Below are 115343 nucleotides of genomic sequence, written 5' to 3'. Positions count from 1 at the left end.
AGCAGGTGAAAGAGACGCTGGATCTGCGCCTCGGCTTTATCGATTTTGCCCGCATCCACTTCATTTCTGCGCTACACGGTAGCGGCGTGGGTAACCTGTTTGAGTCGGTCACCGAAGCCTATTCTTGCGCCACTCGTCGCGTTAGTACGGCCATGTTGACCCGCATCATGCAAATGGCATCGGACGATCACCAGCCACCGCTGGTACGCGGTCGCCGCGTGAAGCTGAAATATGCGCACGCCGGTGGTTATAACCCGCCGATTGTGGTGATCCACGGGAATCAGGTGAAAGACCTGCCAGACTCCTACAAGCGTTACCTGATGAACTACTATCGTCGTTCGCTGGAAGTGATGGGCACGCCGATTCGTATTCAGTTTAAAGAAGGGGAAAACCCCTTTGCCGACAAGCGCAACACGCTGACGCCAAACCAGCTGCGCAAGCGTAAGCGTTTGATGTCGCATCTTAAAAAAAGTAAGTGATTTATTTTCGGGGCGAATAGCGATATTCGCCCCGTTTTGTTAGAGATGAAACAAGCAGTCGCTAATAAAACGACCATTCTAATAAAACCAATAATCATCAAGGAAAGTCATGTCCTGGGAAACCTGGAGTTTTGCGTTTAACGTCACAATGCCCAATTTGTTGATGTTGTTTATGGGCGTTGCGTTGCGCAAAATCGGCCTGCTAAATGATGCCTTTTGCGATGCAGCGATGCGTTTGGTATTCAATCTCTCTTTGCCTTGCCTGCTGTTTTTCAGTGTGGCAAGCAATCATCAGTCGTTTTCGGATCAGTGGCCGCTGGTACTGTATGGCACGCTAGGTACGCTGGCGACATTCCTGCTGCTGGAAATTGCTGCTGTCCGCCTCATTAAAGAACCCACTGAGCGTGGCATCTTCGTGCAGGGCGGCTTCCGTTCTAACACGGGCATTATGGGGCTCGCGTTTGCCGTGAGCGCATATGGTGAAGAGGGCGTAGCGGTGGGGTCGCTATATCTGGTTGTCACGGTGATCATGTTCAACGCGCTGTCGGTGATTACCCTCACGCGCAGTTTACAGCGTAAGTCACCGGATCAACGCATCAGCATTCTCATGTTACTACGAGGCATCGCCACCAACCCGCTGATTATCGGTTTACTCTGCGGTGCCGCGTATGCGCAGAGCCATTTGCCGATGCCTGGCGTGATTAAACAAACGGGCAGCTTTATTTCCTCAATGGCGCTGCCGCTGGCGTTACTCTGCGCCGGAGCCAGTCTGGAGTGGCGCAGCATGTTTCGGTCATCTAACGTCGCCATGCTTGCTTCCGTGGCGAAGCTGTTGGTCGTTCCGGGGCTGTTGACGTTCGGGGGATGGCTGGTCGGTTTCCGCGGCGTTGAACTCGGTATTATCTTCCTGTTTTCCTCAACGCCGACGGCATCGGGTAGCTACGTGATGACGCGAGCGATGGGCGGAAACGCTACGCTGGCTGCCAATATTATCGGGCTGACGACGGCGGGAGCCTTCTTTGTGATTGCGCTGGGGCTCTACTTTTTACGTTCACTGGGCGTGATTTAGCGCTGTTGGCTTCTGTTGCAGTAAGTGACAGAGTCTTACGTCTGCCTTTTGGCTGACAGAACAGGAATTTGATAGCGTACTCTTGGACAGTCTTTTTCCTGAGGCGCAGTGATGAAAACAACGCATTCTGAGCGGGACGTATGTTGCCAGCGAATTGCCCCGCAGACCCAGTATCAGGGCAAACAAGGCTTGGTTTATTCGGTTGGGATTTCACGCGAGACGGTGGGGTCGCAACATCTTCATATGCAGTTAGCGTGGATTCCACCGCGTTCGCAAGGAAAGGCGCACAAGCACGAACATCACGAAACGGCGATTTACGCGCTAAGCGGTGTTTCCTGTGTGTATTACGGGGAGCAGCTTGAAAACATGATTGAATTACCAGAAGGTAATTTCCTCTATATCCCTGAGAACGTCCCGCATTTGCCCTATAATCCCAGTGACGACGTTGCCGTGCTGGTCATTTCCCGCACCGATGCCAATGAGCAGGAGAGTGTGGTTATGCTGCCGGAATTGGACAGAAATGTGCCGCCTGAACGTGGTGAAACGAGAGGATAAATATGGAAGCAAATTGCCCGAGCTGTGGTCATCTTCTGGCCTGGAAAAGCGGTGTGCGGTTTCAGTGTACTGCCTGCCAGCAAGATTATCTGCGTGAGGCTGCGTGCCCTGAATGTAAGCACTCGCTTCAGGAACTGAAAGCCTGCGGTGCGGTGGATTACTTCTGTCAGCAGCACGGGATGATTTCTAAACGGCAAGTTGTGTTCAGCTACGCGCCTGCCGATTAAATTCATTATTACTTAATCAATGGTTACTCCTGTACGCCGTTGCGCCACAGCTCGGTCAGCTCCGGTGGCGCTCGGTCTTCGGGGATCAGCAGAATGATATCGGTATATTGATTCTGCTGCGGTTGGCAGTAGCTGATGTGGATGCGGTAATAGAACTGGTCGCCGTGTCCTGGGCCATCGGGTTCGCCGGGTTCGCGAGCCTGAGGAGCGGCATTACGGATCGCGTTACAAATCCGTTCCCGTTCGGATGGTGGTACGCTGGCGAGCGCGAAACGTCGCGTCCCCGCCAGCTTGGGGATAAAGGCGAACCCCCCTTCACGCGCTAGCTCAATGATGGCATCGTCATTGAGCTCCGGCAGCGTTTTCATAAGAACTCCTGCCGTACCTCCACCCCTACCGTTTCCCACGACTGCATGACGATGTCGGCAACGGTGTGGTTAAAACGTTGAGCGGCATGTTGAATGGTGTGGCGCGCGAAAATTTCGAAATCCGCATTTTGCGGCAGCGTTTTATCACACAGCGTGTCGTACCAGATGCGACCCGCTTTTTCCCATGAATGGCCGCCCAGTGCGATGGCTGTGAGATAGAATGCCCGGTTGGGAATGCCTGAATTCAAGTGTACGCCGCCGTTGTCTTCACGCGTGTTCACATACTCGTTCATGTGAGAGGGCTGGGGGTCGATACCGAGCAGCTCATCATCATACGCCGTGCCCGGATGAGACATTGACCGCAGCCCCATGCCGTGAATACCATCGGCCAGAAGCTTGTCACCGATAAGCCAATCGGCCTGCTCAGCGGTTTGCCCCAAATGATACTGCTTGACCATGGAACCAAAAACATCGGACAGCGATTCATTGAGCGCACCGGACTGGCGGAAATAGATCAGTCCCGCTTCATTTTCGGTGATGCCGTGCGTGAGTTCATGTGCGACCACATCAAGCGCAATTGTGAAGCGATTAAAGATTTTGCCGTCGCCGTCTCCGAACACCATCTGCTGCCCGCTCCAGAAAGCATTCTGGTAATCCTGACCATAATGTACTGTGCCAGCCAGCGGCAGCCCCTCGGCGTCCAGCGAGTTACGTTGGAAAACCTTCCAGAAGAAATCGTAAGTGACGCCTAGATAGTTATAGGCCTCATCGACGGCGATATCACCGTTGCTGGGTTGGCCTTCCGCACGCACCAGCTTGCCGGGCAACTGTTGTTGCTGTTCGGCATCGTGAATACTGCGATTTGCCTGCCCAGCGGGTAATTTCTCATGGGGTTCCGGGCGCGGATTGTGGCTAACCATCAATGACTGAACGTGCATCAGCGTTTGTTGCGCACAGTGGCGCTGCTCGTCTGTGCCGTTTGCGATAATGCGATGCAAAATGTAAGGGGGGATCACGCTACAAATCGGTCTGGACTTCATACCTCATCTCCTTGAAAACGCTCATCAGGGGTAACACAGACGATCAACAAAGCTCACTGTCTTTTTATCCTATCCGCGTCACCGCGCAGAGGCTGATAACCCGTGCGGTGAAAACGGTGAATATAAGTTAGTGAGCTGGGAATAAGTATAGTTCAGATGGCGGGGGTAAGAATGGGGGATCGCCGTTGTTTTAGGACAAATCCCCATTCACGCATTTTATGCCGATCGCGTTATTTTGGCGTCGGGGATGAGGGTTTTCGCCGCTTTTTCACAGAATTTTGATTCGGAGCCAGCGTCGTGACCTGACTTTCTACCCAGCCGTCCTGCAAGCGGGTTTTCAGCGTGTCGCCGGGGGAAATTTGCGCGACGTTTTTCAGCACTTTACCGTCCGAGGCGGTGGTAACGTTATAGCCACGCGCCAGCGTCGCCAGCGGGCTAACGCCTTCCAGTCGCGAACAGGCGATGCCTAGCTTTTGCTTGTTCTGATTCAACTGACGTTCTACTGCGCTTTGCATCTGATAGCTAAGCTGCTGCAAACGCTGCTGCGCACGATGAATGCGGGTTTGCGGCTGTTGTTGCATCAGGCGCTGTTGTAAGCGTTCACTTCGGCGCGAGGTCTGCCGGAGCTGCTGCTGCATGGCGTCATCCAACCGCTGACGCAGTTTAACCAGTTGTGCCTGCTGACGCGCCAGTCGCAACTGCGGATGTTGCTGCTGTAAACGGTGGTGCAGGCGGGTAAATTCCCGATTGCGCTGAGCAAGGTAATAATCCATCGCCATTTCCAGACGCTGACGCTGGGACTGTATCTGACGCAATAGCTCAAGTTGGTTACGACTCACTAACTCGGCAGCGGCGGACGGCGTGGGGGCGCGCAGGTCACCGACGAAATCGGCGATGGTGACATCGGTTTCATGGCCGACGGCGCTGACGATAGGAATGCGGCTGGCGAAAATCGCGCGGGCGACCCGTTCGTCATTAAAGCTCCAGAGATCTTCCAGCGAACCGCCGCCGCGCCCTACGATTAACACGTCACACTCATCCCGCTGGTTAGCCAGCTCAATAGCGCGAACAATCTGTAGCGGCGCTTCCGCACCTTGTACCGACGTGGGATACACGATCACCGGCAGCGACGGATCGCGGCGCTGTAACACCTGCAAGATATCGTGCAGGGCGGCACCGCTGGCTGACGTAATCACACCGACCTGTTTGGCGGGAGAGGGGAGCACTTGCTTAAACTGTTGGTCGAACAGCCCTTCGGCAGCGAGGCGCTGCTTGAGCTGCTCAAACTGCTGCTGTAGCAGGCCATCGCCAGCGGGCTGCATGCTTTCCGCCAGTAACTGATAGTCGCCGCGAGGTTCATATAGCGTGATAGTGGCACGAATCAGCACTTGCTGACCGTTTTGCGGGCGGAACGTCACTCTGCGGTTACTGGTGCGGAACATCGCACAGCGCACCTGCGCACGTTCGTCCTTCAACGTGAAATACCAGTGGCCGGATGATGGCTGAGAGAGGTTGGAGATTTCGCCGGAGAGCCAAATCTGGCCCATTTCCATTTCCAACAGTTGTCTAACCGTCTGATTCAGGCGGCTAACGGTAAAAATTGCAGAGGAGGGAAATTGAGACATTGTGAGACAGATCAAATTTTAAAACAGTCACTTAATTGATCGATACTACCTACCTGAAACAGGTAATCAAGCATTTTAGTAAAATAATGCTGGAGGCAACCGATTACGCTCTGTATAATGCCACGGCAATATTTTATCTATTCTTACATCCACCTTGGTGAGATATTGCCCATGCTACGTATCGCTAAAGAAGCACTGACGTTTGACGACGTCCTCCTGGTTCCCGCTCATTCTACTGTTCTGCCTAACACTGCCGATCTCTCCACGCAGTTGACGAAAAACATTCGCCTGAATATTCCTATGCTGTCCGCAGCGATGGATACCGTTACCGAATCCGGCCTGGCCATCGCGCTGGCGCAGGAAGGCGGTCTGGGCTTTATTCACAAAAATATGTCCATTGAGCGTCAGGCTGAAGAAGTTAGCCGCGTGAAAAAACACGAAAGCGGCGTTGTGGTTGATCCACAAACAGTGACGCCAGAAACGACGCTGCGTGAAATGAAAGAGCTGACCGAGCGCAACGGCTTCGCTGGCTACCCAGTTGTGGCGAAAGACAACGAACTGGTCGGTATCATCACCGGTCGTGACGTGCGTTTTGTTACCGATTTGGAAAAACCGGTTAGCGCGTTCATGACGCCAAAAGAGCGTCTGGTCACGGTCAAAGAAGGCGAAGCGCGTGATGTCGTGCTGCAAAAAATGCACGAAAAACGCGTTGAGAAAGCGCTAGTGATTGACGACCAATTCCACCTGATCGGCATGATCACGGTAAAAGATTTCCAGAAAGCAGAACGTAAACCGAACGCGTGTAAAGACGAGCACGGCCGTCTGCGCGTAGGTGCGGCAGTTGGCGCGGGTGCGGGCAACGAAGAGCGTGTTGATGCGCTGGTTGCTGCAGGCGTTGACGTCCTGCTGATCGACTCCTCACACGGTCATTCCGAAGGCGTATTGCAGCGCATTCGTGAAACACGTGCTAAATACCCGAACCTTGAAATCATCGGCGGCAACGTGGCAACGGGCGCAGGTGCAAAAGCGCTGGTTGAAGCGGGCGTTAGCGCCGTGAAAGTCGGTATCGGCCCTGGCTCTATCTGTACGACCCGTATCGTGACTGGCGTGGGCGTACCGCAGATTACGGCGATTTCCGATGCGGTTGAAGCGCTGGAAGGCACGGGTATTCCTGTCATCGCCGACGGCGGTATCCGCTTCTCCGGCGACATCGCTAAAGCCATCGCAGCAGGCGCGGCGTGCGTCATGGTCGGCTCCATGCTGGCGGGTACGGAAGAATCCCCAGGCGAAATCGAACTGTATCAGGGCCGTTCATTCAAATCTTATCGCGGCATGGGTTCACTGGGCGCGATGTCCAAAGGCTCATCAGACCGTTACTTCCAGACTGATAACGCTGCCGACAAACTGGTGCCGGAAGGTATCGAAGGTCGTGTAGCCTATAAAGGCCGCCTGAAAGAGATCGTTCACCAGCAGATGGGCGGCTTGCGCTCCTGCATGGGCCTGACCGGTTGCGCCACTATCGACGCACTGCGCACGCAGGCTGAGTTTGTACGCATCAGCGGCGCGGGCATTCAGGAAAGCCACGTTCACGACGTTACCATTACTAAAGAGTCACCGAACTACCGTATGGGTTCATAAGGTGATTTAACGCAATAAACCCTGTACTATTTCGCGCCGCTCTGCCTTTGCATAAGGCCGAGCGGTTAGCCGGGTTTACTTTTCGCTTTTGTCTTTTGCTTTTTGGAACATGCTCCTCATGACTCAAAACATTCATCAACACCGCATTCTTATTCTGGATTTCGGCTCGCAGTACACGCAGCTGGTTGCACGTCGCGTGCGTGAACTGGGCGTTTACTGTGAACTGTGGGCATGGGATGTCACGGAAGCACAGATTCGCGGGTTTAATCCGAACGGGATCATCCTGTCCGGCGGCCCGGAAAGCACCACCGAGTTTGGCAGCCCACGTGCGCCAGAATACGTTTTCAATGCTGGCGTACCAGTATTAGGCGTGTGCTATGGCATGCAGACGATGGCGATGCAGCTGGGTGGCCACGTTGAAGGTTCCAACGAGCGTGAGTTTGGTTATGCGCAGGTAGAAGTGAAAACGGATAGCGCGCTGGTGCGTGATATTCAGGATGCGTTGAGCGCCGCTGGCGCACCGCTGCTGGATGTCTGGATGAGCCACGGCGACAAAGTGACGGCCATCCCTGAAGGGTTTGAGACCGTTGCCAGCACCGATACCTGTCCGTTTGCCATTATGGCGAACGAAGAGAAGCGTTTTTACGGCGTGCAGTTCCACCCGGAAGTGACGCACACCCGTCAGGGCCAGCGTATGCTGGAGCGTTTTGTTCTTGATATCTGCCAGTGTGAAGCACTGTGGACGCCAGCCAAGATCATCGACGATGCGGTGAACCGTATTCGTGAGCAGGTAGGCAACGATCACGTGATTCTGGGTCTGTCTGGTGGCGTGGATTCTTCTGTTACCGCGATGCTGCTGCACCGCGCGATTGGCGATCGTCTGACCTGCGTGTTTGTTGATAACGGCCTGCTGCGCCTGAACGAAGCCGATCAGGTGCTGGAAATGTTCGGCGATCATTTCGGTCTGAACATTGTTCACGTGGCAGCGGAAGATCGCTTCCTGAGCGAGCTGGCGGGTGAAGATGAGCCGGAAGCCAAGCGTAAAATCATCGGTCGCGTGTTTGTTGAAGTGTTCGATGAAGAAGCCAGCAAGCAAGCTGACGTGAAATGGCTGGCGCAAGGTACCATCTACCCAGACGTGATCGAATCAGCGGCTTCTGCGACCGGCAAAGCGCACGTGATCAAGTCACACCACAATGTGGGGGGCCTGCCGAAAGAGATGAAGCTGGGTCTGGTTGAGCCGCTGAAAGAGCTGTTCAAAGACGAAGTGCGTAAGATCGGTCTGGAACTGGGTCTGCCGTACAACATGCTGTACCGCCATCCGTTCCCGGGCCCAGGTCTGGGCGTGCGCGTGCTGGGTGAAGTGAAGAAAGAGTACTGTGACCTGCTGCGTCGTGCGGATGCGATCTTCATCGAAGAGCTGCACAAAGCCGACTTGTACAACAAGGTCAGCCAGGCATTCACCGTCTTCCTGCCGGTTCGTTCCGTGGGCGTGATGGGCGATGGCCGTAAATACGATTGGGTTGTCGCGCTGCGCGCGGTAGAAACCATCGACTTTATGACCGCGCACTGGGCACACCTGCCATACGATTTCCTAGGTCGCGTCTCCAACCGCATCATCAACGAAGTCGACGGCATCTCCCGCGTCGTTTATGACGTGTCGGGTAAACCACCTGCGACGATCGAGTGGGAATAACCATTTTCTTGGTATGGTCATGACTAGTAGATAGGATAAAATATCTAAGCCCGCATTAAAGCGGGCTTTTTTTCGAGCGTAACATTAGGATATCGATATCCAGAATATTCCAATTTGTTATGAGAGCAGGAAGAAAATTGAGGATGTTTGGACTTTTTGGAATAACGATATAATTTACTTATCCTGGGGAACCTGAAGTATGAGTAATTACCGGAAATCATTCAGCAAATAGCTGTTTATCCTCTTTGAATTATGAAAAGATAATTAAGGTAAGAGTGTTCGTTTAACTTTAGTCACATGCCTCTACTAAGAAAAAACTTAAGGAAGAGAAATGATTACCCCCCTTGAAATCCATGGTTCATTCTATAAGACGTTTAAGGAAGCAAACCCGACTTTTGGGCCAGGTACTTTCAGTTGCGCAGAAAAAACGGTTTCAGATCTTTTAACTACTTCGACGACATCTGACCGCCCTGGTATGTTGCTTGGTAAAGTTCAAAGTGGAAAAACTCGTACCTTCATCAGTGTGCTGGCCTTAGCGTTTGACAACGGTTTTGACATCGCTATTGTTCTCAGTAAAAATTCCAAAGCACTTATCCAGCAGACCTATAAGCGGCTACGTAAAGATTTCGAGATGTTTGTTGATGACAAAGAGCTTGAAATCTACGACATAATGAGCTCCCCGAAATCATTCACTAAGTTCGAGTTAGATTCTAAGCTGATCTTTGTTGCTAAAAAGCAGGATGACAACCTAGGGCGTCTGCTCCAACTATTTCAAGAGCATCCAGAGATGGCTGCAAAGAGAGTCCTCATCGTGGATGATGAGGCAGATAGTGCATCTATAGGGTACTCAAAAAGAGGTGATGTTCGTAATGCAAATAAGATTGCAGTGCGTATCAGCGAACTTCGTTCTCACATTTCCAGCGTTTCTTTCCTCCAGGTTACTGCGACACCATATTCGCTTTATCTCCAACCAACTGAAGTGGAGGTTAGTAATGTGCTTGAGTTCAAGCCTATGCGACCAGCCTTCACTACTTTAGTGCCAGTCCCGGCAGAGTACGTTGGGGGGGATACCTATTTCGGCGAGTTGTCCTGTAGCACGGAGGATACGCTGGAAAGTCTCATCCATTACCGAGTGGACCACCGCGAATTTGATCGGTTAAAAAAAACCGATAGGCGAGCTTTCAAATTGGAAACTGCTTTAACAGCTACGCAAATTAAAGGGTACCGTACAGCACTGATCACGTTTATCGTTGGTGGTTGCATTCAACGGATCAATGGTATTAACGCAAGTAAGAATTCAAAAAAACTGCGTTATTCTTTCCTTCTGCACTCAGAAGCTGCTAAGAATGCCCATGATTGGCAAGAGCAGTTGACCTATGAGCTTGTACAGCAACTGGCACAAGCAGCTAAGAGCGATAACACGCTGTTTCAGAAATTGATAACATCCTCATACGATGATTTGTCTCGTTCGTTGATACTAGACGGCAAATCTATCCCTAGCTTTGATAGAGTATCTGCCTCAGTTGTTGAAGCTCTTAACGAAGGGCACATCACCATCACTAAGGTCAATTCGGAAGAGAATGTCGCAGATATGCTCGATGATACAGGACAGCTCAAATTGCGTAGCCCACTTAATATTTTTTTGGGTGGGCAGGTACTTGATCGTGGAGTAACTCTGGCCAATCTGATTGGTTTCTATTACGGGCGCCGTCCTAATAAATTCCAGCAAGATACCGTTCTGCAGCACTCGCGTATGTATGGATACCGTCGTGATGATTTGGCCGTTACACGTTTCTATACTTCTCCGTCTATCCGTGCAGCGATGAAGCAAATGGAAGAATTCGATTCTTCACTGCGTGCTGCTATTGAGGCTGGTGGCGATAAAGCAGTACAGTTTATTCGCAAGGCAAAAGATGGCACCATTGTGCCATGTAGCCCTAATAAAATTTTGGTTTCGACCACCCAAACGTTACGCCCGTACAAACGAATGCTCCCTATTGGCTTTCAAACGGGTTATCGCACAGGGGCTAATGGTATTACTAAGGTTATTGAGCAGATCGATGAAGAAGTGGAAAAGCTCGTCGGTTTTGATTCGTCTAAGCCTAAACTTATCCCAATTGATATTGCTCTGAAGCTGTTATGCCAGATAGAACCTACGCTATTGTTTGAGGACGAGGATGATACATATCTTTTTGAGTGGGAAGCTGTACGCGCCGCGCTTTCCCACCTAAGTGCTCAGCACCCTGATAAGAGTCAACGCGGTAAGATCTGGTTATGGGCAGCTAAAGGGCGTAATTCAGCACGTCTGGCTGGTATCGCGTCGCATGCAAAGTACATTGAAACTCCAGATTCGGAGAAAACAGAAGGTAAGCTTGCAAAAGCCTATGCTATCGACAATCCGATTCTGTTTCTACTCCGTCAGGATGGGAAGGCTGACAAAGGTTGGCGAGATGCGCCGTTCTATTGGCCTGTGATTCGTGCTCAGGCCAACACTCCTACGGCCATCTTTGCTACCGATATGATTGACTAGTTTGCGCCATTCGCAATGATAAATGCGCAATAGTCAAAACTGTAGAGCCTATATCTGGAGGGGGGGACCCCTCCTAAGTATCCTCTAGCGCTGTCTGGAGGTATATTTCTGTGTACTCAGGATTTTCCCGTAGTTCCGCAACCATTGCATCATCGTGGCTAATGGCTTTTTCGAATGTAGTGGATTGGGTGATGATTGCCATGATGTTACCTCTTTTGATAATCTCGCCAGTATTGCGCCGCTTTATCTAACTCTTTGCTTTGGCTTGATTTATCGCCACCAGTGAAGAGCAAAATCATCTTATCGCCTTCTATCGCGTAATACACTCGATAGCCTGGACCATAATCAACTCTGAGCTCCCAAACACCGTCTCTTTCAAATTTATGGTCGCCGAAATTTCCCTTTTCTGCACGGTCTATTCGGATATCTACTTTTGAAGCAGCGTGAGAATATTTCTCCATCGGCGTAAAAAATTGCGCTGAGGCGATCGTGGCTGTCGGATGAGCCGCATGGATGCGGCGAAAGCCAGTGACGCGTCGGGAACGCGTCACTGGCGATCTGAGTAGCGGTCACGAACGCCGAAGGTATCACGTAGCGATTCAATTAGCGCCAAAAAGCCAGTGGTCAATGCGCTGCGGCGATTGAATGCGCCTTGTCGGGCGTGTGATGAAATGACAGAGAAATATGGTGTTTAGCACGCACGAAACTTTTGTATCTATCCACATAATAGATAGCCAGAATCATAACGCTCGTCTAACGCCTTAAAGATGTGACTCATCGTCCGTGGTCTTACTCATCACAAAACGCGATCCTACCCACACGGAAATCAAAAAGGGCTTTTGATAGGTGGAGGGAATGGAATGAATCACACTGACTGGCATCCGGCGGATATCATCGCGGGATTACGGAAGAAAGGGACGACGCTGGCGGCGGTTTCCAGAGCGGCGGGGCTGGCGTCATCCACGCTGGCGAATGCGCTCACCAGACATTGGCCGAAAGGCGAACGGCTGATTGCCGAAGCGATGGGGAAAAGGCCGGAAGAGATTTTGCCGTCGCGTTATTCAGGCGTGAAATGAGGGCAGGGAGTAGGGGAAATAAGCGAGAAAGCGCCATTCATCGATGGCGCTTTTTCATGTAAGTCGTAAGTCCTATCGTGCAATGAAATCATTCAAACACGACTTTAACGCTACCCGGTGTGCGGCGCGGCTTCCCTACAACGATCTGTATATCGCGTCCCAGCTTCGTAAGGCATTCCAGCATTTTGGTTTCGCTGATTCCCCTGAACTGACCACGTAATAAGTTGGATAGTTTTGGTTGGGGCATGCCCAATAGCTTCGCTGCTTCTGCCTGTGTGAGACGGCGGCTTTTGATGATTGAGCTAATCAGGGTGGCAAGCTGCGCTTTGACCAACATATCTTCAGCATGCAAGTTGCCAAGGTCGGCGTATACATTACCGCTGCTGACTTCAATATTCTGGCTCATGTTATGCTCTTTTTGCATGGTTCTCTGCGGTTTTAAGGCGTTCACGAATGGTGTTCATATCGGGTTTTGGTGTTGCAATTCCAGATGACAGAGTCATGCAGAGAGCATCGTGAGAACTAACAGTAGCCACGTCGGCGAATGCGCTGAAAGGTTAAATAGCCCAAATCTCTGGGCTATCAGTATGGATAATCACGCAGTCACACGCGAGTGTTAACGCTCCTGTTGCCTCAATATTCCTGCCTTAAGGACATCCATCTCCTCGCCGTTAATCGTGGCGGTCGCGGAGGTGACCTGAAATTTCAGATCGCTGAACTGGCAAAAACCGGATTGGTGCATCGGTATGAGTGCAGACTTCCGGGACACGATGTATTGCTCTCCAATCGTTTCGGCATCGAGGCTATTGGCCCCAAACACAGGGAAAGCGAGCGTCTGTTCGGTGGATGCACCCTCGCTGTTTCTGAGTTGCAGCGTGGCGCGAAAATTAGCGACTTCGCCTAATTTATTCGTATTGATAGAGAAATTAAGCTCGCATTGATACGGGGTGTCCTTTCCGCCGAGGAAGATTGATTCATGCTTTAACGTTAAGATCGGTAATTCACTGCGCGTTGCCTTTCTCTCTTGTTTATCCTTCTCACACTGACGAAAATAATTATTGTCTGGTGTTCTGGCCGTTTCTTCGTAATATTTTTTGGCTTGATGGCAATCTGCCTCAACATACTGCCCGTTGTAATACATCTGGGATAAATAGTTGCCAGCATTACGAACGTTATTTTTATAAGTCCGTTCGAACAGTGAATAGGCTTTTTGGTAATTGGTTCTGACTCGTAAGCCAGTGTAATACATCTTCCCCAGATTCATCTGCGCAGTGTTATCGCCCTGGCTGGCTGCACGTTCATACCATTTAAGCGCTTCATCTCCGTCAATGTTAACGCCCCATCTTCCTTCTTCGTATGCCAGACCGAGTATATTCTGGGCATCCCGTTGACCGCCCTCTGCCGCGACACGGAACCATTTCAGGGCTTCGATATTTTCATTTTCAATATCGCCATAGCCAAAGTTATAGAGATGGCCGACAAGGAAATTCATTTCTGGATCGCCATCCTTTGCCCAGGCTATGGCTAGCCGCAGAATATCCTGCTGGCTAAAACCGATACGGCTGAAGAAGCGCTGAGTTTCATCGTCGCTGCTGCTTAAGTATCTTTTTACTGCCTGAATCAAGCGGGGGCGATCCGATATATCGCGTTCCGCAGCGGCTTTAGCGTTATAAATAGAGCGGGTGATTGTGTTTATGACCTCAGCACCCATTTTGAGATCGGTTCGATTCATTTTTTCTGCGAACTGTTTGGCGCGTGCTTTATCCTGCGCCACACCTTTGCCGTATTGATAAAAATACCAGACGTTGTAGCAGCCAAAATTGCCGTCTATTTCACAGGCCTGCTGATAATACTGGAGTGCTTGCGTGGTGTTTTGCGGGACGGTGATGCCGTATTCATAGATGAACCCCAGCGTGCTCAATGCCTGCGGGTCGTTGTCTTTCGCTAATGTCGTCAACGCGGTTAATGCAGTAGCATCCTGCTGCATGAGGCGTTCGTAGAGTGTATCAACCTTGTCATTTGCCTGACTGATGGATGCCGCCGACAGGCCGATCAGCGTGGCAATAACGGTTTTCCTTATCATCAATTTTATGTCCTTAATGCATTCCCTGAATGAATAGCAATGTGTAGCAAAGGTCGATCAAGGCGGGGGGTTAGCGTAAGTCGTGTTTTTCAGAGCTATCGCCTTAATCGCCGTTCTCATTATCCAACGCGCTCGGTTTATTATTCCTCAACAGCGCCCATTTTCTGAACTGGGTCGGCGTCATCTCCATCTGCTGGGAAAAGGCACGTCTGAACGCGGTATCTTCACTGTAACCGCATTCGGCGGCGACTTGCTTGATATTGGTCACTGGGTTTTCAAGCAGCAGGCAGGCCATTTCGATCCTGACGCGGGTAATAAAGTTTTTCGGGCTTTCCGCCGTGAGTTCTTTGAGCTTGCGGTGCAGCGTCCGGTCGCTGAAATTCAGGGCGCTCGCTAATTCTTCTGCGGTGATTGACGGGTTCTCGTAGCGGATGAGCTGTTCGGCGTGCAGCAGCAGGGGATGTACGGTGTTAATGAATCCCTGTGGAGCGTAAATACGTTGAGAGAGAGGTTGGCTATCCGCTACGGCGATATCTGCCGCCAATTTTGCGATCTTAGACCCGCCACTGCGGCGGATAATATGCAGAGCAAGCTCGACCCAGGACAGCGGCCCGCCGGTGGTAATGATGCCATCTTGCTCTTCCAGCGCTTTGCCCCACACCGGTTTTGCCTTCGGGTATTTCTGCTTAAACGTGTGGTAGAGCCACCATGTCGTGGTGCAAAACCGGCCATCCAGCAGCCCGGCTTCGGCCAGAATAAAACCCCCCGCACAGGCACCGCCTATTAGCGAGCCCTGTCGATATTGCTCCCTGAGCCACAGCGCGGATTCATTAACGGATGACATCGACATCGGTAATTTATCGGGCCCGAGCATCATTCCGGTCGCCAGCACGACATCCGATTTGCCCACCGCGTCAAATGAGCTGTCTACGTGAATCAGTCTGCCCTGAGCATCACGCACAGGTTTGCCGTCCGCACTGACAATCGACGTTTCAAAAGACAGCGGTGAGGCTGGGGAAGATGCGCTGTCAGGCTGTGTAATCAGCGTTTGGTTCACCATCCAGAAGATATCGGAAAGCCCAGAAATAGCTGACTGCATACTGCCCGGTAGCGCCAGAATGGAGATGTGCATAGTGATTTTCCTGCCAAACAGAATTTGGCGAATTTTGCATGAACTATGTCAAGTCTGCCATCTTACCGCAAGCATCAACCACGATTAGAATTCAACCATTCGCTACCCCTGATGAAACGCATCGGGGAAACCGGCAGCCGAATCACTCTTTCAGAGGAAAGCATATGACGCATCACCGCATTAAATGGTTCGTCCACCTGGCTATCGCGTTAGGGCTGGTGCTGTCTACCGGCGTTCACAATGTTGCGGAGGCGGCAAAAATTAACAATATCGTTTTAGTCCACGGCGCCTTTGCCGATGGCTCCAGCTGGTCTGCCGTCACTGCACGACTACAGGAAATGGGATATCACGTAACCGCGGTGCAAAACCCGCTGACTTCTTTAGCGGATGACGTTGAAGCGACGGATCGCGTACTGCAAAGGCAACAGGGCGATGTGCTGCTGGTCGGGCACTCATGGGGCGGGGTCGTCGTGACGCAGGCAGGCAATGATCCCAAGGTTCGCGGCATTGTCTATTTGTCGGCGCTGGTGCCAGACAGCGGAGAGTCTGTCTCTGATTTATTGCAGCGCCTGAAAGCGCCGATGGAAGGTATGACACCCGATTCTAATGGCCTGATTTGGCTGGATAACCCTGAACAGTACCGTGAGGTGATGGCGGGTGATGTCCCCCTGAAGAAAGCACAGGCGCTGGCTGCGGTGCAACAGCCGATTGCCGCAAAAGCCTTTGGCGATCGCGTTCAGCAGGCAGCGTGGAAAAATAAACCAACCTGGTATCTGTTGACGGAGAAGGACAAGGCATTACATCCATCGATTCAGAAAGCCATCGCGAGCCATATCGGTGCAAAGACGCGAGCTATTGCGTCCAGCCATATGTCTCTGGTGTCACACCCGGAAGCTGTCGCGGATTTTATTGATAGCGCGGCTAAAGCAGTTAAATAAGTGGGCGTTAAAACTCAATGTAGGAGAAGTTATTGTGAATATTTTACATATAGACTCCAGTATTCTTGAGAATGGTTCCGTTTCCCGACAGCTTTCTGCTGACGTTGTGGAGCAGTTAGTTAAACAGCATCCGCAGGCCATCGTCTCTTATCGGGACGTGGTTAAAGATGAAATCCGCCACTTAACCGCGCCGATTGCCGCTGGTTTCCGCCAGCAAATAGTGTCCTCTTCAGCGGACGAGGCAACGCTGCGGGAACACCAGTTATCTGAAACGCTGGTGGCGGAATTTCTGGAGAGCGATGTGATTGTCATTGGCGCGCCGATGTATAACTTTTCCGTCTCGAGCCAATTGAAATCGTGGCTGGATCGGCTGGCGCAGGCCGGCAAGACGTTTAAATATACGGAAAAAGGCCCGGTGGGGATGGCCGGTGGCAGAACGGTGATTATGGTTTCTTCCCGTGGTGGTTTCTATACCACGCCGCCTTTTTTAGATATGGATTTTCAGGAACGCTATCTTCAGGGCTTTTTCCGGTTTCTTGGTATTACCGATATTCATTTCGTCCGCGCGGAAGGAGCTTCAAAAGGGGATGAAATCAAGAATCGTGAAATCCAAAATGCGAAGGCCTCTATCCATTCTGTGATTACATCCATAGTTTAAAAAATATATAGCCGATCAATAATCATTGAGGTAGCAATCATGCTCTATGCCATTACGCTGTATTACACCAGCCCGAAAGATGAACTTGAAAAGAGTATTGATGCACACAAAAAATGGCTGGCTGATAATATTAAAAAGGGAAATGTTATTTTTGCCGGCCCGCTGGAAGATGGAACGGGTGGGTTTATTTTAGCCTACGGATTAGATAGCTCTGACATGGAAGACATTCTTGCCGACGATCCGTTTGTTAATCTGGGATTAGTCAAAACAGAGGTAAAGGCAATCGAGCCTGGAATCTGTTCGAGCCATTTCTATAGCGAATGGGCAGGGCATGCGAAGGCGTTGTAATGTAGTGCTAGAGTTATAATGGCAATCTGGCTATTTTAACCTTGCACTAAAATACAATGGATATAATGGAGGTTATTCGACATTATTCGAATGTAAATCCAACAAAAAAGCCGCTGAAACAGCGGCTTAAAAATATAACTTAATGATTATGGGTGTTGATAAGCGAGCTTGTAATTCCCGGCAGTCACTGTGCGGAATGTGATGCTATTGCTATTCCAACGAATTTCTACTTCCGCTGGCGTTTGCAATTTCCAGGATGAAGCGTTATCGGCATTTAATGCCAGTTTATCGATAGAAGAAACATCGACAGCTGGATCGGTGACATCCAATCCAAAGGCAAATGCGATACGGTCCGGTACATTATTTGTTGAGGCAAAGAGTTGTCCCCACTGTGCCGCTGTTACTGCATTTAAAGCGGCTGGCGTCATGCCACTCTGAATTAATGCGGTTGCACCCGCTGTATCGGCAGAGAGCGAGCCAATAGATAGCCATGCTGCACCATCCCATGTGAACCAATCGTTCAGATCGCGTGAGACCGCGACGCGAACTTTGCCTGCATTAGTTTGTACCGCCGTTAATGCTGCAGAATTAATTTTCTCCCATGCGTTGGCATACATCAGTTCTTTGGGTAACACGATTTGTGGGAAAGGAATATATGTCGTTTTTACCTTCAGTTTTTCATTTGAAACGATTTTGACCGGCGCGGTCAGCCCTGTCCCAGATGTCGGGAATTTATCCAGGTTGAAAACACCATACTGCTCAATTTTTTCTTTGGTTAATTCACCTGGGATTTCTGATAATACACCGTTGGTTACCCCGTAATATTTACTGTTTGAGCGAATCACAAACCGACCAATGGGGGAAAATAAATTTAGCTCTGCCAGCGTAGTAAATGGCTGGTTTCCATTTTTGGCTGTGATCAGCAACCGATAGCTTTTATAGGTGACGGTTGTGCCAAGTTTATAACTTCTTTTACTTCCGGGATTATTGTCTGCGCTGTCTGTAACCTCGTGTAGGGTATCCCATGTTCCGCCGTTATCATTGCTTCCCTGAAATTTCCAGGATTTAGGGTTGCCTAATTCATTTCTTGAGCGGTTAACCATCTGATAGCTGAGAACCGATTTTCCTTCTGGAAGGTCGATCCGCAACCAGTGTGGATTCGCGACAGACGGGAGCCACTGATTATCGGTACTCCAGCAGTCTGGCCATTCTCCGACATTGTCTTTTCCATCGAAAGCGACATAAGGGTGAAAGGCTGCGGTAGAGACCGCAAAATTGGAAGCGCTTGCGACATAACCGGTAGGCGCTGTGTCCGATGTCATGACCGGAATAATAGACGTGCTAGTCTCTGGGACGATCGAAAGAAATTCCCCATCAGCTTGTATTTCAGCGCTGTGGAAACCGCCATCTTGTTGTAACTCGTACGTATCACCAGTAAAGGGGGTCAAAGAACCGTTAAATTTTACCGCGCTCGTACTGTTATAGTTAAGTTTGCTGGCGCTATCGAAGTCATCTACCAGATAGGTTTGATTGCTTGTGCCTTTTTCTTCTTTCAGTGCATATGCGTCATACGCGTAGGATGTCTGAGAGCTAATGTTGAATAAATGATTTTCACCTGCTGCTGCGCCAGCTTTATTAACAACGGTATACCCCCCGTTACCTGAACCGTTGCTGGCCGTCGCGCTAATTACCGTTTTGCCATTAGAGGCATTGTGGCTTAACGTTACGCCACTTCCCGCTTCAAGCGAGTCAGCAATCAGCTGTTTGGTTTTCTGCGTATAGTCCGTGATATCTGATGTTGTATGGGTATGCACTGCAGCCGCTGCACCCATTTGAGCGGGAGTCGGTGAAAAATCTCCGCTGCCGAGCAAAGATTGCCCAAAAAGCGTCCGAATATTCGTGCCAGAAATTAATGCAGATTGCTTTGCATTCCATACGGACTTTTCATCAGGTGTGACAAACTTTCTTGTTGCCGTCTCTGTGATCTGATCTGCTGTGTAATCGCCAGGTTGTGCCGTTACGACACCCGTACGCCCGAATACAGAGGATACGCCAGAGATGTTTGGATTCTCTTCGCACTGGCTGTTTGTATTGCAACACGTGTGGTGATCAACATTGATTGGTGGATGAACGGTGCAGTTTGATTTTCCTGTACTGTCACACACGTTAATTTCGATATTGAAATTTTTCATAAATTTTATTACCCCGTTAGTTGATTTTCGTGAAAATTATCCTTTATTCAACGGAAGGGATATTTTAAAGCGGTTTACTAAATAGTTTATTGGAGCGATCAACCTGTGAACGTTTGATTGCATAACGCAAAAGCGCCATAGAATCATGGCGCTTTAACGTTATTGTGGAGTAAACAGGATGTCGGGAAAAGTTTCCTGATTTATAGCCCAGCGAATTTAAACGGCGTAGCGGGTTTAAAGTGCCCGGAAGCTTGCCCAGAATAAATGGTGCTTTGGTTTGGTCCTAAATCTAACTTGCTGGCGTTATTTCCACGCGGTGCAAAGTCAATTTTTTTCAAGTCGACCCAAAAAATATTAGGCGATACGGCAGATTCAAAAAAGTATTGTAGCGATTTATGGTCGACAACGGTGCGCCAGCGCGTTGAGGCGATATTTGGCATGTTCGGTAAGGAATAACCATAAGGGACCGAAACATTACGTATGATACTGAATGCGGTGGCTAAGTCCGCCTTATCTTTTTCTATTTTACTTTTCTCTGCTACCCCTGGAATGAGTTTATTGGGGGCAACATTTTTCACATAGAACGAGGCGCGGACAAAGCGATCGGCGGCGCGGTTCGTCCCCGGCAGCATCACATTGCCACCTATCTGATCCCAATAGGCATTCAGCGTCAACTGCTGATCGAACGTCGGAGAGTTGGTCATCACCTGATAGTCCTTATTATGGTGAATGACCTGTTTGCCGTCGATATATTCAATAATTGCGCTGTCACCGGATGAATCGGATAAGGAGAGGTGAAGCGTTGCCTTTCTATCCTGATGCGGTAATTCTTTTGTGACCAGTATAAATTTTTCCTCTTTCAGCGCCTTTACGGCTTCATCGACGGTAGCAAAATTATCCAGCACATATTGTGCCCACGCAGCGACGCTCAAGCCCGGTTTTTGTGCCGTTGGTGCGGTTTTAGGATATTCAGATTCCGCCAGCCAGAGTACGTTAGCCGCCAACCCTTTTTCATTCACACCATCGGTTGTGGAGGCCATATTTGCGTTACTGTCGAAAGCAGAGGCAATGACACTGCCGTATTTTGACGTCCACTCCAGAGAATGCTGGCCTGCGGCACCAGAACGCTTTAATTCTCGTGGGAAAATCCAGAGGTTGGTCTCGGTATCATCGGCCCAGTCCATTGAACGGGCGGTAATGGGGTAATCAGGGTTCTGTAGGTCTTTATAAACGAACCGCGTACAGGCGAGTGAAACCGCTGATCCTAGCGTTAATGCTGCTAATGACAGTGCGCATACCGTAGACTTAAGACGCTTATTATTTCTTATCATTTAATTTCTCCACGTTTATTCTCAGAGGGATAGTTCACTAATATTACCGCTGATTATAGTCAGTGATTTATTTATGGGGTGTGGTGGCTATAAAAATAAATATAACGATGCATGCTGATTAGTTTATTTATTATTATTCAATGGGAATGTATTTTTTGATGGTTTGTTTATTTTAGGTTTATTTTCAACCGAGCCATGCATTAAAACGAGCATTGCATAAAACGCATTGAGACGGTTGTTGTCGTACCCACATAACGTAAAAATAGGTCAATATTTCACCCAATGCTTTAACCTGACCGCCAACTGGCAGTACACTGGTGGCGTGATTTTTTGACCGATTTTCACTGCGGGCTCTCGTCTGCAGGCGTATCGATTCCGTTCCCTCTTTTTCAGTGAGCTATCTGGCCTATGACGTACCTCAAATTCTTGGGGATTGGGTTTATTTGTGTGCTGTTGTTGTCTTTTTGGCAAAGCTGGGCGCAGTCAACGCGTAACGGCGAAACGTTTAATGGGCAAAGCTGGTGGTCGGCCAAACGCGATTCTTCCGGCTTAGCGCCGAACCCTGTGCAATTTCGCCAGACTGCTATCGTGCAGGTTTATGCTGCGCCGACTTACGGCTGGCGCGGGCTGGTAGCAGTACATCCGTGGATCATTTTCAAGAACGCGGGGGAAACGCAATATCGCCGCTATGAAGTCGTGAGCTGGGGGAGCGATAACGTCGTCCGTCTTAACCGTTCGGTGGCAGATGCGTATTGGTATGGCGCGAAACCGAAGCTGTTGGTGGAACACCGTGGCGATAAGGTGGAAGCCATGATCCCGCAGATTGAAGCCGCGATTAAAAGCTATCCGTGGCCGAATACCTACCACGCCTGGCCGGGGCCGAACAGCAATACGTTTCTCGCACACATTGGCCGCGAAGTGCCCGCGCTCAAGCTGGATATGCCCGCGAATGCCATTGGCAAAGATTACCGCCCGATCACGCGACCGGTTGGACTGTCGCCATCGGGAAGCGGCGTGCAGATTTCGCTGCTAGGCGTGCTGGGTATCACGATGGGTCTGGAAGAGGGGATAGAGGCCAACATTCTGGGGCTGAATATGGGCGTGGATATGAACCCGCCAGCGCTGCGTTTACCCTTTGTTGGCCGCCTCGGCTATGAAAAAACGGGCAGTGAAGAGGGCTGAGGGTAGCGCTTCACCTTTACGCGCTGCATTGCCGCAGGTGTGTCAGCAGATTGGCGACTTCGGGTTGCAATGTCGCGCCGGATTTCACGCCCAGCCAGAGCTGGCGTGAAGCCCACTCATCGGTGAGGCTGATGGCGCGTAACCCGGTACCGAGCACTCCCGGACGGATCGCGCCCTCCGGTAAGACGCTGATCCCTAGCCCCGCTTCGATCATGCGACAAATACCGTCAAAACTGCTGACCTGCACCCGCAGACGCAGCACTCTCCCCAGCTCATCCGAAGCGTCTTTCAGCTGTTTCAGCAACGAACTGCCGTTATTGAGGCCGACGTAGTCGTAACCCAGTGTCTCGTTAAAGCTGACTTCTGGCCGCGCGGAAAGTGGGTGCTGGGGCGGAACGAGTACGACCAGTTTGTCCTGACGATAAGGAATCTTCTCGACCCCCTGCGAGCCGACATTGTCAGCGAAGATGCCGATATCCGCTTCTCCCATCGCCAGCGCCGTTACTACGGTCTTACTGAGCTTTTCCTCCAGGTTAATACGAATGAGCGGTCGGGCCAGAAGGAATGACGCCAGATCCTGTGGAAGAAACTGAATAATTGCTGAGGTGTTCGCCCACATGTGTACGTGTCCGCGCACGCCAACGGCGTAGTCATTCATCTCACTCGCCATACGCTCCACGTTGCTCAACACATTGCGCGCGTGATTCACCAACTCCTTGCCTGCCGGGGTTAACGTCAGGCCGCGCGGCATTCGGATGAATAACGCGCAGTCCACGGTACGCTCCAGTTCGGCGATACGCTTGCTCAGGGCAGAAAGCGTGATGTGGAACTTTTCTGCCGCTTTGGTCAGGCTGCCTGTCTGGGCGACCTGCAAAAAGATGCGGAGCGACTGGAGGTCAAAGTGTGTCGGGTTAATCATGGTGTATCGAGCGTCCTCAGCAGAGCAGAAAAGCAGGCCAATTACCGGCGTATTGATACCGCGCAGCATGCGGGCACATTTCTTATGTCACGCTGTAATGTAGCATAGCGGATGGTTTTCCTGACAGGAAAGGGTTATTGAGTATTCAGGGATTATCAAAACGCGGCTCTGCGCCTAGGATGGCGTTGTCCTCTCTCTATTTTTGCCCGATGGGTTATCTGGTTGCGTTATGTTCAGTCTAATGATGTTAAGCGATATGTTGCTGTGTTTGTTTTTGGGAGTAGGGCTGGGGGTTTGTGGCGGTATGCTGGGGATTGGCGGCGGATTGATCGCCATTCCGGTGTTGGGAATACTCTTTGGGATGGATCAGCATCTGGCGCAGGGAACGGCGTTGGTGATGATCACGCCCAATGTGCTGATCGGTTTTTTGCGTTATCGCCAGCGTAATCGCATCGATACGCGGATTGCGCTGACCATGTGTGTGTTTGCGTCGGTGTCCGCTTATTTTGCTGCACACATTGCCTCATCGATTGATGTTCATCATCTCCAAAATGCCTTTGCCATCTTCCTGCTGGTGCTGGCGGCGTACTACATGTTTCAGTGGTACAACAAACAGCGTAATCATTCCTCGGACATTGTGTTATCGACCAAATACCTGCCGCTGCTCGGCGTGGCGAGCGGGTTTATGTCAGGCATTTTTACCGTCGGGGGTGGGCTGGTCGTCGTGCCCGTGCTGGTCACGCTGTTTGCCTTTGCTCAAACGCAGGCGCAGGGGATGGCACTGATACTCGTGGTGCCGGGCGCACTGGCGGCGCTGCTTTCCTACTCGCAGGCGGGGAACGTTGACTGGAGCATCGGCCTGCCGCTGGCGCTGGGCGGGATCTTCAGCGTGTCGTGGGGTGTCGCTCTGGCGCACAAGATGCCAGTTGCTTACCTGCGCGGCGCGTTTTGTCTGGTACTCGTCGGCGTGGGAATCACCATGCTGGCGGTGAAATAATGCGGTGAGAACGGTGGTTAGCGCTGTTACTCATACTTATTTCTTTAAATAGACAGGTATTCAGCTTAAAGTTTTCAGCGCTTTCTCCGTTGATAGGTAGGAAGTGATGCGGTTAGCGTGAACGACTTCTCTGCGTCCTGACCGCTGCTGGAACGGCCCGAATGAAGCTGGGCTGCGTCCTCTCTGAAGCACAATCTGAATAAGGCGTGATGTATGAGTCTCGTGAGCTATCTAGGAAAGCAAACTCTCGGTGTACTGGCGGGTTATAAGCAGGATGGCGTGGTCATCCATATTTGTGGCGTCTATCCCAATGCGGATAACAGCCTGCGCGTTTTTTTCCCACACGGGCATGAGTTTGCCGTTGGCGATCTGGCAACTATCCACCTTGATAACCGCTCTGGGGTTGATGAATTTGATGCCAATATTCAGGTCTATCGTACTTCTTACAAAGGGCGCGTCATCGTCAGTGACGGAGATTGGGTCGTGCTGGAACCGCGAGAGTGCCAGCTTTTGCACGGTTTCACGCCTGTGCTGGATATTCGCGAACCGGGCTATCAGTTTCCGCAAGATAATCGTCCGTCAAAACCGGTGCCTCTGACGCCGATGGTCGATTTCCCACAGACGGAAAAGCAGGATTTCTCCAATAAGGTCGGTGTACTCATTACGATGGCCGCCGAACAGCCGCATACCACGGTGCTGGCGTTTCTGTCGTCTGTGGATAACGATATCTTCCTGATTACGTTCCCCGAAACTTTTAAATCTCAGTTGCTCAAACGTAATCCACACTGCTTTTTTGCGATGGATGAGCGCAGCCACTATACCTTCGAGCGGGCGATTGAATGGAACTACACCATTATTGAAGGGGAAGCGTTTATTATTGCGCGCGACAATCCACTTTATGAAAAAGTGCGCCATGAATTCGTCACCAAGAACCCGTGGGAAATTGCCTTCTTCACGCGCCCTGACGTCGAGGTTTACCATATTAAAAGCAAACAACTCGTGTGCCCCGGCAATACCCAAGCGATTAGCTAAAATATAAAAAATATATACCCTAAATAATTCGAGTTTCAGGAAGGCGGCAAGGTAAGGAATCCCGATGAGCTTACTCAAGTAAGTGATTCGGGTGAGTGACCGCAGCCAACGCACATGCAACTTGAAGTATAACGGGTATAAACGGGATAGCGCAGTGCTATCCCATTTTATATAAAGTGCATCGGGCTACTGCATTTTTTCTTTCGGTTCCAGCGCCCATTCAACCTTGCCTTTACCCGTGCTCTTGGCTTGATACAGCGCGACATCCACGCGTTTCATAAAGTGTTCGGTGGGTTCCTGAGGCTGTTTTTGGCCGGCACCAATACTGACGGAAAGGTGATGCCTGTTTTTAATAATGATTTTGTTCGCGTTTTTTAATACTTCTCTTGCCAGCGCCTCTGCCCGATCCGGTGTTCCGGAATACAGAATAATCGCGAACTCTTCGCCCCCGATTCGGGTCGCCACCACCTCACTGTTATCGAAGCGGGAAAGGATATGGCCGAATTTACTTAATACTTCGTCGCCTTTTATGTGTCCATATTTATCATTGATGACTTTGAAATTATCAATATCGATAATAAATAAATAGGGTGATTTCGCTTCGAGCTTTTTTAATTCATTAATAAAAAATCGGCGATTAGGTAGCTGGGTGAGTTCATCGCTGAATGACTGTATTTTGGCTTCGATATACTTATCGTTGATTTTATAGATCAGGTTATACACGCCAAACCCGACGCCAAACATCCCAATAATTCTCAATAAATCCTCAACGTAATATCCAATGAATTTAGTCTGATAAACAAATTCATCCATAAAGTCAAACGTGGCGGAGCATATCCAGATGTGTAGCCCGAGGCGAATGGATAAAGCCGAAGTATGGTTAAGTGATATTTTACTGGTACACGATAGGATAAAAAAAAGAAAAACCAGTGCGATCGCATCGGTATAAGATCCAGGATTGTTGTGCAACTGATCCTGAAAATCTCGATGCTCTAAAAACAGGACATTAAATATAACGATCAGCGCTGACGATAACAGGGCGAGCCTTATGGAATAAGACGCCTTTTTATTTTTATCAATGAAATCATAATCATATTGTTTGAAAGGCATCACTCACCTCCTCTTGTATCACCTTTTAATCCTATCATGAAACAGATTGAATAGATTCAGTATTATGCTAACCGGTGGGGTACTCCAGAGAATGACATAGGGCAGGCTGATGCTGCAAAAAGCAGACGCCTGATGGCTCAGGCGTCTTTACCGATTAGAAATCGGCTTTCAGTACCACGCGGTAGCGAGCTTTGCCGTCACGTACGTGCTGGATGGCTTCGTTGATTTTCGACATCGGGAACAGTTCCGTCTGCGGTTTCACGTTGGCGCGCGCGGCGAGCTTCATCAGGGAACGCAGTTCATGCGGTGAACCGGTAGAAGAACCGGAAACACTGCGGTCGCCCGCGATAAGGGTGAAGGCTGGAACGCTGAATGGCTTCATCACCGCGCCGACGGTATGGAACTTCCCGTTATAAGCGAGCGCGTTGAAATAGGGCTGCCATTCCAGATCGACGCTCACGGTGTTGATGATGAGATCGAACTGGCCTGCCAGTGCGGTCAGCGCCTGCGGATCGCGGCTATTAACGACCTTATCGGCACCCATCGCCAGCACTTCTTGCTCTTTGGCTGGGTTCGAGCTGAACGCCGTGACTTCACAGCCCATCGCGTGCAGGAGCTTAATAGCGATATGACCCAGGCCACCGATACCGATCACGCCGACGCGGCTGGTCGCGGTGACATGGTGCATTAACAGCGGTTTGAACACGGTGATGCCGCCGCACAGCAACGGACCCGCTGATTCGATATCAATAGAGTCAGGAAGCGGAATAGCCCACTGCCAGTTCGCACGGATTTTATCGGCAAAACCGCCTTTATTCAGGATCGTCGGCACGCTGCCTTGCTGACAGTTGGTTTGGCTGCCGCTGATACAGGCATCGCAGTGCCCACAGCTGCGTGCTGTCCAGCCAATGCCGACACGCTGACCAACCTTCAATCCTTTGCTTTTCGCTGCGTCACCCAGTGCGTGTACACGGCCAATGATTTCATGCCCGGCAACCAGCGGATAGCTCGACATGCCCCATTCGTTATCGATCATCGACAGGTCGGAATGGCACACGCCACAGTAATCAACCGTGACTTCTACGTCTTCCGCTTGCAGTTCACCCGCATCAAACTCATACAACTCCAGCGCTGCGCCTGCTTCCGGTGCGGCATAACTCTTTATCATCGTCATCACAATTTCCTCAGTATGGGTTTGATTAACCAGTCTAAAGGGTTATGGCATTTTTCTCTATGTCACAACGTGCCTGTGGTTTTTCATTTTGTGTCGGGTGGGGAGAGCTGTGGGCGACCGCTTGCTTTACGTTACCCACTTACTTATGCTGCAAAGCGTAGTACATGACTCGGGGTGCCCTTCTTTGTGAAGGCTGAGAAATACCCGTACCACCTGATCTGGATAATGCCAGCGTAGGGAAGTCACGGTATGCCCCACCGGTTGCCGCCTTCTTCCACGCCGGTTGGGAGACTTATGAACACGCGACCCGCCGACTTTTCTGCCGCTCAGGCAGCAACATTACTCACTCAATTCCGTTCTGCTTCGCCGTTGGTGCACTGTCTGACCAATGATGTGGTGCAATCTTTTACTGCTAATGTGCTGCTGGCGCTGAATGCATCGCCTGCAATGGTGGTCGATCCCGAAGAAGCCGCGCAGTTCAGTGCGGTGGCGGATGCGCTGCTGATTAACGTCGGGACACTGGAACGCACGCGTGCCGATGCGATGCGAGCGGCGGTAAACCGCGCACATCAGTCGGGTACGCCGTGGGTGCTCGATCCGGTTGCCGTAGGCGGTTTGACCTTTCGGAGTGAATTCTGCCGTGAACTGCTAGCGTGGAAGCCAGCGGCGATTCGCGGCAATGCGTCCGAAATTATGGCGTTGGCGGGCTTAGCCGCACAGGGGCGTGGCGTGGATAGCGCCGATGATTCGCTGGCGGCGCTCCCCGCTGCACGCGAGTTGGCGCGGCAGGTCGGGACGTTTGTTGCGGTGACCGGCGTGGTGGATTATGTCACGGACGGCGAGCGAGATATCGCGGTAACTGGCGGCGATAGCATGATGACGCGCGTGGTCGGTACGGGCTGTGCGCTGTCGGCGGTTGTGGCGGGTTTCTGTTCTCTGGAGGGGGATCGCTTATCGCATGTAGCGGCGGCGTGTTATGTCATGGCGCAGGCGGGACAGCAGGCAGCCTCGGTGGCGCAGGGGACGGGGAGTTTTATACCCAACTTCCTCGATAGACTCTATACCCTGCGCGCGGAGGATCTGGCATGAAGCGTATCAATGCGTTGACGATTGCAGGCACCGATCCGAGCGGCGGGGCGGGTATTCAGGCGGATTTAAAAGCCTTTTCCGCGCTGGGCGCTTACGGCACCTCGGTCATTACCGCGCTGGTGGCGCAAAACACGCGCGGCGTGCAGTTCGTCTACCGGATTGAACCGGATTTTGTCGCAGCACAGCTGGATTCCGTGCTGAGCGATGTGCGCATCGACAGCGCCAAGATTGGGATGCTGGCGCAGACCGATATTGTCGATACCGTCGCCGAACGCCTGCGTCATTACGCGGTGCCTTTCGTAGTGCTGGACACCGTGATGCTGGCGAAAAGTGGCGATCCGCTACTCGCGCCGGAGGCGGTGGAATCGATCCGTCGTGAGCTGTTGCCGCTGGTTTCTCTGATTACGCCTAACCTGCCGGAAGCCGCGGCGCTGTTGAATACCTCACCTGCCGCTAACGAACAGGAAATGCGTGAGCAGGGGGAGGCGCTGCTGGCGATGGGCTGTCAGGCGGTGCTGATGAAAGGCGGTCACCTCAGTGAAGCGGAGAGCCCGGACTGGCTGTTCAGCCGTCAGGCCGAACCACTGCGTTTTAGTTCCCCGCGCGTGAATACTCGTCATACGCACGGCACTGGCTGCACGCTGTCTGCTGCGCTGGCGGCGCTGCGACCGCGTCACGATAGCTGGGGCGAGACGGTCAAGGCAGCGAAGGACTATTTACAGCAGGCATTACAGCAGGCCGACACGCTGGAGGTCGGGCACGGTATCGGCCCCGTTCATCACTTCCACCGCTGGTGGTAGCACCATAAGTAAATTGACTTGTACTTTGCGTGACATATTTGCCAGTAATTTCAAATTAAATTAAGCGTATTCGGCATAGACAGTGTGTGATCGTCCGGTTATTTTGCTGTGAATTCTTGGCGTTAATGTGAAATAGGGTGTGGGGATAATATATGGCAGGTTCTGCTCGCAGTGCGATGGCTGCCAAAGCACTTCAGACGATACTCAATATCGGCCTGCTGGTGCTGGCGATCATTCTGGTGATTTTTTTAGTCAAGGAAACGTTCCATCTGGCGAAGGTGCTGCTGATCTCCAACGAGAAAGACTCCTCCTATCAGCTGATAGAAGGCATTGTGATCTATTTCCTGTATTTTGAGTTCATTGCGCTGATCGTGAAGTATTTCCAGTCAGGCTATCACTTCCCGCTGCGCTACTTTATCTACATCGGCATTACAGCCATCATTCGCCTGATTATTGTCGATCACAAAAGCCCGTCGGATACGCTGGTGTATTCCGCGGCGATCCTGCTGCTGGTGTTTACGCTGTATCTGGCAAACAGTAATCGCCTGAAACGGGAATAGTAGAAACAGGAATAGCTGAAACGCGCCGCTATTCCAGCAGCGAGCATTGGGGCGGCAGCCGACAGTGAATCGCCGCGGGAAGCACCTCGATATGGAAGCGTTTGGCGCTGAACGGCTCGCCGTCCAGATTAAACGTCATATCGTCCGGGGCGGTGATCTCCAGCCACGGCAGGGTAGCGGAAATCATGTTCTGGTTTTCGCTGCCGGTGAACCAGGCTTGCAGCATATTCGGTAGCAGCTCGGTTGCCGACAGTACGCTCAGTTCCAGCAGCCCGTCATTGATCAGCGCCTCCGGGCAAAGCTGCTGCCCGCCGCCTGCCTGACGACCATTTCCTACCGCGACAACCAGTGTATCCCCCGACCAGTGAAAATCCGGCCCGCGAATCTCACAGCGCTCGGCTTGCAGCATGTCCATGCGAAAGAGTGCGTGCAGCACGTATGAGGCGCTCCCGAGCGCGGCCTTCATCTTGGCCGGTGTCTCGGTGGTGATACGTGTGGCAAATCCGCCCGTCGCCATGTTGATGAAGTAATGGCTGTCGTTCACCTTGGCGATATCAATGGCGGTGGCGCGGCCTTTGATCGCCAGCGTCAGCGCGTTGTGCATCTCCATTGGAATCTGACAGCTGGTGGCGAAATCGTTGGCGGTGCCCAGCGGCACAATCCCCAGACACGGACGCACCGCTTCCGGCTGCACCGCTAAGGCTGCGGCGACTTCATTGACGGTGCCGTCGCCGCCAGCGGCGATCACGTTATCCGCGTTAAGTTGAATCGCCTCTTCCACATAGCGTTTAGCATCGCCGTATTCCCAGGTCACGCGCACATGCAGCGTATAGCCGTCCTTGCGTAGCGCATCAATGGCTTCGCGAAGTTCTTCATTACCCGCACTTTTTCCATTCAAAATCAGCAGTGTGATTGGATTTTTTTCCATGTCTTATTTCTCTGGCTGCGATGTTGTTAATACAGAAACGTTGCAGTTAATCATAGACACTAAATTGGTAGGCAGATATCAGAAGAATCGGTGAATATACCCGTCATACTTCAAGTTGCATGTGCGTTGGCTTTCCTCGCTCACCCCAGTCACTTACTGATGTAAGTTCTTGGGGATTCTCTGCGTCGCCGCCTGCCTGAAACTCGAATTATTTAGGGTATATGTGCGGTGGGGAAATGGGTGAGCGGAAGAAAAAGAAAAGCCAGCTCAAGGGAGATTGAGCTGGCCAAGGAGGTGGTTCCTAGTAGTATCACTACGCTTATTTTTCGTTCTATGTTTTCTCAGCGACGCAATATTAACCACAAGACCGGCGAATTGATGTGATCTGTTTCTAATATTCGTTAAAAAACCCTGAGCTTTGTAACGATACCTTTGGGTGGTTTACGCACTTGTTCGTAGCAGGGAAGCGGCAGTGATAGGGGGGCATACTGTAAAGGAAAGAGGGGGCTGGCGAACGGGGTAGCCGGATGTATGAGACATCCGGCGATATTACCGGTTTATTCCGCGTTAGGATTGCGCGTGGTGGTGCCCGGCAGATTGCGCAGCAGTAGCGCATAATCCAGCGAGACATCGTCCGGCACCGGCAGATAGACGATATGACCGTTACCCGGTGCGACGTCGGTCGGTTGGCCTTTGGCATTCTGCATGGTGTCGATGGTGAATTGAATATTGCCGTTCGGCGTCATCATCTCCACGCTGTCGCCACAGGAAAATTTGTTCTTCACATTGACTTCCGCCAGCCCATCGCGGCGCACGCCGGTGAATTCACCAACAAACTGCTGACGATCGGAAACGGAATAGCCGTAGTCGTAGTTCTGGTAATCTTCATGCACGTGGCGACGCAGGAAGCCCTCGGTATAACCACGGTGCGCCAGACCTTCCAGCGTTTCCAGCAGCGTCGAATCGAACGGTTTACCGGCTACTGCGTCATCGATAGCGCGACGATAAACCTGTGCGGTACGGGCGCAATAATAGAATGACTTGGTGCGTCCTTCGATTTTCAGCGAATGAACCTGCATTTGCGTCAGGCGTTCAACGTGCTGAATGGCACGCAGATCGCGGGAGTTCATGATGTAGGTGCCGTGCTCGTCTTCAAATGCGCTCATGTATTCACCAGGGCGCAGATTTTCTTCCAGCATAAAGACTTTGTCGGTCGGTTCGCCGATGCCCAGTGCGGGTTCAACGTTTTTCACCGCGATAGGTTCATGCTGATGGACGATATTCCCGACGTCGTCCTCTTTGCCTTCCTGAACCTTATATTCCCAGCGGCAGGCGTTGGTGCAGGTGCCTTGATTCGGATCGCGTTTGTTGATGTAGCCGGACAGCAGGCAGCGACCGGAATACGCCATGCATAGCGCGCCGTGAACGAAAATCTCCAGTTCCATATCCGGGACGTTCTGGCGGATTTCTGCAATCTCTTCCAGCGACAGTTCGCGGGACAGAATCACACGTGTCAGCCCCATTTGCTGCCAGAATTTCACCGTCGCCCAGTTGACCGCATTGGCCTGAACGGAAAGGTGAATATCTATCTGTGGGAAGTTTTCCCGCACCAGCATAATCAGGCCCGGATCGGACATGATCAGCGCATCTGGCCCCATTTCGATCACGGGTTGCAGATCGCGCAGGAAGGTTTTCAGTTTGGCATTGTGCGGCGCGATGTTAACGACGACATAGAATTTCTTGCCCAGCTCATGCGCTTCGTTAATGGCTTGCGCCAGCGTCTGGTGGTTGAATTCGTTGTTGCGCACGCGCAGGCTGTAGCGGGGTTGACCGGCATAAATTGCGTCCGCGCCATAGGCAAAGGCGTAGCGCATATTTTTCAGCGTACCGGCCGGAGAAAGCAGTTCCGGTTTAAACATGGTATCTCTCGATTCTGATCACAAGTCAGGCTGCTCCACGGCGGGAGCAGTAAAGGCGGGGGATTCTAGCGCTAATAGGGGGAAATTGCAGTAGACGACATACGAAATGTGGGGCCTTTGTTTGACGTAAATCAATCGTTTGATGTAAATCAATTTTTTGACCTAAATAAAGAATGGCCTGCAATTAATAGAGCAGGCCAGATAAAGCAGGATTAAAGCGTCGCGATACGGGATTTTCCGAACGTTTCGCGGTTGTGGAGCTGATATAAATCGACCTGTGGGCCAGCCGGTATAATCTGCGTCGGGTTCAGCCAGGCAATACCGTAATAGCCTGCTTTGATGTGGTCGATATTGACCGTCTCAGCGACGCCCGGCCACTGATACAGCTCGCGCAGGTAATTCGACAGGTTCGGGTAGTCGGCAATGCGCTTCAGATTACATTTGAACGCGCCGTGGTAGGCCACGTCAAAACGCACCAGCGTCACAAACAGACGCCAGTCGGCCTCGGTCAGCGTGTCGCCGAGCATATAACGGTGGCTGCCCAGATGTTCGTCCAATTCGTCCAGCGTGGCGAAGAGCGTGGTGACGGCATCGTTGTAATGCTCCTGCGTTTTGGCGAACCCGGTCTTATACACGCCGTTGTTGACGTTGTGGTACACGGTTTCGTTCCAGCGGTCGATCTCACCGCGCAGTTCTGACGGATAGAAATCGAGGTGGTTGCCGGTCAGATCGTTAAATTCGCTGTTCAGCATCCGGATGATGTCCGCTGATTCGTTATTCACGATGCGGCCTTCTACCCGATCCCACAGCACAGGCACCGATACCTTTCCGGTATAGTCCGGTACGCTGGCTGTGTAGAGCTGGTGCAGGTAGTGAATCTCACCCACATGCTCGCCGGCATCCTGCGGGGTGGCAAATTCCCAGCCGTTATCCGCGATACGTGGGTTGGCAACGGAGAGAGAAATGATGTTCTCCAGCCCTTTCAGCTTGCGGAAAATCAGCGTGCGCGACGCCCACGGGCAGAGATAGGAAACAAAAAGCTGGTAACGACCGGCTTCTGGCACCAGCTCGGTTTGCCGAAATTTGGTTTCTTCGCGGTGGAACGCCCCATTTTTGATCTCTTCCGCCGCGACATCGCCGTTAACCCATTTGCCATTCACTAAGCCTGACATCGTTTTTCCCCTTATCCGTTCTGTTGCAGGTGACCCAAGTCCCGCACGCCGTGCGGGGTGATACCCGTTATTATTGTAGGCCTAAAAGAGTAACAGCCTTGGGAAAAGAGAAAATGACAAAATTTTCATTAAGTCAGACAGTATTTTTGACCAGCCTGGTAAGGCGTTGGCTAACGTTTAGCCGCCAGCAGGCCGTATAGCGCAGAGTCGGATACCTCACCGTCGACGATCCAACGCTGTTTCAATAGCCCTTCCTGCGTGAATCCCAGCCGTTCCAGCGAACGGGCTGAAGCCACGTTTCGGGGATCGATTTCGGCTTCCAACCGACTGAGTCCCGCCGTTTCAAAGGCAAAATCCCGCAGCGCAGAGAGCGCTTCCGCCATATAGCCTTTGCCTTGCGCACTCGCCGCCAGACAGTAGCCGATTTCGGCGCGTTTAGACTCAATCTCAAGGTTGAACAGCACGCAGGTGCCGATCAGCTCGCCGCTCTCTTTAACTTCCAGACCTAGCTTCATGTGCTGCCCGGCGCACAGCGCGCTCCAGTATTCGTCGATCGCGTCGTGCGCCTGCTGGATGTGCTGCCAGGGCGGATGGTTCCAGAAACGCATCACAACCGGATCCGACATAAAGACGAACAGCGCTGGCGCATCATCACGATAAAGCGGGCGCAGCAGCAGGCGAGGGGTCTCGATTTTGGTGGTTTCGGAAAATAGCGCAGTCATTATCGTGAAAGCCTCTTTTTCGTGTGGAATGAATGGGTGTGGAATGGAAGACAGTTATTCGGACAGATGGCCAGCTTGCAGTGCCGCAATATCGCCAGCTGCGATGATGTCCAGATGACGCGTGATTTTTTCTATCGGCCAGTCCCACCAGCACAGCGTTTCCAGTGCCTCGATGACGTCCGGTGCAAAACGGGCTTTAAGGATTTTGGCCGGATTGCCGCCGACGACCGTATAAGCAGGCACATCGGCGGTGACCACGGCACGTGACGCAATGATGGCGCCATTTCCAATGCGGATACCGGGCATGATCAGCGCGTCATAGCCAATCCAGACATCATTGCCGATGATCGTGTCGCCTTTGTAAGGCAGATCGCCGGGCTTGGGCGTTACTTTTTCCCAGCCGTTGCCAAAAATCTGAAACGGGTAAGTCGACAGGCCGGAAAGCCGATGATTGGCCCCGTTCATGATAAATTTTGCGCCACGCGCGATAGCGCAAAACTTACCGATGATTAATTTATCGCCGAGAAACGGATAGTGGTAGAGCACATTTTGCTCGAAATTTTCCGCGCCATCGGGATCGTCATAATAGGTGTAGTCGCCAATTTCAATATTCGGGTTGGTGACAATGTTCTTGATGAAACACACTTGGGGGAAACCGGCCATGGGGTAGCGGTTATCAGGGTCTGGTCCGTTCAACATGGTCTCCATAACATCATAAGGCGGTGGGCGTTATACCTCATTACAGGGCGCGGCTTCCCAGCGATAGCCGATGCCGTATACCGTGCGGATAAATGAGGTCTCTTCGTCCAGCTGTTCCAGCTTGCGACGCAGGTTTTTGATGTGGCTATCGATGGTGCGGTCGGTCACGACGCGGTAATCGTCGTAGAGCTTATCCAGCAGCGCCTCGCGGGAAAACACCTTGCCCGGCTCGGCGGAGAGCGTTTTGAGCAGGCGAAACTCCGCTGGCGTCAGGTCAAGGTTCTGCCCCAGATAGCTGGCCTGAAAGCCGCTTTTATCAATCAACAGGGCTGTTTCGGTTTTCTCGACGGCTTTCAGCCCGTCATTTTGCCAGCCGCAGCGGCGCAGCAGCGTTCTGACGCGCACGACCACTTCGCGCGGGCTGAAGGGCTTACAAATATAGTCATCGGCACCAATTTCCAGTCCCAGCAGGCGATCGATCTCTTCGCTGCGGGCGGTGACCATGATAATTGGCACGTTGGAAAACTGGCGAATAGTGCGGCAGAGTGTCAGGCCGTCGCAACCCGGCAGCATTAAATCCAGCAAAATGAGGGAAGGGGAATGCTGTCGCACCCACTCAACGACATCATTGCCGTTGGGCAGCCAGTGCGTGGCATAGTCCGCTGCCTGAAGGTAATCCACCAGCAGTTGTCCCAATTTGGGCTCATCTTCGACGATCAGAATCGGTGATGCCATAGCGAAATCGGGTGCGGTTGTCATAGCTCTGCTTATTTAGAAGTGGATCTTAATCAGGTTCGTGCAAGGGAAGCTCAATAGTAATCATCACTCCCCCTAATGGCGAATGTTCAGCATACAGCCGTCCGCTATGCGCCTCAACGATATTATTGCAGATCGCCAGCCCCAGCCCGGATCCGCCGCTGGCGCGGTTGCGCGAACTTTCCGCACGGTAAAAGCGCTCAAAAATCAGCGTGAGCTGCTCGTCGGTCACGCCGGGGGCGCTGTCCTGCCAGATAATTGCCCAGCGTTTATGCTGCTGAATAACCGTAATGGTCAACTGACCCTGCTCATCAGTGTAGCGCAGGCTGTTTTCCAGCAAATTGTTAAACAGCTGGCTTAGCCGGTCGGGATCGCCAAAGACGCCCGCCTGCGCGGGTAAATCGGTGGTGAGCGTAATCTGCTTTTTCTGGAAACGTTCATGAAACGCGGCGATAGCAATGTGCAGAATTTGCACCACGTCTACAGAGGCCTTGCGGTAGGCCAGCGCTCCACGATCGGACAGGGTGAGTTGATGCAGGTCGTCTACCAGTTTGGTTAGCGTCGTGACCTCAGACTGGAGCGAATGCAGAGAGTGTGAGTCGGGCTTGCGCACGCCATCCTGCAAGGCTTCCAGCTCGCCGCGCAGCACCGCCAGCGGCGTGCGCAATTCGTGGGAGACATCGGCCATAAACGCGCGGCGAGACTGTTCGTTTTTTTCCAGCGTGATGGCAAGCTGATTGAAATCCTGCGCCAGCCTGCCCAGTTCATCGTGCGAGCTTGCCGTCACACGGGTGCTAAAATCGCCCGAGGCCAAACTGTGCATGCCGCTGACCAGCCGTTTGACGGGCGCGAGCAGGCCGCGCGCGGTCAGCCAGGTGGCGATGATCGCGAGCAGCGTCGAGAGTGCGACAATCAGCCAGCTGGTGCGCTGCTGCTGCCTGTCGAAACTGATGTCGGCGTTGCGCGTCAGACGTTCAACGGGTGAGGCGACAATCCAGCCGACCGTCTGGTTTTGTACCTGAATCGGCTGCCAGGTGCCTTCATTCGGAATCGGTGCCGGAGAGCCGAACAGCTTGCGTTTGCCGGTATCCAGCACCCAGAGCCGCACTCGCAGCCCCTGCATGCTGTTGTCGGTGTCATTGTTTTGGTCCAGCGAGTGCAGCATTTTGAACACCAGACGCTCATTGTTGCGCAGGAATGACCAGTCGCCGTGCAGCTGATATTGCTCCGCCAGCGCATCGCGCAGTTGCATGACCCGCTGTTCGTTGCCGCGCTTAATGTAGTCGATAAAGCCGCGCTCGAAGCTGGCGCGCACGCCCCAGTGCATAGTAATCAGCACCAGCATGCAGGTGGCGAAGATCGCGAGGAACAGCTTGGCGGTGATTCCGAATTTCATGACAACCTCACGATTTGCGCGGCAGCGTGGACTGCTTGACGCCGTCCGTCGGGACGCGGTTAAAAATCAACATGGGCAGGGCGATGATGACGATCATGCTGAGATAGGTGTAAATAAACACCATGTGTGTTTCGACGCTTCCCGCCGCCATATGCGGCTGGGAAAACATGCCCAGCAGAATGCCTGCGATACTGACGCCGAGGCTGGTGGACAGCTGCATGGTCATCGACAGCAGGCTATTCCCGCCGCTGGCGAGCGTATCCGGCAGATCCTTCAGTGTCAGCGTGTTCATGGTGGAGAAGCGAACGGCGTTCACCGTGCCGAGGAAGAACAGCACAATCGGGATCATCCAGATCCATTTCATCAGCGCGACCAGTGCAAACAGCGCCGTGACCAGCGCCAGCAGCAGCGTGGAAACCATCAGCACGCGGCGGTAGCCGAGTCGGTTAACGACCTGCACCACGATCCGCTTCATTCCCATGCTGCCTAGCACCATCGGCACCATCATCAGCCCGGCGTGGAACGGAGAGAATCCCATTCCCAACTGTAAAAATAGTGGCGTCATAAACGGTAACATACCGCTGCCGATGCGTGCCAATAGCCCGCCGCTCAGGCCGATAGAGAAGGTCGGCGTGTCGAACAGATGCAGATTAAACAGCGCCCGCTTGTTGTGACGGGCGTGTAGCCAATAGCTCAGTAACGCGATCAGCCCGACGGCAATTAACGCGAAAATGGCAATCGGCGGAATGCCCAGACTGCGGTTGCCGTCCAGCGCCAACGTCAGCGTGGCCATGCCGACGGCAAGCCAGAGGAAGCCGCTGATATCAAAGCGCTGTGTCCGCATGGTGTAATTGGGCATCAGGAACCAGGTGGCCAGCGCGCCGATGATGCCAACGGGCAGGTTGATGAGGAAGATCCAGTGCCAACTGGCGTATTCCACCAGAAAGCCGCCGAGTGCTGGCCCCATGAGTGGGCCAATCTGGCCGGGCAGCGTCACGAATGTCATTGCCGCCATATACTGATCGCGCGGGACGATTTTCATCACCGTCAGCCGGCCGACCGGCACCATCATCGCGCCGCCGACGCCCTGAATAACGCGCGAGACCAACAGCTCATTCAGCGTTTCTGAACGGGCGCACAGCAGCGACCCGAGCGTAAACAGCAGAATCGCAGTGAAAAAGATGTTCTTCACGCCGATACGATCCGCCAGCCACCCGCTGGCGGGCAGCATCACCGCAACGGTTAGCACATAGGAAACAATCACCGAATGCATATGCAGCGGGCTTTCATTCAGACTCGCGGCCATTGAAGGCAACGCGGTATTCACGATGGTGGTATCCAGCGTCTGCATAAAAAAGCCAAAGGCAACAATCCAGAGCTGCCAGCGGACAGAGGCGGAATTCATTGTTGTTGCCCCTGGCGTAAAAAATTGTACTGAGACGGAAGCTGGCTCACGGGTGAGTGGCATGGACGCCACGAAAGGCAGTGCCGCGCCGGGAGCGCGTCACTGGCGGCCCGTAAAGAGACGGCTTTCGGTGAAGGCACCGCGTAGCGGTACAATTTAGCGCCACAAGCCAGGGTTCCAAGGGCGACGGCAATTGAGCCGCCCTTGGTCGGGCGCGTTCGGGGCGCTACTAGAAAAACAGCGAACGTTAAGCGCACGAAACCTCCCCCCTGAAATAGCATGTTATTAGCTCTTTACCGTTACTCATGTTCAGTCATGATAGTGACAAATCCAGCCGCTCATCCGAGAGATCATCTTCTCCTCAGCATCATTTACGCCAAGGCGGGAGTACGTTGCGAGTTAAGCGCACGAAATATCCCCATAAATAGCATATTAATTAGATAGCTAACGCTAATCCTATTCCGTCACGACAGTGACAAATCCTTCTCCGGTGCTTTGCGCCGAATATTCCTCAGTTTGTCGAAAAACAGATACACCACCGGAGTGGTATATAGCGTGAGGATTTGGCTCATCACCAGCCCGCCGACAATCGTGATGCCGAGCGGCTGTCGCAGTTCTGCACCGTCGCCGCTGGTCAGCACCAGCGGCAGGGCGCCAAACAGCGCGGCCAGCGTGGTCATCATAATCGGGCGGAAACGCAGCAGGCAGGCCTGAAAAATCGCATCCTGTGCGCTCAGCTTGCCGCTGCGCTGCGCCACCAGCGCAAAATCCACCATCATGATCGCGTTCTTCTTCACGATCCCAATCAACAGCATGATGCCAATCAGCGCCACCAGACTAAACGGTGCGCCGAACCACTCCAGCGCCAGCAGTGCGCCCACGCCCGCCGAGGGCAGGGTGGACAGAATCGTCAGCGGATGCACGTAACTCTCATACAGCACGCCGAGCACGATATACACGGTGATAATTGCCGCCAGAATCAGCAACAGCTGGGAAGACTGCGACTGCTGGAACGCCTGCGCCGTACCGGAGAACTGGCCGCGTACCGCTGATGGCACGCCCAGCGATGTCATGGTTCTTTCTATTGCCGCCGTCGCGCTGGACAGATCGGTGCCTTCCGGCAGGTTAAAAGAGATCGTCGAGGCGGCCGACAGCCCCTGATGGTTCACCGATAGCGGGGCATTGATCGGCTTCCAACTGGCGAAGTAAGAGAGCGGAATGGGCTTACCTTCGTTATTGATCACGAACATCTTGTCCAGTGAACTGACGTCCTGCGTGTAGGCATCGTCCACTTCCATTACCACCTTGTATTGGTTCAGCGGCTGGTAAATGGTCGAAATCTGGCGCTGTCCGAAGGCGTTATTGAGCAGCGCGTTAGCGGCAGAAACGCTGATGCCAAGCTGCGCCATCGCATCGCGATCGTAGGTGAGCGCCATTTCCGCCCCTTTATCCTGCTGATCGGAGTTCACGTCGGCTAGCTCAGGCAGTTTGCTGAAAGCGGTACGAATCTTGGGTTCCCAGATGCGCAGCTCGCTCAAATCGTCAGACAGCAGCGTGTACTGATATCCAGCGCTCGATTCGCGTCCGCCGATACGGATATCCTGCACCGGCATTAAAAACAGGTTGGCACCGGGTTCTTTTGCCAGCTTGACGCGCAGGCGGCTGATCACCTGCTGTGCTGATACATCGCGCTCGGACAGCGGCTTCAGCGAGATAAACATCGATCCGCTGTTGGTGCGCGAGCCGCCGGTAAACCCGTTCACGTTATCCACCGCTGGGTCGTTGCTGACAATGGTCATGAAGTTCTGGAGTTTCACCGTCATCGCCTGAAAAGAAATGCTCTGGTCGGCTTGAATAAAGCCCATCAGCCGACCCGTATCCTGTTCCGGGAAGAAGGTCTTCGGAATGCTGATATACAGCCAGACGTTGAGCGCGATGGTGCCCAACAGGAGCAGCAACACCCAGCGCGCATGGTTGAGCACCCACTTCAGCGAGCGCCCGTAGCCTTGTTGCATCGCCAATAGCACGCGGTTAAAACCGCGCTTACGCGGCTGACTGCGTTTGGGCACGGCACGCAGCAGTCGTGCACACAGCATCGGCGTGAGCGTGAGCGAGATCAGTAGCGAAATCATGATCGCTACTGACAGCGTGACGGCGAATTCGCGGAATAGCCGCCCTGGCAAGCCGTCCATCAGCAGGAGCGGGATGAACACCGCAACCAGCGATAGACTCATGGATAAGACGGTGAAGCCCACTTCGCGAACGCCCTGAAGCGAAGCCTGTAGCGGCTTCATACCCGCTTCGATGTGGCGGGAAATATTCTCCAGCACCACGATGGCGTCATCCACCACGAAGCCGGTGGCGATGGTGAGCGCCATCAACGACAGATTATTTAAGCTAAAGCCGCACAGGTACATCGCCGCAAAGGTACCGATCAGCGATACCGGTACGGCCAGCGCCGGAATGGCGGTTGCCCGGGCTGAACGCAGGAACAGGAAGACGACCAGAATAACCAGCGCGACGGCGATAATCAGCGATTGCTCGACTTCCGCCAGCGAGGCGCGAATGGTGGGAGAACGATCCTGCGCAACATCCAGCTGTATTTCGGCGGGCAGGCTGGCACGTAGTTCCGGCATCGCGGCGCGGATATTGTCTACCGTGGTGATAATGTTGGCATCCGGCGCGCGGCGAATCATCACCAGAATCGCAGGCTTCGCGTTCGCCATCCCCGCATTCCGGGCGTTCTGTACCGAATCTTCTACCGTGGCGACGTCGCTCAGGCGGACGGCAGCGCCGTTGTTGTAGTGGATAATCAGTGGCGCGTAGGCGTCGGCGGTTTTTAGCTCATCGTTGGTTTGTATCTGCCAGCTTTTCTGGCTGTTTTCCACATTCCCCAGCGGCTGACGTACGTTCGCCTGCGCGATGGCCTGCCGTACCTCATCGAGGGAAATCCCCTGATTAAACAGTGCCACCGGATTGAGCGCGACGCGCACGGCGGGGAGCGAACTCCCGCCGATGGAGACATCGCCGACGCCTTCCATCTGCGAAATTTTCTGCGACAGCTGAGTAGAAGCAAAGTCGTACATCTGTCCCTGACTGTAGGTGTCCGAGGTTAGCGTCAGGATCATGACGGGGGCATCGGACGGATTGACTTTGCGGTAGGTCGGGCGGCTGGACATACCGGACGGCAGCAGATTCTGTGCCGCGTTAATGGCCGCCTGTACATCGCGCGCTGCACCGTTGATATCGCGATCGAGGTTAAACACCAGAATGACGCGCGTGCTGCCGAGCGAACTGGTTGACGTCATTTCGCTAACGCCTGCGATCCTGCCGAGTGCCCGTTCCAGCGGCGTGGCGACAGCGGAAGCCATGGTTTCGGGCGAGGCGCCTGGCAGCGAGGCGCTGACCGAGATCACCGGGAAATCCACCTGCGGCAGCGGTGACACCGGCAACAGGCGGAAACCCAGTGCGCCACAGAGCGCGATGGCCAGCGTCAGCAGCAGGGTGGCGACGGGGCGGTGGATGAACAGGGCGAAGAACTTCACTCGGTTTCTTCCTCCTGACGCGCTAAACGGCGGAAACGCGTCGCCAGACGGTCAAACAGCAGGTAGATCACCGGTGTCGTAAACAGCGTCAGGATTTGGCTCATGATCAGGCCGCCGACCATACAGATCCCCAGTGGCTGGCGCAGCTCTGCACCGACGCCGGTACTCAGCATTAGCGGTAGCGCACTCAGCAGCGCCGCCATGGTGGTCATCAGAATCGGCCGGAAACGCAGCAGACAGGCTTGATAAATCGCGTCATACGGTTTCATGCCCTGTTCTCGCTCCGCCGCCAGCGCGAAGTCGATCATCATGATGGCATTTTTCTTCACGATCCCGATGAGCAATATGATCCCGATAATAGCGATCACATCCAGCTCATTCCCCGCCATCATCAGCGCCAGCAGCGCGCCGACGCCCGCCGTTGGCAGCGTAGACAAGATGGTGATGGGGTGAATAAAGCTTTCGTACAGCACGCCGAGCACAATGTACATCGCGACAATTGCCGCCACGATCAACCAGACGGTGCTGCTCAGCGCCGACTGGAACGCCAGCGTACTGCCCTGAAAACGGGTGGTGATATCCGCAGGCAGATTCATCTGCTGCTCGGCCTGCGTGATGGCATCAACCGCTTCGCCCAGCGCATAGCCGTCGGCGACGTTGAAGGAGATCGTCGTCGACGGGAACTGGTCAATATGGTTGATCGCCAGCGGCCCTTGACGCTCTTCAATGGTGGCAATGCTGCTGAGCGGAATGGTACCGCCATCGCTGCTGATGAGGCGCACGTCGTTCAGCGCGTCCAGACCGGTGTTGTTCGTCGTATTGTGCTCTAGCACCACGCGATATTGGCTGGCCTGCGTGTAAATGGTGGAAACCAGTCGCTGACCAAAAGCGTTGTATAGCGCGCTGTCGACCTGCGACATCGTGATGCCCAGACGGCTGGCGCTGTCGCGGTTCACGTTGACGTAGGCAACCGCTGCGCCGTCTTGCCAATCGCTGCTGACATCTTCTAGCTGCGGCAGCTTTTTCAGCTCGGTCATTAGCTTCGGTACCCACTGGCTCAGTTCGTCCAGCGACATCGCCTGCAACGTAAACTGGTACTGGGTGCGGCTGATTTGGGTGTCGATGGTGAGATCCTGCACGGGTTGCAGATACAGCTGGATGCCGGGAATTTGCGCAGTCTGCTGTTGCAAACGATCAATGATCTCTGGAATACGTTCGCTGCGTTCACTAAGCGGTTTCAGGTTGATTTGCAGTCGGCCACTGTTTAGCGCGGCATTCGTGCCGTCAACGCCGATGAACGAGGATACGCTCTCCACCGCGGGATCTTTCATGATGATAGACGCGACGCGCTGCTGTCGGTCGGCCATATTGCTGAACGAGACCGTCTGCGGTGCCTGCACGGTACCCTGAATGATGCTGTTATCCTGTATCGGGAAGAAGCCTTTCGGGATCCAGATATAGAGTAAAACCGTTAGCAGCAGCGTACCCAGCGCAACGCTAAGCGTCAGCCACGGATGGTTCAGCACCTTGCGCAGCCAAACGCCGTAGGCATCAATCAGGCGAGTGAAGAACCGCTCGCTGGCGCGGGTAAAACGGTTCTGTTTACGCAGCGACTGATGGCTCAGCAATCGAGCGCACATCATGGGCGTTAGCGTAAGCGACACGACGGCGGAAATCAGGATAGACACCGCCAGCGTGACGGCAAATTCTCGGAACAGGCGTCCAACGATATCGCCCATAAACAGTAGCGGGATCAGCACGGCGATGAGCGAGAAGGTCAGGGAGATAATAGTGAAGCCAATTTCTCCTGCACCTTTCAGCGCTGCGTTCAGCGGTTTTTCCCCTTTTTCGATATAGCGGGCGATGTTTTCGATCACCACGATGGCATCATCCACCACGAAACCGGTGGCGATGGTCAGCGCCATGAGCGTCAGGTTGTTGATGGAGAAACCGAGGAAATACATCGCCGCAAAGGTGCCAATCAGCGACAGCGGTACGGCAATGCTGGGGATCAGCGTAGCAACGGCGTTACGCAAGAACAGGTAAATCACCATCACGACCAGCGCGATAGCTAACAGCAGCTCGAACTGGACGTCTTTCACCGAGGCGCGAATGCTGGTGGTGCGGTCAGTCAGTGTGGTGACCTCGACAGAGTTCGGCAGGCTGGCTTTTAACGCAGGCAGCATCTTGCTAATACTGTCCGTGGTTGTGATGACGTTAGCACCCGGCTGGCGCTGAACGTTGATAATGATCGCCTGCTGCCGATTCGCCCAGGCACCGAGATGAATATTCTCGGCGGCCTGCTCAATGGTCGCGACATCCTGAAGCCGCACCGGTGCGCCATTCTTCCACGCGACAATCAGCTTGCGGTAATCATCAACGGATTTCATCTGATCGTTGGCGGAGAGCGTGACCGAGCGTGTCGGACCGTCCAGACTCCCCTTGGCGGAATTCACGTTGGCGGCCGTAATGGCGGTGCGTATTGTCTCGCTGGTCAAGCCGTACGCGGCCAGCGCTGGCGCGTTCAGCCTTACCCGCACAGCCGGACGCTGCCCACCCTCTAACGACACCAGACCGACGCCCGTCACCTGTGAGATTTTCTGTGCGATGCGGTTGTCCACCATGTCCTGCACCTGCGTCATCGTCATGGCGCTGGAGGTGACGGCCAGCGTCATAATCGGCGGATCCGCCGGATTCACTTTGCTGTAGGTCGGTGGATAGGGCAGATCGTTAGGCAGCAGGTTGCTGGCCGCATTGATGGCGGCCTGCACATCCTGTTCGGCGATGTCCAGCGATAGCTCAAGCTGGAACTGAAGCGTGATAACGGATGCGCCGCCTGCGCTCTGCGTCGACATCTGTTTTAGCCCGGACATCTGGCCGAACTGCCGCTCCAGCGGCGCGGTAATCGCGGAGGTCACCACGTCGGGGCTGGCACCGGGATACAGGGTAATAACCTGAATTGTTGGGTAATCGACTTCGGGCAGGGCGGAAACTGGCAGCGCCCGATAGCCGATGATACCGGCCAGCAAAATAGCGATCATCAGCAGCGTCGTGGCGACCGGACGCAGAATAAACAGGCGTGACGGCCCACCGCCGCTGGCTGGAACGGTATCCTGCATCAGGATTTCTCCCCGGCGATTGCGGGCGTTTTCTCTGTCAGCGCGGAGGGCACGACTTCCACTTTCGCCCCTTCGGTCAGGCGGTCGATACCGTCAGTCACGACCTGAACATTGGCGTCCAGCCCGGCGGTGACGACAACCAACTGGCCGTACTGAATGCTGGTAGTAACCTGACGCTTACTGACTTCATTTTTATCATTCAGAATCCAGACGAAGCGGCCTTCATTGCCCATTTGTACGGCGGCGGACGGCGCGACGACGGCATTTTTCAGCGTGTCGACCTTCATACGGATATTCACGAACTGGTTCGGGAACAGGGCATCATCCAGATTGTCAAAACGCGCCTTGAGCTTGATCGTGCCTGTGGTGGTGTCGATCTGATTGTCCATGCTCAGCAGGATGCCCTGTGAGAGTTTCGTTTGATTGGCACGATCCCAGGCTTCCACCACGGGCGGCTGACCTGATTTCTGCGCACTCAGAATCGTGGAGATTTCCGCTTCTGGTACGGTAAAAACGATATCGATAGGGTAGGTCTGCGTAATCACGACAATGCCGTTGGTGTCGCCGCTGGTGATGTAATTTCCCACATCGACCTGCTTTAAACCTATCCGACCGCTGATCGGGGCGGTGATTTTACTGTAATCCAACTGGAGCTGTGCGCTGGCCACGGCACCTTCATCGGCTTTTAGCGTCCCTTCCGCCTGACGTACAGCGGCAGTCTGTGCATCTAACTCCTGACGGGAGATCAGGTTGGTTTTCACCAACTGCTGATAGCGTGCTAAATCCTGTCGGGCGTTAGCCAGTGCGGCCTGATCTTTTGCCAACTGCCCCTGTGCCTGCGTCAGCTCAACCTGAAAAGGACGAGGATCGATTTCTGCCAGTAAGTCGCCAGCCTTAACCTGTTGCCCTTCCTGAAAGTGCAGCGCCATCAACTGACCGTTCACCCGACTGCGCAGCGTCACGGTATTGGCCGCTGTCACTGTGCCTAAACCAGACAGATAATAGGGCACAGAAGCGGACTGCGTCATCGCAGCCTGCACGGGGGCCAGCGTGCGCATGGCAGCACGGCGTCCACCGCCACTGCTTGCCGAATGTGACGTACGGGCGGCGTGCTGCTCACTCGTGCCGGAAGCGGCAGGCGACGTCTGGGTAAAATGGCGCCAGATCAGCACGGCAATAGTGATAACGGCGGCAAGTACCAGCAGGCCTCGGATACGTTTGGCATTCATAGTGATGGATTACTCTCTCCAGGTTGCGTGGGAAGCACGGCGTGCGTGTTCGCCATACTTCACGTTGCATGTGCGTTGGCTGTCATACCCAGCACGTTATTAGACCAATGGCCTTATTTTACTAGTTTAAACAGGAGATGCCGGACAAAAATGAAGGAAATGTGGAAGATATGTCAGGGTTTGTAGGAAAAAAATCCGGCAACACAAGGCCGCCGGATAGAGATAAAAATTTTATAACGTGATGAAGGATTACAGCACCAAACCCGCGATAGCGGCGGAAAGGATGCTCACCAGCGTAGAACCATAAACCAGTTTCAGGCCGAAACGGGAAACCACGTTGCCCTGTTGTTCGTTCAGGCCTTTAATCGCGCCGGCAATAATACCGATGGACGAGAAGTTGGCGAAGGACACCAGGAACACAGACAGAATGCCCACGCTGCGTGGAGACAGTTCACCTGCCACTTTTTGCAGTTCCAGCATCGCCACAAATTCGTTAGAAACTAGTTTGGTCGCCATGATGCTGCCAACCTGAAGGGCTTCGTGAGACGGAATACCCATGATCCAGGCGAACGGATAGAACGCGTAGCCGAGGACTTCCTGGAAGCTGATGCCAAAAATGGCGCTGAAAACGGCGTTGACCGCGGCAATCAGTGCAATGAAGCCGATCAGCATCGCTGCAACGATAACGGCCACTTTGAAGCCTGCCAGAATGTATTCGCCCAGCATTTCAAAGAAGCTCTGGTTTTCATGCAGATTGCCCAACTGCAATTCCGGCTCTTCACCGACTTTGTAAGGGTTAATCAGCGAGAGCACGATGAAGGTACTGAACATGTTCAGAATCAGCGCGGCAACGACGAATTTGGCATCCAGCATAGACATGTACGCGCCGACGATAGACATCGAAACGGTCGACATAGCGGTCGCGGACATGGTGTACATGCGTTTTTCGGACATCTTGCCCAGAATGTCTTTGTAGGCAATGAAGTTTTCGGACTGGCCGAGAATCAGTGAACTGACTGCGTTAAAAGATTCCAGTTTGCCCATGCCGTTCACTTTGGACAGGACCGTACCAATCGCGCGGATGATGATGGGCAGCACTCTAATGTGTTGCAGGATACCAATCAGCGCGGAAATGAAGACGATAGGGCAGAGCACTTTAAAGAAGAAGGAAATCAGGTTCTTCTCACTGTTAACCATGTCACCGAATACGAAGTCCGTCCCTTGACCTGCAAATCCGAGTAGTTTGTCGAACAGCGCTGCGACCCCTTTGACTGCGCCTAATCCAATGTCCGAATACAAGAAGAAATAAGCGAGCAGAATTTCGATGACGAGTAACTGAATAATAAAACGAATACGAATACTTTTACGATCGCGGCAGACGAGTAGCGCCAGCGCCGCAACAACAACCAGCGCCAGAATAAATTGCGCGATATGGGACAGGGACATGTGTGCTCCAAATATGAGGCAGGCCTAATTTTCCACGTCATTTTATGTAACGCGTGCATTAAAAATGAGAGGAAGAACGCAAAAAAACAATTATACCTTGGGATTTTATCTAAACTAAATGCTACGTCTCGTTATTCGCACTTTTCTACTCATTCATTATTCTTATTCCACACATACTCGTCATCCTTCAAGTTGCATGTGCGTTGGCTGCGTTCAGTCACCCGAATCACTTACTTGAGTAAGCTCATCGGGACTCCTTCGCTTGCCGCCTGCCTGAAACTTGAATTATTTAGGGTATAGAAAACGAACCGCCGTGTTCTGCATTGCAGGCTGGCGGGATTTTTTCATGATGTTTTCTGCATGATTCAAAAGGAGAGTGATTATGTCAGTATCAAATACCACACGTGAGCTTGGACGTTCAGGAATCGTGGTGCCCCCTTTCTCGTTCGGCGGCAACGTCTTTGGCTGGACGGTCGATCAGCCGACATCGTTTAGCCTGCTGGATGCACTGATGGCGCACGGGCTGAATTTCATTGATACCGCGGATGTTTATTCGCGCTGGGCACCCGGTAATCAGGGCGGTGAATCTGAAACCATCATCGGCAACTGGCTGAAAAAAAGCGGCCAGCGCGACAAGGTCATTCTTGCTACCAAAGTGGGGATGGATTTGGGTGATGGCAAGAAAGGGCTGTCTCCTCGCTATATTCGTCAGGCGGTCGAGGCTTCATTACAGCGTTTGCAAACTGACTATATCGATCTGTATCAGGCCCATGCTGACGACAAAGATACGCCGCTGGAAGAAACGCTGGCGACGTTTGATGCGCTGATTAAAGAAGGAAAGGTACGCGCGATTGGTGCGTCTAACTACAGCGCGGCGCGTCTGGCTGAGGCGCTGAAAATCAGTAAGGCTAACGATCTGGCGCGGTATGAAACGCTGCAACCGGAATACAATTTGTACGATCGGCAGGGCTATGAAGCCGCGCTGGAACCGCTGGTGCGTGAGCAAGGGATTGGCGTTATTAGCTACTATTCGCTGGCTAGCGGGTTCTTGTCAGGCAAGTATCGTCAGCCGAAGGATGCATCGAAAAGCGCCCGCGGGCAGGGCGTGGTGGAGAAATACCTGAATGAGCGCGGCCGCACCATTTTGGAAGCGCTGGATAGCGTGGCGAATGCACATCAGACGACGCCGTCGCAGGTTGCGCTGGCCTGGTTGATCGCTCGTCCGAGCATCACTGCCCCGATCGCCAGTGCGACATCGCTGGAGCAGGTCGCTGAACTCGCGGGCGCGACCCGGCTGGTGCTGCCGGCAGAGGATATTGAGTTGCTGGATCGTGCGAGTCGTTATTAGGAAGTTGCCTTCTTCGCAGGTGTTTCTTCATTACACTTTTATATGCGGGCGTGGAAATTACATGCGGATGTAGGAATAGTTTCGTGCGCCATAATTCCGTCATTTTCATGCGACCTCGTAGCACGCGCCCGACATAGGGGGCTACGCCAGCCCCCTATGAACCCCGGCTTTTGGCGGGAATTATGCCGCTGACGCGGTCCCATCGGTGTTCATGACCGCTAATCGAGCCACCAGTGACGCGTTCCCGACGCGGCACTGGTTTTCGCGACGTCCTGTCGCTCACTCGGCGCTCAAGCTCACCGCTGCATAATTTTTGACGCCGGATAACGGCAAGGCACTCATGCATTCACAACATTTATCGCGCACGAAACTGCCTCAATCGTGGCATAAAAAGACTGCGGCCAAGCAGACCTAAAACTGCTACCGCGCTTCCGCGCCATCATCCTCAAACCAGGCGGCCAGTTCGCGGCGCAGGTTATCCGACTGGGTGCCGAAGATGGCCTGCACCTGATGGCCGACAATAATTACGCCGATAGCGCCCAGTTTTTGCAGGCTGTCGCTGTTGACCAGTCGCAGGCTGTGAACCTCGACCCGCAGGCGGGTGATGCAGGCATCCAGACTGACGATATTTTCTTTGCCACCAAAGGCGGTTACCAACTGCTGCAAGTTTTCTTTGTCTAGCGGTGAAGCGATTTCAATTTCGGTAATTTGCTTACCCAACATTGATGCGAACAATTTCCGAAAATTGTGAATCTTGCCCATCGTAGTCACCTCTTCGTTTGTTTATCAGCATGCGTATGATAATGCCGTTCACGTAACATTACTGTTAGGCGAAACACGGTGATGACGTTCCGTAGGAACCTCTGCACCGTGCCCGCCCGGTATCGTAATGCTTAACTAACAAGTATGAATCTTACTGCAACGCGCGGCGTAGGATCCGGCAGCCGTAACCTGACAGGTCGAGTACCCCTGAAAGCGTACTGCCAGTGGTCATTTCTTCGTAGGCGGCAGGCAGTGTGATCTGCTGCGGTGTTGCCGTGTAATTCTGTACGAAGATAAACTCACTTTCCCCATCATCGCGACGATGAGCGACAATGCCGTAAGGCAGATCGGTCGGCAGCGCACGCGGTAGATCCAGCGTTTGTATCAGCGTAGTGAAGAAATCACGCTGGAAGGCGAGATCGTTGCGCGACGCGATGTAATAGACCTGACCTTTACCGTAATCATTGACCGTAACGGCCGGACGTCCAGCGTAGAAATCGCTGTCATAGCTCGCCAGCGCCCGCGCGCCTTCGAGATGAATCAGCTCGCACAGGTGGGTGACCTGATACGGGCCGACCAGACGTTGCTCGTTACCGTCCAGACCGCTGATGCTGTTGCTTTCATGATCGTACAGCCCGTCGATTTCTTCCGCCCAGATCCCCATGATAGGACGTAGCGGACCAGGGAAGCCGTTTTGGTGGCACAGATCGGTTTCGTTGACGACGCCAGACCAGTAGGTGGTGACGAAGCTGCCGCCCTGTTTGACGAAGGCATCGACGCGTTCGGCAAAGCCATCACGCACCATGTAAAGCATCGGTGCGATGACGAGCTGATAGCCGCTGAGATCGACATCGGCGTTGATGATATCCACCGCCACGCCCTGTTCCCAGAACGTACGATAATGCTCGGTGACGGTTTTTTCATAGAACAACCCCGCGTTACGCGGCCCTTGGGCGTTGTCCATCGCCCAGCGGCTTTCCCAGTCGAAAATGATGGCGACTTTGGCATCAACCCGGCTGCCTGCGACGGGGGCGAGTTTGTTGAGTATGTCACCCAATTCCTGCACTTCACGCCCGACGCGGGTGTCGATATGTCCGACATGATCGACAACGGCACCGTGGAATTTCTCAACGGAACCGCGGCTCTTACGCCACTGGAAATACTGTACGGAGTCTGACCCGTGCGCGACAGCCTGAAGCGAAGACAGGATATGCATTCCCGGCTTTTTCAGTTTGCTGATCGGCTGCCAGTTGGTCATGCTCGGCGTTGACTCCATCAGGTAGAAAGGCTTCCCGCCTTTCAGCGTACGCATCAGGTCGTGATACATCGCGGTATAGGCACCCAGCGTGCAATCATCTTCCGCGTTATGCCACAGCGGGTAGCTGTCCCAGGAGATGAAGTCGATTACCTTCGCCAACTGCCAGTAGTCGTAATCATAGAAGTATTCCATGAAGTTCGTCGTGGTTGGCAGAGACGGATTTTCGGCTTTTAGCGGCGCAATTTCGGCGGCACAGAAATCGCTAACCTGTGAGGTGTTAAAGCGTTTCCAGTCCAGATTCAGGCCGTGAATCGACATTTCACCGATAGGCGATGGGGGTTCTAACTGCGACCAGTCGGTGTAGGTGTGGCTCCAGAAGGTGCTCCACCATGCTTTATTCAGCGCGTCTATCGTGCCGTAGCGGGCTTTCAGCCAGTTCTGGAAGGTGCTGCGGCAGGTATCGCAGTGGCATTCACCGCTGTATTCGTTGGAAATATGCCAGCCGATCACCGCAGGATGATTCGAGTAACGTTTTGCCAGCTGGGTGTTGATTTGTTTCACTTTCTCGCGATAGTTCGGCGAACTCAGGCAGTGGTTATGGCGACCGCCGTGCAGTGCCCGCACGCGGTTGCTGCCTACGCGCAACACGTCGGGGTATTTCTGTGATAGCCAGGCTGGGCGCGCCCCGCTCGGTGTTGCCAGAAAAACGAAGATACCGTTGGCATACAGCGTGTCGAGGATGCCGTCCAGCCAGCCAAATTCGTAGCGGCCTTCTTCTGGCTCAATCCCGGACCAACTGAAAATGCCCACGGACATGACGTTGCACTGGGTCTGCTTCATCATCTCAATGTCTTTTTCCAGAACCTCGGGATCGTCCAGCCATTGGTCAGGGTTATAGTCTGCGCCGTGCAGCAAAACAGGCACCTTGCTGCTTAATGGGGGGAATTTGAACATCGTTCTCTCCTAAACGGGTTGTCAACGCGTTGAATACGGTTTGCGTGTTCGAGATAGCTGACAATGTGCTTACACGGCGATGATGGGTAGATCGTAAAGACGCTGTGAATACATCCCTGTACGCTCGAGTTGCGCCATCCATGGCGCAAACGCTTTACTCTTCTATCCCATTATCGCCGCTCTTGTTCAGCAAACGGATTGTCACGCTTTGAATACGGTTTACGGCTTACTTAAACGCTTTGATGGAAGGCAGGACGTTGCCTTTGCAGTCGAACAGCGCCTGATTTTCCCGCGCGTTGCCTTCCTTCCATTCGTCGTTGTTGTATTTCATGCCAGCTTTCGTGGCCCAGGTTGCGCCGGGGATAGGCAGCCAGATTGGTTCCCAGTAGAAGACGCCTTTGCCGCGCTGATTGGGGACGTTGATGACGCTTTGCATCAGGTCATGCAGGTAATTGGCCTGACCCTGAACGGAAGCCGGGTAGCCGCCCGCATCCAGCTCTTTTTGCTGGAAGCTGTTTTCCGCGTTATCGCAGTTTTCCAGCGTGTAGGCATAGGCAGCTTCAACCACGATGATGTCTTTATTGTAGCGTTTGGTGACGTCGTTCATATTGTACTGCAACGCACTGATAGGGCCGTTCCAGTAGGTGTAGAACGAGGCACCAATCACATCAAACGGGACATTACGTTTGACGATTTCATCGAACCACCAGATAAAGGTGTCGTTTTTGGTGCCTTCTGCCAGATGCAGCATGATCTTGACGTTATTCGCGCCCTGTACATCCTTCACGCCCTGAATACCGGCTTTCAGCAGCGCTGCGAGGCGATCGAATTCGCCACCACCCTGACCCCAGCTTTTTCCTTCCGGCCACAGCATCCCGCCGTTCAGTTCGTTACCGATCTGCACCATATCCGGCATGACGCCCGCTTTCTGGAATTCGCTAATTGTGGCTTTGGTATAGTCATGTACGGCAGTTGTGAGCTGCGCGACGTTGAGGCCAGACCAGGCTTTGGGCTTATTTTGGTGGGCCGGATCGGTCCAGAAATCGCTGTAGTGGAAATCCAGCAGCACTTTCATACCGTTCGTTTTGGCGCGTTTAGCCAGCGCCAGCGTGGTCGCCAGATCGTTGTTACCGCCGCCGTAACCATTGCCCGCCGCATCTTTCGGATCGTTCCAGATGCGCAGACGGATATAGTTAATGCCGTTTTCTTTCAGGATCAGCATGGCGTCTTTCTGCTTGCCGTGCTCGTCATAAAATTTTCCGCCGTGCTTTTCCACCTCGTTCAGCATGGAAATATCCGCGCCTTTGATGAAGTCGGCAGGGACGTTCGTCAATTTGTTGATCGTCACATTCTCTGCGGCATACAGGGTTTGCGGCAGGGAGACAGTCAGCAGGCCAGTGGCGAACATGGCGGCCATCAGTACGCGTTTTTTCATTTTCATTTTACGTTCCTGGAATTTGTACAGATGTTGAGTAATTACCCTTTGGTTCCGCCTGAGGTCAGGCCGGAGACAAAGTACTTTTGCAATGAAAGATAAAGAATGGCGACCGGCACCGCGATCAGCACGGCACCTGCGGCGTAGGTGGTGTAACTGGCGCCCATCTTCTGCGAGACCAGGTTGTACAGCCCGATGGGCAGCGTGTACTGATCCGGCGTGCGCAGTATGGTGCTGGAGAGAATGAAATCACCCAGCGGACCGGTAAACGAGAACAGGGCGATCACCGCGATGATCGGCTTGGACAGCGGCATAATGATCTCGATAAAGATGCGGAAGTTACCCGCGCCATCCATACGCGCGGACTCATCCAGATCTTTCGGAATGGCATCCAGATAGCCTTTCATCAGATAGGTATTCATCGGGATCATGCCGCCGACGTAAACCAGCACCAATGCAATATGGCTGTTCACCAGTCCCAGCATCTGCGCCAGTACGAAGATGGCGATCAGGGCGGAGAACTGTGGAATCATCTGCAACAGCAGAAACAGCATCAGCCCGTTCTGGCGGCCGCGAAAGCGGAAGCGAGAGAAGGAATACGCGGTGAAACTGACGCTGATGAGCGTCAGAATCATGGTCAGGAAGCTGATCTTCATCGAGTTCCAGTACCACGCGGCGTAGTCAATCTGACCGTTGAACAGCTCCTCGTAGTGAATGAAGGAGAAGTTATCTGGGATGATCGAGGTGTTGAGCAGGCTGTTGCCGGGATTCAACGACGCGCCTACCGTCCAGATCAGCGGATAAATAATGATGACCGCCACGATCGACAGCAGCAGGTAGGTCAGGCCGAGTTTGATAAAATTCTGGCGTTTAACGCTGTGTTTTTTCATCTGCGCGCTTTCCTATGCCATGTTGTCTTGTTTGAAGGAATTGGTTGCGCGGAACTGCCACAGCGCGACGCCCACGACAAAAATCGACAGCAGAATGGTGATGCTGGCCGCGATCGCATATTGGGAAGAAGACATGGTCAGCTTATAAATCCAGGACACCAGAATATCCGTCCCGCCCGCGTTGGAGCCGATCACCGCCGGTCCACCGTTGTTGAACAGATAGATGATGTTGAAATTATTAAAGTTGAACGTGTACTGCGTGATGATGATCGGCGCAATAGAGTAGAGCACCAGCGGCAGCGTGATGGTGGTCAGCTTGTACCAACTGCTGGCGCCGTCAATCGTTGCGGCTTCGTACAAGTCATCAGGAATCGCCTGCAATACGCCGGTGGTCATAGCGAACACAAACGGGAAGCCTAACCAGGTTTGCATCAGAATCAGCGCGGTCTTGGTCCAGAACGGATCGGTCATCCACGCTTTTGGCTCAATCCCTAATGCGGCCAGAATGCCGTTATTAATCACGCCAAACGTTTCGTTAAACATCCCCGCGAAAACCAGAATGGTAACGAAACCCGGCACCGCCCACGGCAGAATCAGAATGGTGCGGATCAGTGGTTTGAAACGCAGGCCTTTCTGGTTCACCAAAATCGCCAGCAGGATGCCGACGGCGCACTGGAGTGTGGTCGCAATCAGCGTCCAAATCACCGTCCATTGCAGCACGTCAAAGAACGTCGAACGCCAGAGATCGAGCCGGAAGATGTTGATAAAGTTCGTCATCCCCACCCAGTCGACCAGTTTAGCGGGCGGCGTGTGGTAGAGGTTGTAATTGGTAAAGGCGATGGAAAAGCCGAAAATAATCGGGAAAACCACGACAAAGACCAGCAGGATGAAGCCGGGCGTGATCATCAGATAAGGGAAGCCTTCGCTTAGCAGCATCTGATATTGCTTCTTCACGCTGTTCAACGGCAGGCCTTTATCGCGTCTGGCGCCGCACACGTAAGCATCGCGCAGGCTGAGATAGTAAACGCCGACGCCAAAAGCGGCGACGATCACGCTGATAATGCCTTTTGCCAGCAGAAAAATAGAGTGATCGCGCGGCAGCTCGGTGCCCAGTGTGATGAGCCCCCAGGCACCGTTTCGCAGGAAATCATGGAATATGCCGATGAAGCAGGCCATGACGATAAAGAAAAGCGCGCCTTTGACGAACTGGCGATTATAAATCTGTCCGAGTCCGGGGATGAGCGCCAGCAATACAGCCGTTCTGGCGTGGCGACATCCTCTTTCTTGTGGCGTAAGGCCGCTGGCGTTGACGGTCACATCTACCTCCATTCTCTTAAAAACATGGGGCTCCCCCACATCCCGAAATCGATTGGGGATGACAAGGGATCCCATGTTGACCCACTGTGGTGCGGGGGATTACTGGTTACTGTGGTTAGCTTCGATCTGCATTTTGATAATCTTCACGGCAGATTCCAGCGCCGCTTTGGTGTCCTGCTTACCGGTCACGCTCAGCTGCAGCGCGCTGTTCGCGGGTGTCCAGACTTCCTGCATTTCCGGTACGCTCGGCATAGGAACGGCATAGCCAGATTGGATTGCGACAGCACGAGATTTTTCGTCGTCCTTAATCAGTGGATCGTCAACCAGCGCAGCAATCGGTGGGATTTCACCGGTTAACTGGAAGCGAACTTTGGCGTACTCAGGCTGATTGATGAACTCAATGAATTTCTGCGCCAGCTCTTTGTTTTTGGAGTAGGTGGAGATGCTGTAGCCTTTCACACCCAGCAACGAACGTGGATGCTCACCGTTTGGCAGCAGCGGCAGTGGCGCGACGCCATAGTTTACGCCGGCATTTTTGTACGGCTGGAATGCCCACGGGCCGGTGATGACGGCAGCGGCCTTTTTCTCGGTAAACAGGGAATCGATCGCGTTAGCGCCGGTTTCACCGACGATGCCCGGTGGGAACAGGCCATCGGCGTAGAATTTCTTGATGTAGTTGACGGCATCGATGGTGGCTTGTTTATCCAGACCGATGTCTTTTACGTTCGGTGAACCGTTGCTGTTCTGCCCGAAAATGTAGCCACCCATCCCGGCGATGACGCCATAGGCGTAATAAATTTCGTCAAATTTCGCCAGCAGGCCGTAACGGCCTTCTGCACGTTGCTGTTTGGAGAAGGTGAACAGGTCGTCGAATTTTTCCGGCGGCTGTGGCATCAGATCTTTGTTGTACACCAGCACGGTGGTTTCAACGGCTTTCGGCACGCCATACAGCTTACCGTTATAGGTTTGTGCTTCCAGTGCCGGTTTGGTGAAACTCGACAGGAATGTCTGATCCAGCTTCAGCTCGCTAATCAATCCCTGAACCACGGCAGTCCCGACCTGATCGTGTGGCATCACGATCACATCCGGGCCGATTCCTGCTGGGCCATCCAGACGGAGTTTCTCAATCTGCTGCGCGTAGGGTGTTTCCAGCACTTTGATTTTGACATTATTCTGTTTTTCAAAGGCTTTGATCGCGTCGGCGATGCCGTCGGATTTCTTGATATCTTCCCATACCAGAAGTTCTTTGTCGGCTGCCAGCGCTGATTTGCTGAGTACACCGGTGATACCCAGTGAAATCATAATGACGGTGGTCAGTGTTTTCATTTTCATCATTAGTCCTCAAAGCCCTGGTGGGCCCATCATGGTAGGAAATCGTCGCGTACTTTCCGCTTTCGCCGTTTTTGCTGTCTCTGTGCGATGCTGTGTAACGTTACATCACACGGCAGTACACCGCAGGGAATGAGGCATCTAACAGTACACGTTGTTTGGCGATCGTCGCTGTGTGGTGCTTGACGCTTTATTACGCGTTTTCCACAAACTAGGATAACGGTTACACCAATGGCGATTACATTAAGCAGAGTGCGCCACGTCTGCCAGCGAAACATGTAAAGGCTGTGATCTTATGCACAAAAGTAACCCCCTGTTTGTGCAAACGGTTACACCATGCTGTTATATTGCAATTATGACCAGCGTGCAGGTAAACCTGGCCGGATGCTAATGCGTCTGGAAGGGCTACCGAGCCATTTTGAGTAGACGACCACAGGGCCGTTGTGACTCAGCGCTTATATCCTGAAAAGCAAAATTATCAAGAGGTTACCGTTATGGCGTCGATCCAGTTGGATAGAGTGAGTAAGCATTTTGGCAAAACGATTACGCTTCACGATGTGAATCTGACGATTGCGGATGGCGAGTTCGCCGTTTTTGTTGGGCCGTCTGGCTGTGGTAAGTCGACGTTGCTGAGAATGATTGCCGGGCTGGAAGATGTCACAGGCGGTGAAATCATGATTGATGAGGCGGTGGTGAATGATGTTGCCCCTGCTCACCGTGGCGTGGCGATGGTGTTCCAGTCTTATGCACTGTACCCGCACATGACCGTCGCTGAGAATATGGGCTACGGTCTACGCGTGAATGGTGTCCCGAAAGACCAGATTAAGCACCAGATCGAGATGGTGGCGAAGACGCTGCAACTGTCTCACCTGCTGGAGCGCAAGCCGAAAGAGTTATCCGGTGGCCAGCGCCAGCGTGTGGCGATAGGGCGCGCCATCGTGCGTAACCCGAAAGTGTTCCTGTTTGATGAACCGCTGTCGAATCTGGATGCGGAACTGCGCGTGGATATGCGGTTGCACATCGCCAAGCTGCATCAGGAATTGAAAACGACGATGATCTACGTGACGCACGATCAGGTCGAAGCCATGACGCTGGCCGATAAAATCGTGGTTATGAATTACGGTAAAGTCGAGCAGGTAGGATCGCCGATGGAGCTTTATTATCATCCGGTTAATCAGTTTGTCGCGGGCTTTATCGGCTCGCCAAAAATGAATTTCCTGCCTGCGCAGGTTATCGATTGGACGCCGGATAGCCTGACGGTGAATATCGCCGAGCAGCTACAGCTTGAGCTGCCGATCCGCACCGGTGAACTGAGCGTTGGCAGCACGGTCACGCTGGGGCTGCGGCCGGAACACGTGTCACCGGAAGGTGAGGGGATTCGCCTGTCATTCGGCTGCGAGGTTGTCGAACGTTTAGGTAACAGCACCTACCTGTTCGGCCAATGCTGCGGCATCGATAACTTCAAGCTTCTGCTGGCGGGCGACAGCGCCTTCAAACCGTATGAACACATTGAGGTGTTCTTCTCGCCCAATAACTGTCTGGTGTTTAACGCCGATGGCCTGCGTATCAGCGCGTAGTAAGCGACGGTATCGCCGAATCTAAATAGCTAAAATCCCTTCTAAACATAAACAGCGCCCTTCGCGGGCGCTGGCTTTGCTTCCGCTGTCTACGGCCTATTGTAGAAACTGTTTTTCTTTATACTGGTGCGGTGTAAACGTTTCGTGCGTGTTAGGCACCTTATTTTTCTGCGACATTGTCACACGCCCGACAAGGCGCGCTTAATCGCCGCAGCGCCTTGACCACTGGCTTTTCGGCGTGATTCGCGCCGCTGCGCGGTGCCTTCGGTGTTCATGCTCGCAATTCGGACCGTCTGCGACGCGTTTACTCGCCCCATAAATGGGGCTCGCCCTTCGGGCCAGCACAAGTGCTGTTCAAAAACGTCTCGACGTTTTTGTCCGACGCGGCGCAGGCTTTCGCGGCGTCCATGCCGCTCATCCGGCGATCATGTACACCTCAGCGCGATTTTTTACGCCAACATAAGAAACAGTGAAAATTTGATAGCGGGTGTTATCCGCAATAGAAAAAGGCCTTCGGTAGAAGGCCTTTTGGGAAATACCCGACGGGAATGATGGGCCCGTCGAGCTGAGGGTTAGTGCGGTATTACCACCAGGCTTCTGCCTGAATACCGAAGTTCACTGCATTGCTGCGAGCGTCGTTGAAGGTGTTGCGGTTTTCATTTCCACGGTTTTGGTAAGACACGAAGAAACGCAGTTCCGGGCGTGTCAGCATAGGAATATCGGCACTGAAGGCGTGTGCCAGCGTGTATTTCTCACCGCTGTATTTGGTTTCTGTACCCGCTTTCCAGCTGTCTTTTTTCTGGTATGCGCCAGCTTCCAGATAGGTTTTCTGGTTCTTGGTCCAGGCATATTGGCCACGGCCTACCGCAGACAATAACTCTGTGCTGTCGCGCCAGCGGCTGATTTCATCCGCTTTACCGTAGGTCAGAACATGGCTAAGTGAAATATTATCCGTGATCGGCAGATCACCGGCCTGAATGATGCGGTAGCCTTTGGCACTGTCGTTAATGCTCCAGACGTCATACCAGCCGCCGCCCTGATCGACCATGTTGTGTGCCAGTCCCTTGTCGGCATATTGCAGCACCAGTTTCTGGTTGGATTTGAGGCCAGAGAAGTATTGGCTGAGTTCGCCGGTGATCATCATCGAGTTTTTAGGATCGAATTTTTGCCCTTCCGCGAGGAAGATATTTTTCTGCGTGTCCGCTTCATTTGGCATCGCGTAGGAGATACCGAACTCCGTCCATGCACCATCCCACGGCTTCCATCCCGCATAGCGTGCGTCCAGATAGTTGATATTCAGATCGTCGTAGGTATCTGTTCTGCTTTGACATTCCTGACTGTTAATGCTGTTGCTACAGTCGACGTTCATGTTTTCAGCATCGGCACGGATCCAGGCAAAAGAGAACGCGCCTTCGCCCGCTTTGACGTTTTCGATCCCGGCACCCGCACCGGAGATATTCCAGTATTTGGTATCGATGATGTGCAAATCATGACGCTGATAGTAGCGTTTCCCCGCCCATACCGTGGCATCTGGCAGCCCAGGAACAAAGCCTTTTGCCTGAAGATTCAACTGGCGCAAACCAAACTCGGCATCGTCATTTTTTGTCGTTTCATTATCGTTCGAGCCGTTGGAGAACATGGAAATCATGCTATCGAAGTAAAACGTTTTCCCATTTTCGTTATACAGCTGCTGCCCTAATTGGATTTCGCCGTAGGTGTCATCTTCGTTACCTAATCTTCCTACATAGCTTTTATCGGCTGCCTGTTGTTTTCCGTGGTTTGAAGCCCCCACGCCAGAACGGAAGTACCCTGAAAAATCAACAGAATAAGAAGGGGTTGCCAGCATTGCCAAACTCAGCGCAATGGATGTTGTCAGCAGTTTTCTTTTCATAATATACCTTTCGCTTATTCGGGTAAGAATGTGGATGTTCCAAATAACATGACGTGAACGGAGGTAAAACGTTTCCAATCATGGCGAAGGATTATGGGGGAATAAAATGGCGCGTGACATGATTGTTCTCACAAAATACAAAAGAGTTACACCACTATTTACACTGATTTAACGATGTTACAGATGGTTTTTTGATTATTTATCAGCACTGTCTTGGTGTTATTTGCTGTGTAATGGTGTGTAAATGGTTACACATCTTGTCTGCGTGCCTAAAATGCAGCATAAAAATTTTTTATGACAGAGTCGGCGACGTTACATAAAAGGAGTGATGCGATGCCGAGTAGGAAACATTTCAGAAAAATAGTGAAAGCGTGTCAGCGGAAGAGAAATAAAGAACAGGGTGTGTAAGTGCAGAAAGGCAATGATGTCGTGCTTGCCTGATGCGAAGGAGCAACGCATCGGGCAAGCTGAATGATAAAGGCAGCTATTTCTTACGGGCTGGGGGACTGACAGAATGGCGGCGTACCAGCGTCGGGCTAAACATGTTCGTGGTTTCACTGAGCTGTTTACCGTGGGATAACGCGATGGCTAATTCTGCCGCCTGAATTGCCATCGCGGAAACCGGATAGTGCACGGTCGTCAGACGAGGACGAAGGTAGCGGGCAATCAATACGTCATCAAACCCGACCACGGACATGTCCTGCGGTACGCTGATGCTGTTATCGCTCAGGACAGAAAGGGCACCTGCGGCCATGGAATCGTTGTAACACACCACAGCCGTCATGTTGCCGCCCCGACTCAGCAGTTCCATCATGGCGGATTCACCGCCCACTTCGTCCGGTGAGGCACGGGCAATGAGGCGTTCATCCCGTGCGATGCCGTGCTCTTGCAGCGCATCCACATAGCCTTGCAAGCGGTCGGCGGAGTCGGAAATTTGGTGATTAGAACAGAGAAAACCGATCCGCTGATGTCCTTCCTGAATTAAATGACGCGTTGCCAACCAGGAGCCATAGCGATCGTCGAGTGCAACGCAGCGGTTTTCATAGCCGGGTAACGTGCGGTTAATGAGTACCATGTCAGGAATGTGGCTCATTAGCGCCGCCAGTTCCTCATCTGAAAGCATTTTTGCATGCACGATCAGCCCCGCGCAGCGGTGGCGAATTAGCTGCTCAATGGCTTTCTTTTCCTGCTCGGCATTGTGATAGCCGTTACCAATTAGCAGAAAATTGCCAGTTGCCTGGGCAATTTGTTCAACAGATTTCACCATCGTCCCGAAAAAGGGATCGGATACATCCGCGACAACCAGCCCCATGGTCTCTGCACTTTGGTGCGCGAGCGCTCTGGCATTGGCGTTCGGATGATATTGCAGCTCCGCCATGGCCTTGTGTACGGCTTCCCTTGAGGCGGTACTGGCTTTGGGCGAGTTATTAATCACGCGCGAAACCGTAGCGACTGATACACCTGATAGACGAGCAACATCCTTTATTGTGGCCATTGGCATTCCTGAGCGGTCAAATGCGTGGTGAGGCGGACCGCAGCCTAACGCACACGTTAAAAGAAAAAATCGATTACTTATATTTATAAATGTACAGGTTTTTGGGGGATGTTACCTATCCGACCACCTTTCCTTTTTGATCCAGACCGTACTTATGTGATCGCTATCAACAATCATCGGTCATTTCTCTCTTCCAAAATACCATTCCGAGGTTTAAATTTAGGGTAACCGATTACACTTACATGGTGGTTAAACGATAGCTGACTATCATTATTCAGCATTATTACAGCTGTTTTATCCATGCCATATAGTGAAACTGATTACATTAAGGGGTTTTTCTGGCTGAGTTTACAGACTGACCTGATGCCTCTCCGAGATCTCTGACGGACTGTTAGCGCCATACAATTGGCTGCGGATGGTGCCGCGGTTGTACCGAATTTGTGTTTTGTATTGAGGAATAGCTTATGCAGTTTGAGCCGACTGAACATCCGCATCGCCGTTTTAACCCGCTGAAAGGCGAATGGATTCTGGTTTCTCCGCATCGCGCCAAGCGCCCCTGGCAAGGGCAGCAGGATGAACCGGATCGCGCCACGCCGCCGCCTTACGATCCGACCTGTTATCTGTGCGCGGGCAATAAACGCATTACTGGAGATATCAACCCGCACTATCAGGGCACCTTTGTTTTTACGAATGATTTTTCGGCACTGATGGAGGACACGCCGGATGCACCGTCGGGCGACGACGAGCTTTTCCGCGTGCAGCAAGCCCGTGGTGTCAGCCGTGTCATCTGTTTTTCTCCCGATCACAGCAAAAGTTTGCCGCAGCTTTCGCTGCCAGCGCTGAAAGCGGTGATCGATACATGGAGCGATCAGACCGAGGAACTGGGCCAGCGGTATCCGTGGGTTCAGGTTTTTGAGAATAAAGGGACGATGATGGGGTGCTCCAATCCCCACCCGCACGGGCAGGTTTGGGCTAACGATTTCCTACCAAACGAAGTACAGCGTGAGGATGAGCAGCAACGCGATTATTTCTCCCGCCACGGTTCGCCGCTACTGCTGGACTACGTTCGCCGCGAGCAGGCTGACGGCTCGCGCATCGTGGTGGAAACGGAGCACTGGTTAGCGGTTGTCCCTTACTGGGCGTCGTGGCCGTTTGAAACGCTGGTCCTGCCCAAGTTCGCCGTACAGCGACTGCCGCAGTTAAATGACGTTCAGCGTGACGATCTGGCGCTGATCCTGAAAAAACTGACCAGCCGTTACGACAATCTATTCCAGTGTTCATTCCCCTATTCGATGGGATGGCATGGTGCGCCGTTCAAGGGCGATGACATCGCACACTGGCAGCTGCATGCCCATTTTTATCCCCCGTTATTACGTTCCGCCAGCGTGCGCAAATTTATGGTCGGCTATGAAATGCTGGCTGAGGCACAGCGTGATCTGACGGCAGAGCAGGCCGCTGAACGTTTACGCAGCGTGAGTGATATCCATTTTCGTGAGCAAATTTGAGGTCATTTTATGAGCCGTATTGATTCTCTACGTCAGTTAACCGAGTCTGTTTTTGTCCGATTATTTGGCTATGCGCCGCACGCGGCTATCCAGGCTCCCGGGCGGGTCAACCTGATTGGTGAGCACACCGACTATAACGATGGCTTTGTCTTGCCTTGTGCTATTGATTACCAGACGGTGGTCAGCGCAGCGGTACGTCAGGATGGTATCGTGCGGGTGGTCGCGGTGGACTTTGACAACCAGCAGGATGAATTCGATCTCGCCAAAGAGATCGTGCCTCACCCAGATTACACCTGGGCGAACTATATCCGTGGAACGGTGAAGTTTTTGCAGGCGCGTGGCCTGCCGCTCACCGGTATGGATATGGTTGTTTCCGGTAATGTGCCTTCTGGCGCAGGGCTAAGTTCATCGGCCTCGCTAGAAGTGGCTATCGGGCAGACGTTCAAAGAGCTGAATAATCTGGATATCAGCCAGTTGGATGTGGCGTTGAACGGCCAGCAGGCGGAAAACGATTTTGTCGGCTGTAGCTGCGGCATTATGGATCAGTTTATTTCCGCTCAAGGACGTGTTGGTCAGGCGCTGTTGATCGACTGCCGCTCTCTGGAAGGGCGCTCTGTGCGTATGCTCGACGGCGTTGACGTCCTGATCGTGAATTCTAATGTGCGCCGTGGGTTGGTCGACAGCGAATACAACACGCGTCGCCAGCAGTGTGAATCGGCGGCGCGTCACTTTAACGTCAAGGCGCTGCGTGATGTTTCACTGGCACAGTTTGAAGCGGGAATCGAGGGGCTGGATCCGGTCGCGGTACGCCGTGCGCGACACGTTATTACCGAGAACCGCCGTACGCTGGAAGCGGCCGATGCGCTGGCGCGTCAGGATGCACACAGTTTGTTTACTCTGATGGCAGAATCGCATGTCTCCATGCGCGACGATTTTGAAATTACCGTGCCGCCGATCGATGCGCTGGTGGATCTGATTCAGGAGTATGTCGGTGAGCGGGGCGGTGTGCGTATGACTGGCGGCGGTTTCGGTGGCTGTATTGTCGCCCTTATCCCTTCGGCGCTGACGGATGAAGTCAAACAGGTGATTGAGCGTGAATATCCGGCGCGCACCGGTCTTCAGCCGTCCATCTATCTGTGTCAGGCATCCGGTGGTGCAGGTCGTGTGAGTTAAGTTCAGGCTGGAAAAGGTGAGCGAAAAGGGCTTTGATTAAAGCCCTTTTTACATTTCATGTGTTTTACATTGCATATGTTTAAGGCAGCAGGAACAGCGTTGCCAGCCCGAGGAAGATAAAGAAGCCGCCGGTATCTGTGATCGCCGTAATCATTACGCTGGAGCCGATGGCTGGATCGCGACCGAGTTTCATCATGACTAACGGGATAGCGACACCCATCAGCGCGGCGAGCAGCAGGTTTAGCAGAATCGCTAGCATCATCACGCCACCCATCGCGGCATTACCATAGAGCAGGAAAGTCACCACGCCCATAATCGTGCCCCATATCACCCCGTTGACCAGCGCAACGCCTAATTCCTTAAGCAGCAGGTACGACTTTTTGCCGTGCTCCAGCTGATGCAACGCCAGTGCTCGCACGATCATGGTGATCGTCTGATTGCCGGTATTCCCGCCAATCCCGGCGACAATCGGCATGAGCGTCGCCAGCGCCACCAAGTGAGATAACGTGTTCTCAAACAGGCCGATGACCCGCGAGGCAATGAGCGCGGTACAAAGATTGATGGCCAGCCAGGCCCAGCGATTGCGGAACGATTTATACACGGGCGCGTAGACATCTTCAGAAGGCGTTAACCCTCCTGAACGTCGCAGACTGCTGTCGCTTTCTCGGTTCACGACGTCGAGGATATCCTCAATCGTCAGGCGTCCCATGAGTTTCCCTTTGCTATCGACCACTGCGGTGGAAATTAAATCGTAACGCTCAAACGCCCCTGCGGCTTCTTCGACTTTATCTTCAGGCTGGAACCTCAACGGCTGATCGTCCATGACGTCATTCACCAAAGCCTGAGGTGAATGGAGCAGAATGCTGGCCAACGACAGCTCGCCGATCAGCGTATTTTTGCGATCGGTGACAAACAGTTTGTCGGTGGAATTGGGGATGGTTTTACGGTAACGCAGATAGCGCTGTACGGTCGCGAGCGTAACATCGGCGCGCACGGTGATGAGTTTGAAATCCATCATGTGGCCGAGGCAGTCTTCATCATAATTGATGGCGGCGCGTAGCTGCGCGCGCTGCTTCGGCTCAAGCGAGGTTAGTATTCTGCCCAGCAGGTGGCGGGGTACGAGGCGAGACAGTTGAGCCTGCTCATCAACATCCAGAATCCTAACCGTTCTCAGGATTTCCTTGTCCTGCATATCGCCGATCAGATCGTCAGAAATGCTGTCAGAAGCCTCAATCAACACGCGGCCACGCTTCTTTATGGGGATCAGTCGCCAGAGCGCCAGCCGTTCATCCTGCGGTAAAGATTCCAGCAGGTCGGCAAGGTCAGCGGCATGCAGCCCGATGATGAGTTCGCTGATTTCTGCGGTTTGATCGAGCAGGAGGCTTTTTTCACGCAGCCTGATTTTATTATTTAATTTAGCATTGTCGCCCAACGCGGCGTCATCGTGTTCCGTAACGCGCGGTTGCCGGTTGATAATGTCTTCAACCAGTTCTTTGTTTTCCAACAGCAGAAGGGAGATGCGGCGACGGAGGTCGGTAAGTTTTTTTACACTCGACATAATGTTTTATGCTCGATCTGTTTTTTATCCGTGTTTTATTAAACGTAGCGCAAAATCAGTAGATTAAGAATAGGATTACTGGCGAATCGCAGTCTGAAAGATGTGCGATAGTGCCCAGACGTGTTTTTTTATGAGGAATTTTATCTAACGAATTATTAAATCGCTTGCTACTTAGTTTTTGGCAATATATAGTCAATGCCAGAAACGTAACCGATACCGATGGCAGAGACGATGAACGACAACGCTTACAAACTGGATGGACAGCTGTGCTTTGCACTGTATTCAGCCAATCTGGCGATGAATAAACTGTATCGTCGTTTACTGTCTGAGCTGAATCTGACCTATCCCCAATATCTGGTGATGCTGGTGTTGTGGGAGCGTGATGGTTTGACGGTGTCTGAACTGGGCGAGCGTCTGTATCTCGATTCTGCTACGCTAACACCGTTGCTCAAGCGGTTACAAAGCGCAGGTTTAGTTGTGCGTAACCGGGGAACAGAAGATGAGCGTCAGGTGCTGGTTGGCTTAACCGAAGCAGGACGAGCACTTCAGCAGCAGGCGAAAGCGATTCCTGAAAGCGTATTTTGCGCGACGGAATGCCACCTTGACCAGCTACAGACGATCAAAAAAGATTTAGAGACGCTGCGTAAGAATCTGATTGGGCATCTTTGAAAATACTGGCGATTGCCTTGTGCATCCGCAGCCTGTCAGACCGCGTTATATTTGTTAAGTAGTATGCTTTTACGTGATTTTCTTTATGTAAATTTCTTTATGTAAATAAGTAGTTCGCGATTTAATTTTTCGCTATGTAATTGAGGCCTGAGCAGCATCTATACTGCCTTAGGCCATTCCCTAACTATCTGGAGTCACATTATGTCTATTGAAAAAGTATTATACGTTGCTCATGCTCAAGCTACCGGTGGTCGTGATGGTCGTGCGGTGTCTTCCGATAAAGCGGTTGATATTAAATTGACGACCCCACGTGAACTGGGCGGTGCAGGCGCTGAAGGGACGAACCCAGAGCAGCTGTTTGCCGCAGGCTATTCTGCCTGTTTCCTTGGCGCGATGAAATTTGTCGGTGCGCGTGACAAAATCGCTGTCCCTGCTGATACCACGGTAAACGGTAGCGTAGGTATCGGTGCTATCCCGACAGGATTTGGTATTGAAGTTGAACTGAAAATTTCTCTGCCGGGTCTGGATCGCGCCGTGGCTGAAGATCTGGTAGAGAAAGCCCACATCGTTTGCCCATACTCCAATGCAACGCGCGGCAACATCGATGTGACCCTGACTGTAGTCTAAGTCCGGCTTGAAGCAAGTTCATGATTAATGAACACAATTGATTGATAAAAACGGTGGTTGCGAAGATTCGCACTGCCGTTTTTTTATGACGGATATCCTCGTCCGTCACCCTTCGGGCCGTTGCTACGCAACGTTTTTTTATGACAGACGTTCTCGTCTGAATAGGCAACGGGTACGGGCGTAAATAGCGGGCACGGGAATACGAAGGCAGTATGCCTGATGAAGAAAAAGAGAATATAAGGAACGGGTTGGTTAAGCGCTATTCTTTCTGATTGGCGAGTACGTTCGAAGGAAGCAGTAATTGTTCAGCACGCTGCTGCTGTTTGTCTTGATGATGACCAAACGCGGTGATGGTGGAGTAGGCAAAGCGGCCTAAAAGAATAATGAAACTGATGAGTAAAACGGCACGGGCGATCCGAGAGCCACTTCGTCGCGGGCGTATCGATAATCGTCGTTTATGGGTAAGCGTGGACATTACCAGTTAATCCTCTGTGAAAGCGAACATTCGCTGTTGTTTATTTAGGCACAAGCGATAGACAAGGTCAATCTGCCGCAGTGAAAAAGATGATGACCGATCCGGTTTTCGCACGTTCGGTATAAGGGGAGGAAGGGAGCGTGAAGAGAGGGGGGAGAATAAGGTGCTGAGAGAACCACTAAAAACCCGCTCAAACAAAAACGAATAAGCGGGTTGTGTGGTGCAAGGAATTACGCCGTGGTATTGACGTTACGCCCAATCGCCGGATTTGCTGGCAGAGGTGGCAATGCTTGCAAAATGCCGGAAACGACAGCCTCTTGGCTATCGAGCGCTTTTTTCAGCACAAGCGCGCTGGCCTCACTGCTGGTACGCATGTTGCTGAGGTCGGTCGCGAGTGATGCAATCTGCGATACATCCATTTCACTCTCCTTAATACTGAGTTGGATTGATGTCCGGTATGGAAAGGAAGCGCGCCTTTCCGCCGAGGTTGCATGATGTTGGCGAAAATTCTCGCCAGCCATCATTTTGGTATCGGCCCCATCTCTGTAAACTTTACGTTAACCGGGCTTCACCAACCAGCTCGGTTGCACAATTTTGCGTCACGACACTGTGCGGAATACGTTCGATTTTCCACGTAACGTTTTCATCAATCAGGCTTTTTCTTCCTCAATCATCAGCTTCCAGCCGGTGACGTCCTGCCAATATTCCTGTTCCCGTTCCAAATCCAGCTGTACCAGCGTGTTGTTGGTAAAGAAGTCGCGTGGGAACGTCAGCGTCCAATAGTTGTCATCGGTATGCAGCCGTAACGATTCTGGCGTTGTCGTTGCCTGACGCTGGTTATTCAACAGCGCGGCAAGGCGCAAAAGCTGCACCAGTGGCAAATATTGTTTCTTTTTGAACAGGTTCAGCCGCGGCAACTCTTCCAGTTTGATCGCTTTACGGTGCAATCGCACGATCAGGGACAGCACAAGCTGTTGTTCCTGATTGAAGCCGGGCAGGTTAGTGTTTTGCAGAATGTAGGCGGAATGACGGTGCATACCGCTATGGTTAATGCCCAACCCAACCTCATGCAGCATGGAAGCCCAGTTCAAGATGGCCTCAAGCTGTGGATGCACCAGATTAGGATTTTGTTCTGCCCATTGTGCATAAAGCTGCTGCGTGGTTTCCCGCACGCGTCGCGCCTGCTCACGGTCAATATTGTAATGGGTCGCCAGACTCTGCGCGGTACGGATGCGAATATCCTGATGGCGGAAACGACCTTCCATTTCGTACAGCACGCCTTCACGCAGCGCACCATCGGACAGGCGTAGTTCTTTGATCGCCAGCGCATCGAAAATACCGCACAGGATAGCCAGACCAGGCACCAGCACCGACTGACGGTCTTCGGACAGGCCAGGCAGACTCAGCGCTTTGAAGTGCTTAAACTGCAAGATCTGTGTGCGTAGCATTTCTAGCCGCTCGGGAGTAATCAGGCCGTCTTTTTCTCCCATCTCCACCAGAATTTCGTGCGTGGCTTTGATCGTTCCAGACGCGCCGAGGGCGAATTTCCAGCCGTATATGCGGTATTCCCAGGACAGCGTCTCCAGCTTTTGTGCCGCGGCCAGTCGGGCGCGCTTGAAGTTAGCTTCGCTGATTTCACCGTTCGGGAAAAACTGCTGTGCGAAGCTGACACACCCCATTCGACGGCTTTCCACCAGCATCGGCTCGAAATCTTCACCGATAACCAGCTCTGTAGAACCGCCACCGATATCGATGACCAGCTTGCGGCCTTTTTCCGGCTGCGTATGCTCCACGCCCATAAAAATCAGACGGGCTTCTTCATGGCCGGAAATGATCTCTATCGGATAGGGAATGATATCCGCCGCGCGGCGCAGAAACTCCTGCGCGTTGACCGCCTGACGCAGCGCGTGCGTGCCGACGATAGAAACGTTCATTGCCGGGAAGCCTTGCAGGCGTTCAGCAAACAGCGCCAGGCAGCTCAGGCCGCGCTGAATGGCTTCTTCGCTGAGCACATTTTTACTGTCCAGCCCATCGGCCAGATGTACCCGCTGTTTTAAACGCCCCAATACCTGAAGCGCTCCGTTTACCACGCGTGCGATCACCATGTGAAAACTATTGGAGCCCAGGTCGATAGCCGCGAATTCTTGCGGCTTTATCTCGGTTTTTTCATTGTTCGTTAACGGCATTATTCAGGCTTATCTCCAGGTTGCTCCAACGCCTTGATGTAGTCGTAAATGGCATTTTGCGCGCGTACTTTACGCTTGTTGCCGCGTGAGACATAGCGGTTGCTCGATTCTTTATCAATGACACGGGCTTTTACCGTATCGCTGAACAGAATATCCAGCGTTTCCAGCACGCGATTTTTCAACACAGGATCAAGAATTTCCACTGCGACTTCAATGCGATAATCAATGTTGCGTGTCATCCAGTCTGCGGAAGAGAGGTAGACTTTCTTGTCCCCGCCGTTGTTGAAGACATACACCCGATCGTGTTCCAGATAGCGGTCAAGAATACTGATGACCTGAATATTTTCACTGATCCCCGGCAAATTAGGGATCAGTGAACACATGCCACGTACCAGTAGATTGATTTTTACGCCCGCAGAGGAAGCCTGATACAGCTTTTCTGCCAGCCCTTTATCCACCAGATTATTTACCTTAAGCGTAATGCCTGCATCACGATTCGCCAGCGCATTTTCGATCTCGGTATCGATCAATTGGTACAGTTTGTCGCGGGAGTTTTGCGGTGACACCAGCAGGTGTTCGAAGCTGACCGGGCGGTAGGGGTTTTCAATGAAGTTGAAGACGCGACGGACTTCGTTGGTAATGCGTTCGTCGGCGGTCAGCAGCGAGTAGTCGGTATACAGACGGGCGGTTTTCTCGTTGAAGTTACCGGTGCCGATGTGTGCGTAACGCACGATGTTTTCCCCTTCGCGGCGGGAAATCAGGAACAGTTTTGCGTGAATCTTCAGCCCAGGTACCGAGAAAATGACGTGTACGCCGGCTTCCGTCAGGCGCTTGGCCCAGTGAATATTCGCCTCTTCGTCAAAGCGCGCCTGTAGCTCGACCACTACCGTCACTTTCTTGCCGTTGTGCGCCGCATGGATCATCGAATTAATGATGCGCGAGTCTTTGGCGACGCGGTAAATATTGATTTTGATGGACAGCACGTTAGGGTCGAAAGAGGCTTGTCGCAGCAGTTCCAATACGTGCTCGAAGGTGTGGTACGGGTAATAGAGCAGCACGTCGCGTTCGCGGATCGCATCAAATCCGTTGCGAAAATGGTTGAAGCCGGTGTGTCGCAGGCGCGGCAGGGGTTTGTTGACCAGATTGGCACGGCCGACGTTCGGGAAAGAAATAAAATCTTTGAAATTGTGGTAGCGCCCGCCGGGGATGACGGAGTCATAAGAAGAGATCCCCAGTTTATCGAGTAGCATGGCGACCATCGCGTCCGGCATGTCGCGCTGATAGACGAATCTCACCGGCTCGGCGGTCAGACGCTGCTTCAGGCTGGAAGACATCAGCTCCAGCAGACTGGACTCCATTTCCGTCACCAGATCGTATTCCGCATCGCGCGTCATCTTCATGGAGTACGCGTTCAGTGCATCATAATCAAAGAAGCCCTTGAAGATATCATCCAGACAGTAACGCAGAATGTTATCGATGAGGATCATGGTCTTACGACGGCGCGGCGCTTCCGCTGGCAGGTTGACAAAGCGCGGTATTTTATCCGAAGGAATTTCCAGCAGAGCGTAACTGATCTCATCGCCACGAATAATTTCGACGGCAAGATAGGTATAGTTATCCTTCAGGAACTCCACCAGATCGGTTTCGTCAAAGATCAGTATTGGCGTGATATGCGGGCGCAGATATTGCCGGAAGTAATCTCTCAGCCACTCTTGCTGATTAGGGGAAACCTGACGTTCGTTGACCAGAAAAATCTGGTTACGCGCCATCTCCAGCAGCAGTTCGTTGTACAGGCTATCAAAGATTTGATCGGTTTTGAGAACACGCGCCTGAATTTTGCCTAAAAGGTGTCGCAGATTGCCGTCCAGACCTTGCTCTTCGTTAATCAGAATGCGTCTTTTCAAATCGGCAAAACGGACTTTATAAAATTCATCAAGGTTGCTGGAGTAAATGCCCAGAAAGCGCATGCGTTCGATTAACGGATTGCTTTTATCTGCTGCTTCCTGAAGTACTCGTTCATTAAAGGATAACCAACTTAATTCTTTCTCTATGTAGAGTTTGTCCTGACCCATTGTCACTCCGCTCAACTCATGTACTGAAGGTTCATCCAATATTCATACCCTTCTTCTGTGGGGATAGGGTACAACAACATTATGGCGTGTTGATGACGATAAAATCTAATTCATAGACAGGCTTACCATTGTCATATTATGGGCGTAAAGGCAACATATGCTACCCGCAATACGTTAGCAACACGACTCTGGCGGCTTCACTCTAACGGCGAGAATAATGGTAAACACAGGCAATACATCACAGTATCGGGATCGTCGGCGAGCGTGGATCGACCGCTTGGTTCACCGCATTGTTGCGGGCAGTGGGCTACTGGTGCTGGCTATGCTGTTGTTAATCTTCTTCTATCTACTGTATGTGGTGACACCACTGTTCCTTTCTCCCACCGTTAATGGCCAAAAAACGGTGCTACGCCAGGGGGCGGAACCGTCGCTGGCGCTGGGGCTTAGCGACAACGGGCAGATCGGGTTTCGCATCGACAGTCAGGGCTATGGCGAGTTTATCCCGTTTGCAGAAAATCAGCCCATGTCGCGTATTCAACTGGTTCCTGCGCTGAGTTTACTGGCGCAGAGTCAGGGTGAGCGACAGGTTTATGCCCTGAGTCAGCCTGATAGCCGTTTGGTTTTCGTGCAGCCTGTGTTATCGCGTACGGAAAACCGTTCTCCTGTCTGGGATTATCCGCTGGGTGAGCAGGCGTATTCGCTTGGGTTGCCTGCGCAGCCGCTGCGTTATCTGGCAGTAGCGGCAGTGGGGGAAAAGCATGTTGTTGTGGCAGCGATCGGGCAGGAAAATGCGTTGATTATTGCCGACGTTGATAAAAACGGTGTGCGGCAACGGGCACAGATTACGCTTCCGGCGGGTACGATTAGCCAACTGCTGCTGACACCAGACGGGCAGCAGGTGTATTTGCTCAGCGGTAAGACATTAACGCTGTGGCAGGTGGGAGCGAACGCGCTGACGCTGCGGGAAGAGCGACAGTTACAGTTGGCGGAACCGCTGCATCTGGCGCTGCTGTCCGGTGGACGATCGCTGCTGGTGCAGTCTGCTGATGGGCGGATTAGCCAATGGTTTGACGTTCCGGGCGAAAAGGGCGCGACGCTGACAGAGATTCGTCAGTTTCCGCACGTTGCGGGCGAATCGGTGTTGTTGGCAACGGAGGCGCAGCGGCGAGTCTTTGCCACATTGAGCACACAGGGTGAGCTGTCGCTGTTTGCCAGCAAGCAGTCGCATGCGTTGCTGACGCAGACGCTACCGGCTCATGCACAAACGCTGGCGTTTTCGCCGCGCGGTTCAGCTTTGCTGATTGAAACGGCGCAGGGCTGGCATCGCTATCAGGTTGATAACCCATATCCCGATATTGGCTGGCGCGGGCTGTGGCAAAAACTGTGGTACGAGAACTATCCGGAGCCTGCCTATATTTGGCAATCCACGTCTGCGGATGACAGCTATCAGGCTAAATTCAGCATGATGCCGCTGATGCTGGGCACGATGAAGGCAGCGATTTACGCGATGCTGTTTGCTACGCCGCTGGCGCTGTCCGCCGCGATCTATACCGCCTGCTTTATGTCGCCGACGTTGCGACGCTGGATTAAACCCACGCTGGAAATCATGGGCGCGCTGCCTACGGTGGTCGTCGGCCTGATTGCGGCCATCTGGCTGGCCCCGCATTTTGCGACCTATCTGTCCGCGATTCTGGTCATGCCGATTTTATGGATGCTGGCCGTGCTCGGCTGCGGCTGGCTGATTGAATGCCTGCCGGCGCGCTGGCGCGTCCGTTTCCCTGCGGGCTGGGACGTGCTATTCCTCATTCCCACGATCTTGCTGACATTTGTGGTCGGCTGTTGGCTTGCGCCGCGGATGGAGATCTGGGTGCTGGGGCAGCCGCTGTACCAGTGGCTGGGTGATGATTTTGTGCAACGCAACACGCTGGTGGCGGGCGTTGCTCTTGGCTTCGCGCTGATCCCGCTGATTTTTTCGCTGGCAGAGGATGCCTTGTTTAGCGTACCGGCTCGTTTAAGTCAGGGATCGCTGGCTCTGGGTGCGACGGCCTGGCAAACCTTGTGGCGCGTCGTGCTGCCGTCCGCCAGCGCTGGGATTTTCGCCGCACTGATGCTGAGTTTTGGCCGCGCCGTGGGGGAAACCATGATTGTGCTCATGGCGACGGGCAACACACCGATTATGGATGAAGGTCTGCTTCAGGGCCTGCGTTCGCTGGCGGCGAATATCGCTATTGAAATGCCGGAAGCGGTGACGAACAGTGGTCACTATCGGGTGCTGTTCTTAACGGCATTAACGCTGTTTGTTTTCACGTTCATCGTGAATACGCTGGCTGAAACTATCCGGCAGCGCTTACGCCAACGCTACCGTGATGAAGGAGAAAACGCGTGAAGCGCTGGTTCCGTTCGGGAAGGCCCTGGGTGTGGCTGACCGCATCGTCAATTTCCATTAGCCTGCTGGCGATGCTGGCAATTATCGTGCTGCTGGCCGGGCAGGGCATGGGCTACCTGTGGCCGCAGCCTGTCTGGCTGCTGACGCTACAGCCGGAGCAGGGTGCGCAGCGTGCACTGATAGGGGAAATTTATGCCGAGCAGACGCTTTCGCGCCAGCAGCTGGAACAGGCTGGTTTGTCCTCTTCGTCTGAGGATGATGAAACACGCTATTTGATCAAAATTGGCCAGCGTGAAATTCATGGGCAGAGCTTTCGTACGCTGTTGTCGCGCGACATTGTCCGCTTTGATAAACCCGCCGACATTCTGGTGTTGAAGCGGACGAACAATGGCACCGCCTATGGTTATCTGGCTGGCATGCTGGAGGGCGAGCAGCCGCTGGTGGCAACGGATCTCCCCGCCACCTTACAGCATCGCGTCGAGCAGGTGCAGGGATTGCTTGCGAAGACGCAGGCCATCCGTATGGGGGAGATGGCGAAGATCAACCAGCAGTTTGAGACGCTGCGGCTGGAAGAGAAAAAGCGGCAGCAGGCCAAGACGTTGGATAATCAGGCGCTAGCCCGTCTTCAGGCTGAGCGCATTGAGCTGCAACGCCGCTTTGATGAGCTGTCGCGCCAGCTAACCTCACTCAATCTGGACATTAATCGCGATACCGTGCAATTGCGGGACGCGAACGGCAGCGTCCATCTTATTCCGCTCAGAGACATTGAACAGGCCTGGTACCCTAACGCGATGAGCCCGTGGGAAAAAGTCAGCCACTGGGGTAATCAGGCGAAATACATGCTGGTGCACTACTCGCCGGACAGCAACAGCGCGGGCCACCTTTTCCCCGCCATTTTTGGCACCGTGCTGATGGTGGTGTTGATGTCCATCGTGGTGATGCCATTGGGGGTGATCGCCGCAGTTTATCTGCATGAATACGCGGGGAAAAACAGCTTAACGCGCTGGGTGCGGATTGCCGTGGTCAATCTGGCTGGGGTGCCTTCCATTGTGTACGGCGTGTTCGGGTTAGGCTTTTTTGTTTATCTCATCGGTGGCACGTTGGATCAGCTGTTCTATTCTGAAGCACTGCCGAATCCGACGTTTGGTACGCCGGGGCTTCTGTGGGCATCGCTGACGCTGGCTCTGCTGACGCTGCCGGTGGTGATTGTGGCGACGGAAGAAGGGCTGTCGCGCATTCCGATGTCTGTGCGCCACGGCTCACTGGCGTTGGGCGCTACCAAGGCCGAAACGCTGTGGCACGTTGTGCTGCCGATGGCGGTTCCCGCGATGATGACGGGCTTGATCCTCGCCGTGGCGCGTGCCGCAGGGGAAACCGCGCCGCTGATGTTAGTCGGCGTGGTGAAGTCGGTGCCGGTGTTACCGGTTGATGACATTTTCCCTTATTTACATCTTGAGCGAAAATTTATGCATTTGGGATTCCAAATCTACGATCTGGCGTTCCAAAGCCCGGACGTCGAAGCGGCAAGACCGCTGGTGTACATCACCGCACTGCTGCTGGTGTTGATTGTTGTTGGGTTGAACCTTGCAGCGATTGGGATTCGCCATGTTCTGCGTGAGAAATATCGTTCGTTATCACTCTGAAAGTAGGATGAAGTTATGGGATTTATGACACAAAAGGAGATGGCACCGCTGCCTGATGTTCATCAACTGAGTGATGAGCAGACGACGTTAACCGTGGAACATCTGAATCTTTACTATGGCGACAAGCAGGCACTGAACGATATTTCGATTCGCATTCCGAAGAATCAGGTGACGGCGCTGATTGGGCCGTCGGGCTGTGGTAAATCCACGCTGTTACGCTGCTTTAATCGCATGAATGATCTGGTGGATGACTGCCGCACCGAGGGTGATATCCGGCTGAACGGTATGCCTATTAACGACCCACAGTTGGATGTTGCCACGTTGCGCCGTCGGGTGGGGATGGTTTTTCAACGACCGAATCCGTTTCCCAAGTCGATCTATGAAAACGTGATTTATGGCCTGAGATTGCAGGGGCTACGCGATCGCCGTTTTCTGGATGATGCCGTTGAGCGTGCGCTACGTGCAGCGGCGCTTTGGCATGAGGTGAAGGATCGTCTGAGCGATAACGCGTTAACGCTATCCAGCGGGCAGCAGCAGCGTTTGGTGATCGCCCGTGCAATCGCCATTGAGCCGGAAGTGTTGTTGCTGGATGAGCCGACCTCCGCGCTCGATCCCATTTCGACGCTGGTTGTCGAGGAACTGATGGGAACGCTAAAGCAGCATTTCACGCTGGTGCTGGTAACGCACAACATGCAGCAGGCCGCGCGCGTGTCGGATTACACTGCGTTTATCAATCAGGGAAAACTGATCGAGTACAACTGTACGGACGATCTGTTTACCTCTCCGACACAGCGTCGCACGGAGGATTATATCACCGGGCGCTTTGGGTGAAATTTCATCAGACTACTGCGTTTAAATGACCTAAAAAAATTATGGATACCGTTCATCAATTGTCCGTGCCATTTGAAAAATTGATGATAAAATGCGCGCAAATTTTTTGACTCTGGCAAGTGGCGGGTAAGATGAAATTCAGTACCATGAACGAAGGCGAAATTATTACCGAGCTGTGCCGGAGAATAAAAGACTCCAGAATTCAGCAGCGTCTCTCGCAGGTCGATCTTGCCGAGCGGGCGGGGCTGGGAATCGCAACGATAAAGCGTGCGGAAATGGGCGAATCCATTACGCTCAGCAGCCTGCTTTCTATTCTGCGTGGGTTGAACCGTCTGCATCAGATTGAAGGCGTGCTCTTCGATGCCGAAGTGGAATCCTTCCATGCGCAGATCAGCGGCGAGAAAAAACAGACGCCGCTGCGTATCAGAAAGAAAGCCGCGACCTTTCCTGCCAAAGCACTCACCAAGCATGAAAATATCAAGAAACCCGCTAACAGCACGGTAGATTGGTATATCGCGGCGGCTGAAAACAACATTGTCTGGTCGCTGCCTGAAAGCGATAAAAAATAAAGGGCTAATGCAAATGCATTAACCCTTATGTATGAACCCTGATTGTCGCGTTAATCTGCCAGAAATTTAACGCGACAAAGCAAGTTTATCCTTCTCCACGATCCCCTAGGGATATTATTCGCACAGAACGACTTTAATCGCCAAACCACCGCGAGACGTTTCACGGTACTTGGCGTTCATGTCTTTGCCGGTTTCGTACATGGTTTCAACGACCTTATCCAGCGATACGCGTGGCTCGCTGGTGCGGCGCATTGCCATTCTGGCGGCGTTGATCGCCTTCACGGAGGCGATGGCGTTGCGTTCGATGCACGGCACCTGAACCTGACCCGCTACCGGGTCGCATGTCAGCCCCAGATTATGCTCCATGCCGATTTCCGCCGCGATGCATACCTGCTCAGGATTCGCGCCGAGTAGCTCAGCCAGACCTGCCGCCGCCATCGAACAGGCCACGCCGACTTCTCCCTGACAGCCCACTTCCGCACCGGAAATAGAGGCGTTCATTTTGTAGAGCATGCCGATAGCGCCGGATGCCAGGAAATAACGCAGGTAAGATTCCGGGGTGACCGGTTGAACGTAACGATCGTAATAAGCCAGCACGGCAGGAATAATGCCGCATGCGCCGTTAGTCGGTGCGGTGACGACGCGTCCGCCCGCCGCATTTTCTTCCGACACGGCCATGGCAAACATGTTCACCCAGTCCATCGCATCCATCGGGTCGTTAGAAAAACGATCGTTGATGAACAGCAGACGATGCAGCGCTGATGCCCGACGCGGAACGCGTAAGGGGCCGGGCAACACGCCTTCCGTATTCATGCCGCGGTGCATGCAGTCCTGCATAGTTTTCCATACGTCGGCAAAATAGTGCTCAAGCGCTTCCCGACCATGCATCGCAATCTCGTTTTTCAGGACGATGGCGGATAAAGACAGGCAGTGATCGTGACAGTGTTGCAGCAGTTTCTGGGCAGAAAAGAACGGGTAGGGCGCGCTTTCCTCTGCCAGATTGGGTTTGCCGAAGTTTTCCTGATCGACGACGAATCCGCCCCCGATGGAGTAATAGGTTTTGCTATAGACCAACTCTTGCTGGTTATAGGCGCGAATGGTCATGCCGTTTTCATGCAGCGGCAGGTTTTCCGGCTGGAAACGCAGGGAGGATTCCAGCGGGAAGCTGACCTCATACTGACCGTTGAGCATCGGCAGGCGCTGAGTGTCTTTCACCTGTTGAATAAATGCCGGAATGCTATCGATATTTACGCTATCCGGTAGGTTACCTGCGAGTCCCATAATGATAGCGATATCGGTATGGTGCCCTTTCCCCGTCAGGGAAAGTGAGCCGTAAATATCAACGACAATACGCGTCACCGATGAGATAAGCGCGCGATTCACCAGATCGTCGGTGAACATTTTACCCGCTTTCATTGGGCCGACAGTATGAGAACTGGACGGGCCGATACCGATTTTGAAGATATCAAATACGCTGACCATAGCGATTTCCTTGAAAAAAAACGCCGCATACCCGTAATACTTCAAGCCGTATGTGCGTTGGTTTCCCTCACTCACCCCAGTCACTTACTTATGTAAGCTCCTGGGGATTCGTGTGGTTGCCGCCTTCCTACAACTCGAATTATTTAGGGTATGTCTAGAAAATAACGTGCCGGCGTTAAATTAGGGTAGGGGGCTTACAGCAGATCGCGCAGGCTGTAAACAATGGCGGAAATAGCGATCAGTCCCATCAGGGTGACAAAGACGTTGCTGATGTGGCCGCTGTATTTCTTCATCGCTGGGACTTTCTGGATGGCGTACATCGGCATCAGGAACAGCAGGCACGCGATAATTGGGCCGCCCAACGTTTCGATCATGCCCAGAATGCTCGGGTTCAGCGTCGCAACAATCCAGGTGGTGATCAGCATGAACAGCGCAGTGATGCGGTTCAATTTGGTGTTGGAGATGGTTTTGCCTCTGCTGCGCAGGGATTTCACGATCATGCCGTTAAAACCTTCGCCCGCACCCAGATAGTGACCCAGGAACGATTTAGAGATCGCGATGGTGGCAATAACCGGTGCCAGATAGCCGATTACCGGGTTGTTAAAGTGGTTCGCCAGATAGGACAGAATAGAAATGTTCTGTGCTTTCGCTTCCATCAGCTCAGCCGGAGAAAGGCTCAGTACACAGCTGAAGACGAAGAACATCACGGTCAGCACCATCATGATGTGGCTGTAAGACAGAATGCGTGAGCATTTTTGCTCGGCGTCATCGCCATATTCTTTACGTTTGGCAACGGCGAAAGAGGAGATGATTGGTGAGTGGTTGAAGGAGAAAACCATCACCGGAATAGCCAGCCATAATGTCGCCAACAGACCGTTGCCCGTGACGCTGGAACTCAAAGAAATGTTTTCAAAAACAGAGGTATTCCAGTTTGGAATTAAATAAAGCGCCAGCAACATCAGCACGGCAACAAACGGGTAAACCAGAATACTCATTGCCTTAACGATCATCGCTTCACCGAAGCGGACAATAAACATTAATCCGAGAATCAATATTAATGACAGCAGCGCACGTGGCGGAGAAGGCAAATGCAATTGGTGAGTAATAAAGCTATCTACCGTATTGGTAATGGCAACGCTATAAACTAATAGGATCGGATAAATAGCGAAAAAATAAAGCAAAGTGATTAATTTACCCGCACCAACGCCGAAATGTTCTTCAACAACTTCGGTAATATCTTCGCCACCTTTCTTGCCGGATAATACAAAACGGCATAAAGCACGGTGAGAATAATATGTCATCGGGAAGGCAATCAGCGCCATGATAATTAACGGAATTAAACCACCAATACCGGCATTGATGGGTAAGAATAACACGCCAGCGCCGATGGCCGTGCCGTAGAGGCCCAGCATCCAGACGGTATCGCTTTTACGCCATCCTGAAGCCTGTTCTAACACCTGGCCGCTATCTTGAATGGTGCTCATATACTGATCTCTCCTCGGTGAACATATTAATACTCTGTTACAAGAGTATTGCCACATGATGTGGATTATAAAAATTACAGTATCGGCAAGTTGCCGTTACGGAGTCTAAAAAACGAACGAGACATGTTGCTAATTATGTCAGTAGGTCAATACTGTTTTGTGGCGGCATTCTATATCGTGGTGGTCAGCGAATAATATTGAGGCGATCACAGAAATGAATTGACGGGAAATATTTTAATAAATTTCCGCGCAAATTAAAATATCAAACTTGATACTTTATTTTAAATATTTTTAACGGCTCGTTATTGATACTTTATTTAATTGTTGAGTGATGAAAAATGAACAATAAATAAAATAAAAGGCCGATGAAATAATAAACGCAATTTTGCTGATGTCACGCGTAATGATGATTTTTCTCTTTTGAAGACATCTCGAGGGTGCGGTTCCTGCGGTTGCTTCGCATCAGATGACCGTTATCCGGCAGATTGCGACCTGCCGGATAACGGTCACCGATCTGTCAGGCAGTGAGTTTTTCCTCTGCCCACGCCAGACCGCTGTGGTATTCCTCTGGTAATAGAGGCGCCAGCGATTGCAACGTGCGTTGCAACTGTGCGGTGTCCGACGACGGTAGATTGAGGTGTCCAACTTTGCGGCCGGGACGTACCTCTTTCTCATACCAGTGCAGATGTACCAGCGGCAGCGCCAGCCAGTCGATATTCACGTCAGTGCCGATCAGGTTGACCATCACCGACGGCGTTTCGACAACCGGTACTGGCAGCGGCAGATCCAGAATGGCGCGCAGATGCAGCTCAAACTGGCTGATTGACGCACCATTTTGCGTCCAGTGTCCGCTATTGTGTACGCGTGGAGCCAGCTCGTTAATAAGCAGATGGTCGCCGACGATAAAGCATTCCATCGCCATCACGCCCACATAACCCAGCGCATTCATGATTGCGGACAGCATCTGTTCAGCCTGCTGCTGCAACTGCGGATCGGGTTGAGGGAAAGCCACGCTGGTGCGCAGAATGCCGTCCTGATGCAGGTTATGAGTGAGCGGGTAGAACACACATTTGCCGTGCGTATTGCGGGCACCTACCAGCGAAACTTCGCCAGAAAAATTAATGCCTTGCTCAACGATGCATTCGCCGTAGCAGTCAGCGGGCAGCGTGTGCTGTTCGCCATCGCGCAAGCGCCACTGTCCACGACCGTCGTAACCGCCGACGCGACGTTTAACGATCGCTAATTCACCCAATGAGCCGAAGACGTGTGGCCATTCATCGGCGCTAGCCAGCAGTTGCCATGGAGCGGTGGCCAGATTCAGAGAATCCAGCAGCTGCTTTTGTGTCAGGCGATCGGCCAGACGCGGGAAAATATCGCGGTTTGCAAACGCCGTGTGCTCGGCCAACTCGCGGGTGAGGGCGGTTTCCGGCCAGCGTTCGATCTCGGCGGTAATGACACTGTTATGAAACGGAACCGACTCTGGCTCTGCATCCAGTCCTACTGGGTAAACCGCAATACCTAGCGGTTCACCAGCCTGACGCAGCATTCTGCCCAACTGACCATTGCCTAATACGCAGACCGGTTTCATGCCTCCTCCCGCGGATCGGGATGAGAGAGCACATCATCGGTTTGCGCCTGACGCCAGTCTGCCAGTCGGGTGGCGATGCCATTGTCATGTAGGGCGAGAATTTGTGCGGCCAGCAGAGCGGCATTCGCTGCGCCCGCTTTGCCAATGGCCAACGTGCCGACCGGAATACCGCGAGGCATTTGGACGATGGAATACAGGCTGTCTACACCGCTCAGCGTTGAGCTTTGTACCGGCACGCCAAGCACGGGAACCAGCGTTTTCGCTGCCAGCATACCCGGCAGGTGTGCTGCGCCGCCTGCGCCCGCGATAATCACATCAAAACCGTTCTGTGCCGCTTGCTCAGCAAAGCTGAACAGTTTATCCGGCGTCCGGTGTGCGGAAACGACTTCGGTATGAAAAGGAATGTTCAGCGTGGTGAGGATTTCCGCAGCAAACTGCATGGTGGCCCAGTCACTCTTTGAACCCATGACGATGGCAATTTTAGCCGGGGCAACGTTGGATGACATGCCTGTAACGCTCCTGTGATTGTACGTGTTCGTGACGCGTTCGCGTCGGCCAGACAGGGAGGGTCTGGCGTTGAGGGCGTAGAGCATATCACGCCATTATGGCGAGGAAAACGGTTGCGTATGCGGAAATGCGGGGGGAATAAGGTGAGAGTCCGTTAAGTCAATGTCAGGAAACGCATTAAAATGGGAAGGAAATCAGTTCGATATTTTGTGGTGTGACCTTAATCATCGACCCTTCCTCATGCCAGGCACCCAGAACGGCACGACGACCCGAAGATTCGCCGAGATCGACCTGATGAATAGCCGGGCGGTGCGTGTGGCCGTGGATCATCGTCTTCACCTGATAATGCCGTAAGCGTTCAAGCACAGCATCGTGATTGACATCCATAATCTGCTGCGACTTTTTCTGGTTTTCGTGCTGGCTGGTTGCCCGCATCTTCGCCGCAATTTTCATCCGTAATGACAGCGGTAATAGCAGGAAGAGTCGCTGAATGAACGGGTTGTGTACCCGACGGCGGAATTGCTGGTAATGCTGATCGTCAGTGCACAGCGTATCGCCATGCAGAATGAGGAGCTGCTGACCGTAGAGGTTGAGCACCGTTTCCGTCGGCAGCAGCGTCATTCCGCTTTGTTTGGCGAAACGCTTACCGATCAGGAAATCACGGTTACCGTGTACGAAATAGCAGGGAATGCCGCGCTGATGCAAGGCATACAGTTCCGCGGCGACAGTCGCATGCAGCGGCTGGGGATCGTCGTCACCAATCCAGGCGTCGAACAGGTCGCCAAGTATGTATAGCGCATCGGCATGAATCGCGTCATGGCGTAAAAAACGCAGAAAACCGGCGGTAATCGCCGGTTCATGAACACTTAAATGCAGATCGGCAATAAACAGCGTTGCCATGCAGGTCGGATTATTCGCTGACCGTTACGTGGGTAATCACCACGTCTTCTTTCGGTACGTCCTGGTGCATGCCGCTGCGGCCAGTAGCCACGCCTTTGATTTTATCAACGACGTCCATGCCTTCGGTGACTTCAGCGAATACGCAGTAGCCCCAACCATCGGCACGCTCTGAACGGAAGTTCAGGAAATCGTTATCAACGAGGTTGATAAAGAACTGGGCAGTTGCAGAGTGCGGATCGTTGGTACGCGCCATCGCCAGCGTGCCACGGGTGTTTTTCAGGCCGTTGTTGGCTTCATTTTTGATTGTCGCATTGGTTTCTTTCTGATCCATGCCGGGAGCGAAGCCGCCGCCCTGGATCATGAAACCATTAATCACGCGGTGAAAAATCGTGTTGTCATAAAAACCGCTGCGACAGTAGTTCAGGAAGTTTTCTACGGTAACCGGCGCCTTGTCTGCAAACGTATTAATAACGATATCGCCGTGGTTGGTATGAAGCGTAATCATAATAATGAACCCTAGATAGCCTTAGTGATTAAGAGTGCTGTTCACAAAAGGCGGTGAACAACAAGAGCGCTGTTATAGCATAACTGGTCGATTGAGTCAGTACTTCGCGCTTACCGCACCGCTGTTGGCGGTCGGAAGGATGAGAAAATCGTATAAAAAGGTTTACTACTCTGATTTTGGTAGGCGGCAAATAATATGTGTGCTTAAGAATAGTGCGCAATAAGGTGTTCATCAGGCAATAGGGACTTTTAAAAACAAATAAACTGATTAAAATTTAAAGTTATAGTTAATTAATTTGAATGAGATTTTTGTTGCCCCAGATCAATGTTTTGCGTAATCAACGTGTTCTTTTTTTACGGCCCAGATTAATCTGAGAGTAATTCTTATTCTTCATAAATAACTCTAAAGAGATAGGTGAACTATGCTGGGTATTCTGGATAGTGTTAATCGTTTATTAGACAAACCGGATTTTGGCAAACTGTTTTTGCGCGTATCTTTCAGCGTTTTGATGCTGTTTCATGGCTGGCATAAGGTACACGGTGGAATCGGTGCCATTGAAGGCATGCTGACCTCGGCAGGGCTCCCTGCTTTTGTTGGTTACGGTGTCTATGTCGGAGAAGTCATCACCCCGATTCTGATGATTCTCGGGATTCTTACACGTCCTTCTGCGCTGATCTTCTCTTTCACGATGGTGGTGGCGACGTTACTGGTTCACCCTGCTGGTTTCGTCACGCTGGCCAAAACCGGTGCCTGGGGTGTTGAAGGTACAGCAGTGTTCTTCTTTGCGGGCATCGCAATTGCCCTGCTCGGTAGCGGAAAATACTCTGTGATGTCCAATCCGCGCTGGCGTTAATGGTTTTTTGTCGGCGGATTGCTTTTGTCTGTCACCGCCAATGATGTGAAATGGCCCGGATTTTCCGGGCCATTTCATTTTTATCCTTTCTCGCCGATTCCCTCTTCTTATTAACCTTGCAATACAGTAGGGTTCAGGTTTCAATACGCCGTTGGGTGTCAACCCTGAATGCATTGATGTCGCTGACGCTAACCGCGGCTGTGAAAACCATTTCTTTGAAACCATTTTTTTGTGAAAACCATTTTTTATAAAAACACTGGAACGCCCTGATGCTAAAGATTTTTAATACGCTGAGTCGCCAAAAAGAGGAATTTAAACCCATCCACGCCGGTCAGGTGGGAATGTATGTGTGTGGCATCACCGTTTATGACCTGTGTCATATCGGTCACGGGCGTACTTTCGTGGCGTTTGATGTGGTGGCGCGCTACTTGCGGTATCTGGGATATTCACTGAAATATGTGCGTAATGTCACTGATATTGACGACAAAATTATTAAACGTGCGATCGAGAACGGAGAAACCAGCGACCAGCTGACGACCCGCATGATCGCAGAGATGCACGCCGATTTTGATGCGTTGAATATTCTGCGTCCGGATGCCGAGCCGCGTGCGACGCACCATATTGCTGACATCATCGAAATGGTGGAAACGCTGATTGCCCGTCGCCACGCCTATGTTGCAAGTAATGGTGATGTGATGTTCTCCGTTGATACTGCGCCGGGCTACGGTGTGCTGTCTCGTCAGGATCTGGATCAGTTGCAGGCTGGCGCGCGCGTTGAAATTACCGAAGTGAAGCGTAACCCGATGGACTTCGTGCTGTGGAAAATGTCCAAGCCGGGTGAACCACACTGGTCCTCTCCGTGGGGAGAAGGGCGCCCTGGCTGGCATATCGAATGTTCTGCCATGAACTGCAAACAGCTGGGCACGCATTTTGATATCCACGGCGGTGGTTCAGATTTGATGTTCCCGCACCACGAAAACGAGATCGCGCAGTCCAGCTGTGCACACGACGGTTCGTATGTGAATTACTGGATGCACTCTGGCATGGTGATGGTTGACCGCGAGAAGATGTCAAAGTCGCTCAATAACTTCTTCACCGTACGCGACGTGCTGGCGTATTACGATCCGGAAACCGTGCGTTACTTCCTGATGTCAGGCCACTATCGTAGCCAGTTGAACTACAGCGAAGACAACCTGAAACAGGCGCGTGCAGCGCTGGATCGTCTGTATACGGCGCTGCGTGGAACGGATGCCGGCGCTGCGGCGCACGGCGGTGACGAGTTTGAAGCCCGTTTCCGCGAAGCGATGGACGACGATTTCAACACGCCGGAAGCCTATTCGGTATTGTTTGATATGGCGCGTGAAGTTAACCGCCTGAAAACGGAAGATGTACACGCGGCGAACCAGCTGGCATCGGCACTGCGTAAACTGTCCGGCGTGCTTGGCCTGCTGGAGCAGGATCCTGAGCAGTTCCTGCAAAATTGCGCGCAGGTGGATGACGAGGAAGTGAAAGAAATCGAAGCGTTAATCCAACAGCGTAAAGATGCGCGTGCGGCGAAAGACTGGGCGCTGGCGGATCAGGCTCGCGATCGCTTAAATGAAATGGGGATCGTGCTGGAAGATGGCCCGCAGGGAACGATCTGGCGCCGTAAGTAACGCTTTCTTCTTGTAATACGCTTTCAGTAAATAAAAAGCCCGCAAAAATGAAATTGCGGGCTTTTTTTCGTCATCATCGACGCCACGAGGGTTACTCGGTCACTTTGACCGTCTCGCCATTGAACTGAACGGTTTGCCCGGCAACGATTTTGCAGCGCTTGCGCGTTTCCGTCTGGCCGTCAACGGTCACCTCGCCTGCGGCGATAGACAGTTTGGCTGCTGCGCCACTTTCACTCCAGCCCAGCAGTTTCAAGAGATCGCACAGTTCAACGTGCGGATGCTTTTCAAGATTAAAGGTTGCCATAAATTCCTGCTTATCGGTGTTTGACCTTATCGCCAATTATTCGGCGTGGTCATGATACTCTTCGCACGCCTGTAGCGTGTTTTGAATCAGTGTGGCAACGGTCATTGGGCCGACGCCGCCCGGCACGGGGCTGATATAAGACGCTCTTTCCTGCGCGGTTTCAAATTCCACATCGCCAACCACTTTGCCGCTTTCCAGACGGTTTATACCCACGTCCAGCACAATCGCGCCCGGTTTAATCCATTCGCCAGGAATGAAGCCCGGTTTACCCACGGCGACAACCAGCAGATCGGCGTTTTCAACATGGTGGCGCAGATTTTTGGTGAAACGGTGCGTAACGGTCGTGGTGCAGCCAGCCAGCAGCAGCTCCAGACTCATCGGGCGGCCAACGATATTAGATGCGCCGACGACAACGGCATTCAGCCCGAAGGTGTCGATATTATAACGTTCCAGCAGCGTGATGATGCCGCGTGGTGTACAGGCGCGTAGCATTGGCGCGCGCTGACACAGGCGACCCACGTTGTAAGGATGGAAGCCGTCCACATCTTTACTTGGCGCAATGCGTTCAATCACCTTGGTGTTATCGATGCCTTCCGGTAGCGGAAGCTGAACCAGAATACCGTCAATTGTCTGGTCGGCGTTGAGCTGGTCGATAAGCGCCAACAGCTCAGATTCCGTTGTGGTAATGGGCAAATCATAAGAGCGGGAAATAAAGCCGACTTCTTCACACACCTTGCGCTTGCTGGCGACATAAATCTGTGACGCTGGATTCTCGCCGACCAGCACCACAGCCAGACCCGGTGCGCGTTTTCCTTCTGCTAAACGCTGCGTGACTCGTGCGGCAACTTCGTCTTTGACCTGCTGCGCAATCGTTTTACCATCAATAATCTTTGCTGCCATCTGAGAAGAGACCCATCAATTTGAAATAGGGGGGAGATGGCCGCTATTTTGTCAGAAGCTGCGCGTGCTGTCAGGTCTTGCATCAACATTAATTGTTTCTATACCCGTCATACTTCAAGTTGCATGTGCGTTGGCTGCGTTCACTCACCCGAATCACTTACTTGAGTAAGCTCATCGGGATTCCCTCGCTTGCCGCCTGCCTGAAACTCGAATTATTTAGGGTATATGTCCCAATTATTCTTGCTATTCATTCACCTCTATACGGTTTTTGCCGCCATTTTTGGCGCGATACAGCGCGGCATCGGCGATATCGATAACGGATGACGCCGCTGGTGGTGGGTTATCGGCGCGGAACACGTAGACACCGGCGCTAATGGTGACGATTTTTTCCGGGAATAGCGTGGTTTCATGCGGGATCTTTTCTTCGCGTACTAAATCCAGCGCACGCTGAGCCAGCGCGGCAGCGCTTTGTTTATCTGTCTCGGTGATGATGATAGCAAACTCCTCACCGCCATAGCGGGCGACCAAATCTTCTTTACGCCTCAGCATATTGCTCAGGAGGTTACCGATCTTGCGCAGACACTCATCGCCTGCCACATGCCCATAGTGGTCGTTATATTTCTTGAAGGCGTCGACATCGATCATGATCAGCGCGATACACTGCTGCTTCTCCGCAGCCTGCAATAGGGTTTGTTGCAGGAAAATATCGAACTGGCGGCGGTTGGCTAAGCCCGTCAAGCCATCGAACAGCGCCAGCGTTTGCAACGTGTGGTTAACCGACGTGAGTTCATCACGCACGATGGTTAAATCGATCTGATTTTTCAAATTCATACGAATCTGTCTCAGCACGATCAGACCGAGTAGGATAATCGTGAACAGCAGAATTAAGGTAATGGCGCCGTAGACCAGACTGTCTGCTCTCCATTTTTCGAGCACTAGCCCAAGATCGTAACCTGCTGCGATGACGATGGGGTAGCGTTTCAATTTGGTGTAACCATAAATACGTTCGATGTGATCGAGTGTGGAGACAAAGGTTGCCGTGCCACTTTCGGACTGTTTCAGATGCTCTGAAAAGAGCGGGCCGCTGGATACATTCCGGTTAACGTATGAATCGTCGTAAGGTCGACCATACAGGATCCGTCCATCGGAAAGCAGGATGGCGAGCACATCCATGTTCCCCAGCGAGTAGTAGCCATAATACTGTTTGAAGTAGCTCAGCGAGAGTGTGGCGAGCAGCACGCCGTTAAAACTGCCGTCTGGCTTATTGATACGCATGGAAACGGGAATGATCAGATCGCCCGTAGAGCGGCTCTGAATCACGCTGCCGATATGCATGGTCTGGCTGACGTTGTTCTGGTGATACTTGAAATACTCTCGGTCGGCGTTATTGGCATTGGCTGGTTTTGATATTCCTGAGTTCACCAGCCATTCGCCTTTGTCATCGTAAATGAAGAGGCCATGCAGCTGCGGCAGCGCTGCTTTACGGCTTTTTAGAATATCGCCCAGACGGTTCAATTGCGCGGGCGATTGACCATCCTGCTCGACGCGCTCTTGTAAATCCTGCAACAATATATCGACTTGTAAAAACGTATCTTCGGCATGGCGGGCCAGCGACAGCGACAGATTTTTGGCGTTTCGCTCTGTGGAATCGATAAGCTGTTGGTGAGAATTGAAGACAGCCCATCCGTTCAGCGCCACTACTGTGGTGATGATGAATAGCATAAAAACAATCATCAATTTTTGGAGCGGCATTTGATACTGGTTGGCTCTGTCGTGCGTGCTGGCCTTCATTGTCCTTCCCATCCTTAGCCAGAGAGATGACTGATGATAAGTGTAGACGCTCTCGCCATTTGCGCCGTTATTGATGAGACTTTCTTATGTTTTTTGTCGGTTATTATCGAATCCTAAGTCGCTTTGATAATAAAGTAACGTCTCTACACACTATCTCTATGTAGCCTTGATAAAAACTTGAAAATAAACCGGTATCATCATGTTTATTCGCCAATATCATCTAAGATAAATGACGTCGCGTTACATAAATTCATGAAAATTTGTTTTCACGCTAATGATTTAAAAAAGTCACAAGGTGTAAGAAGATCTTTATTTATCATTAAATACGCTATGTTTAATTGGCGTTTAACTGGAATTGCTAATGATAAGGATGCTGTGCTTCCGACGTTATCGACGGATAAAGTAACAGTGTATTTGTGAATGGTAGCGATGCATCGCGGGAGAGGAACAAGAAATAAATTGACATGTTACCCCTCTATTCAGATGAAAACAGAAGAAAGATACTGCGGCGAAATAGGTTTGTTTAGCCAGTAATGAAATAAAGAGCCCTTCATGAAAATAGCGATTAGCGGAACGGGATATGTCGGTTTATCGAATGGATTATTATTAGCGCAACAGCATCAGGTTGTGGCGTTGGATATTGTGGCTGAAAAAGTGGCGCTGTTGAATCAAAGAAAATCGCCGATTAATGACGCCGAGATTGAGCGTTTTTTACAACATGAAACGCTGAATTTTTCTGCGACGCTGGATAAGCATGAGGCGTATACCGATGCGCAGTTCGTGATTATCGCTACGCCGACGGATTACGATCCGCAAACCAACTATTTCAACACGTCGTCGGTAGAGGCAGTCATTCGCGACGTGCTGGCGATTAATCCGCAGGCCATTATGGTGATTAAATCGACGGTGCCCGTTGGCTTCACCGAGAAAATCAGCCAGCAGTTGGATACGGATAATGTCATTTTTTCGCCCGAGTTTTTGCGTGAGGGAAAGGCGCTACACGACAATCTTTACCCGTCGCGGATTGTGGTGGGCGAGCGATCAGAAAGGGCACGGTTCTTCGCTAACCTATTGATGGAATGCGCATTAAAAAAAGACATTCGCGTGTTGTTTACCGACCCAACCGAAGCTGAAGCGATAAAATTGTTTGCAAATACCTTTCTGGCGATGCGCGTGGCCTACTTTAATGAGTTGGACAGCTATGCCGAATCGCTGGGGCTGAATACCCGGCAGATTATTGAAGGCGTATGCCTCGATCCGCGTATTGGCGATTATTACAATAATCCGTCGTTCGGCTATGGCGGCTACTGTTTACCGAAGGATACCCGGCAGCTTTTGGCGAATTATCGTACCGTGCCGAATAACCTGATCAAGGCTATCGTAGACGCTAACCATACGCGGAAAGACTTCATTGCCGACACGATTATCCGTCGCCATCCGAAAACCGTCGGCGTCCACCGCCTCATCATGAAAGCGGGATCGGATAATTTTCGCTTTTCTTCCATTCAGGGGATTATGAAAAGGATAAAAGCGAAAGGAATCAAGGTAGTAATTTATGAACCTGGGATTGATGATGATGATTTTTTAGATTTTCCTATCATTCATCAACTCGACAGCTTCAAACAACAGTGTGACATTATTATTACCAATCGTTATGCCGATGAATTAAAAGATGTGATGGGCAAAGTCTATACACGAGACTTATTTGGTGAAGATTGATTTCTTGCTGCAAATCAATAAAACGACATTTTGTTATTCTGTTATTCGTGGAAAGTTCATTTTTGCATTGTAATTAATTATGTCTTTTTTTCGTTGTTTCATGTTGTGCCGCTTATCTGTGGTTTTATGATTATCGCAATAAATTAAGGTTGGCTTAAGGCTTCATTATTTAGACTGCGAAATGATGATTTCTCGCCATTATTTATTTTGGGAATACGTTATGACGGATTTTTTGCCTTTTTCCCGCCCGAACATGGGTGAAGAAGAAATTGCTGCCGTGGCGGAAGTATTACGATCCGGCTGGATAACCACGGGGCCGAAATGTCAGCAATTAGAGCAGGCGTTTTGCCAGCGAATCGGGTGCCGACAGGCGATTGCGGTCAGCTCGGCGACGGGCGGTATGCACGTCACGCTGATGGCGCTCGGCATTGGCCCCGGCGACGAAGTGATTACGCCGTCCCAGACCTGGGTTTCAACCGTCAATATCATCAGTCTATTGGGCGCGGAACCGGTGATGGTCGACGTGGATCGGCATACGCTGATGGTGCGACCGCAGGATATTGAGGCGGCTATCACACCGAAGACCAAAGCGATTATTCCCGTGCACTATGCTGGCGCTCCGGCAGATTTGACGGCGCTGCGCGCACTCAGCGAGCGCTACGGCATCCCGCTGATTGAGGATGCGGCGCACGCCGTCGGTACGCAATATCGTGATGAATGGATTGGCGCGCGCGGAACCGCCATTTTCTCGTTTCACGCGATTAAAAACATCACCTGTGCGGAAGGTGGCATGGTGGTGACGGACGACGACGCGCTTGCTGAACGCATACGCAGCCTGAAGTTTCACGGGCTGGGCGTGGATGCGTTCGATCGGCAGTTGCAGGGGCGCAAGCCGCAGGCTGAAGTGGTGACGCCGGGATTTAAATACAATCTGGCAGATATCAATGCAGCCATTGCGCTGGTTCAGTTGGATAAACTCCCGGCGATCAACGCCCGCCGTCAGCAGCTTGCCGCACGTTATCTCACCCAACTGCGCTCATTGCCGCTCCAGCCTCTGGCCGTTCCTGATTATCCCCATCTGCATGCCTGGCATCTGTTTATGGTGCGCGTGGATGAAACACAGTGCGGCATTTCACGCGATGATTTGATGGCGGCGTTGCAGGTGCACGGCATTGGCACCGGGCTGCATTTCAGAGCGGTGCATACACAGAAATATTACCGTGAGCGCTATCCCCACTTGCACCTGCCGGCAACGGAATGGAATTCGGCGTCGCTGATGACGCTGCCGCTGTTCCCCGATATGCAGGACAGCGATGTTGATCGCGTCGTCGCGGCGCTAACCTCGATTCTGGAGTCTGTTCGTGATTGATGACATCAAAAATGTTTCCGTTGTGATCCCCGTTTATAACGAAGAAGAGAGTTTGCCGGTGCTGATCGAACGCACGCTGGCAGCCTGTCAGAAGATCGGTAAACCCTGGGAAATTATTCTGGTTGATGACGGCAGCAGCGATCGTTCGGCGGATCTCCTGACCGAAGCGGCGAGCGACCCGGAAAAGCACATTATCGCCGTGCTGTTGAATCGTAACTATGGTCAGCACTCGGCCATCATGGCTGGATTCCAGCAGGCGGTGGGCGATGTGATTATCACGCTGGATGCCGATTTGCAGAACCCGCCGGAAGAAATTCCACGGCTGGTGGAGTACGCCGCGCAGGGGTATGACGTGGTCGGCACTGTGCGGGCAAACCGGAAGGATTCGCTGTTTCGCAAGCTGGCCTCGAAAACCATCAACATGATGATCCGGCGTTCAACCGGGAAATCGATGGCGGATTACGGCTGCATGCTGCGCGCGTATCGTCGCCATATTGTCAGTGCGATGCTGCGCTGTCACGAACGCAGCACCTTTATTCCTATTCTTGCCAACACGTTTGCCCGGAAAACCATCGAGATCGATGTGCTGCACGCCGAACGCGAATTTGGCACGTCCAAATACAGCTTTCTGAAGCTGATTAACCTGATGTACGACCTGCTGACCTGCCTGACGACGACGCCACTGCGCATACTCAGCTTGATTGGCAGTGTCGTTGCGCTGTCGGGCTTCCTGCTGGCGCTGCTGTTGATCGGCCTGCGTCTGTTCTTCGGTGCGGAATGGGCTGCAGAAGGCGTGTTCACGCTGTTCGCCGTGCTGTTCATGTTTATCGGCGCTCAGTTCGTCGGGATGGGGCTCTTAGGGGAATACATCGGCCGTATCTATACCGATGTCCGTGCCCGGCCACGCTATTTTGTGCAAAAAACAGTGAGTGCAGCAACGCCACTGGCTACCACTTTACGGGATGAAGAAGAATGAAAGCGATCGTATTTGCCTACCATGATATCGGCTGTGTCGGCCTTGAGGCGTTAAAGCTCGCGGGCTATGAGATTCAGGCGGTGTTCACGCACAGCGATGCGCCGGGCGAGAATCACTTCTATGGCTCGGTGGCGAAAGCGGCTGCCGAGATGGATGTGCCGGTGTTTGCGCCGGAAGACGTTAACCATCCGCTCTGGGTGAACCGCATTCGGGAACTGGCACCGGATGTTATTTTTTCCTTCTATTACCGCACGCTATTAAGCGATGACATTCTCCAACTGCCGTCGTTTGGCGCATTTAATCTGCACGGTTCGCTGCTGCCACGTTACCGAGGACGGGCGCCGGTGAATTGGGTGCTGGTGAACGGTGAAACGCAGACGGGCGTGACGCTGCACAAGATGGTGTCCCGCGCCGATGCCGGTGATATCGTCGCGCAGTCAGTGGTGACGATTGATGAGGAAGACACCGCGCTGACGCTGCATGGCAAGTGTCGTACCGCCGCGGCCGCTCTGTTGACGCAGCAGCTACCGCTGATCCGCTCGCGTGAGATTACGCTGACGCCGCAGGATGATAGCCAGGCCAGCTACTTCGGACGCCGCACGGCAGCAGATGGGCTGATCGACTGGCAAAAAAGCGCCCGTGAGATTAACAACCTGATCCGCGCGGTGACGGAACCGTATCCTGGCGCGTTTACATTCCTCGGTGAGCGCAAAGTGATTATCTGGCGCGCTCGTGTAGTGAAGGTTAATCGCATTCAAAACAGTGATGTGAAAGCCAATGGGGTGAAGCATGAACCGGGCGCGATTCTCTCGACGTCGCCGCTGGTGGTGTCCTGCGGTGAAGATGCACTTGAGATCATCAGCGGACAGAGTGAAGCCGGACTGTATATGTCGGGCAGCCGACTGGCGGCGGAAATGGGGATGGTGCCACAGGCGAAACTGGGTAACCTCGCCAGCCGTGTGCAACGACGCCGCACGCGCGTTCTGATCCTCGGCGTGAATGGTTTTATCGGTAACCACCTGACCGAACGCCTGCTGCGCGACGATCGCTATGAAATCTACGGGCTGGATATCAGCTCGGATGCCATCGCCCGTTTTCTTGGCGATCCACGTTTTCATTTTGTGGAAGGCGATATCAGCATTCATAACGAATGGATCGAATATCACATCAAGAAATGCGATGTCATTCTGCCGCTGGTGGCGATTGCCACACCTATCGAATACACCCGTAACCCGCTGCGTGTGTTTGAGCTGGATTTTGAAGAAAACCTGAAAATCGTGCGCGACTGCGTGCGCTACAACAAACGCATTGTCTTCCCGTCCACCTCGGAAGTGTACGGCATGTGTGATGACAAAGAGTTTGATGAAGATACCTCACGCCTGATTGTCGGGCCGATCAACAAGCAGCGCTGGATCTACTCCGTGTCCAAGCAACTTCTTGATCGGGTGATTTGGGCGTACGGTGCGAAAAATGGCCTGCGCTTCACGCTGTTCCGTCCGTTTAACTGGATGGGGCCGCGTCTGGATACGCTAGACGCGGCACGTATCGGCAGCTCCCGAGCGATTACCCAACTGATCCTCAATCTGGTAGAAGGATCGCCGATCAAGCTGGTGGATGGCGGGGCGCAGAAGCGCTGCTTTACCGATATTCATGACGGCATTGAAGCGCTGTTCCGCATTATTGAAAACCGCAACGGCCAGTGTGATGGGCAGATCATCAATATTGGTAATCCGCATAATGAAGCCAGTATCCGCGAGCTGGGTGAAATGCTGTTAACCAGCTTTAATGAGCATCCGCTGCGTGACCGCTTCCCGCCGTTCGCCGGGTTTATTGACGTGGAAAGCAGCAGCTATTACGGCAAAGGCTATCAGGATGTCGAGCACCGCACGCCGAGCATTCGCAACGCCAAACGCCTGCTGGCATGGGAGCCGACGGTGAAGATGGATCAAACCGTCGCGGAAACGCTGGACTATTTTCTGCGTACCGTTGATCCCCAGCACACTGCTGACGCCAAGGATGCGCAGGGATGACGCGTGTTGGCCTGCGGATAGATGTCGATACCTGGCGCGGTACGCGGGACGGCGTGCCCGCGCTGCTGAATGCGCTGGCAGAGTTCGATATTCAGGCGAGCTTCTTTTTTAGCGTCGGGCCGGACAACATGGGGCGTCACCTGTGGCGTCTGCTGCGTCCACGTTTTTTATGGAAGATGCTGCGCTCCAACGCGGCCTCGCTCTACGGCTGGGATATCTTGCTGGCCGGTACGGCGTGGCCGGGGCGTCATATCGGTGCGCGGTTTGGCTCGTTAATCCGCCAGACGCACGACGCAGGCCATGAAGTCGGGCTACACGCCTGGGATCATCACGGCTGGCAGGCGAATGTCGCCCGCTGGTCGGATGCGCAATTAGCCGCGCAGTTCCGTGAAGGAATGGACGCACTGACGTCGATTTTGCCATCGCCAGTGCGCTGTTCCGCCGTGGCGGGCTGGCGAGCTGATTCGCGCGTTGTTGAGATGAAGCAGCGCTGGAATCTGGACTATAACAGCGACTGCCGCGGCACTCGACCTTTCCGACCGCGCCTGGAAAATGGTGAGTTGGGCACCGTGCAGATCCCGGTCACCTTGCCGACCTACGATGAAGTCATCGGCGAGCGCGTGAGCGACGGTGAATTTAACGACTTTATTCTTGAGGCGATCCAGCAGGATCGCGGCGTGCCGGTCTACACCATCCATGCGGAAGTTGAAGGTGGCGCGAAGCTGGCGCAGTTCCGTCAGCTGCTGCTTCGTGCCCGCCAGCAGCACATCGAATTTTGTCCGCTTTCCGCATTACTGCCTGATGACCCCGCCACGCTGCCCGTCGGGCGGATTGAACGCGCGCCGTTTCCCGGGCGGGAAGGCTGGCTTGGTGTGCAAACGGAAGAATAAATAAAGCAGGAGATAGTATGGAAAAAGGCATGATAAAGCTGAAAAGCACCGTGATACTGGTGCTATTTGCTTTGCTCTACCTGTTGCCGCTTAACGGCCGCTGGCTGTGGTCGCCGGATGAAACGCGCTATGCCGAAATCAGCCGCGAGATGCTTCAGCGTGGCGATTGGGTCGTGCCGCATTTGCTGGACGTTCGCTACTTTGAGAAGCCTGTTGCGGGCTACTGGTTGAATAACATCAGTCAGTGGTTATTAGGTCATACCAATTTTTCCGTGCGCTTTGCCTCGGTATTTTCTACTGCGCTGAGCGCGCTGCTGGTGTTTTGGCTGGCGATGCTGCTGTGGAAAAACCAGCGTACCGCGCTGCTGGCGGCGACGATCTATCTGACATCGCTGCTGGTGTATGGCATCGGCACCTACAGCGTGCTCGATCCGATGGTGACGCTCTGGATGACGGCGGCGCTGTTCAGCCACGTGCTGATTCAGCGCGCCACGCTGACGCGCGAACGGCTCATGGCCTGGGGGCTGATGGGGCTGGCTTGCGGCATGGGATTCATGACCAAAGGCTTTCTGGCGCTGGCCTTGCCGGTCATCAGCGTGCTGCCCGTGGCGCTGGCGCAAAAGCGGATTAAGGAATTGCTGCTGTTCGGGCCGCTGGCGATTATTGTCGCGGTATTGCTGAGTGCGCCGTGGGCGCTGGCGGTGCATGCGCGAGAAGCCGATTACTGGCACTACTTCTTTTGGATTGAGCATATCCAGCGTTTTGCAGAAGACGATGCGCAGCATAAAGCGCCGTTCTGGTATTACCTGCCGGTGCTGATTGTCGGTGCCTTCCCCTGGCTGGCGCTGCTGCCGGGCGCATTGCGCAGCGGCTGGACAGAACGAAAAGCGAACCCGGAACGGTTCCTCCTGCTGTGCTGGATGGTGATGCCGCTGCTGTTTTTCAGCATCGCTAAAGGCAAGCTGCTGACCTACATTCTGCCGTGCTTTGCGCCGCTGGCGTTGCTGATGGCGGCGTGGATTTCCGGGTTGGTGCCTGCGGTACGCGAACGTGTATTGCGCATTAATAGCTGGTTCAACATAGCTTTCGGCAGCGTACTGGCGCTCGCGGTTGCCGCGCTCGGCCTCGGCATCATTGTGCCGCATTTCTATCAATCGGGAGAAGGGCTGACCATCGTCTCGGGTGTCGTCTGTTTTATCGGCTGGATTGCCTTTGCCGCTGTCAGCCTGAGGAAATCGCGATCGTGGGGCTATCTGGTGGCGGGCTGTCCGCTATTTTTGGCGCTGCTCGTCGGTGGAAGTATTCCGGCGAGCGTGGTCGATTCAAAGAACCCTCAAACCTTTATTCGTAGCCATCAGCCGTTGCTGGAAAAGAGCCTCTATGTGCTGAGCGATGAGGTTGGGCTGGCGGCCGGACTGGCGTGGGAGCTGAAGCGCAGCGATATCACCTTATTCAAGGCGCGGGGCGAACTGAACTACGGGCTGAATTATGCGGATGCTGCTGACCGCTTTGTGGATGAGGGCGCTTTCTCGGCCTGGCTTGCGGAGAAACGGCGTAGCGGAAATGTCGCGCTGGTGCTGAAGGTCGATAGGGATACCGATGAAGAATACCGCAACCTGCCTGCTCCCGATCAGTTGAAAAAATCGCACCGCTACGTGCTGCTGTTTTATAAGCAGATAGCGCCATGAGTTATCTTTTGGTGGCTATCGTTTGTCTGCTGACCAGTCTGGGACAGCTGTGCCAGAAACGGGCAGCGGAGTGCTGGCGGCGTTTACCCACAGATCGTCGTCAACGCGTGACGTTGGGATGGCTGATACTGGCGGCTCTGCTGCTCGGCATCGGGCTGCTGCTGTGGCTTGTGGTGTTGCAGCATATCCCGCTTGGCGTGGCATATCCGCTGCTGAGCATCAATTTTGTGCTGGTCACGCTGCTGGCGCACTACGGGTTTGGCGAACGTGTGGACAAGCATCACTGGTGGGGCATTGCGCTGATTATCACCGGTATCTATCTGATGCAGGGGGGATGATGGCGAAAAAAGGCTATGTCTGGGCGCTTGGCAGCATTGTGCTCGCCAGCACCGCGCAGGTGTTAATGAAAAGCGGGATGCTGGCGCTGCCGAGCATTTCCATTGCGCACTGGCCGCCGCTCAGCACGTTGCTGGCCGGCTGGCCTGCGGTTGCGGTGCTGTTCGGGATGCTCTGCTACGGCCTGTCGATGGTGTGCTGGTTCATGGTGTTGCGCTATCTGCCGTTAAGCCGCGCCTATCCGCTGATTAGTCTGAGCTACGCGGTGGTTTATTTGGCGGCGGTTTTCCTGCCGTGGCTGAACGAACCGATGAGCCTGCGAAAAAACCTCGGCGTCCTGATTATTCTGCTGGGCGTCTGGCTGGTGAGTCGTAACGCGCAGACGGCGCGATAAGCCGCCTGCGTGTGCCGCGAGCGATTGATGTTATTGACTGAAAACGTGTGCCACACCGTTCACGCTCAGGCTGACCTGCTGGCCGACGGCAAAAGCGGCGTGGCTGACGGTTTTCAGTTCAATGATGTCAGCTTCTACGTGATGGACGTGCAGCGTTAGCGTCGAAACGAAGCCGGAAAAATCAACTTTACGGATAGTTGCGCGAATCGTCGCCGCGCTATTCCCCTCAGCGCTATCAACCTCAGCGTCCTGAATCGCGATCTGTTCTGGTCTGAGCATGATTCTTACCTTCCCGCTTGCGGTTGGGCGATCCACCGCGATGTGTCCAAGCAGACAGTCAGCCTGACCGCCGTCGATCTGTGCATCGAGAATTAGCGTTTCGCCGAGGAAGGTCGCGATATCTTCGCTGGCGGGCTGATGGTAAAGCGCCCACGGTGAGCCGGACTGCGACAGCTGACCGTCGCGCATGACGACAACGTGGTCAGCAAAGGACAGTGCCTCTCCCTGATCGTGGGTTACCAGAATCGACGCCACGTTAGCCTGCTGCAATACGTCCATCACCGCTTTACGGGTGGCGGCACGCAGGCCGGTGTCCAGCGCGGAAAAGGGTTCATCCAGCAGCATTAACTTAGGGCGCTGCGCCAGCGCGCGAGCCAGTGCGACACGCTGCTGCTGACCGCCGGAAATCTCATGCGGTGAGTGTTTCCGCAAATGCGCCGGGAGAGAAACCAGCGCCATCAGCTCATCCACGCGCTTTTGCTTTTCTGCCTTCGATCCTTTGAGTCCAAATGCGATGTTATCCGCGATACAGAGATGCGGGAACAGCGCGCCGTCCTGCGGTACATAGCCGATTCCGCGCTGATGGGCAGGAACGGAAAGCCCGCTATCGCAGAGCGTTTGTCCGTTCAGCGTGATGACGCCGGTATCCGGTTTTTCAAACCCGGCAATCAGGCGCAGCAGCGTGGTTTTCCCCGAACCTGACGGACCGACAATCGCCGTGCGGCGGCTGTTTTCTAGCGTCAGATGAATGTCAGACAGCACGGTGCGCCCGTTAAAGCCTTTACTGACGCGATGGAGTTCCAACATGATTACAGCCCCGCCATTTTTTGTGATTGCGTGTAGAGAAACCAGGTCCACGGCAGCGACAGTAGAACCAGAATAAGCGCGTAGGGTGCCGCCGCCGGATAATCAATCTCACTGGTGAGCGCCCAAAAGCCAGTCGCCAGCGTGCGGGTGCCGTTGGGCGCCAGCAGCAGCGTAGCGGTCAGCTCGTTGATGATCGCCAGAAAGACGAGCGTTGCCCCGGTGGCGACGCCGGGCGCGGCCAGCCGAACGGTCACGGTCATTAACGTCTGCAATGGCGAACGCCCCAGACTGGCGGCGACCTGTTCCAGCTCCACCGGAGCCTGTGCGATACCGGCGCGTAGATTAACCAGCGCCCGTGGCATAAACATCAGCAGGTAAGCCAGCAGCACGGTGAATTCGGTCTGATAGAGCGGCCTGATAATGTGAATCGTGGTAGTCACCAGCGCCAGCGCGACGACGATACCCGGCAGAGAGCTGGTGATGTAATTGCACCCTTCCAGAAACCGATACAGGCGGCTGGGGTGGCGAATCGTCAGCCAGGCCATCGGGATCGCCGCCAGCGTCGTCAGTGCGGCACCGCTCAGCGCCAGCGTCATGGTCTGGCGAAAGGCATCAAACAACTCGCGGCGCTGCCACACCTCCCAGCCGCCAAACCACAGCCAGCGAGACAGCGTAATAAAAGGCACGCCGAGCGTTAGCAGCACCAGCGTCGCCAGTAGCAGCAGAGCCAGTAACAGCGGAAGCCGCGACAGGCGTACTAGTGTGACAACCTGTGGCGCGCCAGAACCGACATGGGCATAGCGCGTGACGCCGCGTACGCGGGCATCCGCACACAGCAGAAACAGGCACAGCAGCGCCAGCACACCGGCCAGCATGTTGGCCGCCGGACCGTTAAACGTTGACTGGAACTGATCGAAAATCGCGGTGGTAAAGGTATCGAAGCGGATCATGGCGAACAGGCCATATTCCGCCAGCAGATGCAGCGCAATCAACAGCAGTCCGCCGCCGATAGCTAGCTTTAGCTGCGGCAGCACCACGCGGAAAAATACGATAATGGGAGGCACGCCCAGCGTAGCCGCGACATCTTCCAGCGCGGGGTTAAGCCGTCGCAGTGTGGCGGCACAGGGTAAATACAGAAACGGCAAATAGGCGACGACGGATAAAAACACGCCAGCCGGTAGGCCGTGCAGGCCGGGCGAGGTACTGATCCAGGCATAGCTTTGTACAAAGGCGGGTATCGCCAGCGGCGCGGTGAGCAGCAGTGACCACAGGCGTCGGGCGGGCAGGGTGGTACGTTCCGTCAGCCAGGCCAGCAGTACGCCGAGCACCGTGCAAATCGGCAGCGTCAGGACAACCAGCAGCACCGTGTTGGTCAGCAGTTCGCCGACGCGAGGGCGCAAGAGCAGCGAGCGCGCCGTTTCCCAACCGGTATCAATGCTCACGCCAATCACAAAGCCCAGCGGAATAAACCCCAGCAGCGATAGCGTCAGGGCGACGATCGTCAGCAATGCCGCTGGCTTGCGTAATGGCGGAGAAGGGGCGGTGAACGGGGTGGTTTCGCTGTAGCTAACGTTTGTCATACGGCCTGTGGCTGCCTCGTTAGGACGATATTTTAAGACGGTGAAGCCGCGCAGAGCGGGCATTCAGGTGAGAATTCGTCAGGACGCGAACGCCCTGACGAAAGGAGCTGTCGTTGTAATCTAAGTATTGCAATCTATGCGTGACAACTCACGTATTACAACAGACCTGCCTGAGTCATCAGGTCCACGACTTTTTTGCTGTTGAGCTTGGCGGCATCGACTTTCGGCGCATCCAGATCTTTCAGCGGAACCAGTTTGTCATTTGAGGCTGCGTTGATGCCAACGGCATATTCAAACGCATCGTTGGTGCGTAAGATCTCCTGACCGGATTTGCCGGTAATCCACTTAATGAAGGCCTGTGCGTCTTTCGCATGTTTGCTGGATGCCAGTACGCCGCCGCCGGAAATGCTGACGAACGCGCCCGGATCTTTATGTTTGAAGTAGTACAGCTTCGTGTTGTTACTGTTTTCGCCGGTTTTAGCCTGATCGACAAAACGGTAATAGTGATAGATCACGCCGCTATCAATCTGACCCGTGTTCACGGCTTTCATTACCGTGCTGTTGCCTTTATAGGCGGTGAAGTTCTCTTTCATGCCTTTCAGCCACGCCTGTGTGGCTTGCTCCCCCTTCAGCTCCAGATAGGCGCTGACGATGGCCTGAAAATCTGCACCGGACGGAGACGCGGCCCAGCGGCCTTTCCATTCTGGCTTCGCCAGATCGGCTAAAGATTTCGGCAGTTGAGCGTCGGTAAATTTGGTCGGATTGTAGACAAAAACGGTGGAGCGTGCGGCAATCCCGATCCAGCGGCCGTGGGATGGACGATAGTCAGACGGCACCTGAGCAAGGGTCGCGTTATCCAGCGGAGCAAAGAGATTGGCGTTATCGACCAGCACCATCGACGGTGAATTCTCAGTCAGGAACACATCGGCAGGGGAGGATTTCCCTTCCTGCACCAGTTGGTTGCCCAATTCGGTGTCGCTGCCATTGCGCAACGTCACCTTGATGCCGGTTTCTTTGGTAAAACCGTCAACCCAGGATTTCACGAGGTTTTCATGTTGGGCATTGTAAATCACAATCCCTTCATCGTTTTCTGCTGCGGTTGCCGATGCGCTGAGAGCCAAACCGGAAGCGAATAAAACGGCAGAACTCAGCAATCCAAAACTAAGCTTCATATTATTTACCCTTATCAATACCTGTCGTGTTTGCGTATGGCTGGCTTACATGGGAAGCCCTGCGTCACTCACGATAGCTACGCTAGCTTAGCGACACAGGCCGATAGGTCGCGGCAGTCGACGATGGATTCTAAATGTTGATAATAATAATGATAGTTATTATTATTTCGCTTTCTTAAGGTTAAATTAAGGTTTCGGTGGGTGTGATCTTTCGGTCATCACTTTATTTCAAGGCGTGTCGCGGTATGAATTTGTATAAATCTATTGTCTAAAAAACAGGCTGACGTATCTGTGAAATTTATTTCATCGGAAATGAGACATAACGTCATGATTTACAGAAACAAATCCTGATTGATCATCTATATTTACTCTGCAGGCTGTGAGTAGCGATACAACAAATGCACCGTACTTGCTTCGGTGTCACGTGCGCTTGTCTGCAATTTGGGGCTAATTGACCGACAAAAAGGTGACACAGCAACTGATATTCGGGGGATGGAAGAATGGATGTAGAAACGCGGATGATTGAGCTTATCGTTAAATCTGGCGAAACACGTTCCTGCGCAATGGAAGCACTGAGATCCGCTCGCCGAGGGGAGTGGGATCACGTCGATGAATTATTAAAAATGGCGGCGGTGGCGCTGAACCGGGCGCAGTTGATCCAGACCGGATTTATTGGCAACCAGAGTAAGGAAAAAGCCAATATCGAACTTATCGTGGTGCACGCGCAGGATCACCTGATGAATGCGATGCTGTGCCGTGAGCTGGCTGAAGAGATTATTGAACTCAGAAAAGAGGTCTCTGGCGTCAATCTCCACATGCGCTAGCCGCATCGCGGAGCAAAGGAAAAAGCCATTCAGTTTCACGCTGAGTGGCTTTGCTGTTTCTACCTGCCGCTGTTTTTTATCGCGACGCTTTACTTAGGCTATTTCCCGTTTCCGTACTGCTCGTCGCTGACTTTTTCCAGCCATTCGACCGGGCTGCCGTTAAGCGATTCGGCAATGGCAATGTGCGTCATAGCAGTTTGTGCTGTCGCGCCGTGCCAGTGTTTTACGCCTTCAGGTATCCAGACGATATCACCTTGATTGATCTCCTGAATCTCGCCGCCCCATTCCTGAAGCCAGCCCCGACCTTGCGTGACGATCAGCGTCTGACCGAGTGGATGGGTATGCCATGCCGTGCGGGCACCGGGTTCAAAGGTGACCGTCGCGCCACCAACCCGAGCGGGGGCGGTGCCCTGAAAGGGCGCATCGAGACGTACATTACCGGAAAAATAGCTTTCCGGGCCAGGTTGGGACGGGTGTGAACCACTGCGGGTAATTTTCAATTTTTCCTCCGTTCCGGCAATCGTAGCTGGGGCTAACATGGATAACATCACGGCAGAGGCGGCAAGTCATCTCATGGAAAGCGTAGCTGTTATTGAAAAATTTGTAGTTATTGAAAGATTCGCTGTGATTGAACTATTCAGTGTTGTGAAAGATGAAAGACAGCGACTGTGAAAAACGTTACTGCGATTTACGGAGAAGCACCAGAGGACAAAACCCGTAAGCGGCTATGAATTATATTCATTAATTACGCCGCGCAATGCGGGGATGCTATGTCCCGCTGCTGATTTTCAGCGTGGCGTAATGAGCAATTGACCGTTTCACATGGATATCATTCATGGCACCACTCTTCGGACACTCTGATGTTAAAAGAAAATTTTAATGACCTCATTTCGTTCCTTGTGGTGGCAAGAGAACGTAGTTTTACCAAAGCGGCGGCGAAGCTTGGGCTTTCCCAGTCGGCGCTAAGCCATTCGATTCGCGGCCTTGAAGAACGACTTGGCGTGCGTTTGCTGACCCGAACCACGCGCAGCGTCGCGCCGACGGAAGCGGGGGAGAAGCTGGCGCATAGCCTCGGTCCGCACTTCGCGGATATTGAAAGCGAGCTGGTGGCGCTGGGCGACATGCGCGAACGGCCTGCGGGGAATATCCGTATCACAGCGGGGGAGCATGCGGTTGATTCAATATTATGGCCGGTGTTAAAGCCATTTTTGGCGAATTATCCCGATATTAACGTCGAAATCACGGTGGATAATGCCTTAGCCGATATTGTTCTTGGCCGCTTTGATGCGGGCATTCGCCTGGGTGAACAGGTGGAAAAAGACATGATTGCCGTGCGTGTCGCACCGGAAATGAGCATGGCGGTGGTCGGCTCCCCGAACTATTTCGCCCGCAATTCTGCCCCCGCGACGCCACAGGATTTGCAGCATCACCGCTGTATTAACATGCGTCTGCCGACGATGGGCGGCATCTATGCATGGGAATTTGAAAAAAACGGTCGGGAAATCAAGGTGCGCGTTGAGGGACAACTGACTATGAATAGCCTGCGCCAGCGGATCGACGCGGCACTCATCGGGCTTGGTCTGGCCTATGTGCCGGAAGATTCGGTGCGAGATGACATTGCCAGCGGGCGTCTGATCCGGGTGCTGACGGAATGGTGTCCACCGTTCCCCGGCTACTACCTGTATTATCCCAGCCGCAAACAGCATACCACTGCCTTCTCACTGTTTGTGGAAGCACTGCGCTACCCGCGTTAGCGGCTGGGCTATTGAGCTGTGAGTCAGGCGATTAAAAAGCGTTTGAGATAATCGATTCCACCGACAAATTTTGAATATTCAAGGAAATGAAATGTGTTCTGATAATAATGATGCGCTTTTAGCGATTTTTTCTGGTGAGTTTAGTGTTAGCGACGATGCCTGGACGTTGGATGCCGTGCGGTGGGGTTTTGTTGAGAAGAAAAAGATTATCGCCAGCTTGAAAGGGAAAATGGGGAGCGGCCCGTTTAATGCAGAGATCGAGCTATTATGGCGGGAAGAACTCGGTGACTATTTCGGCAGAGGTGAAATTACCTATGATAATTATCGATCGGAATATAAAACCAATAGCTTCGCAATAAAAATCATGGCGTCAGATATTTATATAGAAGACGATATTTGCGTTATTGACGATGCTGAATGGCTGGAGAATGGCTATCCATATTCATTCTATGGTGATTTAGAACGGGTAGCGAATTGACGTAAATAGCGGTTATTTTCAATAATGACCGCTATTTTTCTATCCTGCTATTCTACATTTCTCTGAATCACATTAACTGTACAAGAAGTAGTCAAAGACTGAACTGGGCGTTACCGCTCCTTATTCACATAACGCCTAAAGCGCTTGAACCTCATCATCCCCGCAATCACGAGCAAACTGAGCCTCACGGCGTTGCTGTCACCGAGCTTTTACTACCGTATCTTCAAACCGCGTAAGTGATAGTGGATGCAGGAGAACCCTTCTCCTGTCTCGATCGCGCGGGGCTCGTCAGCCTTATTCTGTGACGGACATAAACACTGTACATACCGTTACACAGCAACGCTCATCATCGCAGATAAGCCTGGTATATAATCCAAAAATACAGGGATAAATTTACTGTGAAGATAGAAAATCACAAATTTTAAACAAATTAACACTATGTCATTTTACTTTTAGATGAAAATTAAAAATACTCTCGGTCTACATATCCTGATGGCCACTCTGGCCATCTTGTTTCTTAGCGTTCCCCCGCTGGTGACGAGCGTTGATCCTGCGCTAACGTTCCAGCCACTGATTAAAACAATGGAAGGAACGGTAAAGGAACAAAAGGAAAAGATAGCCACCATTTCCCATGCTTTACAGGGAAATGCGATTTTCTTTCTTGGGGCTTCCGAGGTCTCTACATCTGAAGATGAACATTACGCAGTATATAATTACTTTAATAACCAGCTACACCGCCCGGTGGTGGCCTATGGCGATAGCTTTGTCGATAACGTCACACATTTTTTGCTGTTTTCGCGTTTTAAAAATGAGCTTAATGCGAACAGTAAAGTTGTTTTGCTGCTGGCACCCGATAGCTTTTATTCAGACGGTATTCCGCCGGCCATCTTTGCCAACAATTTTCCCGCATCTATTTTTGATCCGCTGATGAAGGATGACCAGACGCGTCCCTTTCTGGTCAATTATCTACAACATATCGATAAAGAAGATATAAGCCATTTAACGTTCGGCCAAATGAAAGTCTATGGTTGGGATCCGCAAATTATCTGGCAGGAAGTGAGTTATCAATTTGCAAATTTCTGTGAGCTGATAAAAAACTACTGGCTGTCGATATTACATATTGTCCCTCAGTCCACACAACCGTGGCCTCAACAGCCAACTGCCAATATGACTCCAGACTGGAATCGCGAGTTGGATCAGGCTCGTGTACTGAACCAGTCCCGTCAGCAAAGTGCAGACACATTGTGGATGGATAAATCTGTTTTTGCGGACGATAAAACGCCGGAAGAGTGGGATGACGCGCCGATTATTCCGGCGCAGATGGAGGCATTACGGGCGACGATCAAACTGCTGAAAGCGCGCAACGTCCAGTTTGTTGTCATCGTCGATCCGATTAATCCGTGGGCGATTAATAATTCCGAGAAATTTCAACCGGTCGATAGCCAAATCCGATCGATGCTGGAAGAAAATCAAGTTCGCTATTTTGATATGTATGCGCAGCCTTATCAGAACGGCTGGAATTGGGATCGCCTGCACCCAACCGAACCGGCATGGGTCGCGATGGATCAATTTATTGCAGAGAGTTTTAAATGATGAAATCTGCCATTCGCCTTTTTTTCCTTTATCTCTTTCTGGCAGTCACTATCGTCGCGTGGACGTCTGTTGATGAAAGCATGAGTTTAAAAGTGCATTTTGAATATCAAAAATTCTGAAGGATGAATGATGTATAGTTCCGGGGCATTTTTTTTCTTTCTGTTTTCATCCGCGTTACTGTTTGCGCTGGTTAATCGCGTATTCCGTTATCGGCTGACATATTTATCTGCCTTTTCCATACTGGCGGTATTCGGCTGGGGATATATTTTCCAGGGGGATTACCTGGTTCCCGTGGCGGTGTTCCTGAGCTTTTATATTCTCGTCACCTTAAAAGAGAAAGGCTGGTTAAAAACCTGGCAGGCGGTCAGCCTGACGCTGCTGCCGCTGTTTCTGGTGAAACTACACCTTAATAACCACTGGGGCATGATCGGTCTGTCCTTTATGACCTTCCGCGCCATTGATGTGCTGCTTTATCGCAGTAAAAAAGATGGCCAGAACTTCCTGCACTACTTCTGCTACCTCTTTATGCCTTTTATTATTCTGGCTGGCCCGATGTACCGCTGGCGGACATGGGTGAGTGACATTAATAAACCGGTCTTCACGATAACCCGTGAACAGTTTTTAGTGGCGATGGAGCAGATTTTTACCGGCATTATTCAGAAGTTCTTATTTGCCATGCTGATCAATAATCTGGTGATTGAGTCGTGGAGCCAGCGCCCGTTTACGTTAAGCGTGGGGGTCGTGATGTCGCTCGCCTACAGCGCTTATCTTTATTTTGATTTTGCTGGCTACAGCAATATGGCTATCGGGGCGGGGCGCTTATTTGGCCTGAATATCCCAGCCAACTTCAATCTGCCTATTTTGGCGAAAAACCCGCAGGACTTCTGGCGACGCTTCCACATCAGCCTGTCTGAATGGCTGAGGGATGTGGTCTTTATGCCGATTTATATGAATCTGATGAAGCTCGATTTTTTCCGACAGAACAAAACGTTGGCACAGAATATTGGCATCTTCTGCACCCTGTTTTGTATGGGGGCATGGAATGGGCTTGAACGACACTATGTCATCAGCGGCGCACTGTTTGGCGCCATTTCCGTTGCCCACAATATGTTGCAGTGGTCAGCCAAACGCAGTCCGGCGCTGAGCAATTGTCTGCATCATCCGGTTATTGTGTTCATCGGTCGAATTCTGACGCTGGCAAGCGCTGCGGCCTCCCTCTACATCTTTAGCGGAATGTCCCCACTATGAACCTTCACTCAGAGCTTCAGGAACTACAAGATTTCCTCCGGGCGGCATTACTCGATCCCGCGAACCCAGATCAGTTGGCGATTAGCGGTAGCGATGACGCGATGACCTGGCAGCAACTCTCCGTCGCCGTGACAGATTGGGCGCATCGCTATCAGCACTGCCAGCAGCCCGCGGGGCCGCCAGTCGTGCTATATGGGCATCAGCAGGCGGAGTTTGCCGTGGCGATCTATAGCTGTCTGCTGCATAACATCCCGTATATTCCGGTGGACTGCATCTATCCGCAGGAGCGGCTCAACGAGATTTGCCATCTGGCAAGCGCGCCTTATTACTACGATGTAGCAACCAGACAGTTCATTGCTACCGGTGAAGCAGGGCAGGCGTTGGTCGAGCAAGATCTTGCCTATATCATGTTTACCTCCGGCAGCACTGGAAAGCCTAAAGGGGTGCAGATCGGGCGTGAAAGCCTGTGGCACTTCATGAAGTGGGTGCGCCAGGATTTTTCGCTGCCGGACCTACCGGTACTGATGAACCATGCAGTGTTCAGCTTCGATCTCTCTCTGATTCCGCTGTTGGCGAATCTGGCGACTGGGGGGCACATCGTTCTGAATGCGAAAGAGGATATCGCGGCAGAAAACTGGCTCGATCGCCTGAAAGACAACGACGTTTCCGTCTGGGTTTCAACGCCATCCTTCGCCTACCAGAGGCTGCTGTCTCCCCAGTTCAACAGTGAATATTTACCTGAACTTAACGTCTTCGTGTTCATTGGCGAAGTGCTCAACAAGGCGTTGGTAAAACAGTTACGCCGCCGCTTCCCGCATGCCAAAATTCTCAACTCCTATGGCCCAACGGAAGCGACAATCGCGACCACCGTCATCGAAATCACCGATGAAATCCTGCACAGTGAGAACGATCTGCTGCCGGTTGGCGCGATGATGCCGGATTCCAGAATGGAAATTACGTCTGAGGGCGAACTGATCATTTGGGGAAAAAACGTGATGCGCGGCTACCTTGGGCTGGCGAAAGAGAATGCGGAGAAATTGCTGCATCGGGAGAGCGAAGCGTTCCGGGGCTACAGAACTGGCGACCTGGGATATGAAGACGGGCTGCTGTACTGTCAGGGACGCAATGACAGCCAGATCAAACTGAATGGCTATCGCATTGAAATCAATGAGATTGAAAATCGTCTGCTGGCGATATCCGACATCAGCGAAGCGGTTGTTCTGCCGTTGATGAAATCGGGCGGTGGCGTTCTGCGCATCGCGGCGTTCTGCGTGACGAACTTAGCGCCAGAAGCGATTAAAACGTCGCTCTCGAAGGTCATTCCGCCTTACATGGTGCCTTCCCAAATTATTATCAAAGATGCGTTGCCGCTTAATCCTAACGGCAAAATTGACCGTAAACTGCTGGACAGCCATGCCCGCACGATCTAATGACTCAGGAAAACATGATGGAACAAGAAATACTCGCGCTGTTTGAAAAGATCTTATCCCGTAAAGTGGGCTTTAACGATGAGCTGATTGAGTCCGATATTCTCGACTCTATTCTGGCGGTCGACTTGGTGCTGGAAGTGCAGGACGTTTACGGCTGCGTGATCCCACCGACCGAAGTCGCCACCGTCCTGAAGACCCCGGCAGATTTGGCTCGCTACATCGAAGAGAACCGCGGCTAAGCCTGAAGCGGCGACGGTTTTTTCTCGTGATTTAAAGACCTCGGATAGGTTTATCTGGGGTTTTTTAATTGGGGGTTATCAAGTTCCATTACATCATTAGATATTGGTGAAAAGAGGAGAGCAGTGATTCTATATTCAAACCACCCTAATTATTATAATTGTATCCGTGGTGTTGAATATTTGTTGCCGATATTATCTGAAAAGATCTTTCAGCGATGGATAATATACGGAGAAGTAAAATGGACGCATTCACTTTAGAAGATCGATTTGATTATCATCCTTTAACCCATTCCCAAGGTGAAACCTGTCACTTTGGTGTACGTATTGAGCCTAAACAGTCAGGCGTGCATATTGGTGAATTATCACCGACCTGGCTGCGTACATTAGTAGAAAACCAACAATTAGTGGTACTGCGGGGCTTTGATAGCTTTACGAGTGCAGAAAATTTAACAACATACTGCGCAGCCATTGGTGACATTATGCAATGGCCGTTTGGCGCGGTGCTGGAGCTGGTTGAACAACCCGATGCTACCGACCATATCTTTGCTAACAACTATGTTCCCTTGCACTGGGACGGTATGTATCTTAAAACTGTGCCGGAACTACAAGTCTTTCAATGCGTATCAGCTGTTGGCGAAGGGCAGGGTGGGCGAACCACGTTTTCGAGTACCACCACGGCGTTACGTCTGGCGTCACCCGAAACCAAGGCGCTGTGGCAGCGTGCCACAGGTCAGTATCAGCGCGCAGTCGAGCTATATAGCAGTACCGCTCAGGCTCCTATTATCGAACAGCACCCTTACCGCACGTATCCCGTCATTCGTTTTTGTGAGTCGCCGATTGCTGGCGATAAAGAATTCTTAAACCCATCAACGTATCACTTCTCCGGCATTGAACCTGAAGAGCAAGAGCAATTACTCAGCAGCCTGCAACATGCTTTATATGATCCACGGGTTCAGTATGCTCACCAATGGCAAAGCGGTGACATTGTCATTGCAGATAACTACTCGTTATTACACGGTCGTGAATCTTATGCCAGCCAGAGTGGCCGTCATCTGCGCCGGGTGCATATCCATGCTAAACAGCCACTGAATAACCCACATTTGGTGCAACCGTCATGAAACCACAGCATGTTGATCTCATGATTATCGGTGCAGGGCCTGTCGGTCTGGCCTGTGCCTATCTTGCTCAGCTGTCAGGTTTAAGCACCGTCATTATCGATAAATCATCAGGGCCGCTAACGGTAGGCCGTGCTGATGCGCTAAATGCCCGCAGCTTGCAGCTGTTTGAAATTATCGGTTTATTCGACGAGCTTTATCCCTTGGGCAAAGCCTGTAATACCAGCTCAGTCTGGTCAAAAGGTAAATTTATTTCACGCCAATCTACCTGGTGGGATGCTTTAGAAGGCTGTTTTCACAAGCATTTTTTAATGATTGGTCAGGCTTATGTGGAACAAGCGCTTGATAATAAGCTCACCGAGCTAAATAGGGCCGTGCGCCGCAATACCTCTGTGGAAGATATTGTGCTGGAGGAAGACGGCTGCCTCACCACGCTTACCAGCGGTGAGACCGTCCGTTCCCGGTATTTGATTGGTGCAGATGGTTCACGATCGTTTGTGCGTCAACACTTTGCTATCCCGTTTGAGATCACTCGACCGCAAATTACCTGGGCAGTGATTGATGGCGAAATAGAAACTGATTTCCCAAAAGTACCGGAAATTATTGTTTTCCAGGCAGAAACCGCCGATGTCGCCTGGATACCACGTGAAGGTAAGATTGATCGTTTCTATATCCAGATGGACAGTGAGGATTTCACGCAACAGCAGGCGATAGATAAAATTAACCATGCTCTGCAACCACACAGTCTGCGTTTCAAGTCGATTGAGTGGTACTCAAAATTCTCGGTTAAAGAGTCTGTGGCAGAAAACTATATCTTTGAAAATAAATTATTTATCGCTGGTGATGCGAGCCATATTCACTCGGTAAATGGTGGGCAAGGGTTAAATACGGGGTTGGCCGATGCATTTAACCTCATCTGGAAAATGGCGATGATTACTCATCATCATGCGCCCCAAACGCTATTACAGACTTACGAAACGGAGCGAAAAGCAGTCGCGCTGGAAGTCGTAAAAACGTCAGCGGAACTCGTGCGTTCAACCAAAACCTCAGAGACAGGCACCCATGCCGATGATTACGTCAAGATTGTCGAAAAGCGTGCGGGTTACATCACGGGTATGGGCGTTCGCTATGGAACAGGTGGGCGTGTTGGCGAAAGGCTGCATGATTTTATGTGGAGCGATTCTCAGTCTAGTCAGTCGGGCAGAATTTACTCACATTTAAATTATCGCAATTACAGTTTGCTTATCATCGGCGCGGCGACGGTACCTGCATCACTGCCTGATATCGTCACTGTCCTGCACGTTGAAACGGGAAGTAGCCCCTATTCCGATCAATATCTGTTAGTTCGACCAGATGGCTATATAGCAGCCACCGCTCCTCTTGACGACCCTTCCGCGATCGGTCATTACTTTAGCGACTGGCGAGTTCAATAGCATAAACGTTGCCGGCTCAGTGAGATTGCACTGAGCCGATTTTTCTCTGTCGAATATGATGTATGCGCGCCTGTTACAGCCTATTATCGCCAATAATCCCCCAATCCGTTACTATACGACATTATCCCCGAGTGATGAAAACCAAGAGCATGACCAAAAAAGCAGATAACTAAGCCGCAACAACTCCCATTTACGTTGTTGCGGCGCTTTCAAAGCTCCCTTTGCTCTTAGAGCGCCGCTAAATCCTTTATTCAGGAGATAATATCGTGCGCTCAAAACACACTATCTGGCCTTACTCGCTTACCGCAACGTTATTACTGTTATCACCTTTTGATCTGTTGGCTTCACTGGGCATGGATATGTATCTGCCCGTTGTGCCCTATATGCCGGATGCTATAGGTACGACCCCAGAAGTCATTCAGTTAACATTATCGATTTATCTCGTCATGATCGGTGCCGGACAACTGTTATTCGGTCCGCTGTCTGACCGTTTTGGCCGTCGCCCAATATTGCTGTGGGGCAGTTTTGTTTACCTGCTTGCATCATTTGGACTTGCTGTCTCGTCTTCAATAAATCTATTTCTGGTATGCCGTTTCGCACAGGCATGTGGAGCCTCAGCTTGTTTGGTGGCGATGTTTGCTACTGTTCGCGACATCTATGCAGGTCGTGAGGAAAGTCATGTTATCTATGGAATTCTGGGATCCATGCTCGCCATCGTACCGGCGGTTGGACCTATTATGGGGGCGTTAATCGATATGTGGATGGGATGGCGGCTAATTTTTGCCGTCCTCGGTATTTTGATGGCAATCGCTTATGTATCTGCATGGCGGTTTTGGCCTGAAACCCGGCATCAGCGAACTACGGATTTACGCTGGTCACAGCTTTTGCTCCCGCTGAAAAAAATGAACTTCTGGCTTTATACCTTTTGTTACAGCGCAGGGATGGGGAGCTTTTTTGTTTTTTTCTCAACCGCACCACAAATAATGATGGGCAGACAAGGCCTGTCACCGCTTTTATTCAGCATGGTTTTTGCTACTGTCGCTATTGCAATGATGATCGCGGCTAGAATGATGGGGAAATTAATTCCTGTCTGGGGAAACTTTAAAGTCATGCGAATAGCGATGGGATGCCTTATTTTAGGCGGAATGATGCTGATAATCAGTGAATTACTGTTGCCGTTTTGGGTGCCAGGTTTTATTGCACCAATTTGGATAATAGGAATTGGCATTGCTATGTCGGTTTCCATTGCGCCTAATGGGGCTTTACAGGGATTTGATGAGATAGCAGGAACGGTTACTGCAGTTTATTTCTGTTTAGGTGGAGTATTATTAGGCAGTATTGGGACGGTCATCATCTCTATTTTCCCAGTTGGCACAAGTTGGCCGATCGTTGCTTTTTGCTTCATACTCGCGGCAATCGTCATCGTGTTGTCCAGCATACTTGCGTCGGCTAATCGTATTGTCAGTTAAAGTCCTGTTAGTTATTTAGTTTTTATCCTTGTACGCAATGGAAATATCATTGCGTACAAGGCGTTATTGACCGTTGTAAATTACAAAAGAGATAGGCTGCTTAACATCTTTGATCGCGCAGCCCAAAGAAGGATTGCTATTGATGAGCTGACGTTTTAGCGCACTGGTTTTGAGAATACATACATACCAACGCCATCATTACCCATATCTTCTACACGGACGATTGAAAAGCCGCACTTGTTGACGTAGAAACAGACATTATTAATAAGGCATGTCGGCGTTCTCAGTCTCCATTCTCTAACGCATGGATGCATCTTTTCAATTTCCATCCATGCACGGTAACCATAACCTTTTCCCTGTTTTTCAGGCAGAATAAACAATCTTTCAAGTAGGTTCGTTTCGCAAATATCTTGTGAA

General features: G+C 52.5%; 98 protein-coding genes, 1 pseudogene and 1 riboswitch (2 of these 100 cut by a window edge). Of the genes and pseudogenes, 48 read left to right on the top strand and 51 right to left on the bottom strand.

Annotated features, from left to right (window positions below):
- From der to NXT09_RS11935, 4 genes are all read left to right on the top strand, one after another.
- Positions 1–479, top strand: partial view of a ribosome biogenesis GTPase Der gene (der, locus tag NXT09_RS11950; RefSeq protein ID WP_014916204.1) — the 3' portion only. It extends 1009 nt beyond the left edge of the window; the window shows 479 of its 1488 coding nt (coding positions 1010–1488); its start codon lies off the left edge, out of view; it ends in the stop codon at positions 477–479.
- Between the two features lie 109 nt (positions 480–588).
- Positions 589–1548 (top strand): AEC family transporter, encoded by a 960-nt coding sequence (locus tag NXT09_RS11945; RefSeq protein WP_268579807.1) that lies wholly within the window; start codon positions 589–591, stop codon positions 1546–1548.
- A gap of 111 nt (positions 1549–1659) precedes the next feature.
- Positions 1660–2103 carry a cupin domain-containing protein gene (locus NXT09_RS11940; protein WP_268579806.1) on the top strand — a complete coding sequence of 148 codons (444 nt, stop codon included), beginning with the start codon at positions 1660–1662 and terminating at the stop codon, positions 2101–2103.
- Between the two features lie 2 nt (positions 2104–2105).
- Complete coding sequence (locus NXT09_RS11935; RefSeq protein WP_268579805.1) at positions 2106–2330, top strand: zinc ribbon domain-containing protein; 225 nt, start codon at positions 2106–2108, stop codon at positions 2328–2330.
- A gap of 23 nt (positions 2331–2353) precedes the next feature.
- On the opposite strand, the gene NXT09_RS11930 is transcribed toward NXT09_RS11935, so the two are convergent.
- The 3 genes from NXT09_RS11930 to xseA form a co-directional block, all read right to left on the bottom strand.
- Positions 2354–2698 (bottom strand): protealysin inhibitor emfourin, encoded by a 345-nt coding sequence (locus tag NXT09_RS11930; RefSeq protein WP_268579804.1) that lies wholly within the window; start codon positions 2696–2698, stop codon positions 2354–2356.
- Complete coding sequence (locus NXT09_RS11925) at positions 2695–3738, bottom strand: M4 family metallopeptidase (RefSeq protein ID WP_205550156.1); 1044 nt, start codon at positions 3736–3738, stop codon at positions 2695–2697. Before NXT09_RS11925 ends, NXT09_RS11930 begins: the two co-directional genes overlap by 4 nt.
- A 230-nt stretch (positions 3739–3968) precedes the next feature.
- Positions 3969–5363 carry an exodeoxyribonuclease VII large subunit gene (xseA, locus tag NXT09_RS11920; RefSeq protein ID WP_268579803.1) on the bottom strand — a complete coding sequence of 465 codons (1395 nt, stop codon included), beginning with the start codon at positions 5361–5363 and terminating at the stop codon, positions 3969–3971.
- A gap of 171 nt (positions 5364–5534) precedes the next feature.
- On the opposite strand from xseA, the gene guaB reads away from it, so the two are divergent.
- The 3 genes from guaB (at position 5535) to NXT09_RS11905 (ending at position 11227) form a co-directional block, all read left to right on the top strand.
- Positions 5535–7001: an IMP dehydrogenase gene (gene guaB, locus NXT09_RS11915; protein WP_014916197.1), complete on the top strand. Its 1467-nt coding sequence runs from the start codon at positions 5535–5537 to the stop codon at positions 6999–7001.
- A gap of 118 nt (positions 7002–7119) precedes the next feature.
- Positions 7120–8697, top strand: a complete 1578-nt coding sequence (gene guaA, locus NXT09_RS11910; protein WP_240583516.1) for a glutamine-hydrolyzing GMP synthase — start codon at positions 7120–7122, stop codon at positions 8695–8697.
- Between the two features lie 331 nt (positions 8698–9028).
- The gene (locus tag NXT09_RS11905) at positions 9029–11227 is read left to right on the top strand and encodes a Z1 domain-containing protein (RefSeq protein ID WP_268579802.1); all 2199 of its coding nucleotides are present in this window, start codon (positions 9029–9031) and stop codon (positions 11225–11227) included.
- Between the two features lie 206 nt (positions 11228–11433).
- On the opposite strand, the gene NXT09_RS11900 is transcribed toward NXT09_RS11905, so the two are convergent.
- Positions 11434–11715: a type II toxin-antitoxin system RelE/ParE family toxin gene (locus tag NXT09_RS11900; protein ID WP_370690950.1), complete on the bottom strand. Its 282-nt coding sequence runs from the start codon at positions 11713–11715 to the stop codon at positions 11434–11436.
- A gap of 372 nt (positions 11716–12087) precedes the next feature.
- Between NXT09_RS11900 and NXT09_RS11895 the strand changes: the two genes are divergently transcribed.
- Complete coding sequence (locus NXT09_RS11895) at positions 12088–12303, top strand: helix-turn-helix domain-containing protein (protein ID WP_268579800.1); 216 nt, start codon at positions 12088–12090, stop codon at positions 12301–12303.
- Positions 12304–12391: 88 nt separating this feature from the next.
- On the opposite strand, the gene NXT09_RS11890 is transcribed toward NXT09_RS11895, so the two are convergent.
- The 3 genes from NXT09_RS11890 to NXT09_RS11880 form a co-directional block, all read right to left on the bottom strand.
- Positions 12392–12709: a helix-turn-helix domain-containing protein gene (locus tag NXT09_RS11890; RefSeq protein ID WP_268579799.1), complete on the bottom strand. Its 318-nt coding sequence runs from the start codon at positions 12707–12709 to the stop codon at positions 12392–12394.
- Between the two features lie 210 nt (positions 12710–12919).
- Positions 12920–14386: an SEL1-like repeat protein gene (locus tag NXT09_RS11885; protein ID WP_268579798.1), complete on the bottom strand. Its 1467-nt coding sequence runs from the start codon at positions 14384–14386 to the stop codon at positions 12920–12922.
- A gap of 103 nt (positions 14387–14489) precedes the next feature.
- Positions 14490–15518 (bottom strand): GlxA family transcriptional regulator, encoded by a 1029-nt coding sequence (locus NXT09_RS11880; protein WP_268579797.1) that lies wholly within the window; start codon positions 15516–15518, stop codon positions 14490–14492.
- A 164-nt stretch (positions 15519–15682) separates the two neighbouring features.
- Between NXT09_RS11880 and NXT09_RS11875 the strand changes: the two genes are divergently transcribed.
- Genes NXT09_RS11875 through NXT09_RS11865 form a run of 3 tightly spaced genes read left to right on the top strand, consistent with a single transcriptional unit; the run spans position 15683 to position 17462 of the window.
- The gene (locus NXT09_RS11875; RefSeq protein ID WP_268579796.1) at positions 15683–16456 is read left to right on the top strand and encodes an alpha/beta fold hydrolase; all 774 of its coding nucleotides are present in this window, start codon (positions 15683–15685) and stop codon (positions 16454–16456) included.
- A 34-nt stretch (positions 16457–16490) separates the two neighbouring features.
- Positions 16491–17114: an FMN-dependent NADH-azoreductase gene (locus NXT09_RS11870; RefSeq protein WP_268579795.1), complete on the top strand. Its 624-nt coding sequence runs from the start codon at positions 16491–16493 to the stop codon at positions 17112–17114.
- 39 nt (positions 17115–17153) lie between these two features.
- Positions 17154–17462 (top strand): YciI family protein, encoded by a 309-nt coding sequence (locus NXT09_RS11865; protein WP_268579794.1) that lies wholly within the window; start codon positions 17154–17156, stop codon positions 17460–17462.
- 146 nt (positions 17463–17608) lie between these two features.
- Here the strand turns inward: NXT09_RS11865 and NXT09_RS11860 are convergent, their stop codons facing one another.
- Together NXT09_RS11860 and NXT09_RS11855 are read right to left on the bottom strand one after the other, a co-directional pair.
- Positions 17609–19654, bottom strand: coding sequence for a discoidin domain-containing protein (locus NXT09_RS11860; RefSeq protein ID WP_268579793.1), 2046 nt, complete (start codon positions 19652–19654; stop codon positions 17609–17611).
- A gap of 200 nt (positions 19655–19854) precedes the next feature.
- Positions 19855–20985 (bottom strand): linear amide C-N hydrolase, encoded by a 1131-nt coding sequence (locus NXT09_RS11855; RefSeq protein ID WP_268579792.1) that lies wholly within the window; start codon positions 20983–20985, stop codon positions 19855–19857.
- A 408-nt stretch (positions 20986–21393) separates the two neighbouring features.
- Between NXT09_RS11855 and NXT09_RS11850 the strand changes: the two genes are divergently transcribed.
- Positions 21394–22167 carry a DUF3750 domain-containing protein gene (locus tag NXT09_RS11850; RefSeq protein WP_268579791.1) on the top strand — a complete coding sequence of 258 codons (774 nt, stop codon included), beginning with the start codon at positions 21394–21396 and terminating at the stop codon, positions 22165–22167.
- A 16-nt stretch (positions 22168–22183) separates the two neighbouring features.
- On the opposite strand, the gene NXT09_RS11845 is transcribed toward NXT09_RS11850, so the two are convergent.
- Positions 22184–23155: a LysR family transcriptional regulator gene (locus NXT09_RS11845; protein WP_268579790.1), complete on the bottom strand. Its 972-nt coding sequence runs from the start codon at positions 23153–23155 to the stop codon at positions 22184–22186.
- A gap of 160 nt (positions 23156–23315) precedes the next feature.
- On the opposite strand from NXT09_RS11845, the gene NXT09_RS11840 reads away from it, so the two are divergent.
- Positions 23316–24083 (top strand): sulfite exporter TauE/SafE family protein, encoded by a 768-nt coding sequence (locus tag NXT09_RS11840; protein ID WP_240583505.1) that lies wholly within the window; start codon positions 23316–23318, stop codon positions 24081–24083.
- A gap of 213 nt (positions 24084–24296) precedes the next feature.
- Positions 24297–25115 carry a hypothetical protein gene (locus NXT09_RS11835; RefSeq protein ID WP_268579789.1) on the top strand — a complete coding sequence of 273 codons (819 nt, stop codon included), beginning with the start codon at positions 24297–24299 and terminating at the stop codon, positions 25113–25115.
- Positions 25116–25301: 186 nt separating this feature from the next.
- Here NXT09_RS11835 and NXT09_RS11830 read toward each other — a convergent pair whose 3' ends face one another.
- Both NXT09_RS11830 and ahr read right to left on the bottom strand, forming a co-directional pair.
- Positions 25302–26225 (bottom strand): GGDEF domain-containing protein, encoded by a 924-nt coding sequence (locus NXT09_RS11830; protein ID WP_268579788.1) that lies wholly within the window; start codon positions 26223–26225, stop codon positions 25302–25304.
- A 154-nt stretch (positions 26226–26379) separates the two neighbouring features.
- Complete coding sequence (gene ahr, locus NXT09_RS11825; protein ID WP_268579787.1) at positions 26380–27399, bottom strand: NADPH-dependent aldehyde reductase Ahr; 1020 nt, start codon at positions 27397–27399, stop codon at positions 26380–26382.
- A 160-nt stretch (positions 27400–27559) separates the two neighbouring features.
- A riboswitch (TPP riboswitch) is annotated at positions 27560–27656 on the top strand.
- 37 nt (positions 27657–27693) lie between these two features.
- On the opposite strand from ahr, the gene thiM reads away from it, so the two are divergent.
- The 3 genes from thiM (at position 27694) to psiE (ending at position 29848) form a co-directional block, all read left to right on the top strand.
- Positions 27694–28488, top strand: coding sequence for a hydroxyethylthiazole kinase (gene thiM / locus NXT09_RS11820; protein WP_268579786.1), 795 nt, complete (start codon positions 27694–27696; stop codon positions 28486–28488).
- Positions 28485–29288, top strand: coding sequence for a bifunctional hydroxymethylpyrimidine kinase/phosphomethylpyrimidine kinase (gene thiD / locus NXT09_RS11815; RefSeq protein ID WP_268579785.1), 804 nt, complete (start codon positions 28485–28487; stop codon positions 29286–29288). The genes thiM and thiD overlap by 4 nt, the downstream gene beginning before the upstream one ends.
- 152 nt (positions 29289–29440) lie before the next feature.
- Positions 29441–29848 carry a phosphate-starvation-inducible protein PsiE gene (psiE, locus tag NXT09_RS11810; RefSeq protein WP_174865083.1) on the top strand — a complete coding sequence of 136 codons (408 nt, stop codon included), beginning with the start codon at positions 29441–29443 and terminating at the stop codon, positions 29846–29848.
- Positions 29849–29876: 28 nt separating this feature from the next.
- Here psiE and yegS read toward each other — a convergent pair whose 3' ends face one another.
- The 12 genes from yegS to NXT09_RS11750 all read right to left on the bottom strand — a co-directional run bounded on the left by yegS (position 29877) and on the right by NXT09_RS11750 (position 48178).
- Positions 29877–30776 carry a lipid kinase YegS gene (gene yegS / locus NXT09_RS11805; protein ID WP_268579784.1) on the bottom strand — a complete coding sequence of 300 codons (900 nt, stop codon included), beginning with the start codon at positions 30774–30776 and terminating at the stop codon, positions 29877–29879.
- A gap of 557 nt (positions 30777–31333) precedes the next feature.
- On the bottom strand, positions 31334–32695 hold the full coding sequence (trhP, locus tag NXT09_RS11800; protein ID WP_102118918.1) for a prephenate-dependent tRNA uridine(34) hydroxylase TrhP: 1362 nt from the start codon (positions 32693–32695) through the stop codon (positions 31334–31336).
- Between the two features lie 212 nt (positions 32696–32907).
- Positions 32908–33867, bottom strand: a complete 960-nt coding sequence (locus NXT09_RS11795; RefSeq protein WP_268579783.1) for a glutathione S-transferase family protein — start codon at positions 33865–33867, stop codon at positions 32908–32910.
- A 170-nt stretch (positions 33868–34037) separates the two neighbouring features.
- The gene (locus NXT09_RS11790) at positions 34038–34589 is read right to left on the bottom strand and encodes a GNAT family N-acetyltransferase (RefSeq protein WP_268579782.1); all 552 of its coding nucleotides are present in this window, start codon (positions 34587–34589) and stop codon (positions 34038–34040) included.
- 54 nt (positions 34590–34643) lie between these two features.
- A complete protein-coding gene (locus tag NXT09_RS11785; protein ID WP_370690946.1) occupies positions 34644–35288 on the bottom strand; it encodes a Vat family streptogramin A O-acetyltransferase in 645 nt (214 codons plus the stop codon).
- Positions 35289–35318: 30 nt separating this feature from the next.
- The gene (baeR, locus tag NXT09_RS11780) at positions 35319–36047 is read right to left on the bottom strand and encodes an envelope stress response regulator BaeR (RefSeq protein ID WP_205550115.1); all 729 of its coding nucleotides are present in this window, start codon (positions 36045–36047) and stop codon (positions 35319–35321) included.
- Between the two features lie 25 nt (positions 36048–36072).
- Positions 36073–37440: an envelope stress sensor histidine kinase BaeS gene (gene baeS, locus NXT09_RS11775; protein ID WP_268579780.1), complete on the bottom strand. Its 1368-nt coding sequence runs from the start codon at positions 37438–37440 to the stop codon at positions 36073–36075.
- 7 nt (positions 37441–37447) lie between these two features.
- Entirely contained in the window at positions 37448–38845 is a 1398-nt protein-coding gene (locus NXT09_RS11770) for an MFS transporter (protein WP_268579779.1), read from the bottom strand.
- Between the two features lie 464 nt (positions 38846–39309).
- A complete protein-coding gene (mdtC, locus tag NXT09_RS11765; protein ID WP_268579778.1) occupies positions 39310–42390 on the bottom strand; it encodes a multidrug efflux RND transporter permease subunit MdtC in 3081 nt (1026 codons plus the stop codon).
- Complete coding sequence (locus tag NXT09_RS11760) at positions 42387–45509, bottom strand: MdtB/MuxB family multidrug efflux RND transporter permease subunit (RefSeq protein WP_268579777.1); 3123 nt, start codon at positions 45507–45509, stop codon at positions 42387–42389. Before NXT09_RS11760 ends, mdtC begins: the two co-directional genes overlap by 4 nt.
- Positions 45509–46738 (bottom strand): MdtA/MuxA family multidrug efflux RND transporter periplasmic adaptor subunit, encoded by a 1230-nt coding sequence (locus NXT09_RS11755; RefSeq protein WP_268579776.1) that lies wholly within the window; start codon positions 46736–46738, stop codon positions 45509–45511. The genes NXT09_RS11760 and NXT09_RS11755 overlap by 1 nt, the downstream gene beginning before the upstream one ends.
- Positions 46739–46987: 249 nt before the next feature.
- Complete coding sequence (locus tag NXT09_RS11750) at positions 46988–48178, bottom strand: NupC/NupG family nucleoside CNT transporter (protein ID WP_275901590.1); 1191 nt, start codon at positions 48176–48178, stop codon at positions 46988–46990.
- A gap of 388 nt (positions 48179–48566) precedes the next feature.
- Between NXT09_RS11750 and NXT09_RS11745 the strand changes: the two genes are divergently transcribed.
- Positions 48567–49532, top strand: coding sequence for an aldo/keto reductase (locus NXT09_RS11745; RefSeq protein ID WP_268579775.1), 966 nt, complete (start codon positions 48567–48569; stop codon positions 49530–49532).
- Between the two features lie 420 nt (positions 49533–49952).
- Here NXT09_RS11745 and NXT09_RS11740 read toward each other — a convergent pair whose 3' ends face one another.
- The 6 genes from NXT09_RS11740 to NXT09_RS11715 form a co-directional block, all read right to left on the bottom strand.
- A complete protein-coding gene (locus NXT09_RS11740; protein ID WP_010301002.1) occupies positions 49953–50294 on the bottom strand; it encodes a glucose PTS transporter subunit EIIB in 342 nt (113 codons plus the stop codon).
- Between the two features lie 151 nt (positions 50295–50445).
- Positions 50446–52506 carry a beta-galactosidase gene (locus NXT09_RS11735; RefSeq protein WP_268579774.1) on the bottom strand — a complete coding sequence of 687 codons (2061 nt, stop codon included), beginning with the start codon at positions 52504–52506 and terminating at the stop codon, positions 50446–50448.
- A gap of 226 nt (positions 52507–52732) precedes the next feature.
- Positions 52733–53947, bottom strand: a complete 1215-nt coding sequence (locus tag NXT09_RS11730) for a glycoside hydrolase family 53 protein (RefSeq protein ID WP_370690945.1) — start codon at positions 53945–53947, stop codon at positions 52733–52735.
- A 35-nt stretch (positions 53948–53982) separates the two neighbouring features.
- The gene (locus NXT09_RS11725; RefSeq protein ID WP_205550096.1) at positions 53983–54831 is read right to left on the bottom strand and encodes a sugar ABC transporter permease; all 849 of its coding nucleotides are present in this window, start codon (positions 54829–54831) and stop codon (positions 53983–53985) included.
- A gap of 12 nt (positions 54832–54843) precedes the next feature.
- Entirely contained in the window at positions 54844–56160 is a 1317-nt protein-coding gene (locus NXT09_RS11720) for a sugar ABC transporter permease (RefSeq protein WP_052321838.1), read from the bottom strand.
- A gap of 87 nt (positions 56161–56247) precedes the next feature.
- Positions 56248–57480, bottom strand: coding sequence for an extracellular solute-binding protein (locus NXT09_RS11715; RefSeq protein ID WP_039284604.1), 1233 nt, complete (start codon positions 57478–57480; stop codon positions 56248–56250).
- 491 nt (positions 57481–57971) lie between these two features.
- Here NXT09_RS11715 and NXT09_RS11710 point away from each other — a divergent pair, with 491 nt between their 5' ends.
- Positions 57972–59054 carry an ABC transporter ATP-binding protein gene (locus tag NXT09_RS11710; protein WP_240583492.1) on the top strand — a complete coding sequence of 361 codons (1083 nt, stop codon included), beginning with the start codon at positions 57972–57974 and terminating at the stop codon, positions 59052–59054.
- A 583-nt stretch (positions 59055–59637) separates the two neighbouring features.
- Here the strand turns inward: NXT09_RS11710 and NXT09_RS11705 are convergent.
- Together NXT09_RS11705 and galR are read right to left on the bottom strand one after the other, a co-directional pair.
- A complete protein-coding gene (locus tag NXT09_RS11705; protein ID WP_240583491.1) occupies positions 59638–60945 on the bottom strand; it encodes a maltoporin in 1308 nt (435 codons plus the stop codon).
- A 484-nt stretch (positions 60946–61429) separates the two neighbouring features.
- Positions 61430–62440: an HTH-type transcriptional regulator GalR gene (gene galR / locus NXT09_RS11700; protein WP_039274381.1), complete on the bottom strand. Its 1011-nt coding sequence runs from the start codon at positions 62438–62440 to the stop codon at positions 61430–61432.
- 464 nt (positions 62441–62904) lie between these two features.
- Here galR and galT point away from each other — a divergent pair, with 464 nt between their 5' ends.
- Both galT and galK read left to right on the top strand, forming a co-directional pair.
- On the top strand, positions 62905–63945 hold the full coding sequence (galT, locus tag NXT09_RS11695) for a galactose-1-phosphate uridylyltransferase (protein WP_268579773.1): 1041 nt from the start codon (positions 62905–62907) through the stop codon (positions 63943–63945).
- A gap of 9 nt (positions 63946–63954) precedes the next feature.
- The gene (gene galK / locus NXT09_RS11690) at positions 63955–65118 is read left to right on the top strand and encodes a galactokinase (protein ID WP_268579772.1); all 1164 of its coding nucleotides are present in this window, start codon (positions 63955–63957) and stop codon (positions 65116–65118) included.
- 79 nt (positions 65119–65197) lie between these two features.
- Here galK and mgtE read toward each other — a convergent pair whose 3' ends face one another.
- Positions 65198–66676, bottom strand: a complete 1479-nt coding sequence (mgtE, locus tag NXT09_RS11685) for a magnesium transporter (protein ID WP_268579771.1) — start codon at positions 66674–66676, stop codon at positions 65198–65200.
- A gap of 219 nt (positions 66677–66895) precedes the next feature.
- On the opposite strand from mgtE, the gene NXT09_RS11680 reads away from it, so the two are divergent.
- Positions 66896–67345 carry a MarR family winged helix-turn-helix transcriptional regulator gene (locus NXT09_RS11680; RefSeq protein ID WP_014916149.1) on the top strand — a complete coding sequence of 150 codons (450 nt, stop codon included), beginning with the start codon at positions 66896–66898 and terminating at the stop codon, positions 67343–67345.
- 201 nt (positions 67346–67546) lie between these two features.
- A complete protein-coding gene (locus NXT09_RS11675; RefSeq protein ID WP_268579770.1) occupies positions 67547–67972 on the top strand; it encodes an organic hydroperoxide resistance protein in 426 nt (141 codons plus the stop codon).
- Between the two features lie 259 nt (positions 67973–68231).
- Here the strand turns inward: NXT09_RS11675 and NXT09_RS11670 are convergent, their stop codons facing one another.
- The 4 genes from NXT09_RS11670 to ppk1 all read right to left on the bottom strand — a co-directional run bounded on the left by NXT09_RS11670 (position 68232) and on the right by ppk1 (position 72705).
- On the bottom strand, positions 68232–68447 hold the full coding sequence (locus tag NXT09_RS11670; RefSeq protein WP_205550080.1) for a YfgG family protein: 216 nt from the start codon (positions 68445–68447) through the stop codon (positions 68232–68234).
- Positions 68448–68677: 230 nt separating this feature from the next.
- Entirely contained in the window at positions 68678–68866 is a 189-nt protein-coding gene (locus tag NXT09_RS11665) for a YjfB family protein (RefSeq protein ID WP_039486430.1), read from the bottom strand.
- Between the two features lie 231 nt (positions 68867–69097).
- The gene (gene ppx, locus NXT09_RS11660; protein ID WP_268579769.1) at positions 69098–70633 is read right to left on the bottom strand and encodes an exopolyphosphatase; all 1536 of its coding nucleotides are present in this window, start codon (positions 70631–70633) and stop codon (positions 69098–69100) included.
- On the bottom strand, positions 70633–72705 hold the full coding sequence (gene ppk1 / locus NXT09_RS11655; RefSeq protein WP_205550076.1) for a polyphosphate kinase 1: 2073 nt from the start codon (positions 72703–72705) through the stop codon (positions 70633–70635). Before ppk1 ends, ppx begins: the two co-directional genes overlap by 1 nt.
- 217 nt (positions 72706–72922) lie before the next feature.
- Here ppk1 and NXT09_RS11650 point away from each other — a divergent pair, with 217 nt between their 5' ends.
- The 4 genes from NXT09_RS11650 to NXT09_RS11635 all read left to right on the top strand — a co-directional run bounded on the left by NXT09_RS11650 (position 72923) and on the right by NXT09_RS11635 (position 78134).
- A complete protein-coding gene (locus NXT09_RS11650) occupies positions 72923–75091 on the top strand; it encodes an ABC transporter permease subunit (RefSeq protein WP_268579768.1) in 2169 nt (722 codons plus the stop codon).
- Positions 75088–76734 (top strand): phosphate ABC transporter permease PstA, encoded by a 1647-nt coding sequence (gene pstA / locus NXT09_RS11645; RefSeq protein ID WP_268579767.1) that lies wholly within the window; start codon positions 75088–75090, stop codon positions 76732–76734. The genes NXT09_RS11650 and pstA overlap by 4 nt, the downstream gene beginning before the upstream one ends.
- 15 nt (positions 76735–76749) lie before the next feature.
- Positions 76750–77565: a phosphate ABC transporter ATP-binding protein PstB gene (pstB, locus tag NXT09_RS11640; protein WP_268579766.1), complete on the top strand. Its 816-nt coding sequence runs from the start codon at positions 76750–76752 to the stop codon at positions 77563–77565.
- Between the two features lie 131 nt (positions 77566–77696).
- On the top strand, positions 77697–78134 hold the full coding sequence (locus NXT09_RS11635) for a helix-turn-helix domain-containing protein (protein WP_010280336.1): 438 nt from the start codon (positions 77697–77699) through the stop codon (positions 78132–78134).
- Between the two features lie 114 nt (positions 78135–78248).
- Here NXT09_RS11635 and NXT09_RS11630 read toward each other — a convergent pair whose 3' ends face one another.
- The 6 genes from NXT09_RS11630 to ppiB all read right to left on the bottom strand — a co-directional run bounded on the left by NXT09_RS11630 (position 78249) and on the right by ppiB (position 84600).
- Positions 78249–79616, bottom strand: a complete 1368-nt coding sequence (locus NXT09_RS11630) for an L-serine ammonia-lyase (RefSeq protein ID WP_205550070.1) — start codon at positions 79614–79616, stop codon at positions 78249–78251.
- Positions 79617–79810: 194 nt separating this feature from the next.
- Positions 79811–81100, bottom strand: a complete 1290-nt coding sequence (locus NXT09_RS11625) for an HAAAP family serine/threonine permease (protein WP_205550068.1) — start codon at positions 81098–81100, stop codon at positions 79811–79813.
- Between the two features lie 517 nt (positions 81101–81617).
- Complete coding sequence (gene purK, locus NXT09_RS11620; protein WP_268579765.1) at positions 81618–82688, bottom strand: 5-(carboxyamino)imidazole ribonucleotide synthase; 1071 nt, start codon at positions 82686–82688, stop codon at positions 81618–81620.
- Positions 82685–83194, bottom strand: coding sequence for a 5-(carboxyamino)imidazole ribonucleotide mutase (gene purE / locus NXT09_RS11615; RefSeq protein WP_014916138.1), 510 nt, complete (start codon positions 83192–83194; stop codon positions 82685–82687). Before purE ends, purK begins: the two co-directional genes overlap by 4 nt.
- Before the next feature lie 178 nt (positions 83195–83372).
- A complete protein-coding gene (lpxH, locus tag NXT09_RS11610) occupies positions 83373–84095 on the bottom strand; it encodes a UDP-2,3-diacylglucosamine diphosphatase (RefSeq protein WP_268579764.1) in 723 nt (240 codons plus the stop codon).
- A gap of 10 nt (positions 84096–84105) precedes the next feature.
- The gene (ppiB, locus tag NXT09_RS11605) at positions 84106–84600 is read right to left on the bottom strand and encodes a peptidylprolyl isomerase B (RefSeq protein WP_010280320.1); all 495 of its coding nucleotides are present in this window, start codon (positions 84598–84600) and stop codon (positions 84106–84108) included.
- Between the two features lie 421 nt (positions 84601–85021).
- Here ppiB and NXT09_RS11600 point away from each other — a divergent pair, with 421 nt between their 5' ends.
- Both NXT09_RS11600 and cysS read left to right on the top strand, forming a co-directional pair.
- A complete protein-coding gene (locus NXT09_RS11600; protein WP_040044144.1) occupies positions 85022–85453 on the top strand; it encodes a DoxX family protein in 432 nt (143 codons plus the stop codon).
- A gap of 269 nt (positions 85454–85722) precedes the next feature.
- Positions 85723–87108 (top strand): cysteine--tRNA ligase, encoded by a 1386-nt coding sequence (cysS, locus tag NXT09_RS11595; RefSeq protein WP_268579763.1) that lies wholly within the window; start codon positions 85723–85725, stop codon positions 87106–87108.
- 91 nt (positions 87109–87199) lie between these two features.
- Here cysS and ybcJ read toward each other — a convergent pair whose 3' ends face one another.
- The 3 genes from ybcJ to NXT09_RS11580 form a co-directional block, all read right to left on the bottom strand.
- Positions 87200–87412: a ribosome-associated protein YbcJ gene (gene ybcJ / locus NXT09_RS11590; RefSeq protein WP_205550059.1), complete on the bottom strand. Its 213-nt coding sequence runs from the start codon at positions 87410–87412 to the stop codon at positions 87200–87202.
- A gap of 36 nt (positions 87413–87448) precedes the next feature.
- A complete protein-coding gene (gene folD / locus NXT09_RS11585) occupies positions 87449–88312 on the bottom strand; it encodes a bifunctional methylenetetrahydrofolate dehydrogenase/methenyltetrahydrofolate cyclohydrolase FolD (RefSeq protein ID WP_039316385.1) in 864 nt (287 codons plus the stop codon).
- A gap of 243 nt (positions 88313–88555) precedes the next feature.
- Positions 88556–90103, bottom strand: coding sequence for a sensor domain-containing diguanylate cyclase (locus tag NXT09_RS11580; protein WP_268579762.1), 1548 nt, complete (start codon positions 90101–90103; stop codon positions 88556–88558).
- 552 nt (positions 90104–90655) lie between these two features.
- Here NXT09_RS11580 and NXT09_RS11575 point away from each other — a divergent pair.
- From NXT09_RS11575 to arnF, 8 genes are all read left to right on the top strand, one after another.
- Positions 90656–91822 (top strand): nucleotide sugar dehydrogenase, encoded by a 1167-nt coding sequence (locus NXT09_RS11575; RefSeq protein WP_205550055.1) that lies wholly within the window; start codon positions 90656–90658, stop codon positions 91820–91822.
- A 220-nt stretch (positions 91823–92042) separates the two neighbouring features.
- Positions 92043–93191, top strand: coding sequence for a UDP-4-amino-4-deoxy-L-arabinose aminotransferase (gene arnB / locus NXT09_RS11570; RefSeq protein WP_268579761.1), 1149 nt, complete (start codon positions 92043–92045; stop codon positions 93189–93191).
- Positions 93184–94167 (top strand): undecaprenyl-phosphate 4-deoxy-4-formamido-L-arabinose transferase, encoded by a 984-nt coding sequence (arnC, locus tag NXT09_RS11565; RefSeq protein ID WP_039503106.1) that lies wholly within the window; start codon positions 93184–93186, stop codon positions 94165–94167. The genes arnB and arnC overlap by 8 nt, the downstream gene beginning before the upstream one ends.
- Positions 94164–96197, top strand: coding sequence for a bifunctional UDP-4-amino-4-deoxy-L-arabinose formyltransferase/UDP-glucuronic acid oxidase ArnA (gene arnA / locus NXT09_RS11560; RefSeq protein WP_268579760.1), 2034 nt, complete (start codon positions 94164–94166; stop codon positions 96195–96197). The genes arnC and arnA overlap by 4 nt, the downstream gene beginning before the upstream one ends.
- On the top strand, positions 96194–97087 hold the full coding sequence (gene arnD / locus NXT09_RS11555) for a 4-deoxy-4-formamido-L-arabinose-phosphoundecaprenol deformylase (RefSeq protein ID WP_268579759.1): 894 nt from the start codon (positions 96194–96196) through the stop codon (positions 97085–97087). Before arnA ends, arnD begins: the two co-directional genes overlap by 4 nt.
- Before the next feature lie 17 nt (positions 97088–97104).
- A complete protein-coding gene (gene arnT, locus NXT09_RS11550) occupies positions 97105–98775 on the top strand; it encodes a lipid IV(A) 4-amino-4-deoxy-L-arabinosyltransferase (protein WP_268579758.1) in 1671 nt (556 codons plus the stop codon).
- Positions 98772–99113 (top strand): 4-amino-4-deoxy-L-arabinose-phosphoundecaprenol flippase subunit ArnE, encoded by a 342-nt coding sequence (gene arnE / locus NXT09_RS11545; RefSeq protein WP_268579757.1) that lies wholly within the window; start codon positions 98772–98774, stop codon positions 99111–99113. Before arnT ends, arnE begins: the two co-directional genes overlap by 4 nt.
- On the top strand, positions 99113–99505 hold the full coding sequence (gene arnF / locus NXT09_RS11540) for a 4-amino-4-deoxy-L-arabinose-phosphoundecaprenol flippase subunit ArnF (RefSeq protein WP_268579836.1): 393 nt from the start codon (positions 99113–99115) through the stop codon (positions 99503–99505). Before arnE ends, arnF begins: the two co-directional genes overlap by 1 nt.
- Positions 99506–99535: 30 nt before the next feature.
- Here arnF and NXT09_RS11535 read toward each other — a convergent pair whose 3' ends face one another.
- The 3 genes from NXT09_RS11535 to NXT09_RS11525 form a co-directional block, all read right to left on the bottom strand.
- Positions 99536–100591, bottom strand: a complete 1056-nt coding sequence (locus NXT09_RS11535) for an ABC transporter ATP-binding protein (RefSeq protein ID WP_268579756.1) — start codon at positions 100589–100591, stop codon at positions 99536–99538.
- Positions 100592–100593: 2 nt separating this feature from the next.
- On the bottom strand, positions 100594–102171 hold the full coding sequence (locus NXT09_RS11530) for an ABC transporter permease (RefSeq protein WP_268579755.1): 1578 nt from the start codon (positions 102169–102171) through the stop codon (positions 100594–100596).
- Between the two features lie 155 nt (positions 102172–102326).
- On the bottom strand, positions 102327–103343 hold the full coding sequence (locus NXT09_RS11525; protein ID WP_268579754.1) for an iron ABC transporter substrate-binding protein: 1017 nt from the start codon (positions 103341–103343) through the stop codon (positions 102327–102329).
- A 500-nt stretch (positions 103344–103843) separates the two neighbouring features.
- Here NXT09_RS11525 and NXT09_RS11520 point away from each other — a divergent pair, with 500 nt between their 5' ends.
- Entirely contained in the window at positions 103844–104167 is a 324-nt protein-coding gene (locus NXT09_RS11520; RefSeq protein ID WP_010280285.1) for a PTS sugar transporter subunit IIA, read from the top strand.
- A gap of 98 nt (positions 104168–104265) precedes the next feature.
- On the opposite strand, the gene NXT09_RS11515 is transcribed toward NXT09_RS11520, so the two are convergent.
- Positions 104266–104706 (bottom strand): (R)-mandelonitrile lyase, encoded by a 441-nt coding sequence (locus NXT09_RS11515; protein WP_370690943.1) that lies wholly within the window; start codon positions 104704–104706, stop codon positions 104266–104268.
- Between NXT09_RS11515 and NXT09_RS11510 the strand changes: the two genes are divergently transcribed.
- The 10 genes and pseudogenes from NXT09_RS11510 to cml all read left to right on the top strand — a co-directional run.
- The gene (locus NXT09_RS11510; RefSeq protein WP_268579752.1) at positions 104705–104839 is read left to right on the top strand and encodes a hypothetical protein; all 135 of its coding nucleotides are present in this window, start codon (positions 104705–104707) and stop codon (positions 104837–104839) included. The two genes, NXT09_RS11515 and NXT09_RS11510, sit on opposite strands and share 2 nt — an antisense overlap.
- Before the next feature lie 188 nt (positions 104840–105027).
- Positions 105028–105921, top strand: coding sequence for a LysR family transcriptional regulator (locus NXT09_RS11505; protein WP_268579751.1), 894 nt, complete (start codon positions 105028–105030; stop codon positions 105919–105921).
- A gap of 91 nt (positions 105922–106012) precedes the next feature.
- Positions 106013–106399: a hypothetical protein gene (locus NXT09_RS11500; protein ID WP_268579750.1), complete on the top strand. Its 387-nt coding sequence runs from the start codon at positions 106013–106015 to the stop codon at positions 106397–106399.
- A gap of 456 nt (positions 106400–106855) precedes the next feature.
- Positions 106856–107992, top strand: coding sequence for a D-alanyl-lipoteichoic acid biosynthesis protein DltD (locus NXT09_RS11495; RefSeq protein ID WP_268579749.1), 1137 nt, complete (start codon positions 106856–106858; stop codon positions 107990–107992).
- A 129-nt stretch (positions 107993–108121) separates the two neighbouring features.
- Positions 108122–109240: a membrane-bound O-acyltransferase family protein gene (locus tag NXT09_RS11490; protein ID WP_268579835.1), complete on the top strand. Its 1119-nt coding sequence runs from the start codon at positions 108122–108124 to the stop codon at positions 109238–109240.
- Positions 109237–110670: an AMP-binding protein gene (locus NXT09_RS11485; RefSeq protein WP_268579748.1), complete on the top strand. Its 1434-nt coding sequence runs from the start codon at positions 109237–109239 to the stop codon at positions 110668–110670. Before NXT09_RS11490 ends, NXT09_RS11485 begins: the two co-directional genes overlap by 4 nt.
- 17 nt (positions 110671–110687) lie before the next feature.
- Positions 110688–110909, top strand: a complete 222-nt coding sequence (locus NXT09_RS11480) for an acyl carrier protein (protein WP_010300175.1) — start codon at positions 110688–110690, stop codon at positions 110907–110909.
- 239 nt (positions 110910–111148) lie between these two features.
- Entirely contained in the window at positions 111149–112027 is an 879-nt protein-coding gene (locus tag NXT09_RS11475; protein WP_268579747.1) for a TauD/TfdA family dioxygenase, read from the top strand.
- Positions 112024–113457 carry an FAD-binding protein gene (locus NXT09_RS11470; protein ID WP_268579746.1) on the top strand — a complete coding sequence of 478 codons (1434 nt, stop codon included), beginning with the start codon at positions 112024–112026 and terminating at the stop codon, positions 113455–113457. Before NXT09_RS11475 ends, NXT09_RS11470 begins: the two co-directional genes overlap by 4 nt.
- Before the next feature lie 266 nt (positions 113458–113723).
- Positions 113724–114896 (top strand): annotated as a pseudogene (gene cml / locus NXT09_RS11465) (CmlA/FloR family chloramphenicol efflux MFS transporter); the annotation flags it as partial.
- A gap of 185 nt (positions 114897–115081) precedes the next feature.
- On the opposite strand, the gene NXT09_RS11460 reads toward cml, so the two are convergent.
- Positions 115082–115343 carry the 3' portion of a GNAT family N-acetyltransferase gene (locus NXT09_RS11460; RefSeq protein ID WP_268579745.1) on the bottom strand. It continues 215 nt past the right edge of the window, so only the last 262 of its 477 coding nucleotides appear in the window; its start codon lies beyond the right edge, outside the window — the gene reads right to left on this strand; its stop codon occupies positions 115082–115084.

The organism is Pectobacterium jejuense (genome assembly GCF_026800125.1).
Taxonomy (GTDB): Bacteria; Pseudomonadota; Gammaproteobacteria; order Enterobacterales; family Enterobacteriaceae; genus Pectobacterium; species Pectobacterium jejuense.
This window is presented reverse-complemented; position numbering and strand designations above follow the sequence as displayed.

Coding starts and splice junctions, on each gene's coding strand:
- NXT09_RS11945 (WP_268579807.1), top strand. CDS start 589: ATGTCCTGGGAAACCTGGAGTTTTGCGTTTAACGTCACAATGCCCAAT.
- NXT09_RS11940 (WP_268579806.1), top strand. CDS start 1,660: ATGAAAACAACGCATTCTGAGCGGGACGTATGTTGCCAGCGAATTGCC.
- NXT09_RS11935 (WP_268579805.1), top strand. CDS start 2,106: ATGGAAGCAAATTGCCCGAGCTGTGGTCATCTTCTGGCCTGGAAAAGC.
- NXT09_RS11930 (WP_268579804.1), bottom strand. CDS start 2,698: ATGAAAACGCTGCCGGAGCTCAATGACGATGCCATCATTGAGCTAGCG.
- NXT09_RS11925 (WP_205550156.1), bottom strand. CDS start 3,738: ATGAAGTCCAGACCGATTTGTAGCGTGATCCCCCCTTACATTTTGCAT.
- xseA (WP_268579803.1), bottom strand. CDS start 5,363: ATGTCTCAATTTCCCTCCTCTGCAATTTTTACCGTTAGCCGCCTGAAT.
- guaB (WP_014916197.1), top strand. CDS start 5,535: ATGCTACGTATCGCTAAAGAAGCACTGACGTTTGACGACGTCCTCCTG.
- guaA (WP_240583516.1), top strand. CDS start 7,120: ATGACTCAAAACATTCATCAACACCGCATTCTTATTCTGGATTTCGGC.
- NXT09_RS11905 (WP_268579802.1), top strand. CDS start 9,029: ATGATTACCCCCCTTGAAATCCATGGTTCATTCTATAAGACGTTTAAG.
- NXT09_RS11895 (WP_268579800.1), top strand. CDS start 12,088: ATGAATCACACTGACTGGCATCCGGCGGATATCATCGCGGGATTACGG.
- NXT09_RS11890 (WP_268579799.1), bottom strand. CDS start 12,709: ATGAGCCAGAATATTGAAGTCAGCAGCGGTAATGTATACGCCGACCTT.
- NXT09_RS11885 (WP_268579798.1), bottom strand. CDS start 14,386: ATGATAAGGAAAACCGTTATTGCCACGCTGATCGGCCTGTCGGCGGCA.
- NXT09_RS11880 (WP_268579797.1), bottom strand. CDS start 15,518: ATGCACATCTCCATTCTGGCGCTACCGGGCAGTATGCAGTCAGCTATT.
- NXT09_RS11875 (WP_268579796.1), top strand. CDS start 15,683: ATGACGCATCACCGCATTAAATGGTTCGTCCACCTGGCTATCGCGTTA.
- NXT09_RS11865 (WP_268579794.1), top strand. CDS start 17,154: ATGCTCTATGCCATTACGCTGTATTACACCAGCCCGAAAGATGAACTT.
- NXT09_RS11860 (WP_268579793.1), bottom strand. CDS start 19,654: ATGAAAAATTTCAATATCGAAATTAACGTGTGTGACAGTACAGGAAAA.
- NXT09_RS11855 (WP_268579792.1), bottom strand. CDS start 20,985: ATGATAAGAAATAATAAGCGTCTTAAGTCTACGGTATGCGCACTGTCA.
- NXT09_RS11850 (WP_268579791.1), top strand. CDS start 21,394: ATGACGTACCTCAAATTCTTGGGGATTGGGTTTATTTGTGTGCTGTTG.
- NXT09_RS11845 (WP_268579790.1), bottom strand. CDS start 23,155: ATGCTGCGCGGTATCAATACGCCGGTAATTGGCCTGCTTTTCTGCTCT.
- NXT09_RS11840 (WP_240583505.1), top strand. CDS start 23,316: ATGTTCAGTCTAATGATGTTAAGCGATATGTTGCTGTGTTTGTTTTTG.
- NXT09_RS11835 (WP_268579789.1), top strand. CDS start 24,297: ATGAGTCTCGTGAGCTATCTAGGAAAGCAAACTCTCGGTGTACTGGCG.
- NXT09_RS11830 (WP_268579788.1), bottom strand. CDS start 26,225: ATGCCTTTCAAACAATATGATTATGATTTCATTGATAAAAATAAAAAG.
- ahr (WP_268579787.1), bottom strand. CDS start 27,399: ATGACGATGATAAAGAGTTATGCCGCACCGGAAGCAGGCGCAGCGCTG.
- thiM (WP_268579786.1), top strand. CDS start 27,694: ATGAACACGCGACCCGCCGACTTTTCTGCCGCTCAGGCAGCAACATTA.
- thiD (WP_268579785.1), top strand. CDS start 28,485: ATGAAGCGTATCAATGCGTTGACGATTGCAGGCACCGATCCGAGCGGC.
- psiE (WP_174865083.1), top strand. CDS start 29,441: ATGGCAGGTTCTGCTCGCAGTGCGATGGCTGCCAAAGCACTTCAGACG.
- yegS (WP_268579784.1), bottom strand. CDS start 30,776: ATGGAAAAAAATCCAATCACACTGCTGATTTTGAATGGAAAAAGTGCG.
- trhP (WP_102118918.1), bottom strand. CDS start 32,695: ATGTTTAAACCGGAACTGCTTTCTCCGGCCGGTACGCTGAAAAATATG.
- NXT09_RS11795 (WP_268579783.1), bottom strand. CDS start 33,867: ATGTCAGGCTTAGTGAATGGCAAATGGGTTAACGGCGATGTCGCGGCG.
- NXT09_RS11790 (WP_268579782.1), bottom strand. CDS start 34,589: ATGACTGCGCTATTTTCCGAAACCACCAAAATCGAGACCCCTCGCCTG.
- NXT09_RS11785 (WP_370690946.1), bottom strand. CDS start 35,288: ATGTTGAACGGACCAGACCCTGATAACCGCTACCCCATGGCCGGTTTC.
- baeR (WP_205550115.1), bottom strand. CDS start 36,047: ATGACAACCGCACCCGATTTCGCTATGGCATCACCGATTCTGATCGTC.
- baeS (WP_268579780.1), bottom strand. CDS start 37,440: ATGAAATTCGGAATCACCGCCAAGCTGTTCCTCGCGATCTTCGCCACC.
- NXT09_RS11770 (WP_268579779.1), bottom strand. CDS start 38,845: ATGAATTCCGCCTCTGTCCGCTGGCAGCTCTGGATTGTTGCCTTTGGC.
- NXT09_RS11760 (WP_268579777.1), bottom strand. CDS start 45,509: ATGCAGGATACCGTTCCAGCCAGCGGCGGTGGGCCGTCACGCCTGTTT.
- NXT09_RS11755 (WP_268579776.1), bottom strand. CDS start 46,738: ATGAATGCCAAACGTATCCGAGGCCTGCTGGTACTTGCCGCCGTTATC.
- NXT09_RS11745 (WP_268579775.1), top strand. CDS start 48,567: ATGTCAGTATCAAATACCACACGTGAGCTTGGACGTTCAGGAATCGTG.
- NXT09_RS11740 (WP_010301002.1), bottom strand. CDS start 50,294: ATGGGCAAGATTCACAATTTTCGGAAATTGTTCGCATCAATGTTGGGT.
- NXT09_RS11735 (WP_268579774.1), bottom strand. CDS start 52,506: ATGTTCAAATTCCCCCCATTAAGCAGCAAGGTGCCTGTTTTGCTGCAC.
- NXT09_RS11730 (WP_370690945.1), bottom strand. CDS start 53,947: ATGAAAATGAAAAAACGCGTACTGATGGCCGCCATGTTCGCCACTGGC.
- NXT09_RS11725 (WP_205550096.1), bottom strand. CDS start 54,831: ATGAAAAAACACAGCGTTAAACGCCAGAATTTTATCAAACTCGGCCTG.
- NXT09_RS11720 (WP_052321838.1), bottom strand. CDS start 56,160: ATGGAGGTAGATGTGACCGTCAACGCCAGCGGCCTTACGCCACAAGAA.
- NXT09_RS11715 (WP_039284604.1), bottom strand. CDS start 57,480: ATGAAAATGAAAACACTGACCACCGTCATTATGATTTCACTGGGTATC.
- NXT09_RS11710 (WP_240583492.1), top strand. CDS start 57,972: ATGGCGTCGATCCAGTTGGATAGAGTGAGTAAGCATTTTGGCAAAACG.
- NXT09_RS11705 (WP_240583491.1), bottom strand. CDS start 60,945: ATGAAAAGAAAACTGCTGACAACATCCATTGCGCTGAGTTTGGCAATG.
- galR (WP_039274381.1), bottom strand. CDS start 62,440: ATGGCCACAATAAAGGATGTTGCTCGTCTATCAGGTGTATCAGTCGCT.
- galT (WP_268579773.1), top strand. CDS start 62,905: ATGCAGTTTGAGCCGACTGAACATCCGCATCGCCGTTTTAACCCGCTG.
- galK (WP_268579772.1), top strand. CDS start 63,955: ATGAGCCGTATTGATTCTCTACGTCAGTTAACCGAGTCTGTTTTTGTC.
- mgtE (WP_268579771.1), bottom strand. CDS start 66,676: ATGTCGAGTGTAAAAAAACTTACCGACCTCCGTCGCCGCATCTCCCTT.
- NXT09_RS11680 (WP_014916149.1), top strand. CDS start 66,896: ATGGCAGAGACGATGAACGACAACGCTTACAAACTGGATGGACAGCTG.
- NXT09_RS11675 (WP_268579770.1), top strand. CDS start 67,547: ATGTCTATTGAAAAAGTATTATACGTTGCTCATGCTCAAGCTACCGGT.
- NXT09_RS11670 (WP_205550080.1), bottom strand. CDS start 68,447: ATGTCCACGCTTACCCATAAACGACGATTATCGATACGCCCGCGACGA.
- NXT09_RS11665 (WP_039486430.1), bottom strand. CDS start 68,866: ATGGATGTATCGCAGATTGCATCACTCGCGACCGACCTCAGCAACATG.
- ppx (WP_268579769.1), bottom strand. CDS start 70,633: ATGCCGTTAACGAACAATGAAAAAACCGAGATAAAGCCGCAAGAATTC.
- ppk1 (WP_205550076.1), bottom strand. CDS start 72,705: ATGGGTCAGGACAAACTCTACATAGAGAAAGAATTAAGTTGGTTATCC.
- NXT09_RS11650 (WP_268579768.1), top strand. CDS start 72,923: ATGGTAAACACAGGCAATACATCACAGTATCGGGATCGTCGGCGAGCG.
- pstB (WP_268579766.1), top strand. CDS start 76,750: ATGGGATTTATGACACAAAAGGAGATGGCACCGCTGCCTGATGTTCAT.
- NXT09_RS11635 (WP_010280336.1), top strand. CDS start 77,697: ATGAAATTCAGTACCATGAACGAAGGCGAAATTATTACCGAGCTGTGC.
- NXT09_RS11630 (WP_205550070.1), bottom strand. CDS start 79,616: ATGGTCAGCGTATTTGATATCTTCAAAATCGGTATCGGCCCGTCCAGT.
- NXT09_RS11625 (WP_205550068.1), bottom strand. CDS start 81,100: ATGAGCACCATTCAAGATAGCGGCCAGGTGTTAGAACAGGCTTCAGGA.
- purK (WP_268579765.1), bottom strand. CDS start 82,688: ATGAAACCGGTCTGCGTATTAGGCAATGGTCAGTTGGGCAGAATGCTG.
- purE (WP_014916138.1), bottom strand. CDS start 83,194: ATGTCATCCAACGTTGCCCCGGCTAAAATTGCCATCGTCATGGGTTCA.
- lpxH (WP_268579764.1), bottom strand. CDS start 84,095: ATGGCAACGCTGTTTATTGCCGATCTGCATTTAAGTGTTCATGAACCG.
- ppiB (WP_010280320.1), bottom strand. CDS start 84,600: ATGATTACGCTTCATACCAACCACGGCGATATCGTTATTAATACGTTT.
- NXT09_RS11600 (WP_040044144.1), top strand. CDS start 85,022: ATGCTGGGTATTCTGGATAGTGTTAATCGTTTATTAGACAAACCGGAT.
- cysS (WP_268579763.1), top strand. CDS start 85,723: ATGCTAAAGATTTTTAATACGCTGAGTCGCCAAAAAGAGGAATTTAAA.
- ybcJ (WP_205550059.1), bottom strand. CDS start 87,412: ATGGCAACCTTTAATCTTGAAAAGCATCCGCACGTTGAACTGTGCGAT.
- folD (WP_039316385.1), bottom strand. CDS start 88,312: ATGGCAGCAAAGATTATTGATGGTAAAACGATTGCGCAGCAGGTCAAA.
- NXT09_RS11580 (WP_268579762.1), bottom strand. CDS start 90,103: ATGAAGGCCAGCACGCACGACAGAGCCAACCAGTATCAAATGCCGCTC.
- NXT09_RS11575 (WP_205550055.1), top strand. CDS start 90,656: ATGAAAATAGCGATTAGCGGAACGGGATATGTCGGTTTATCGAATGGA.
- arnB (WP_268579761.1), top strand. CDS start 92,043: ATGACGGATTTTTTGCCTTTTTCCCGCCCGAACATGGGTGAAGAAGAA.
- arnA (WP_268579760.1), top strand. CDS start 94,164: ATGAAAGCGATCGTATTTGCCTACCATGATATCGGCTGTGTCGGCCTT.
- arnD (WP_268579759.1), top strand. CDS start 96,194: ATGACGCGTGTTGGCCTGCGGATAGATGTCGATACCTGGCGCGGTACG.
- arnT (WP_268579758.1), top strand. CDS start 97,105: ATGGAAAAAGGCATGATAAAGCTGAAAAGCACCGTGATACTGGTGCTA.
- arnE (WP_268579757.1), top strand. CDS start 98,772: ATGAGTTATCTTTTGGTGGCTATCGTTTGTCTGCTGACCAGTCTGGGA.
- arnF (WP_268579836.1), top strand. CDS start 99,113: ATGGCGAAAAAAGGCTATGTCTGGGCGCTTGGCAGCATTGTGCTCGCC.
- NXT09_RS11535 (WP_268579756.1), bottom strand. CDS start 100,591: ATGTTGGAACTCCATCGCGTCAGTAAAGGCTTTAACGGGCGCACCGTG.
- NXT09_RS11530 (WP_268579755.1), bottom strand. CDS start 102,171: ATGACAAACGTTAGCTACAGCGAAACCACCCCGTTCACCGCCCCTTCT.
- NXT09_RS11525 (WP_268579754.1), bottom strand. CDS start 103,343: ATGAAGCTTAGTTTTGGATTGCTGAGTTCTGCCGTTTTATTCGCTTCC.
- NXT09_RS11520 (WP_010280285.1), top strand. CDS start 103,844: ATGGATGTAGAAACGCGGATGATTGAGCTTATCGTTAAATCTGGCGAA.
- NXT09_RS11510 (WP_268579752.1), top strand. CDS start 104,705: ATGGATAACATCACGGCAGAGGCGGCAAGTCATCTCATGGAAAGCGTA.
- NXT09_RS11515 (WP_370690943.1), bottom strand. CDS start 104,706: ATGTTAGCCCCAGCTACGATTGCCGGAACGGAGGAAAAATTGAAAATT.
- NXT09_RS11505 (WP_268579751.1), top strand. CDS start 105,028: ATGTTAAAAGAAAATTTTAATGACCTCATTTCGTTCCTTGTGGTGGCA.
- NXT09_RS11500 (WP_268579750.1), top strand. CDS start 106,013: ATGTGTTCTGATAATAATGATGCGCTTTTAGCGATTTTTTCTGGTGAG.
- NXT09_RS11495 (WP_268579749.1), top strand. CDS start 106,856: ATGAAAATTAAAAATACTCTCGGTCTACATATCCTGATGGCCACTCTG.
- NXT09_RS11490 (WP_268579835.1), top strand. CDS start 108,122: ATGTATAGTTCCGGGGCATTTTTTTTCTTTCTGTTTTCATCCGCGTTA.
- NXT09_RS11485 (WP_268579748.1), top strand. CDS start 109,237: ATGAACCTTCACTCAGAGCTTCAGGAACTACAAGATTTCCTCCGGGCG.
- NXT09_RS11480 (WP_010300175.1), top strand. CDS start 110,688: ATGGAACAAGAAATACTCGCGCTGTTTGAAAAGATCTTATCCCGTAAA.
- NXT09_RS11475 (WP_268579747.1), top strand. CDS start 111,149: ATGGACGCATTCACTTTAGAAGATCGATTTGATTATCATCCTTTAACC.
- NXT09_RS11470 (WP_268579746.1), top strand. CDS start 112,024: ATGAAACCACAGCATGTTGATCTCATGATTATCGGTGCAGGGCCTGTC.